This window comes from Serratia proteamaculans (genome assembly GCF_946227095.1).
Lineage (GTDB): Bacteria > Pseudomonadota > Gammaproteobacteria > Enterobacterales > Enterobacteriaceae > Serratia > Serratia proteamaculans_E.
The window spans coordinates 57,270-172,612 of record NZ_CAMISV010000011.1 but is presented as its reverse complement, the minus strand read 5'-3'; the positions used below and the strand labels follow the sequence as shown (position 1 = coordinate 172,612).

107 protein-coding genes, 6 tRNA genes, 3 pseudogenes and 1 riboswitch (2 of these 117 cut by a window edge) are annotated in these 115,343 nt (G+C 53.2%); of the genes and pseudogenes, 49 read left to right on the top strand and 67 right to left on the bottom strand.

The annotated features are described in order from the left end of the window. The 5 genes from rpoB to OC597_RS20485 form a co-directional block, all read left to right on the top strand. Window positions 1–3,111: the 3' portion of a DNA-directed RNA polymerase subunit beta gene (gene rpoB, locus OC597_RS20505; protein WP_261257500.1), read on the top strand. It extends 918 nt beyond the left edge of the window; 3,111 of the gene's 4,029 nt are visible here — the last part of the coding sequence; its start codon lies beyond the left edge, outside the window; the stop codon is at window positions 3,109–3,111. Window positions 3,112–3,229: 118 nt separating this feature from the next. Next, complete coding sequence (rpoC, locus tag OC597_RS20500) at window positions 3,230–7,456, top strand: DNA-directed RNA polymerase subunit beta' (protein ID WP_099064212.1); 4,227 nt, start codon at window positions 3,230–3,232, stop codon at window positions 7,454–7,456. Window positions 7,457–7,629: 173 nt separating this feature from the next. Then, the gene (locus OC597_RS20495) at window positions 7,630–8,076 is read left to right on the top strand and encodes a GNAT family N-acetyltransferase (RefSeq protein ID WP_261463974.1); all 447 of its coding nucleotides are present in this window, start codon (window positions 7,630–7,632) and stop codon (window positions 8,074–8,076) included. Beyond that, window positions 8,076–8,540 (top strand): putative pterin-binding protein, encoded by a 465-nt coding sequence (locus OC597_RS20490; protein WP_261257505.1) that lies wholly within the window; start codon window positions 8,076–8,078, stop codon window positions 8,538–8,540. Before OC597_RS20495 ends, OC597_RS20490 begins: the two co-directional genes overlap by 1 nt. A gap of 1 nt (window position 8,541) precedes the next feature. Continuing rightward, window positions 8,542–9,816, top strand: a complete 1,275-nt coding sequence (locus tag OC597_RS20485; RefSeq protein ID WP_262210270.1) for a sensor histidine kinase — start codon at window positions 8,542–8,544, stop codon at window positions 9,814–9,816. Here OC597_RS20485 and OC597_RS20480 read toward each other — a convergent pair. From OC597_RS20480 to OC597_RS20440, 9 genes and pseudogenes are all read right to left on the bottom strand, one after another. Beyond that, window positions 9,802–10,617, bottom strand: coding sequence for a helix-turn-helix domain-containing protein (locus OC597_RS20480; RefSeq protein WP_262210268.1), 816 nt, complete (start codon window positions 10,615–10,617; stop codon window positions 9,802–9,804). The genes OC597_RS20485 and OC597_RS20480 overlap by 15 nt on opposite strands. A 66-nt stretch (window positions 10,618–10,683) precedes the next feature. After that, window positions 10,684–11,834 (bottom strand): IS3 family transposase gene (locus tag OC597_RS20475; RefSeq protein ID WP_137231231.1). Its coding sequence is split into 2 segments (ribosomal slippage): window positions 10,684–11,600 and window positions 11,600–11,834, totalling 1,152 coding nucleotides; the frame shifts between segments, so codons are not numbered across the junction. Window positions 11,835–11,896: 62 nt separating this feature from the next. Next, on the bottom strand, window positions 11,897–12,385 hold the full coding sequence (locus OC597_RS20470) for a FimD/PapC N-terminal domain-containing protein (protein ID WP_262210264.1): 489 nt from the start codon (window positions 12,383–12,385) through the stop codon (window positions 11,897–11,899). Between the two features lie 15 nt (window positions 12,386–12,400). Then, a pseudogene (locus OC597_RS20465) lies at window positions 12,401–13,095 on the bottom strand (fimbrial biogenesis chaperone). Window positions 13,096–13,144: 49 nt separating this feature from the next. Beyond that, window positions 13,145–13,729, bottom strand: coding sequence for a fimbrial protein (locus tag OC597_RS20460; protein WP_112347620.1), 585 nt, complete (start codon window positions 13,727–13,729; stop codon window positions 13,145–13,147). A 1,305-nt stretch (window positions 13,730–15,034) separates the two neighbouring features. Continuing rightward, window positions 15,035–16,645, bottom strand: coding sequence for an FKBP-type peptidyl-prolyl cis-trans isomerase N-terminal domain-containing protein (locus tag OC597_RS20455; protein ID WP_262210262.1), 1,611 nt, complete (start codon window positions 16,643–16,645; stop codon window positions 15,035–15,037). Then, window positions 16,642–17,043 (bottom strand): YuaE family lipoprotein, encoded by a 402-nt coding sequence (locus OC597_RS20450; protein WP_262210260.1) that lies wholly within the window; start codon window positions 17,041–17,043, stop codon window positions 16,642–16,644. Before OC597_RS20450 ends, OC597_RS20455 begins: the two co-directional genes overlap by 4 nt. Then, a complete protein-coding gene (locus OC597_RS20445; RefSeq protein WP_262210258.1) occupies window positions 17,040–17,744 on the bottom strand; it encodes a helix-turn-helix transcriptional regulator in 705 nt (234 codons plus the stop codon). The genes OC597_RS20450 and OC597_RS20445 overlap by 4 nt, the downstream gene beginning before the upstream one ends. 155 nt (window positions 17,745–17,899) lie before the next feature. Further along, window positions 17,900–18,160, bottom strand: coding sequence for a FaeA/PapI family transcriptional regulator (locus tag OC597_RS20440; protein ID WP_262210256.1), 261 nt, complete (start codon window positions 18,158–18,160; stop codon window positions 17,900–17,902). Window positions 18,161–18,957: 797 nt separating this feature from the next. On the opposite strand from OC597_RS20440, the gene OC597_RS20435 reads away from it, so the two are divergent. The 15 genes and pseudogenes from OC597_RS20435 (at window position 18,958) to OC597_RS20365 (ending at window position 31,953) form a co-directional block, all read left to right on the top strand. Next, window positions 18,958–19,497, top strand: a complete 540-nt coding sequence (locus OC597_RS20435) for a fimbrial protein (RefSeq protein WP_262210255.1) — start codon at window positions 18,958–18,960, stop codon at window positions 19,495–19,497. A 79-nt stretch (window positions 19,498–19,576) separates the two neighbouring features. Further along, complete coding sequence (locus OC597_RS20430) at window positions 19,577–20,116, top strand: fimbrial protein (protein ID WP_065505939.1); 540 nt, start codon at window positions 19,577–19,579, stop codon at window positions 20,114–20,116. A 139-nt stretch (window positions 20,117–20,255) separates the two neighbouring features. Beyond that, the gene (locus OC597_RS20425) at window positions 20,256–22,793 is read left to right on the top strand and encodes an outer membrane usher protein (RefSeq protein ID WP_262210252.1); all 2,538 of its coding nucleotides are present in this window, start codon (window positions 20,256–20,258) and stop codon (window positions 22,791–22,793) included. Window positions 22,794–22,835: 42 nt separating this feature from the next. Then, window positions 22,836–23,576 carry a fimbria/pilus periplasmic chaperone gene (locus tag OC597_RS20420; RefSeq protein WP_316044873.1) on the top strand — a complete coding sequence of 247 codons (741 nt, stop codon included), beginning with the start codon at window positions 22,836–22,838 and terminating at the stop codon, window positions 23,574–23,576. A 38-nt stretch (window positions 23,577–23,614) separates the two neighbouring features. After that, the gene (locus tag OC597_RS20415; RefSeq protein ID WP_262210248.1) at window positions 23,615–24,277 is read left to right on the top strand and encodes a fimbrial protein; all 663 of its coding nucleotides are present in this window, start codon (window positions 23,615–23,617) and stop codon (window positions 24,275–24,277) included. Between the two features lie 9 nt (window positions 24,278–24,286). Continuing rightward, window positions 24,287–24,790: a fimbrial protein gene (locus OC597_RS20410; protein ID WP_262210246.1), complete on the top strand. Its 504-nt coding sequence runs from the start codon at window positions 24,287–24,289 to the stop codon at window positions 24,788–24,790. A gap of 14 nt (window positions 24,791–24,804) precedes the next feature. Beyond that, window positions 24,805–25,287 carry a fimbrial protein gene (locus OC597_RS20405; RefSeq protein ID WP_262210244.1) on the top strand — a complete coding sequence of 161 codons (483 nt, stop codon included), beginning with the start codon at window positions 24,805–24,807 and terminating at the stop codon, window positions 25,285–25,287. Window positions 25,288–25,300: 13 nt separating this feature from the next. Beyond that, window positions 25,301–25,792 carry a fimbrial protein gene (locus tag OC597_RS20400; protein WP_262210242.1) on the top strand — a complete coding sequence of 164 codons (492 nt, stop codon included), beginning with the start codon at window positions 25,301–25,303 and terminating at the stop codon, window positions 25,790–25,792. Between the two features lie 38 nt (window positions 25,793–25,830). Beyond that, window positions 25,831–26,322, top strand: a complete 492-nt coding sequence (locus OC597_RS20395) for a fimbrial protein (RefSeq protein ID WP_262210240.1) — start codon at window positions 25,831–25,833, stop codon at window positions 26,320–26,322. Continuing rightward, complete coding sequence (locus OC597_RS20390) at window positions 26,315–27,280, top strand: reverse transcriptase domain-containing protein (protein WP_262210238.1); 966 nt, start codon at window positions 26,315–26,317, stop codon at window positions 27,278–27,280. The genes OC597_RS20395 and OC597_RS20390 overlap by 8 nt, the downstream gene beginning before the upstream one ends. Further along, window positions 27,250–28,137, top strand: a complete 888-nt coding sequence (locus OC597_RS20385; RefSeq protein ID WP_262210236.1) for a hypothetical protein — start codon at window positions 27,250–27,252, stop codon at window positions 28,135–28,137. The genes OC597_RS20390 and OC597_RS20385 overlap by 31 nt, the downstream gene beginning before the upstream one ends. A 563-nt stretch (window positions 28,138–28,700) precedes the next feature. Then, a complete protein-coding gene (locus OC597_RS20380) occupies window positions 28,701–29,150 on the top strand; it encodes a cupin domain-containing protein (RefSeq protein ID WP_262210289.1) in 450 nt (149 codons plus the stop codon). Between the two features lie 100 nt (window positions 29,151–29,250). After that, the gene (locus tag OC597_RS20375; RefSeq protein WP_262210234.1) at window positions 29,251–29,409 is read left to right on the top strand and encodes a hypothetical protein; all 159 of its coding nucleotides are present in this window, start codon (window positions 29,251–29,253) and stop codon (window positions 29,407–29,409) included. Window positions 29,410–29,701: 292 nt separating this feature from the next. Further along, a pseudogene (locus tag OC597_RS20370) lies at window positions 29,702–29,848 on the top strand (recombinase family protein); the annotation flags it as partial. 476 nt (window positions 29,849–30,324) lie between these two features. Beyond that, on the top strand, window positions 30,325–31,953 hold the full coding sequence (locus OC597_RS20365) for a YfjI family protein (protein WP_262210232.1): 1,629 nt from the start codon (window positions 30,325–30,327) through the stop codon (window positions 31,951–31,953). A 581-nt stretch (window positions 31,954–32,534) separates the two neighbouring features. On the opposite strand, the gene OC597_RS20360 is transcribed toward OC597_RS20365, so the two are convergent. Both OC597_RS20360 and OC597_RS20355 read right to left on the bottom strand, forming a co-directional pair. Then, window positions 32,535–32,750, bottom strand: coding sequence for a helix-turn-helix transcriptional regulator (locus tag OC597_RS20360; RefSeq protein ID WP_262210230.1), 216 nt, complete (start codon window positions 32,748–32,750; stop codon window positions 32,535–32,537). A 115-nt stretch (window positions 32,751–32,865) separates the two neighbouring features. Continuing rightward, window positions 32,866–33,498, bottom strand: coding sequence for an inovirus Gp2 family protein (locus OC597_RS20355; protein WP_262210228.1), 633 nt, complete (start codon window positions 33,496–33,498; stop codon window positions 32,866–32,868). Between the two features lie 441 nt (window positions 33,499–33,939). On the opposite strand from OC597_RS20355, the gene OC597_RS20350 reads away from it, so the two are divergent. The 3 genes from OC597_RS20350 to OC597_RS20340 all read left to right on the top strand — a co-directional run bounded on the left by OC597_RS20350 (window position 33,940) and on the right by OC597_RS20340 (window position 36,329). Next, window positions 33,940–34,878 (top strand): GTPase family protein, encoded by a 939-nt coding sequence (locus tag OC597_RS20350; RefSeq protein ID WP_316044872.1) that lies wholly within the window; start codon window positions 33,940–33,942, stop codon window positions 34,876–34,878. 248 nt (window positions 34,879–35,126) lie between these two features. Further along, window positions 35,127–35,681 carry a hypothetical protein gene (locus OC597_RS20345; protein WP_262210226.1) on the top strand — a complete coding sequence of 185 codons (555 nt, stop codon included), beginning with the start codon at window positions 35,127–35,129 and terminating at the stop codon, window positions 35,679–35,681. 27 nt (window positions 35,682–35,708) lie between these two features. Then, window positions 35,709–36,329, top strand: a complete 621-nt coding sequence (locus OC597_RS20340) for a hypothetical protein (RefSeq protein ID WP_262210223.1) — start codon at window positions 35,709–35,711, stop codon at window positions 36,327–36,329. Between the two features lie 109 nt (window positions 36,330–36,438). Here OC597_RS20340 and blh read toward each other — a convergent pair whose 3' ends face one another. Both blh and OC597_RS20330 read right to left on the bottom strand, forming a co-directional pair. Then, window positions 36,439–37,722, bottom strand: coding sequence for a bifunctional sulfur transferase/dioxygenase Blh (gene blh, locus OC597_RS20335; RefSeq protein WP_262210221.1), 1,284 nt, complete (start codon window positions 37,720–37,722; stop codon window positions 36,439–36,441). Window positions 37,723–37,740: 18 nt separating this feature from the next. After that, on the bottom strand, window positions 37,741–38,595 hold the full coding sequence (locus OC597_RS20330; RefSeq protein WP_262210220.1) for a sulfite exporter TauE/SafE family protein: 855 nt from the start codon (window positions 38,593–38,595) through the stop codon (window positions 37,741–37,743). 124 nt (window positions 38,596–38,719) lie between these two features. Between OC597_RS20330 and OC597_RS20325 the strand changes: the two genes are divergently transcribed. The 7 genes from OC597_RS20325 (at window position 38,720) to OC597_RS20295 (ending at window position 43,325) form a co-directional block, all read left to right on the top strand. Further along, on the top strand, window positions 38,720–39,946 hold the full coding sequence (locus tag OC597_RS20325) for an NAD(P)/FAD-dependent oxidoreductase (RefSeq protein ID WP_262210218.1): 1,227 nt from the start codon (window positions 38,720–38,722) through the stop codon (window positions 39,944–39,946). A gap of 371 nt (window positions 39,947–40,317) precedes the next feature. After that, window positions 40,318–40,758 (top strand): antirestriction protein, encoded by a 441-nt coding sequence (locus OC597_RS20320; protein WP_262210217.1) that lies wholly within the window; start codon window positions 40,318–40,320, stop codon window positions 40,756–40,758. Between the two features lie 36 nt (window positions 40,759–40,794). Beyond that, on the top strand, window positions 40,795–41,274 hold the full coding sequence (gene radC / locus OC597_RS20315) for a RadC family protein (protein WP_262210285.1): 480 nt from the start codon (window positions 40,795–40,797) through the stop codon (window positions 41,272–41,274). Window positions 41,275–41,284: 10 nt separating this feature from the next. Continuing rightward, window positions 41,285–41,620 carry a type IV toxin-antitoxin system YeeU family antitoxin gene (locus tag OC597_RS20310; protein ID WP_262210216.1) on the top strand — a complete coding sequence of 112 codons (336 nt, stop codon included), beginning with the start codon at window positions 41,285–41,287 and terminating at the stop codon, window positions 41,618–41,620. 71 nt (window positions 41,621–41,691) lie between these two features. Continuing rightward, window positions 41,692–42,060 carry a TA system toxin CbtA family protein gene (locus tag OC597_RS20305; RefSeq protein WP_262210215.1) on the top strand — a complete coding sequence of 123 codons (369 nt, stop codon included), beginning with the start codon at window positions 41,692–41,694 and terminating at the stop codon, window positions 42,058–42,060. Beyond that, a complete protein-coding gene (locus OC597_RS20300; RefSeq protein ID WP_262210214.1) occupies window positions 42,057–42,386 on the top strand; it encodes a DUF5983 family protein in 330 nt (109 codons plus the stop codon). The genes OC597_RS20305 and OC597_RS20300 overlap by 4 nt, the downstream gene beginning before the upstream one ends. 105 nt (window positions 42,387–42,491) lie before the next feature. Beyond that, window positions 42,492–43,325, top strand: coding sequence for a DUF4942 domain-containing protein (locus OC597_RS20295; protein WP_262210212.1), 834 nt, complete (start codon window positions 42,492–42,494; stop codon window positions 43,323–43,325). A 145-nt stretch (window positions 43,326–43,470) separates the two neighbouring features. Here the strand turns inward: OC597_RS20295 and OC597_RS20290 are convergent. Continuing rightward, a pseudogene (locus OC597_RS20290) lies at window positions 43,471–43,614 on the bottom strand (integrase); the annotation flags it as partial. Window positions 43,615–43,742: 128 nt separating this feature from the next. Here OC597_RS20290 and OC597_RS20285 point away from each other — a divergent pair. Next, window positions 43,743–44,069, top strand: a complete 327-nt coding sequence (locus OC597_RS20285) for a gamma-glutamylcyclotransferase family protein (protein ID WP_261251749.1) — start codon at window positions 43,743–43,745, stop codon at window positions 44,067–44,069. Between the two features lie 47 nt (window positions 44,070–44,116). On the opposite strand, the gene OC597_RS20280 is transcribed toward OC597_RS20285, so the two are convergent. Next, a complete protein-coding gene (locus OC597_RS20280; RefSeq protein ID WP_262210283.1) occupies window positions 44,117–44,806 on the bottom strand; it encodes a VIT1/CCC1 transporter family protein in 690 nt (229 codons plus the stop codon). A gap of 257 nt (window positions 44,807–45,063) precedes the next feature. Between OC597_RS20280 and OC597_RS20275 the strand changes: the two genes are divergently transcribed. Next, window positions 45,064–46,608 (top strand): glycosyltransferase family 39 protein, encoded by a 1,545-nt coding sequence (locus OC597_RS20275; RefSeq protein ID WP_262210210.1) that lies wholly within the window; start codon window positions 45,064–45,066, stop codon window positions 46,606–46,608. Here the strand turns inward: OC597_RS20275 and OC597_RS20270 are convergent. Beyond that, complete coding sequence (locus tag OC597_RS20270) at window positions 46,593–47,525, bottom strand: LysR family transcriptional regulator (RefSeq protein WP_262210209.1); 933 nt, start codon at window positions 47,523–47,525, stop codon at window positions 46,593–46,595. The two genes, OC597_RS20275 and OC597_RS20270, sit on opposite strands and share 16 nt — an antisense overlap. Before the next feature lie 94 nt (window positions 47,526–47,619). Here OC597_RS20270 and OC597_RS20265 point away from each other — a divergent pair, with 94 nt between their 5' ends. Next, window positions 47,620–48,561, top strand: a complete 942-nt coding sequence (locus tag OC597_RS20265; protein ID WP_262210208.1) for an MBL fold metallo-hydrolase — start codon at window positions 47,620–47,622, stop codon at window positions 48,559–48,561. 13 nt (window positions 48,562–48,574) lie between these two features. Here the strand turns inward: OC597_RS20265 and OC597_RS20260 are convergent, their stop codons facing one another. Together OC597_RS20260 and OC597_RS20255 are read right to left on the bottom strand one after the other, a co-directional pair. Then, window positions 48,575–48,736 (bottom strand): YnfU family zinc-binding protein, encoded by a 162-nt coding sequence (locus OC597_RS20260; protein WP_218165635.1) that lies wholly within the window; start codon window positions 48,734–48,736, stop codon window positions 48,575–48,577. A 313-nt stretch (window positions 48,737–49,049) separates the two neighbouring features. Continuing rightward, window positions 49,050–50,111 carry an aldo/keto reductase gene (locus OC597_RS20255; protein WP_262210205.1) on the bottom strand — a complete coding sequence of 354 codons (1,062 nt, stop codon included), beginning with the start codon at window positions 50,109–50,111 and terminating at the stop codon, window positions 49,050–49,052. Between the two features lie 96 nt (window positions 50,112–50,207). Here OC597_RS20255 and OC597_RS20250 point away from each other — a divergent pair, with 96 nt between their 5' ends. From OC597_RS20250 to OC597_RS20240, 3 genes are all read left to right on the top strand, one after another. Then, window positions 50,208–51,119, top strand: a complete 912-nt coding sequence (locus OC597_RS20250; RefSeq protein WP_262210203.1) for a LysR family transcriptional regulator — start codon at window positions 50,208–50,210, stop codon at window positions 51,117–51,119. Between the two features lie 130 nt (window positions 51,120–51,249). Further along, a complete protein-coding gene (locus tag OC597_RS20245; protein ID WP_112350019.1) occupies window positions 51,250–51,801 on the top strand; it encodes a flavodoxin family protein in 552 nt (183 codons plus the stop codon). Window positions 51,802–52,419: 618 nt separating this feature from the next. Further along, the gene (locus OC597_RS20240; RefSeq protein WP_262210200.1) at window positions 52,420–53,868 is read left to right on the top strand and encodes a GGDEF domain-containing protein; all 1,449 of its coding nucleotides are present in this window, start codon (window positions 52,420–52,422) and stop codon (window positions 53,866–53,868) included. A gap of 5 nt (window positions 53,869–53,873) precedes the next feature. Here the strand turns inward: OC597_RS20240 and OC597_RS20235 are convergent, their stop codons facing one another. Continuing rightward, complete coding sequence (locus OC597_RS20235) at window positions 53,874–54,035, bottom strand: YnfU family zinc-binding protein (protein ID WP_165366374.1); 162 nt, start codon at window positions 54,033–54,035, stop codon at window positions 53,874–53,876. 88 nt (window positions 54,036–54,123) lie between these two features. After that, entirely contained in the window at window positions 54,124–54,603 is a 480-nt protein-coding gene (locus tag OC597_RS20230; protein ID WP_017891897.1) for a cold-shock protein, read from the bottom strand. A 166-nt stretch (window positions 54,604–54,769) separates the two neighbouring features. Between OC597_RS20230 and OC597_RS20225 the strand changes: the two genes are divergently transcribed. Then, on the top strand, window positions 54,770–55,279 hold the full coding sequence (locus OC597_RS20225) for a VOC family protein (protein WP_261251757.1): 510 nt from the start codon (window positions 54,770–54,772) through the stop codon (window positions 55,277–55,279). Between the two features lie 30 nt (window positions 55,280–55,309). On the opposite strand, the gene OC597_RS20220 is transcribed toward OC597_RS20225, so the two are convergent. The 5 genes from OC597_RS20220 to OC597_RS20200 form a co-directional block, all read right to left on the bottom strand. Beyond that, window positions 55,310–56,137 (bottom strand): amino acid ABC transporter ATP-binding protein, encoded by an 828-nt coding sequence (locus OC597_RS20220; RefSeq protein ID WP_272931547.1) that lies wholly within the window; start codon window positions 56,135–56,137, stop codon window positions 55,310–55,312. Window positions 56,138–56,146: 9 nt separating this feature from the next. Further along, complete coding sequence (locus OC597_RS20215; protein WP_085115558.1) at window positions 56,147–57,034, bottom strand: amino acid ABC transporter permease; 888 nt, start codon at window positions 57,032–57,034, stop codon at window positions 56,147–56,149. Between the two features lie 48 nt (window positions 57,035–57,082). Beyond that, window positions 57,083–57,610: a GNAT family N-acetyltransferase gene (locus tag OC597_RS20210; protein WP_261251758.1), complete on the bottom strand. Its 528-nt coding sequence runs from the start codon at window positions 57,608–57,610 to the stop codon at window positions 57,083–57,085. A 92-nt stretch (window positions 57,611–57,702) separates the two neighbouring features. After that, window positions 57,703–59,028: an LLM class flavin-dependent oxidoreductase gene (locus tag OC597_RS20205; RefSeq protein ID WP_262210197.1), complete on the bottom strand. Its 1,326-nt coding sequence runs from the start codon at window positions 59,026–59,028 to the stop codon at window positions 57,703–57,705. 185 nt (window positions 59,029–59,213) lie between these two features. Then, window positions 59,214–60,377 carry a M20 peptidase aminoacylase family protein gene (locus OC597_RS20200; protein ID WP_261251760.1) on the bottom strand — a complete coding sequence of 388 codons (1,164 nt, stop codon included), beginning with the start codon at window positions 60,375–60,377 and terminating at the stop codon, window positions 59,214–59,216. A 346-nt stretch (window positions 60,378–60,723) separates the two neighbouring features. On the opposite strand from OC597_RS20200, the gene cspE reads away from it, so the two are divergent. Continuing rightward, on the top strand, window positions 60,724–60,933 hold the full coding sequence (cspE, locus tag OC597_RS20195) for a transcription antiterminator/RNA stability regulator CspE (RefSeq protein WP_002210315.1): 210 nt from the start codon (window positions 60,724–60,726) through the stop codon (window positions 60,931–60,933). A 66-nt stretch (window positions 60,934–60,999) separates the two neighbouring features. On the opposite strand, the gene OC597_RS20190 is transcribed toward cspE, so the two are convergent. From OC597_RS20190 to OC597_RS20175, 4 genes are all read right to left on the bottom strand, one after another. Then, entirely contained in the window at window positions 61,000–62,190 is a 1,191-nt protein-coding gene (locus tag OC597_RS20190) for a multidrug effflux MFS transporter (protein WP_262210196.1), read from the bottom strand. 5 nt (window positions 62,191–62,195) lie between these two features. After that, window positions 62,196–62,792 (bottom strand): TetR/AcrR family transcriptional regulator, encoded by a 597-nt coding sequence (locus OC597_RS20185; RefSeq protein WP_261251762.1) that lies wholly within the window; start codon window positions 62,790–62,792, stop codon window positions 62,196–62,198. A 301-nt stretch (window positions 62,793–63,093) separates the two neighbouring features. Beyond that, window positions 63,094–63,477 carry a fluoride efflux transporter CrcB gene (crcB, locus tag OC597_RS20180; protein ID WP_099065404.1) on the bottom strand — a complete coding sequence of 128 codons (384 nt, stop codon included), beginning with the start codon at window positions 63,475–63,477 and terminating at the stop codon, window positions 63,094–63,096. 76 nt (window positions 63,478–63,553) lie between these two features. Then, window positions 63,554–63,616: riboswitch (Fluoride riboswitch) on the bottom strand. 96 nt (window positions 63,617–63,712) lie between these two features. Next, complete coding sequence (locus OC597_RS20175) at window positions 63,713–64,774, bottom strand: diguanylate cyclase (protein WP_262210194.1); 1,062 nt, start codon at window positions 64,772–64,774, stop codon at window positions 63,713–63,715. 219 nt (window positions 64,775–64,993) lie between these two features. On the opposite strand from OC597_RS20175, the gene tatA reads away from it, so the two are divergent. Further along, on the top strand, window positions 64,994–65,203 hold the full coding sequence (gene tatA, locus OC597_RS20170; RefSeq protein WP_261251764.1) for a Sec-independent protein translocase subunit TatA: 210 nt from the start codon (window positions 64,994–64,996) through the stop codon (window positions 65,201–65,203). 95 nt (window positions 65,204–65,298) lie between these two features. Here the strand turns inward: tatA and lipA are convergent, their stop codons facing one another. The 13 genes from lipA to leuS all read right to left on the bottom strand — a co-directional run bounded on the left by lipA (window position 65,299) and on the right by leuS (window position 78,796). Beyond that, window positions 65,299–66,264 (bottom strand): lipoyl synthase, encoded by a 966-nt coding sequence (gene lipA / locus OC597_RS20165; protein ID WP_262210192.1) that lies wholly within the window; start codon window positions 66,262–66,264, stop codon window positions 65,299–65,301. Next, the gene (gene lipB, locus OC597_RS20160; protein ID WP_219015578.1) at window positions 66,257–66,925 is read right to left on the bottom strand and encodes a lipoyl(octanoyl) transferase LipB; all 669 of its coding nucleotides are present in this window, start codon (window positions 66,923–66,925) and stop codon (window positions 66,257–66,259) included. The genes lipA and lipB overlap by 8 nt, the downstream gene beginning before the upstream one ends. A 134-nt stretch (window positions 66,926–67,059) precedes the next feature. Further along, complete coding sequence (gene ybeD / locus OC597_RS20155) at window positions 67,060–67,323, bottom strand: DUF493 family protein YbeD (protein ID WP_262210190.1); 264 nt, start codon at window positions 67,321–67,323, stop codon at window positions 67,060–67,062. A gap of 111 nt (window positions 67,324–67,434) precedes the next feature. Next, a complete protein-coding gene (gene dacA, locus OC597_RS20150) occupies window positions 67,435–68,646 on the bottom strand; it encodes a D-alanyl-D-alanine carboxypeptidase DacA (RefSeq protein WP_085115567.1) in 1,212 nt (403 codons plus the stop codon). 178 nt (window positions 68,647–68,824) lie between these two features. Next, a complete protein-coding gene (rlpA, locus tag OC597_RS20145; RefSeq protein ID WP_261251766.1) occupies window positions 68,825–69,910 on the bottom strand; it encodes an endolytic peptidoglycan transglycosylase RlpA in 1,086 nt (361 codons plus the stop codon). 10 nt (window positions 69,911–69,920) lie between these two features. Then, entirely contained in the window at window positions 69,921–71,033 is a 1,113-nt protein-coding gene (gene mrdB / locus OC597_RS20140; protein WP_099065409.1) for a peptidoglycan glycosyltransferase MrdB, read from the bottom strand. A gap of 8 nt (window positions 71,034–71,041) precedes the next feature. After that, a complete protein-coding gene (mrdA, locus tag OC597_RS20135; RefSeq protein WP_261251767.1) occupies window positions 71,042–72,937 on the bottom strand; it encodes a peptidoglycan DD-transpeptidase MrdA in 1,896 nt (631 codons plus the stop codon). 38 nt (window positions 72,938–72,975) lie between these two features. After that, window positions 72,976–73,446, bottom strand: a complete 471-nt coding sequence (rlmH, locus tag OC597_RS20130) for a 23S rRNA (pseudouridine(1915)-N(3))-methyltransferase RlmH (RefSeq protein ID WP_004949595.1) — start codon at window positions 73,444–73,446, stop codon at window positions 72,976–72,978. Between the two features lie 3 nt (window positions 73,447–73,449). Further along, window positions 73,450–73,767 carry a ribosome silencing factor gene (gene rsfS, locus OC597_RS20125; RefSeq protein WP_085115571.1) on the bottom strand — a complete coding sequence of 106 codons (318 nt, stop codon included), beginning with the start codon at window positions 73,765–73,767 and terminating at the stop codon, window positions 73,450–73,452. Between the two features lie 188 nt (window positions 73,768–73,955). Then, window positions 73,956–74,618 carry a nicotinate-nucleotide adenylyltransferase gene (nadD, locus tag OC597_RS20120; RefSeq protein ID WP_261251768.1) on the bottom strand — a complete coding sequence of 221 codons (663 nt, stop codon included), beginning with the start codon at window positions 74,616–74,618 and terminating at the stop codon, window positions 73,956–73,958. Continuing rightward, window positions 74,608–75,642 (bottom strand): DNA polymerase III subunit delta, encoded by a 1,035-nt coding sequence (gene holA / locus OC597_RS20115; RefSeq protein ID WP_262210187.1) that lies wholly within the window; start codon window positions 75,640–75,642, stop codon window positions 74,608–74,610. The genes nadD and holA overlap by 11 nt, the downstream gene beginning before the upstream one ends. Beyond that, window positions 75,639–76,199 carry an LPS assembly lipoprotein LptE gene (lptE, locus tag OC597_RS20110; RefSeq protein WP_261251770.1) on the bottom strand — a complete coding sequence of 187 codons (561 nt, stop codon included), beginning with the start codon at window positions 76,197–76,199 and terminating at the stop codon, window positions 75,639–75,641. Before lptE ends, holA begins: the two co-directional genes overlap by 4 nt. Before the next feature lie 14 nt (window positions 76,200–76,213). Next, complete coding sequence (gene leuS, locus OC597_RS20105; protein WP_262210185.1) at window positions 76,214–78,796, bottom strand: leucine--tRNA ligase; 2,583 nt, start codon at window positions 78,794–78,796, stop codon at window positions 76,214–76,216. A gap of 266 nt (window positions 78,797–79,062) precedes the next feature. Between leuS and OC597_RS20100 the strand changes: the two genes are divergently transcribed. After that, window positions 79,063–79,545, top strand: a complete 483-nt coding sequence (locus OC597_RS20100; protein ID WP_085115576.1) for a zinc ribbon-containing protein — start codon at window positions 79,063–79,065, stop codon at window positions 79,543–79,545. A 57-nt stretch (window positions 79,546–79,602) separates the two neighbouring features. On the opposite strand, the gene OC597_RS20095 is transcribed toward OC597_RS20100, so the two are convergent. The 12 genes from OC597_RS20095 to miaB all read right to left on the bottom strand — a co-directional run bounded on the left by OC597_RS20095 (window position 79,603) and on the right by miaB (window position 91,468). Next, window positions 79,603–80,301, bottom strand: a complete 699-nt coding sequence (locus tag OC597_RS20095; protein WP_261251773.1) for an FMN-dependent NADH-azoreductase — start codon at window positions 80,299–80,301, stop codon at window positions 79,603–79,605. A gap of 150 nt (window positions 80,302–80,451) precedes the next feature. Beyond that, on the bottom strand, window positions 80,452–81,384 hold the full coding sequence (gene rihA / locus OC597_RS20090; RefSeq protein WP_261251774.1) for a pyrimidine-specific ribonucleoside hydrolase RihA: 933 nt from the start codon (window positions 81,382–81,384) through the stop codon (window positions 80,452–80,454). A gap of 310 nt (window positions 81,385–81,694) precedes the next feature. Further along, complete coding sequence (locus tag OC597_RS20085; RefSeq protein ID WP_085115579.1) at window positions 81,695–82,420, bottom strand: amino acid ABC transporter ATP-binding protein; 726 nt, start codon at window positions 82,418–82,420, stop codon at window positions 81,695–81,697. Beyond that, entirely contained in the window at window positions 82,420–83,094 is a 675-nt protein-coding gene (gene gltK / locus OC597_RS20080; RefSeq protein WP_261251775.1) for a glutamate/aspartate ABC transporter permease GltK, read from the bottom strand. Before gltK ends, OC597_RS20085 begins: the two co-directional genes overlap by 1 nt. Continuing rightward, window positions 83,094–83,834 carry an amino acid ABC transporter permease gene (locus OC597_RS20075; RefSeq protein ID WP_085115581.1) on the bottom strand — a complete coding sequence of 247 codons (741 nt, stop codon included), beginning with the start codon at window positions 83,832–83,834 and terminating at the stop codon, window positions 83,094–83,096. Before OC597_RS20075 ends, gltK begins: the two co-directional genes overlap by 1 nt. Before the next feature lie 212 nt (window positions 83,835–84,046). After that, entirely contained in the window at window positions 84,047–84,943 is an 897-nt protein-coding gene (locus OC597_RS20070; protein ID WP_262210181.1) for an amino acid ABC transporter substrate-binding protein, read from the bottom strand. A 381-nt stretch (window positions 84,944–85,324) separates the two neighbouring features. Continuing rightward, window positions 85,325–86,854, bottom strand: coding sequence for an apolipoprotein N-acyltransferase (gene lnt, locus OC597_RS20065; RefSeq protein WP_261424797.1), 1,530 nt, complete (start codon window positions 86,852–86,854; stop codon window positions 85,325–85,327). A gap of 7 nt (window positions 86,855–86,861) precedes the next feature. Then, window positions 86,862–87,740, bottom strand: coding sequence for a CNNM family magnesium/cobalt transport protein CorC (gene corC / locus OC597_RS20060; RefSeq protein WP_099065423.1), 879 nt, complete (start codon window positions 87,738–87,740; stop codon window positions 86,862–86,864). Between the two features lie 84 nt (window positions 87,741–87,824). Further along, a complete protein-coding gene (gene ybeY / locus OC597_RS20055) occupies window positions 87,825–88,298 on the bottom strand; it encodes an rRNA maturation RNase YbeY (protein ID WP_085115585.1) in 474 nt (157 codons plus the stop codon). After that, window positions 88,295–89,350, bottom strand: a complete 1,056-nt coding sequence (locus OC597_RS20050) for a PhoH family protein (protein WP_261251778.1) — start codon at window positions 89,348–89,350, stop codon at window positions 88,295–88,297. Before OC597_RS20050 ends, ybeY begins: the two co-directional genes overlap by 4 nt. 214 nt (window positions 89,351–89,564) lie before the next feature. Beyond that, window positions 89,565–89,900: a zinc ribbon domain-containing protein YjdM gene (locus tag OC597_RS20045; RefSeq protein WP_085115587.1), complete on the bottom strand. Its 336-nt coding sequence runs from the start codon at window positions 89,898–89,900 to the stop codon at window positions 89,565–89,567. Window positions 89,901–90,043: 143 nt separating this feature from the next. Further along, a complete protein-coding gene (gene miaB, locus OC597_RS20040) occupies window positions 90,044–91,468 on the bottom strand; it encodes a tRNA (N6-isopentenyl adenosine(37)-C2)-methylthiotransferase MiaB (RefSeq protein ID WP_262210177.1) in 1,425 nt (474 codons plus the stop codon). Window positions 91,469–91,664: 196 nt separating this feature from the next. Between miaB and ubiF the strand changes: the two genes are divergently transcribed. Continuing rightward, a complete protein-coding gene (gene ubiF / locus OC597_RS20035) occupies window positions 91,665–92,846 on the top strand; it encodes a 3-demethoxyubiquinol 3-hydroxylase (RefSeq protein WP_262210175.1) in 1,182 nt (393 codons plus the stop codon). A 104-nt stretch (window positions 92,847–92,950) separates the two neighbouring features. Here the strand turns inward: ubiF and OC597_RS20030 are convergent. The 12 genes from OC597_RS20030 to nagB all read right to left on the bottom strand — a co-directional run bounded on the left by OC597_RS20030 (window position 92,951) and on the right by nagB (window position 101,390). Next, window positions 92,951–93,025 (bottom strand) — tRNA-Gln (locus OC597_RS20030). A gap of 19 nt (window positions 93,026–93,044) precedes the next feature. After that, window positions 93,045–93,121, bottom strand: a tRNA-Met gene (locus OC597_RS20025). A gap of 37 nt (window positions 93,122–93,158) precedes the next feature. Further along, window positions 93,159–93,233 (bottom strand) — tRNA-Gln (locus tag OC597_RS20020). A gap of 47 nt (window positions 93,234–93,280) precedes the next feature. Next, window positions 93,281–93,355 (bottom strand) — tRNA-Gln (locus tag OC597_RS20015). Between the two features lie 29 nt (window positions 93,356–93,384). Then, a tRNA-Leu gene (locus OC597_RS20010) sits at window positions 93,385–93,469 on the bottom strand. 10 nt (window positions 93,470–93,479) lie between these two features. Further along, window positions 93,480–93,556 (bottom strand) — tRNA-Met (locus OC597_RS20005). Between the two features lie 220 nt (window positions 93,557–93,776). Continuing rightward, entirely contained in the window at window positions 93,777–95,441 is a 1,665-nt protein-coding gene (gene asnB, locus OC597_RS20000) for an asparagine synthase B (RefSeq protein WP_099065033.1), read from the bottom strand. 289 nt (window positions 95,442–95,730) lie between these two features. Continuing rightward, complete coding sequence (chiC, locus tag OC597_RS19995) at window positions 95,731–97,185, bottom strand: chitinase ChiC (RefSeq protein WP_261424795.1); 1,455 nt, start codon at window positions 97,183–97,185, stop codon at window positions 95,731–95,733. A 178-nt stretch (window positions 97,186–97,363) separates the two neighbouring features. Continuing rightward, a complete protein-coding gene (locus OC597_RS19990; protein ID WP_085115591.1) occupies window positions 97,364–98,116 on the bottom strand; it encodes an HAD-IIA family hydrolase in 753 nt (250 codons plus the stop codon). 67 nt (window positions 98,117–98,183) lie between these two features. After that, window positions 98,184–99,404, bottom strand: coding sequence for a DNA-binding transcriptional regulator NagC (gene nagC, locus OC597_RS19985; protein ID WP_261251783.1), 1,221 nt, complete (start codon window positions 99,402–99,404; stop codon window positions 98,184–98,186). A 27-nt stretch (window positions 99,405–99,431) separates the two neighbouring features. Continuing rightward, window positions 99,432–100,571, bottom strand: coding sequence for an N-acetylglucosamine-6-phosphate deacetylase (gene nagA / locus OC597_RS19980; protein WP_262210172.1), 1,140 nt, complete (start codon window positions 100,569–100,571; stop codon window positions 99,432–99,434). An 18-nt stretch (window positions 100,572–100,589) separates the two neighbouring features. Continuing rightward, complete coding sequence (gene nagB, locus OC597_RS19975) at window positions 100,590–101,390, bottom strand: glucosamine-6-phosphate deaminase (RefSeq protein WP_012005664.1); 801 nt, start codon at window positions 101,388–101,390, stop codon at window positions 100,590–100,592. 334 nt (window positions 101,391–101,724) lie between these two features. Here nagB and nagE point away from each other — a divergent pair, with 334 nt between their 5' ends. From nagE to OC597_RS19935, 8 genes are all read left to right on the top strand, one after another. Beyond that, on the top strand, window positions 101,725–103,671 hold the full coding sequence (gene nagE / locus OC597_RS19970) for a PTS N-acetyl glucosamine transporter subunit IIABC (RefSeq protein ID WP_261251785.1): 1,947 nt from the start codon (window positions 101,725–101,727) through the stop codon (window positions 103,669–103,671). A 241-nt stretch (window positions 103,672–103,912) separates the two neighbouring features. After that, complete coding sequence (gene glnS / locus OC597_RS19965; RefSeq protein WP_262210170.1) at window positions 103,913–105,577, top strand: glutamine--tRNA ligase; 1,665 nt, start codon at window positions 103,913–103,915, stop codon at window positions 105,575–105,577. Window positions 105,578–106,157: 580 nt separating this feature from the next. Then, window positions 106,158–107,561, top strand: coding sequence for a chitoporin ChiP (gene chiP / locus OC597_RS19960; protein WP_261251787.1), 1,404 nt, complete (start codon window positions 106,158–106,160; stop codon window positions 107,559–107,561). Window positions 107,562–107,608: 47 nt separating this feature from the next. Continuing rightward, a complete protein-coding gene (gene chiQ, locus OC597_RS19955; RefSeq protein ID WP_207976134.1) occupies window positions 107,609–107,935 on the top strand; it encodes a ChiQ/YbfN family lipoprotein in 327 nt (108 codons plus the stop codon). A gap of 14 nt (window positions 107,936–107,949) precedes the next feature. Beyond that, on the top strand, window positions 107,950–110,607 hold the full coding sequence (locus OC597_RS19950) for a beta-N-acetylhexosaminidase (protein ID WP_261424794.1): 2,658 nt from the start codon (window positions 107,950–107,952) through the stop codon (window positions 110,605–110,607). Between the two features lie 76 nt (window positions 110,608–110,683). Beyond that, a complete protein-coding gene (locus OC597_RS19945; RefSeq protein WP_262210167.1) occupies window positions 110,684–111,829 on the top strand; it encodes an MFS transporter in 1,146 nt (381 codons plus the stop codon). A 49-nt stretch (window positions 111,830–111,878) separates the two neighbouring features. Next, window positions 111,879–112,931 carry a UDP-glucose 4-epimerase GalE gene (gene galE / locus OC597_RS19940; protein ID WP_261424818.1) on the top strand — a complete coding sequence of 351 codons (1,053 nt, stop codon included), beginning with the start codon at window positions 111,879–111,881 and terminating at the stop codon, window positions 112,929–112,931. Then, the gene (locus OC597_RS19935; RefSeq protein WP_262210165.1) at window positions 112,921–114,882 is read left to right on the top strand and encodes a TcdA/TcdB catalytic glycosyltransferase domain-containing protein; all 1,962 of its coding nucleotides are present in this window, start codon (window positions 112,921–112,923) and stop codon (window positions 114,880–114,882) included. Before galE ends, OC597_RS19935 begins: the two co-directional genes overlap by 11 nt. Window positions 114,883–115,088: 206 nt before the next feature. On the opposite strand, the gene fur is transcribed toward OC597_RS19935, so the two are convergent. Beyond that, window positions 115,089–115,343: the 3' portion of a ferric iron uptake transcriptional regulator gene (gene fur, locus OC597_RS19930; protein WP_085115541.1), read on the bottom strand. Its footprint extends 192 nt past the window's final position; 255 of the gene's 447 nt are visible here — the last part of the coding sequence; the start codon falls outside the window, past its right edge; the stop codon is at window positions 115,089–115,091.

Sequence of the window (115,343 nt, the reverse complement as noted above, 5' to 3'; positions counted from 1 at the left end):
GGTGAGCTGATCTGCGCAGCCAACATGGAGCTGTCGCTGGATCTGCTGGCCAAACTGAGCCAGTCAGGCCACAAGCGTATCGAAACGCTGTTCACCAACGATCTGGACCACGGTGCGTACATCTCTGAGACTGTACGTGTCGATCCAACTAGCGATCGTTTGAGCGCGCTGGTAGAAATTTACCGCATGATGCGCCCTGGTGAGCCGCCAACTCGCGAAGCTGCTGAAAATCTGTTTGAGAACTTGTTCTTCTCTGAAGACCGCTACGATCTGTCTGCGGTTGGCCGTATGAAGTTCAACCGTTCTCTGCTGCGTGACGAGATCGAAGGTTCGGGCATCCTGAGCAAAGACGACATCATTGAAGTGATGAAGAAGCTCATCGGTATCCGTAACGGTAAAGGCGAAGTGGACGATATCGACCACTTGGGCAACCGTCGTATCCGTTCCGTCGGCGAAATGGCTGAGAACCAGTTCCGTGTAGGCCTGGTGCGTGTTGAGCGTGCGGTTAAAGAACGTTTGTCCCTGGGCGATCTGGACACCCTGATGCCACAGGACATGATCAACGCCAAGCCGATTTCGGCGGCGGTGAAAGAGTTCTTCGGCTCCAGCCAGCTGTCTCAGTTTATGGACCAGAACAACCCGTTGTCCGAGATTACGCACAAACGTCGTATCTCTGCATTGGGCCCAGGCGGTCTGACCCGTGAACGTGCCGGCTTTGAAGTTCGAGACGTACACCCGACTCACTACGGTCGCGTGTGCCCAATCGAAACGCCGGAAGGTCCAAACATCGGTCTGATCAACTCCTTGTCCGTGTACGCACAGACAAACGAGTATGGCTTCCTGGAAACCCCGTACCGCCGCGTGCGTGACGGTTTGGTTACCGATGAAATCAACTATCTGTCTGCTATTGAAGAAGGCAACTTCGTTATCGCTCAGGCGAACTCCAACCTGAGTGAAGACGGCCGCTTCGAAGAAGACCTGGTCACCTGTCGTAGCAAAGGCGAATCAAGCCTGTTCAGCCGCGACCAGGTTGACTATATGGACGTATCAACCCAGCAGATTGTTTCCGTTGGTGCTTCACTGATTCCATTCCTGGAACACGATGACGCCAACCGTGCATTGATGGGTGCGAACATGCAACGTCAGGCGGTTCCAACCTTGCGCGCTGATAAGCCGCTGGTAGGTACCGGTATGGAACGTGCTGTAGCTGTTGACTCCGGTGTTACTGCCGTAGCTCGACGTGGCGGTGTGATCCAGTACGTGGATGCTTCCCGTATCGTTATTAAAGTTAACGAAGACGAGATGCTCGCGGGCGAAGCAGGTATCGATATTTATAACCTGACCAAGTACACCCGTTCTAACCAGAACACCTGTATCAACCAGATGCCGTGTGTGAATCTGGGTGAGCCAATCGAGCGCGGCGACGTGCTGGCAGATGGCCCGTCCACTGACCTGGGTGAACTGGCGTTGGGCCAGAACATGCGCGTGGCGTTCATGCCGTGGAACGGCTACAACTTCGAAGACTCCATCTTGGTGTCCGAGCGTGTAGTTCAGGAAGATCGCTTCACTACCATCCACATCCAGGAACTGGCATGTGTGTCTCGCGACACCAAGTTGGGGCCTGAAGAAATCACTGCCGACATCCCTAACGTGGGTGAAGCAGCGCTTTCCAAACTGGATGAGTCCGGTATCGTGTATATCGGTGCTGAAGTGACCGGTGGCGACATTCTGGTTGGCAAGGTAACACCAAAAGGTGAAACCCAGCTGACGCCAGAGGAGAAGCTGCTGCGTGCGATCTTCGGTGAGAAGGCATCTGATGTTAAAGATTCCTCTCTGCGTGTACCAAACGGCGTTTCCGGTACGATTATTGACGTGCAGGTCTTCACCCGCGATGGCGTGGAAAAAGACAAGCGTGCGTTGGAAATCGAAGAGATGCAGCTGAAGCAGGCGAAAAAAGACCTGACTGAAGAACTGCAGATCCTGGAAGCTGGTCTGTTTGCACGTATCCATGCGGTGCTGGTTGCCGGCGGTGTTGAAGCTGAAAAGCTGAGCAAGCTGCCACGCGATCGCTGGCTGGAGCTGGGCCTGACCGACGAAGAAAAGCAAAACCAGCTGGAACAGCTGGCAGAGCAGTACGACGAACTGAAATCCGACTTCGAGAAGAAGCTGGATGCCAAGCGTCGTAAGATCACCCAGGGCGATGATCTGGCACCAGGCGTGCTGAAAATCGTTAAGGTTTATCTGGCTGTTAAGCGTCAGATCCAACCGGGTGACAAGATGGCAGGCCGCCACGGTAACAAGGGTGTTATCTCCAAGATCAACCCGATCGAAGATATGCCTTACGATGAAAACGGCACGCCGGTTGACATCGTACTGAACCCGTTGGGCGTACCATCACGTATGAACATCGGTCAGATCCTGGAAACCCACTTGGGTATGGCTGCGAAAGGCATTGGTGAGAAGATCAACCAAATGCTGAAGCAGCATCAGGAAGTGGCCAAGCTGCGTGAGTTCATTCAGAAGGCCTACGATCTGGGCGACGATGTCTGCCAGAAAGTTGACCTGAACACCTTCACCGACGACGAAGTACTGCGTCTGGCAGAGAACCTGAAAAAAGGTATGCCAATCGCAACGCCGGTGTTTGATGGTGCGAAAGAGAGTGAAATCAAGCAATTGCTGGAAATGGGCGGGGTCCCAACCTCGGGTCAGATTACGCTGTTCGATGGCCGTACCGGTGAGCAATTTGAGCGCCAGGTTACCGTTGGCTATATGTACATGCTGAAACTGAACCACTTGGTTGACGATAAAATGCACGCCCGTTCAACCGGTTCTTACAGCTTGGTTACTCAGCAGCCGCTGGGTGGTAAGGCGCAGTTCGGTGGTCAACGCTTCGGTGAGATGGAAGTGTGGGCACTGGAAGCATACGGCGCAGCTTATACCCTGCAGGAAATGCTCACCGTTAAGTCGGATGACGTTAACGGCCGTACCAAGATGTACAAAAACATCGTGGATGGCGATCACCGCATGGAACCAGGCATGCCGGAGTCCTTCAACGTACTGTTGAAAGAAATCCGCTCGCTCGGTATTAACATCGAACTGGAAGGCGATTAATCGTTTTTCCAGCTCAGGCTCCCGACCTTAGGGAGCCTGAGGGTGGTTGTTCAGGTCACACGGGTGCGCGATTTGTCAGCGTGCACCCAACAGGTTTAACTCCGACAGGAGCCAATCCGTGAAAGACTTATTAAAGTTTCTGAAAGCGCAAACTAAGACCGAAGAGTTTGATGCGATCAAGATTGCTCTGGCATCGCCAGACATGATCCGTTCGTGGTCGTTCGGCGAAGTTAAGAAGCCGGAAACCATTAACTACCGTACGTTCAAACCAGAACGTGACGGCCTTTTCTGCGCCCGTATCTTTGGGCCGGTAAAAGACTATGAGTGCCTGTGCGGTAAGTACAAGCGCTTAAAACACCGCGGCGTAATCTGTGAGAAGTGCGGCGTTGAAGTGACCCAGACCAAAGTACGCCGTGAGCGTATGGGCCACATCGAGCTGGCATCACCGACTGCGCACATCTGGTTCCTGAAATCGCTGCCATCCCGCATCGGTTTGCTGCTGGATATGCCGCTGCGTGACATCGAACGTGTACTGTACTTCGAATCCTATGTGGTTATCGAAGGCGGTATGACTAACCTCGAGCGTCGTCAGATCCTGACTGAAGAGCAGTATTTGGATGCGCTGGAAGAGTTCGGTGACGAATTCGACGCCAAGATGGGTGCGGAAGCTATTCAGGCCCTGTTGAAAAACATGGATCTGGAGCAAGAGTGTGAAACTCTGCGCGAAGAGCTGAACGAAACCAACTCCGAAACCAAGCGTAAGAAGCTGACCAAGCGTATCAAGCTGCTGGAAGCGTTCGTACAGTCTGGCAACAAGCCAGAGTGGATGATCCTGACCGTGCTGCCGGTACTGCCGCCGGATCTGCGTCCGCTGGTTCCGTTGGATGGTGGTCGTTTCGCGACTTCAGATCTGAACGATCTGTATCGCCGCGTGATCAACCGTAACAACCGTCTGAAACGCCTGCTGGATCTGGCTGCGCCTGATATCATCGTGCGCAACGAAAAGCGTATGCTGCAAGAAGCGGTAGATGCCTTGCTGGATAACGGCCGTCGCGGTCGTGCGATCACCGGTTCCAACAAGCGTCCTCTGAAATCTTTGGCCGACATGATCAAAGGTAAGCAGGGTCGTTTCCGTCAGAACTTGTTGGGTAAACGTGTTGACTACTCTGGTCGTTCTGTAATCACCGTAGGTCCATACCTGCGTCTGCATCAGTGCGGTCTGCCTAAGAAAATGGCACTGGAGCTGTTCAAACCGTTCATCTACGGCAAGCTGGAGCTGCGTGGCCTGGCCACCACCATCAAAGCCGCCAAGAAAATGGTTGAGCGCGAAGAAGCTGTCGTTTGGGATATCCTGGACGAAGTTATCCGCGAACACCCGGTACTGCTGAACCGTGCACCAACCCTGCACCGTTTGGGTATCCAGGCGTTTGAACCGGTTCTGATCGAAGGTAAAGCTATCCAGCTGCACCCGCTGGTTTGTGCGGCATACAACGCCGACTTCGATGGTGACCAGATGGCAGTACACGTTCCGCTGACGCTTGAAGCTCAGCTGGAAGCGCGTGCGCTGATGATGTCTACCAACAACATCCTGTCACCTGCGAACGGCGAGCCAATCATCGTTCCTTCTCAGGACGTTGTATTGGGTCTGTACTACATGACCCGTGACTGTGTTAACGCCAAAGGCGAAGGCATGGTGTTGAGTGGCCCGAAAGAAGCGGAACGTATTTACCGCGCCGGTCTGGCCTCTCTGCATGCGCGTGTCAAAGTGCGTATCACCGAAGAGATCAAAAACACCGAAGGCGAGTCTGTACACCAGACTTCGATCATCGACACTACCGTGGGTCGTGCCATCCTGTGGATGATCGTACCGCGCGGTCTGCCGTACTCGATCGTTAACCAGCCTTTGGGCAAGAAAGCTATCTCCAAGATGCTGAACACCTGTTACCGCATCCTGGGCCTGAAGCCGACCGTTATCTTTGCTGACCAGATCATGTACACCGGTTTTGCTTACGCTGCCCGTTCAGGCGCGTCAGTAGGTATCGATGACATGGTAATCCCTGCCAAGAAAGCAGAGATCATCGAAGAAGCAGAAACCGAAGTTGCTGAAATCCAGGAGCAGTTCCAGTCTGGTTTGGTGACCGCCGGCGAACGCTACAACAAAGTGATCGATATCTGGGCCGCAGCGAACGAGCGTGTTGCCAAGGCGATGATGGAAAACTTGTCTGTTGAAGACGTCGTCAACCGTGACGGTGTTGTTGAACAGCAGGTTTCCTTCAACAGTATCTTTATGATGGCCGACTCCGGTGCGCGTGGTTCTGCAGCACAGATTCGTCAGCTGGCCGGTATGCGTGGCCTGATGGCTAAGCCGGATGGTTCCATCATTGAAACGCCAATCACAGCGAACTTCCGTGAAGGTCTGAACGTACTCCAGTACTTCATCTCCACGCACGGTGCTCGTAAAGGTCTGGCGGATACCGCACTGAAAACGGCTAACTCCGGTTACCTGACCCGTCGTCTGGTTGACGTGGCACAGGATCTGGTGGTTACCGAAGACGACTGTGGTACTCACAACGGCATCCTGATGACTCCGGTTATCGAAGGTGGTGACGTTAAAGAGCCACTGCGCGAACGTGTTCTGGGTCGTGTGACAGCAGAAGATATCATCAAGCCGGGTACGGCTGATATCCTGGTGCCACGTAACACCCTGCTGCACGAGAAGACTTGTGACCTGTTGGAAGAGAACTCTGTCGACAGCGTTAAAGTCCGTTCCGTGGTTAGCTGTGAAACCGACTTTGGTGTGTGTGCAAACTGCTATGGTCGCGACCTGGCACGTGGTCACATCATCAACAAAGGCGAAGCTATCGGCGTTATCGCGGCACAGTCAATCGGTGAGCCGGGTACACAGCTGACGATGCGTACGTTCCACATCGGTGGTGCGGCATCTCGTGCGGCTGCTGAATCCAGCATCCAGGTGAAAAACAAGGGTACTCTGAAGCTGAGCAATGTGAAGTTCGTAATGAACGCCGCAGGCAAGCTGGTGATTACCTCTCGTAACACCGAACTGAAGCTGATCGACGAATTCGGCCGTACTAAAGAGCGCTATAAAGTGCCTTACGGTTCCGTCATGGGCAAAGGCGACGGCATCGAAGTTAACGGCGGCGAAACCGTTGCTAACTGGGATCCGCACACCATGCCAGTTATCACCGAAGTGAGTGGTTTCATCCGCTTCGCTGATATGGTTGACGGCCAGACCATTACCCGCCAGACCGACGAACTGACCGGTTTGTCTTCTCTGGTAGTACTGGACAGCGCAGAGCGTACCGGTAGCGGTAAAGACCTGCGTCCGGCACTGAAAATCGTTGATGCCAAAGGCGACGACGTATTGATCCCAGGTACTGATATGCCTGCTCAATACTTCCTGCCAGGTAAAGCGATTGTACAGCTGGAAGACGGCATTCAGATCGGTGCGGGTGATACCCTGGCGCGTATTCCTCAGGAATCCGGCGGTACCAAGGATATTACCGGTGGTCTGCCACGCGTTGCGGATCTGTTCGAAGCACGTCGTCCGAAAGAGCCGGCAATCCTGGCTGAAATCAGCGGGATTATCTCGTTCGGTAAAGAGACCAAAGGCAAACGTCGCCTGGTAATCTCTCCACTGGACGGCAGCGACGCTTACGAAGAGATGATTCCAAAATGGCGTCAGCTCAACGTGTTCGAAGGCGAAGTTGTGGAGCGTGGTGACGTTGTTTCTGACGGCCCAGAATCTCCGCACGACATTCTGCGTCTGCGTGGTGTGCATGCGGTTACCCGCTACATCACCAACGAAGTGCAGGAAGTTTACCGTCTGCAAGGCGTTAAGATTAACGATAAACACATTGAAGTTATCGTTCGTCAGATGCTGCGTAAAGGGACCATCGTTAGCGCTGGTAGCACCGAGTTCCTGGAAGGCGAGCAGGCTGAAGTGTCACGCGTTAAGATTGCCAACCGTCAGCTTGCTGCTGAAGGCAAAATCGAGGCAACCTTCTCACGCGATCTGCTGGGTATCACCAAGGCTTCCTTGGCGACCGAGTCCTTCATCTCCGCAGCATCGTTCCAGGAAACGACGCGCGTTCTGACCGAAGCGGCTGTTGCCGGTAAGCGTGATGAACTGCGTGGCCTGAAAGAGAACGTCATCGTGGGCCGTCTGATCCCAGCCGGTACCGGTTACGCTTATCATCAGGACCGCATGCGTCGTAAAGCTCAGGGTGAAACGCCAGTTGTTCCGCAGGTGAGCGCGGAAGAAGCAACGGCTAACCTGGCTGAACTGCTAAACGCAGGCAACCTGGGTGGCGGCAACAACGATTAATCGTTGAATGCGCCTTGGGGTTCGGCATTGCCGGATCCTGACCAGATAAACCGCTCCTTCGGGGGCGGTTTTTTTTTGCCTGCTCCCTCAGCGGCATTCTTTGCTACTATGAAGAAATCCGAGATAATGGCTAAAATCGCCTGTGTGCTATGTTAACCAAGGATTGTACAGATATGGACAGCCTGATCACCTTCGAAAAACTTGCCGCAAAACACTTGCCTTACCTGTATGAAATCAGATTTTCTGTCGAAGAAAATCCACTTCACCCTCACCAGATCCAATACCTTCAGAGAACCCAGGCGCTGGATGATATCAATCAGGGCGGTGGCTGGATTTGCAAATATGGTGAAGATTACGCCGGCGTCGGTTTCGGCCTCTTTATTCCAGAACCCTTGATCGGCGGGCTGTTTGTTAAGCCAGAGTATCAGTCGAAAGGTATAGGCTCCGCCTTACTGAACGCTGTAACGGCATGGTTGTTTGAGAATGGAGCTGAAGAAATCCATCTCACTACCGATCCGGGTTCCAGGGCTGAGGTGTTTTATCAGCGGCGTGGTTGGGTTGTCATTGGGAAGGATGAATTTGGTCAGGCGGAACTGGTTAAGCGTAAAGGTGATAAGTAATGAAAATCAGAGGACTGATAGCATTATTTCTGATTTCCCTGTTTAGTGCGCCGCTCTATGCGGGCGTTGATTATTTCTATCTTAAAAAGAACGATGGCGAGAAGATCAAAATTACGCTGCAAGCATTAGAAGCGATGCCATCTTCTTCGATTAAAACCTCTACCAACTTTACCCCTGAGGCCGTTTTTACCGGCGTTGAGTTTAGCGTGCTGGCAAAGGAATATGACCTGACGGGAAGCAAGGTTCGCGCTTTTGCCTGGGATGATTATTCATATTCAATGCCCGTTGCTGAGCTGGCTAAATACAAAGTTATTATTGCCTATAAGAAAAATGGCGAGCTTATGGACGTTGCGCAGTTAGGGCCGTTTGCGATTATCTATCCTCGCGATAGCCACCCAGAATTAAACAATATTGATGTGAACGCAAAAACCGTTTGGCAAATAAAAATGCTAGAGGTTAAGTGAAATGAGCAAGAAATTTATCGGGACTCTCGTCACCCTCATTGCCGCTCTGCTGTTCTTGATTTTACTGATTTCCGTAAACTTTGGCAGTGTGAAAGAGCGATACAAGCAGATTGAGCCTGGTCTCGATAACTATTCCGTCGCTGAAATTCTCTTTTTATCTTTTGAAAGGACGAAAACCGCATTGCTTCTGGGCGATGAGGATAACTACGACGTTTTTCTACTCAAAAAGAAAATATTTGCATCAAAGATTGCTATTCTTGAAAACCGCTCCACGTTCAGTGACTCTTTTTATTATGACAAGGAGTTTATCAAGACCCTTGCGGTTTTGAAGCATCAGTATGCCGAGCTGGATCTGCTTAGTACTGGGCTGGTGGATGGCTCGAAGACCAAAGCGGATATACTCTCCTTTATGGAAGAGATGGAAATTACTCTGGTTGATATTCAAGAGGTAATTTACAAAATACAGATAAGGAATTTCACCGAGGTTAAAGACATCATCAAAGATAACTCGGGCAAAGCCGAGCTATTTGCCATGTTTTCACTGGTGCTGATTTTTTTGATGATGTTCCTCATCTTGAAGAATGCGTTTTCACTGAAGGAGATAATTAAAAATAAGAATATCTTTATTTCCTCCATCTACCATGAGATTGCCGGTTCAACGCAGGCTATCGTGATTGCGGCAGACATCATGGAGCATGAGCTGGTTCAGGATGAATTGAAAAAAGAAGCCCGGCTCATCTCGCACCATGGCAATAAAATTGCAGAGCAAACGCGTGAGGTAATGGATTACTCAAGGCTTGAAATGGGGGAGATTAAGATAAATGATTCCCTGTTTTCACTCAATGAGGTGGTCGACGATGCTGTTGCCGCGGTGAGTGGGGAAAGCCGCAATCAATTTATTGTCCGGCACTCGCCTTATGCAGGGAGGATCTATTCCGATAAGTACAAGCTATATCGGATACTTGTCAACCTGTTGAGCAATGCCGATAAATATACGTATTGCGGTCAGGTTACTGTGAATGTGAAGGTTTATAATAGTCGTCTTTATCTTCTGGTGAAGGATAACGGTATCGGCTTTAACGTAAAAAATATTGACAGATTATACAAGGCATTTAATCAGGGGCTGGAAAGAGAGACGCGCCAGGGGCTGGGTTTGGGACTGACCATTATAAAGAACTATGTGACCAGAATGAAAGGCACCATCAGAGTGAAGTCAGGCGAGGGCAAAGGGGCATCGTTTTTGATTTTCCTGCCAATAAAATCAGTTGAAAAATAAATGGGAAAGCAGCAGCGAAGAGATAATCAGCGGCTTGGTCGGCTTCTCAACCAAATGCACGTCGTAGTTTAATATCATATCGCCTATGTTTTTCTCATAGTGGTTTAACTGGCCGGTCAGGATGATGATTTGTGCAGGGGTATCCACTCTATCTTTTATCTTTTCTACGACCTTTTCGGACGTTTCACCGAAGTCTAACAGCCAATCAAGAATAAAGGCCTCGTAGGTGTGCTGATCCAGGCTGTCGATGATTGTTGCCGCCATTGAGAAAGTGTCTGTTTCAATCCCGTAGCGGGTGGTGATTTTCTTTAGCAACTCCAGAATGTCCTGGTCGTTGTCGAGTATGGCTATCCTTGGCGCCGGCAGAAAGTCTATTTTTGTGACCTTATACAGCTCTGCATCCGCACTTTTATCTCTGCCAGTGTTAATAACAAAAAGATCGTCTTTTCTGAATGCATAGGTTTCCACATCCTCAATGTTATCTACCGGCTTGTCATCCACTTCAATATTGCACCGTTTATGTATGCTGTTCATGATAAACACGCAGTTATGGGCTCTGCGCCCTTCAAACGATTGGTTGAAGTATTGAAATACCTTTTTTGCCTCGTTGAGAGTGATGCCTCTTTTACCGTCCAGCTTCTGCTTGGCGCTGTTGTATTGGAGGTTCAGTATGCTCGCCAGGGTGGATGCGTGCTTTCTGTCACCCACCCCTTTTTGGTTCAACAAGGCGCTAATTGCCTCTGCATAATTTGGCGTTTTTTTCATGATCATCTCGATTTTTCTGATGCTGACCACGAGCATGGGATGCCCCGAGGTTGCCTGCTGGCTCGATTATAGATGAAGTCAGTTTGAATAGACCCTAGTTTCCTAGACTGTTCCGTGCCTCATGAACCAGGCACTTTCATAAACTGCAGGGGGTTGATCCTCACAGGCACTGTGGCGGCGTTTAGCATTATAAAACATCTCGACATAATCGAAGATATCCGCCTTCGCTTCTTCCCTATTTTTATAGATCCGTTTCTTTATGCGTTCCCGTTTTAGCAACTGGAAAAAGCTTTCTGCCACTGCGTTGTCATGGCAATTACCCCGACGACTCATGCTGCTTTTTAAATTGTGAGCTGTCATAAAATGCTGACATCTTTCGCTCGTATATTGAGAGCCCTGATCTGAATGGATTAATACTTCTGCCGTTGGTTTACGTCGCCATACCGCCATCAATAATGCATCCATTACTAACTCAGCAGTCATTCGTCCGCCCATGCTCCAGCCGATAACCCTGCGTGAGAAGAGATCAAGAACAACAGCCAGATACAGCCAACCCTCATGCGTCCTTATATAAGTCATGTCACTCACCCAATGCGTATTTGGGGTTGGGACAACGAATTGGCGTTCAAGGTAATTTGGACTGGCAAAAGAAGGCTTTCCGCCACCGTAATAGCGTCGTTTTCGGTATCCAGTCTGAGATGCTAGTTCAGCGAGCCTCATCAGGCGCGCGATCCTGTTACGTCCGACGCATTCACCCAGATCTTTCATATCGAGCCAGATTTTTCGATAGCCGTAAACCGTACCGCTTTCAAGCCACAGTTGTTTAATCAAGCCTGTTTGCCGTTCATCTTGCCGGGTACGCAAAGATTTAGGCCGCTTTAGCCACTGGTAATAACCGCTGTGATGGAGGCCAAGAACCAGGCATAACCGGCGTACAGCATAAAAGGACGACATTTTTTTAATGAAGGCGTACTTCAGCCTGACGTTCTTGCAAAGTACGCGGCGGCCTTTTTTAAGATATCCCGCTCTTCAGTTACTCGCTTAAGTTCTTGCCTGAGGCGCTTTACTTCATGCTGAAGTGCATCGTCCTGCTTACGCTGCGGCTCGGGCTTCTGGTAGCGCTTAACCCAGGCGTAAAGACTATTAGTGGATACACCAAGTCGAGAGGAGACCTCAGATACAGGGTACCCCTGCTCAGTGATCTGTTTTACGGCTTCAATTTTGAATTCTTCAGTGAACGTTTTGACTGACATAAACACTCCTTCATTAGGCCTCCATTATGAGGCAAAAAAGTGTCTACGAAACCCGGGTCTATTCAGGTGTTGTAAGAAAACAGCAGGGCGGATTCACCCTGTTGCCAGAACTGCGGATCAACATAGCCTCTTTCCGCATGGTTAATATACGCCTGCGGCACTGACAGCTTCATACTGAGCGTGTCGGTTTCCTGTCGGATGCTGCCGCCCTGAACCAGGGTGCTAAGGGGCAAAAGGTGTGCCGCGTTTTGCTGCTTGGGCAAGGCGGTGAGATTGATCCCCAGAACGGCTGCATCCTCATAACGTATAGCAATCTGCTCAGGTTGTTCCCCCAGTTGCAGCGGGAAACGGCCCTTCCAGTGACCATTAACGTAGACATCAAAGGTATGTTGCCCTGCGGGGAGATCGGACTGGAGATAAAAGCGTGAAAGGTCAGCTTCTTGCGACGCGCCCGCCAGCAAACGGGTATCGAATTCGACGGCCACTACCCGGTTGGCCAGCAGAATTGACGTCAATGTCAGCAGCGAAGTGAGTGTTTTATTTATCGTCATCGTTGCTTAACCTCATCAATGAGACGTTATGGTTTTTTCTTTATAAGCGCCAAGGTCATCAACATATTTTAACGACAGCTTGTCATTGGCTTTAAGGGGATGCCGGGTTTGCGCCATTGCGCTGGAAAATGGCGGGATCATGATGGCGTCATTCAACACGTTTTTCTGATTACCCTGGTCAATATTGGCCAGGGTAAAGTGGTAGGGAGCATTATTTCTGATAGTGACCTGATTACCCTGTGGATGCAGTTCGATATGATGGGCCACAGTATCAGGATTGATTTTCAGATCCTTGGGACGGTAAAAAAGTTTTATTCGTGACTTCACAGCTAATTGCAGAGTATTTTGGCCCTGAAGATTTTCGGGTATCGGTGGAATATCAAGAACGTTGAGATAAAACACTGACTCGCGATCGGTTGCGAGCTGAGGACCTATTTTTTTATACGTAGTTGCTGACCGTTGTTAGCGGTCACTTTGACTACTGGAGGTGAAAGTAAAAAGGGAACATTGGCTGTTTCGGGTGTGGAGTTAATATCACCGTCATCGATCCAGGCCTGGACTAATGATGGTTCACTGCCGTTGTTGATCAACTGAACGACAACATCCTTATTACTTTCCTGATAAATAACACGGGTAGTATTAATTACTACGTTGGCATATGTCTGAGCCGTCACCAGGGTTAACCCGGCTAATAAAATATTTTTTATCATACTTCTCCCGATAGCCAGGCTCATCCGTTGAGCCTGGCCAATGATTAAATTACAGGTAAGAAATGGTATAGGTCACGTTAGAATGCAGTGCGCCGACTTTAGCCGCTGCAGTATTGGTTTTGTAGTAATATGCGTCCAGCGTCAGGGTTTCTGAATCCGGATCGACGCTGTTACCGAGAATATCAGTCACAAAGGGCTGATTCAGTACGATTGGGGTTGATGAACTGGCGTTGGCCAGAGAGAAACCGACGTTTTTAGCGACTGCGCTATCCTGCTCATTGACCGTATCGTTCAGCAGATATTTGCCGTCGGTAGAAATATTATCAGCTGAAGAGAAATAGATTTTTAACGGCTGGCCAGAAGTACCTGAAGCAGGTGAGCAATTAGAGAAAGTAAAAGAAAAGGACTTTTTGTTTTTCACAATTGGCCCTACGGCGTTACCGGCATCGGTTACGGATATTGGGCTAAGGGCAACGGTAAAATCAGCGCTCTTACCGCCATTAATGGTACAGGTAGTATCGGTAATCGCGCCAGAGAACGAAATAACACCACCGGCAGACTGATCTGCCGCCATCGCGCTGCCTGAGCTCAGAGCAGCGGCCAATACTGTGATAGAAAAAATTTTATTAACCATGTTGACTCCAAATTCCATATAGAGAGTTATAGGTATATGTGAAGATATATACGTATTTGCCCATCCAACAGGAAAGTAAAGGTCCCATTAGATTGTGCGAATTTTATATATAAATACGCCTATTCAAGTTATGTGATACTGCCTGAACGTAGCAATGCTATGCCTGTTCAGTGATACCATCATAAATCATATGGATTTCAAATCAATGTAAACATAATCATTAATAATGTTTCCGAGTTGTAATTAAATTTATTTTAAAAACAAAGGATTGCATCTTTTTCTTTAGTGTAAAGCAGAAGTTGGATAATGTTATGATTCCATTTGTTTAGCGTTGGTGTTTTTTTATATAAAATAATCTATATTATTTTATGAGCTGAACCCATTTGCCACCTTCGGGTAATAACGCCTAATGCTGTGCAAAAAAAAGCAGACTGTTGATGGATAGCAACAGATATCCATCTCTGAGGGGGAGCTGCGTAATCGACCCAGAGACAGAAGTTCAGCTTTGCACCAATCACCAGAGCTTGAATTCGATAAAGTGATTACGTTGTAATGATTTTTTAACGCGATATAGCCTTAAAAGGCTCTCTTTTCCAGATTACCAGTTTTGGTGTTTTTCTTATTTTAAAAATAAAAAATCAATCAAATGTTAGTATAATAATCGTTATGGTTATACCCCAAAAAATCGTGCTGAAAAGTATAACCAGAATTAACACTACTCTTCTGGAAAAAAAACGAGATGCAAAGTTGCTATGTTTATTGGTGAACATAGTAAGCTACCTATTCAATATGCTAATCATCAACCCCAAGCGAAGACAAGACACCTGTTAGCTATTTATTAATGGCGTCAGCGTCTCGCAGCCTATTTCTGCGTAAAAACTGTGCAAGCGATTTGTGACATCTGCATTGCTTTTTATATCAATGGCCGTATCTATTTTTCGGGTATAGCGTGTTGACTCTGTTGCGTAATAAGCTCAATAGCTGTAAATGGGCCCGTTTTTTATGTGGCACGCGCTGACCCTAACATCCGTTTTGATGATAACCCCATGTTCACAGGCGTATGTAACGTGTAGGTTGTCTGCTCCCTTGATGGCATCGGCCTCCTCAGGCTAGGCGATGTTCTTGCTTAATGAAACTGCCGAAATGCAGTTGTTATAATCATAAGTAAAACGGAAAGTTAACCACGTCGAAATCCGAGGTGGGTAGTGGCATAACGGTTTCCGTGTACATTAAGTCATTAAAAAGAGTGGTGCCGCAGGAATGCCACCCACAATAAAGGACGGAGCCAGGTTGATTTCTCTTCCGCTAACGGGCTATCGGTTTTTTATTTGTGTTGGCGTCCGTGTTTTTCGCCGCGATTGCAGGATACATTTCTGCAATGCGCAAGGTATAAACCATCGTGGCGTTGGGGGGCACATTGGGCGGGTAGCCCTTGTCGCCGTAAGCCAGCATTGGGGGGACAACCAGTGTTAACGTGCCGTGGTTTTTTAATTGGCTCAGCGCCTCACTGAACAAGGGAGGGAACCTGTCCATCGGCTGAGAAAGCACCGCTCCGCTGCTTTCCATGTCCTGGATCACCGTGCCGTCGGTCAAGGTTTCCTTTATCACCACATCCAGAATGGCCCCGGGGGTCAACACGCCCTCCCCGGGATAATCCACCTTGTACCAGGCCCCGGAGGCAGTCTGTCGAACATTTTTGTCCTGGCGAAAGCGGGTCAGGTAACTGTTCCCTTTTTTTGTCTGCTCAGACATCACGTTGTCACGGGCCGATGCGACCTGCTTTTCCGACGCGTCCAGTGCCTGATTGAGTTCGTCATCGGTCATTTTTTTATGCCCGGTTAAGGTGTCGAAAATGCCGCTTAGCATGGTTTGTTTGTCAGTATGTACCCCCCACTTTTGCCGTTCATTCTGCATCTGCAAAATTTCTTCGGCCAAAGAGACCCCTGCCGCATAATCCTGGCGAGTCTGCGTTTTTTTCAATGCTTCCACCGTGACCGTCGCCGGGGTGTCCTGCCGTATCGCCGTGAGGGTGGCGTTCAATGTTGCCACCTGCCCGACAGTGTCGTCCACTTGCGCCTGCAGAGCTTGGCGCTGTGTTTTCAACTCCCCCTGTTGTTGCAGCAAAGCTTTCTCCCGGTTCATTGCCGTCCCCAACTGCGCTTTCAGGTCTTCTGTGCTGGCGAGCAACATTTGGTTCTCCTTCTGTGCGCTGGACAGGTGCGATTGCAGCGTGGTTTTGTCCTGTGCCATGGCACTCAGTTGTGTCGCTAGCGGTTGGGAAATCGCCAGCGCATTTTTCTCGGCGGCTGCCCGGAAGGCGGTGTGTTGGGCATTCAGGGTGTTGAGTTGTGTGGTCAACGACTGATTGTCCGTCCGCAAGGCTTTTTCTGTTTGTTGTGCGTCAGCGGTCAGCTGCCGGGCGAGTGCCTCGCGTGCCTGAGCCTGTTTCTCTCCGGGAGTGATGGCCAGAGCCTGACGAACGCCTTGTGCTAAATGTTGTAAGCTTTTCAGGTCTACGGGCGGAACCGGTGACGGTGTTTGCGCGACCGGTCCTGTTTTTTCAGCCAGCGCCTTTTGCATCCGACTGACCTGGTGCTCCAGCTGCGTGATGGTCACCTGCTGACGTTTGAGCTCGAGCTCCTTCAATTGCCAACGAGAAGCTAACGCTGATGTGGACTTTGTGTTTCTCGTTGGTGATGAAGCGGTGTCAGTACCCGACTTCTTAACGTCCTTTTTGGCCGGTGTTGTCCGGGCTACCGGCGGTGTTGCCTCTGCAGGTGCCTGGTAGCGTTCGGCAAATTGCAACAACGCGGGAACGTCTGCCGACGCATTGCTGGCAAGAAACGGCAGGAGTACGGTTCCAACGGTCATCAGGTTGAGCAGGCGACTGTGGCTACGCGGAGCATCTTTCTTCATTTCGGTGCCTCGCCTTGCGTCATCAACCCGACGAGGACGGCCTGATTTATCTGTGCACACAACACATTCACCCGGTAACGGTACAAAGCATCGACGGTTTCTTGCGTGTCCGTATTGACCTGGGTCCGTAATTTTGCGTACTGCGCGGCACCCTGCATCAGGGTGCTGAAGGTGTGTTGTGTGGCGGCGTAACTGTCCGCCTTCAGGTCCCGCAATGTGTCAAGCTCTTGCTGGCACTGACGCAGCCGCTGCGCTTCGGCTTGCTGAGTCACCGCGGCATTGGACACCGCAGGGGGGATCGCTGAACGCGGGGCTATCTTGCATCCGCTCAGCAACATTACCAGCAGGCACAGTGAGGTCGGGCTCAGGACACGCTTACACACAAAAACATTTATCATGATGCGGAAATTCTCTTTTGTTGAGTGGCGGTGGTAAGGGAATAACTGTCGTGACGTGGCGGGATGAAGGCCGGCCCTGTGCTCATCAGTTGAGGGGGCAGCCGGTGTGCCGGCAACGCATCAAGCCCCCCGCGTAACATCCAATAAATAAAGTCAGGTGTGCGCCCCATGTGTAGCTTCGCCATCGCATTGCGTTTGTGGCCGCTGACCGTTTTCTCACTGATCTCCAGCTTTCGGCCGATCTCTTTGGGACTCAACCCCTGGGCAAGGCAGCGGATCACCTCAGTCTCTTTCACCGTCAGACTCTGGTCGGTTTTCTGCTGCTGCGTGGTGGCCGGCAGGTTGCCAGCCTGTCGCAATGATAGGGTGGCGAGCTCGCAGGCCCATTCCAGACGTTGATGGCGATACAAGAACCCGGAGATGCCGGCGAATTGCTCTTTGTCCCGCCGCTGAAACTTCTCCTTGATTAAAAAAATTTGCTGATGTGCCGGACCCGTCCTGCGACTGATCAGATGGCGGAACAGAACCGGATCTTGCTCCACCGCTAAAAACACGATGTCAGCATCGTGTTTATCTAATGTATCTCGGGTTATTCTTGTGTGTAATCCCCTGGCATGAGCATGTATCAATAGTCCTCGGATTAATCCATCGGCAAAATAGCTGTTTGGTTCACAAATCAGGATGTTAATTATCGATTCCATGGGGGTTAATCCTCTCGAGATAAAAGGCGTGTGAACAGCATTTTTCCTGTTTAATTTTTGTTTTCTCTTGCTGCTTTAATCCGCAGTATTTACAAGAAAATGAAAATTTATTTATGTGTTTTTTCATCGTCGCTCGTCGTGTGGTTTCCTGTTTGTCATTGTCCGCATATATACCAGCGCAATGAGTTTTTTATTGGGGTAGGTGTGACCTTTACCCAACCCTTCCTCTCCAGACTCAGTAACAGGTAACGTGCTTTATAAATACTGAAGTTACAGTCCTCTGCTATCTCTCGGGTGCTTGGCCAGGACTCCGGTGACAAGGAGTGCACGTCTTCGCGAGATGCACATAATTTAACGATGGCCGAAAATATTGCCTTGGTATTGCGTGAAAGACCGGGTTCCTGTGTGTCTATCATATTCACTCCATAGCGGTATGCGTGTGTCGATTAAGTCATCCACAATATGCACGTAAAATTTGTGGATTAAAGGCATGGGCAATTACACTTTAATTATCATGCTAATTATTTTTATCTTTTTGTATTGTCTGGATATTCATTTTTTGACCGTTCAGTGGCCAGGCACCCTCTCCTTTGTGTTGCCACTGATACGGATGATTATATCGCGTATTTTTATCTTGCGATCAATGAGGCTTAATAATTATATATTTACGATATAAAATGCTGATCTATTGGTTTTTTACGACACTAAAGATCGCAATTGTTAATGGTGAGGTCTGGGTTGAGAGTTATATATTGAATTTATTGTCATGCGGGTCTTTTTGTTTTCACAGATATTGTCTTTCGCCATAATCATTTCAACGGAAAAAGCGTTTGGTATTTACTTTGAGACGCCGAGTAAAGGGTGGTTTTTTAACTGGAGTTTATTTGTTTTCACTCTTCAAATTACAATGTGTTTTTCCGTTTTTATGACGTATTACCTTTATTGATGTGCGCACGGTGTTATGTGTCTGGTGCGGTATTTCAGTAGAAACGTTGTGAGCGATGAACTTGTTAATATAAAGGTTTTTCTGAGATCTTGTTTATTCATTTTTTCTGAATAAATGAAGGTTTCAATCGACTTTATGTTAATGAGAATCTTCGTGGTTGCGACGGTTTAATGGAACTTCGAATTTAGTCATGTATATGAATCGCGGTTACCAATAAGTAGATGAAGAAAATAGTTTTTATCGTTATCGATACCTAAGGATAGTTAAATGAAATTGAACAAAATTATGATGGCAGCAGTACTGGCATTTGGCGCAGTTTCTGTAGCACAGGCCGATCAGGGCCACGGTACTGTGAGCTTTACCGGTTCTATTATTGATGCACCTTGTTCTATTGAACCTGCCGCCATGGACCAGACGGTAAACCTGGGTCAGGTGTCTAACGCGACGCTGGACAAAGGTGGCAAGTCCAAGGCTCAGGACTTCGAGATCAAACTGGCGAATTGTATTCCCGGTACCCTCAAAACCGTGACTACCACCTTTAGCGGTATCGCTGGTGCGGTAGACGGCAGCCTGGGTATTACCGGTAGCGCCAAAGGTGCCAGTATTGTGATGACCGACGGCAATACCAACGTGATTAAGCTGGGCAGCGCAACCACGGCAACCCCTTTGTTGGCTGGCAATAATACATTGCTTTTCACCGCTTACCTGCAGGGTGATCCAAAAGCGCCAGGTGAAGGCGGTAAAGATGCGGTTATCGTACCGGGTGATTTCAAGAGCGTTGCCAACTTTACCCTCGCTTACCAATAAGCCCTGAGTTGTTCTGTTCCATGCATGCGGGGAATCCGCATGCATTTTTCACGGAGTTGGTTACTGATGGAGTGGGGTAATGTTGCCAAAAGTACAGCGCGTGGTGGTTTCTTCCCTGTTGTTCATGGTGTCTGGCAGCCAGGCCTGGTCGGCAACCCCGGCAGGATGGGGGCGTGTCAACATGCAAGGATCTATCATTGAAACGGCGTGCGCCATTGATACCCAAAGCCGCGACCAGACGATTGATATGGATACTGCGCCGGTCAGCCAGATAGCGCGTGACGGCCAGGGTGTCAGTCGCCCGTTCAGCATTCGGCTGGTTAACTGCGTTTTGGGCCGTATCGATCCCAGGCTGCCGGACTGGCAACGCTTTCAAATTACCTTTGATGGCCGTGCGGATACCGGCGGATTTGGTGTCGAGGGGGACGCGAAAGGGATCGCGCTACAAATTAGTGATACGTTCGGCAATATTGCCAACCCAGGGAAACCTTTACCCAGTGGTGAAATTTCACCCGGGGATAAAATACTCAATTACTCGATACGCCTGGTGGGGAATGACCAGCAATTAAAAGCGGGAGAGTACAACTCTACCCTGCGCTTTAAAATGGAATATTACTGATTTTCTATTTTCTATTTTCTATTTTATTTATTTGCGTTCGCCCGTTATTCAATACGCAGAATGCAGATTAAATCTGCGCGCGTTAACGAATGTCTGTTTCGCTGGCGGCATGTTGAGTTATTAACAAGGTCTAAGGATTATGGATAACCCATCTTTGATTGCATTTCCGTCCCGCCCGCGGCTGCTGGGGATATTGGTGTCCATTATTTTGGGCGGAGGCTGTTATTACGCCTATGCGGAAGACACTCAGTTTAATACCGATGTGCTGGACGTCAAAGACCGCAATAACATCGATCTGGACCAGTTCTCCCGTGGCGGCTATATCATGCCGGGCGATTACAGCATGAAAGTGCGCATCAATAAGCAAGAGCTGCCGGAACAGCCGATCACCTTTTATGTGCCGGACAATGACCCAAAAGGCAGTGAAGCCTGTATTACACCGGCAATGGTCGAGCAGTTTGCGATAAAACCCGCGCTGCAAGACAAACTGACCTGGTGGCACCAGGGGCAGTGCCTGGTCAATACCAGCCTGGATGGGATGACAGCGCGTGCGGAGTTAGGTACATCCACCCTGTACGTCAGTTTGCCGCAGGCTTACCTGGAATACAGTGCAGAGAACTGGGATCCGCCGTCGCGTTGGGATGAAGGCATTCCGGGTTTGTTGGTGGATTATTACCTCAATGCCCAGACTCAACGTCAACAGCAGCAGGGTGAACAAGACTATAACCTCAGCGGTAACGGCACTGTGGGTGCCAACATGGGGGCCTGGCGGCTGCGCGCGGACTGGCAAACCCGGGTCGATCATCAAAGCGGGTCGGATCAGTCCTCACAGAAAAAATGGGAATGGAACCGTTATTACGCCTACCGGGCGATCCCGAGCCTCGGCGCCAAGATGACGGTGGGTGAGAACTACCTGTACTCCAACATTTTTGACAGTTTCCGCTTCGCCGGTGCCAGCCTGATCAGCGACGACAGCATGCTGCCGCCGAACCTGCGTGGCTATGCGCCGGAGGTGACCGGGGTGGCGCGCACGAACGCCAAAGTGGTGATCAGCCAGCAGGGACGCGTGTTGTACGAGACCCAGGTGGCGGCAGGGCCGTTCCGTATTCAGGACATTAACGACGCGGTCAGCGGCCAGTTGGACGTGCGGGTGGAAGAGCTGGATGGCAGCGTGCAGCAGTTCAAGATGGACACGGCCAGTATTCCCTACCTGACCCGTCCGGGCCAGGTGCGTTACAAAGTGGCCAGCGGCCGACCTTCGGACTGGCAGCACCGCGTTAACGGCCCGGTGTTCGCCACCGGTGAGTTTTCCTGGGGTGTGAGCAACGGCTGGTCATTGTTCGGCGGCGGCGTGGCGGGCGGCGATTACAACGCGTTGGCACTGGGCGTGGGGCGTGACCTGCTGATGTTTGGTGCCCTGTCGTTCGATGTCACCCAGTCACGCGCACAGTTGCCGTATGAGGACCAGACGCTGAGCGGCGGTTCGTACAGGCTGCAGTATTCCAAGCGCTTTGACGAGACCGACAGCCAGGTGACCTTCGCCGGTTACCGCTTCTCGGAGCAGGACTTTATGTCGATGAGCGAATACCTGGATGCACGTAACCACGGCGCACGCTCGGGCAGCAGTAAGGAGCGGTACAACATCACCTTCAACCAGCAGTTCCGTGACCTGGGGTTGAGTGCCTATCTCGACTACAGCCACCAGACCTACTGGGATCGCCCGGCCAACGACAGGTACACCCTGACGCTGTCGCGCAACTTTGATGTTGGCCGGTTCCGTAACCTGAGCCTGTCGGCAACCGCGTACCGTAACAAGTACAACAACACCAATGACGACGGCATGTACCTGTCGCTGTCGGTGCCCTGGGGCAACAGTGGCTCGGTCAGTTACAACGGCAGCGTTAACCGCAACGACAACAGCCATCAGGTCGGGTACTACGATCGGCTGGAGAACGGCGACAGTTACCAGATCAGCAGCGGCTGGGCGCGCAGCGGGGGGACCGCCAACGGCTATTACAGCCACCAGGGGGATATTGCAGAGGTCAACGCCAACGCCAGCTACCAGGACGGACGTTATTCGTCGCTGGGCGTGTCGGTACAGGGCGGCGCGACGGCCACGTTGGAAGGGGCAGCGCTGCACCGCAGCAGCATGATAGGGGGGACGCGCATGTTGGTGGATACCGACGGCGTGGCGGGCATCCCGATCCGCGGATACGGGGATACCAATCTGTCCAACCGCTTTGGCAAGGCGGTGGTGGCGGACGTCAGCAGCTATTACCGCAACCAGGTGAGCATTGACCTGAACACCCTGCCGGAGAACGCCGAGGCCACCCAGTCGGTGGTGCAGGCCACACTGACCGAGGGCGCGATTGGCTACCGCCGGTTTGCGGTCATCGCCGGTGAAAAAGCCATGGCGGTGATTCGGTTGGCGGACGGCTCCACACCGCCGTTCGGTGCCACGGTGCTGAATGCCAAAAAGCAGGAAGTGGGCATTGTTAACGACGCCGGCAGCGTCTACCTGAGCGGCATTAACCCAGGTGAACAGATGACGGTGCACTGGAGCGGTAAACCGCAGTGCCAACTGACGCTGCCACCGCAGATCCCGAACAGCGGCACTACCGATTTGCTGTTGCCGTGCATGCTGATGGCTCAGGTAGCAGAAGCACAGGCGCTTTAACCCAGAATTCACTTTTTAAATGAGTACCAGACGATGACTTTGATGAACAAAACTACAGTAATCAGTGCACTGCTGTTGAGCACACTGGCGGCACAGCAGGCTCAGGCCGCGATTGCACTGGATCGCACCCGGGTGATTTTCAACGGTGACAGCAAGTCGGTGAGTCTGAACATCAGCAATGAGAACAAACAGCTGCCGTACCTGGCGCAAGGGTGGATTGAAGACGCGCAGGGCAACAAAATCGCCAGCCCGTTGACGGTGCTGCCACCGGTGCAACGTCTGGAGCCGGGGGCCCAAAGCCAGGTGAAGGTACAGGGGCTACCAGGGGCTGCCGGATTGCCGCAGGATCGCGAGTCGCTGTTCTACTTCAACCTGCGGGAAATTCCGCCGAAGAGCGACAAGCCGAACACCCTGCAACTGGCGTTGCAGACCCGCATCAAACTGTTCTACCGCCCGAAGGCCATTGCGGTGACCAACAGCGAAGCGGCGGTGCCGTGGCAGGAGCAGCTCACCCTGAGCAAACAGGGTGACAAGTACCAGGTGAGCAACCCGACCGCTTACTACGTGACCCTGGTTGACGGCAGCAGCAAAAAAGACGGCGCCAGTGCCCCGGGCTTTGAACCGCTGATGGTCGCCCCCAAGAGCAGCGACACCCTGAGTGTCAGTGCCGCAGCGCTGGGCGCCACGCCGGTCCTGACCTATGTGAATGACTACGGCGGCCGCCCGCAATTGACCTTCCGCTGCAGCGGTGCGTCTTGTCAGGTGAATGCGGATAAAAAATAACGGGTAACGCCCGCGAGCCAAACGGCCAGGAGAGCAGCATGCAAAGGATATTTCGGCGAGGAGAGCAATCAACCTGTCACCGCCACGACCGCCAGTACGCATTGGTCATCGCGGCACTGGTGATGATGGTGCCCTTGACCGTGGGGGTGGTGCTGGTGCTGTTGCCGGCATCCATGGCGCAGGCGGCGGACAACATGCAAGTGGAGGGGGCCAACGGTGTGCTGCGGGTGCGCGGCGCGCTGACCGAAAGCGCCTGCAGGCTGGAGATGGCCTCGGCTCACCAGACGGTGCAGTTGGGTGAGACCGGCACCGGGCGACTGCTGAAGGTGGGTGACCGTGGCACGCCGGTGGCGGTGCGTCTGCAGTTAAAAGACTGCCTGCGCAGCCCGGCGAACAACCGCGATGAGCGCACCGGCAGCGTGCTGTGGAGTACGCATCAACCGGCGGTGTCGGTGAGCTTTGCCGCCCCGGCGGATGCCAACACCCCAGAACTGGTGCAGGTACGGGGGGCAGGTGGGCTGGGGTTGCGTATGACCGACAGCCAGGGGCGGGACATCCGCCTCGGCAGCCGTGGGGCGCCCCTGTTGCTGACCCCGGGGCAAGATGCGCTGAACTACCAACTGGTCGCAGAACGTACGCGTGCGCCGTTAGAGGCTGGGGCTTATTCGGCCCATCTGGATTTTCGGCTTAACTATGACTGAGGGGACGCTATGAGCGGCATGTTTGATACGCGGCGTCTTGTTACTGCGCTGGGATTAGCCCTGTTGGCCGGGGTGCCCAGCGTACAGGCGGCTGATTTGGCTAAAATTACGGTCACAGTGACTTTGGTTGCAGCGCCAGCCTGTGTGATTAACGACGACAACCTGATTGAAGTGAACTTCGGCGATGACGTGCTGACTACCCAGGTAGACGGAAAGGCCTACAAAAAGAAGCCGGTGACCTACTCGGTTAACTGCGGTGGGCCCTCCAGTGCGGTGAAAATGCTGATAGAAGGCAGCGGTGCTGACTTTGACAGTGACGTGCTGCAGACCGACCAGACGGATTTTGGCATTGCATTACTTAATAACGGCAGCCGTTACCCGATTAACACCTGGGTTAATTTTGACACCTTTAGCCCACCCCAACTGGAAGCGGTGCCGGTCAAGCGTGTCGGTGCGAGGTTACAGGGCGGAGCATTTTCCGCCGGGGCGACCATGAAGGTCGAATACCAGTGAAGGGAGACAATCTGATGAAACAGCCAATCCATTCGGCGCTGTGGGCTGCCGTTATGTTACTGAGTGGCAGCGTACAGGCCGAGAATATGCAGTTCTTCGGCACCCTGATTGAACCGCCGCCGTGCGTGATTAATGGCGATAAACCGATAGAAATCAACTTCGGGGATGACGTGATGACCAACAAGGTTGACGGCTTAGCGTACAAGAAGATGCCGGTGAGCTATAGCCTGACCTGCGACGGCCCCGTGACCAATGCGCTGCGGATGCAAATTGAGGGCACCGCGGCTGCGTTCAGCACTCAGCAGCTGCGTACGGATAAAACCAATTTGGGTATTGCACTGCTGAGCAACGATGCCCCGCTGGGGGTGAACAAGTGGTTTAACTTCACCTACCCAACGGCGCCCAAACTGCAAGCGGTACCGGCAAAAAATCCGGCGGGTGCCTTGACGGGGGGGGCCTTTAACGCCACGGCGACCATGAAGATCGACTATCGCTAACAGGAGCACAAGCATGATGCGATACGCTGCGGTAACCCGACTGTTGTTGCTGGGAGGGCTGTGTTTTAGTGCCGTGCTGGCGGCGGCGGACGATATGACCTTTCGTGGCACCTTGATAGAGCCGCCGGCCTGCAGCATCAACAACGGCGAGGACATTGACGTCGACTTTGGCGAGCGGGTCGGTATCAAGAAGGTGAACGGGGTGAACTACCTGCAGCCGATCGGTTACCGCATCACCTGTGAACCGAGCGCCAGCAAATGGAACATGACGCTGGCGGTGATTGGTATCCAGACGGCCTATGACAAGGCGGCGGTACGCACCGACGTCACCGATCTGGGTATCCGGCTGATACAAAACGGCAAGCCGTTTGAGCTGAACCTGCCGATCCCGGTCAACCCGGCCAACCCGCCCACGCTCGAAGCGGTGCCGGTACAGCGGCCGGGGGCGACGCTGGAAGAGGGTGTTTTTTTAGCCACGGCGACCCTGCAGGCGGTGTACCAATGAGGGCACAAGCGGCCATGTACAACACACTGATAAGCCTGATGTTAATACTGAGTCAACCCGCACTGGCGGCGGACAATATGCGTTTTCACGGTGCCCTGGTGGCAGAACCCTGCATCATTCCGCCGGGGGATGAAAAAATCACGCTGGATTTTGGCACGGTGATTGACAAGTACCTGTACCTGAACACCCGTACTCACAGCCAGCCGTTCGACATTCGCCTGACGGAATGCGACCTGAGCCTGGGCAAAACGGTGAAGGTGACCTTCAGCGGCAAGGAGAACCCGATGTTGCCGGGGTTACTGGAATTGGAGGCCGGCAGTCAGGCCAACGGTATCGGTATCGGCATGGAAACCCAGGACGGTACACCGCTGCCGCTGAACAAACCGGGGCCGGGCTTCGGACTGGTGAGCGGGGCCAATACCCTGACTCTTCGGGCGTACGTGCAGGGCGAGCCGAAGGCGATAGCCGACCAGACCATTGAGCGCGGGCCGTTTAACGCCATTGCCACCTTTAGCCTGGAGTATGAATAGGGCGGATGCGGATTGGCAGGCGGCCTGGCGTTGGCTGTATCAACGCCGACGACATGCGCCGGCCAATGCCGATATCTGGCATCTGCGCTATCACCGGTCACGGCTGGAGCCGGTACTGTATGCCCTGGTGGTGAGCGGCCAATACCGGTTGTCGGCGATGCAGGTGCACCATTACGCAGAACGCAGTTGGGTGCAGTGGTGCGCGCAAGATGCACTGGTACTGAAGTGGGTGGCGTTACAGGCCGAACGGCTGTTGCCGATGCATAAACGCTGTGCGCATTTACGTGGGCATGGCGGCAGCCGCCAGTCGGTAGCCGAAGTGCGTCAGGCCATAGGCTCTGGGGAATATGCTTTTGTTTACCGTACGGATATTCGCGGTTATTACCGGCATATCCTCAAAGCGCAGGTGATGCGCCAGGTTCGGGGATACATCGCCAACCCGGTGCTGCAGGATGTGATTGCGCAATATGTGCATTACAGCGTGGAAGAGGGCGGGGAGTTTTATACGCCAGAACACGGAATTTGTCGGGGGTGTGCACTCAGCCCGTTAATCGGCGGCAGTTTACTGCACCACGTCGACCGTTACTTTAGCGTACAGGAGGGCACCTTTTATGCACGCTACATGGATGACTTTTTGGTGTTCACCCGAACGCGCCGGCAACTGCGGCGCTGCGTTAAAGGATTACATGCATTTTTTAACCTGGGTGGGTTTGAGACCCATCCGGATAAAACCCAGTTGGGCAGGATTGAACAGGATTTTGACTGGCTGGGTGTGCAGTTCAGCACCACGGGGACCACCATCGCGCCCCGGGCATTAGAAAACCACCGTGCGCAACGCGTGCGGCTTTACGAGCAAGCTCGTCGACAACGGTTGTCATTGACAGAGACCGAGGCGCGAGTGCGAGCGTATGAGGCACGGTGGACATTATGGGCAAAAAGTATGTTGATAAATCGGTGACCCATCTTGCGATTTGTCTGGTACAACAAAAAAAACAACATGGAGAAACCCCCTCGATGAAATCAGTTCTCTTGTGGATAATTCTGCTTTACACGCAATCGGGCTCTGCCGCATGGATTATCGCACCTACGTATAAATACATCCCCTATTGGAATAGTTATGACATTTACCCGCGCGTACTGAACTATGACACGTCCGACCAATCCCCAAACCCATGTCTCATAAAAGATGGCCAAGATAAACCCAATTGTGAAGCTTTTACGGTATTTAACGAGCCTGGGAAACCTCTACGCTTGACATTAGACATCGGATGGCAATCGGCAGACCCCGCCATCTACACTGTCAAAACCATGGGTCGCCTTTCCGGATTACTCCGGAAAGGAGCTTACCACAATGACTGGGACTATTTCCCTGGCGGGATTCCATCTGGAACATGTGTATATATTGAACTGTTTATCGGAAACCTCACTCCCGGCTCCGGAAGGAAACTAACAGATTGCGTTCCAATTTACGCCCAAGTCCCTGGGTGCGCACTGACCCCAAAGGACATCAATATCGACTTTGGCTCCATGCCCCCTGGAAGGACGAAAGAAATTAGTACCTCATTGACTTTAAAATGCCCTGGACCATCAAATGCCACTCTCCGTATCTCGACTTTACCCGATGAACGACTGCCTCTCGGGTCAGATGGCTTAGCTCAAGTACAGTTCGACTGGGGTAACGGATTAGGCGTACCTGGGGAATTTGAAGTGACCGGGCAACAATCAGTGACACTTCGTGCCCTTGTGTCATCAGACTCATCTGCAACCACTGGCACTCGATCTGGCAATGTCGGTGTATCGATCTCCTATTGGTAGAGTATCAAAATAAGAGAGAGCGGACTCACGCCCATCCTAGTCGCAACTCGTACCTTCCAGACTAAATCTGATGGCAAACCCGAAAGGGCATGCGAGTATAAGGAACGATAAAGGGATAACCATTAAAAGCCAGCGCGCCCTTTTGGTGTCAACTCTACTTCCCTCGTAAGTCGGGATGATCGAGGAACGTCATACGGATTTAAGTGTGGGATAAAAAACATCAGAGATCGATTTTGCAATTTATGTGATGCTGAAATTAGGGGGATGGCGCAAGGGATATCCCGTCGACTGGCTGGACCTACCGCTCTCGTGTATGAAGGCACCACGTAAACCTCCTTCGCATTCCATTGGTGTCTGTTGGGGGCGTTTTGAGCTATTCGCCCATTGAGCATGTTGGGGCGTTGACTGCGTGAGGAACAGACGAAGGCCCATTTGGTATCTGTGCAATTGCATTGGGCGTACGCTGTCTATTTTAAATAGTGAAAAAATAAAAAGAGCATGTCCTGTATCAACGGGGCATGCGTTGCCACGGAATTTTTTCAACAGGGGCGGTGTTGTAAATGATGAAAAGGGTAATGTTGTTATTGCTAGTTACCGCAGGGTTAACGTTCTCACTATCGGCCCAAGAATCGGTTAAAAAGGCCGAGGATAATGGTCGGTTACCCGCGTACCGTTTAATCAACACGCCAGACAACCGCGCCGCCTTTATTAAAGGCAGCGTGCCTGGGTTAAAGAAAATTCCTGCGCACAGTTTTTGGTTCAGTAACACCATTGAAGAATGGCAAAAAGGGGTTCACCCGGCACCAAGAAAACAATATGTGGTGACGCTTAAGGGAACCTTAAGATTTAAGGTCAGCGACGGTTCTACCTTTATAATAGCTCCTGGTACGGTGCTGTTGGCGGAAGATACCGAGGGTGAAGGGCACAGTTGGGAAATGGTCGACGGCGACGAATGGATCCGGGCTTATATTCCCGTCAGCGGAGCCGATGAAGCCTTTATTGCGGATAAATAATGGCCATCACCGTGCCAACGAAGGGTACAATGAAAGCATGCCATGCCCACCTGTCCCATGTGAAACATAACGCATTCATTTACCCTAGGAGAACCATACGATGTTGAGACAGCAGATGGACGCGCAACAGGCGCGAGAACTGGCACGAGACTACCTGGCGGCCGTCGGTATGTCAGGCACACCAGAGGAATATCTGGCCAGAGTGAAAATGCTGGAAGGCCAGTTTTTGGCTCTTCTTAAACTGGCGCATAAAAACTGATCTGTTCTGTCGCCTGAGAAAATAATACCATACTGATTCTGGTTGGCTTAAACGGTACCACGGGTAAAATGTTAACAATGGATGGGCGTGCATGACTCGCCCGTCCTCTTGCCTTCATTCATAGAAGTAGAGTTCGTATGACGTAAGGTATTTACATCGTCCGTGGTGCAAAATCACACCTCAATTCGATGCAACGTCGCATTGTTGTCAATTAATCATTCCTTCCATTTCCTGTCTCATCCCAGTGTTACGTTCTCATCACCTTGGGTCTAACGATACTTTTTTCATTATCATTGTTCTTTATGGCTACACCTGGATTCCAACCAATGGCCAGGATCTTACTTTTCCGACCCAAATTCTTCGCGCTGGCGGTTGTGAAATTATCCGTGCGGAAAAAGCCAGCGGTGTCAGTCGGGATGGCCGAACTGAGTTGCAACTTTCTGCGGGCAGGCGACATGTCGACTGTCATAGGCACCGTTCAGTGACTGTCATTCGTGGGTATAAGTGTGTTTGTGATCACTAATATGATTTTTACTTGGAGAATGGTTGTCTTGGTAATTATATCAAGTGACTTAATGTGTGGTTTTGATATGAGTTTTACTACACGTAGGGATGAGTTAGATGGCCATATCGCCTTCTTCTATGTTGACGGCATGCTTACGCGACGAGACCGGAATTCGGTGGAGTCATTTCCGGCCCTTATAATCGTAATCCTCTGAGACTACGGATGGTATCATCACACAGTGTATGAGCTCGTTGCTTCCCGATAACAGCCCATTAGAATGACAGTGCTCAACGGGTCTGACCAGGCATTACAGCAGAATAAACCGCAATTACGGATATCCTCGCTATTAGTGGGTTTTTTGATTTATGCTTTCAGGAAGAGAGTTATTGGTTTTCTCGCAAGGAGCGAACATGAGTATGTCGACTGAAGTCTTTAACGCAACCGGGCTTGGACATTCCGTGCCACAACTGCCCCAGAACACCTCCCAGGCCCCATTACAAGTCTATCCTTATCCGGTGAATGCATTCCCCCCTATATTGCGGGCAGTGATCCAAGCATTACATGAAGAAACTCAAATCCCGGTAGAACTGATTGGCAATGTTGTCCTGGCAGCCGCTTCGCTCGCATGTCAGTCTCATATTGAGGTTATTCCCACCCATACCCATCAGCCTGAGTCCTGTTCTCTCTATTTGTTGACCCTCGCTGAATCTGGCGAGGGTAAAACGACCATCAGCAAGCGGGTGATGCGACCGTTTAACATTTTTGCAGAAAGAATGAATCAGGAATATCAGGAAAAACTGGATAAATATAAACACGAACATAATGTTTGGAAAGTCAAAAAACAGGCATTTGACGGTCTTCTTAGGCGCGCAATTAAGAATGGAGAAGATAGTGAAGACGAAGAAAGTGACATTAAAGAACATGCTAAACGTGAGCCAAAAAAACCAACATATCCGGTGATGCTTTATGAGGATGTCACACCTACAGCCTTCATTGAAGGGATAAGCGAGTATCCAGAAGCAGGTTTGTTCTCCGACGAGGCAAGCATCTTTTTTAAAGGGTATCTGAAAAATAATCTTGGACTGCTCAATAAAGCCTGGGACGGTGAGACTTACAGTCACCGACGCACCGAAGGTGAAAATCATGAAATTAAGGCATGCCTGACTCTCTCATTAATGGCCCAGCCGAGTGTTTTTGAGGATTACCTGAAAAAACATGGTGAGCTCGCTAAAGGCAGTGGTTTCCTTTCTCGATTCTTGTATGCCAATACAACAAGTACCATCGGTCACCGTAACGGAAACACCCATTTCGAACAGTCTGATGAGGCACTGCGTGGATTGCACGAAAGGATTTCGGCACTGTTAGACATTCAGAGGACACGCTTTTATGGCAATAAAAATAAAAAGAAAGCGCTGACGCTGACAGATGAGGCAAAAATGCTGCAGGCAAATAAGCGCTCTGAGGTTGAGGGTAAAATTGGCCTTAACCAGGAGTGGGAGCATATCCGGGATATGGCGTCAAAGTCAGGTGCTAATACCATCCGGCTTGCCGCCATACTCACCTTTATTCAGAGTAATGAAAGCACACAGATTTCTTCGGAGACCCTTGGTGGGGCCATGAAAATTGTAGACTGGCATCTTAATCAGGCCAGTGTATTATTTTACCCGAAGTCAGAGCGTTACCAATTTGAACAGGATGTCTATGAGCTGTTTGCATGGATTAGAAATAAATTCTTTCAAGGGAACGCTCATCCGATTCAAATGAATCACGTGGAAAGGTTCGGCCCCAATCGTTTGCGTCGAATAGAAAAATTAAAACCTGTCCTTGAGCAACTCATCGGGATGGGACTTGTCTGTCTTATTCGTGCCAATCTCAATTCCGCCATTTTTATCTCAGCACCTCGTCCAAATAATACAGGCTGGTATATCCCTCAGGAATTTTATGCCAATGGAGGAAACCCTATCATTGCCTCATACCAAAATGTCCGAGGAAAATATGACGCCAGTTACTTTAATCAATCCAGATTGTTATACTCATAAAATACTTTGTCTTGTTAATGAATTGATGATAATTCCTATGCAAAGAGGCCAGTAACTGGTGTGTGATGACGTTTTTCTTTCGTACGCAAAATGCTCAGTCGACACAGGCTGAGCCGTAAAAAAACAAGTAAAACTACTGAGCAACCCCGCTACACTTGCTACTGTAGCAACGATAGCAGGATTTTTTAAAAATCATAACGCAAAAATATTATAATTTGATTGATTTTTAATCTATAGAGGATGGGTGACTCACTGACCCCTTCTTCCTGATAGTGATATGGATTGTTACCACTATGTTGCATTTATGCTCGCCCTGGACCATCGTGGGATCCCTCGTCATTTCTGCTGAAATTCATTAATCATATCCATTTCATACGTACGGATTGAATTTCCCCTTCCGGAACATGACTTGCCATAATCAATGATCCCCATTAACTGTGTTGTAATGCCTGCTGTGCTGGTTTGTCTGAAAGGGATGCTGTTATGTGCCTTACGGTTTATTAATGCAGTAGTGGGGGTTCTGGCGTGGTTTACGTGGTGTCGATGGGGATGATATATTGTTTTTACCGGTGCTGTCGTAATTAACCCCGAGAGTCAACAATACGTTGCTGCATCCACGTCTCTATTTCACTCTGTAGCCAGCGGGAGCTCCTGCCCAGTTTTATTGGCTTTGGGAATTCCCCCTCCTGGATGAGTTTGTAGAACCATTTGTTACTTAATCCAGTAAATTTGGTGATGAAGACCATATCCACCAGTTTATCGTTCATCAGGTCAGGTATGTTATTTAGGTTTGTCATGACGATATCTCTCTGTCTTTAAGTTGAGTAAAAGACAGGAGTGCGTGTATTATCGATAGTGATATTACTTAGCACTCCGCCATAACATGGTTTTCCTCAGTAATAAAATAATGACTCAGTACTGACTGCAGCCAAAATTACGTTGTTTATCTGAGCTGTCTTTGCTGTATTCCTTGGCCAGATAGCACACTCGATTAATGACTTCAGCAGAGTCATTGTTAAAATTGGTACTGGTCTTATTCAGATGGGCATAGCTTGGTTTAGGGAAATGCACCAGCGGATAGTATTTCTGATAATCATCGTCATCGTGTAAATTCAATGCCCGTACCCAGGCTTCCATAATCATGACACCCAGGTTATGTGGATACCCTTTGTCGGTGGGGATGTAATTACCCAGGTAGGCATACGCATCTTTGTTCAAGAATAAGGCCAGATGATAGTGTTTTTTCCCACGCTCACCAAACTCTCGGGCCCAGACATAACGAACCCGACAGGGAAAGGTTCTTTTCCCGTTATTTTTCTTTCGCAATAAATCCGCGTCAATCTGCGCTTTTAAAGAGACGATAAAGCGGGTGATAAGCGTGGAGTCCAGTGAGTATTCATGAGTGAGGTTATTATCCGGCAGTCTGAGGTCAATTCTTAACACCAGCGTTCTTGGGTACTCATTCAGGGCCTTGCATAAGGTATCTTGAATGCGTGCCACATACTTCGCATTCAGAGGGCCCAGGCTCGAGTGGTTTATCTCCATAGTATTTTCCTTTTAAATGGTGGATAATAGAATTGGACGGTCCAGTGAGAAATAAAAATCATGACAAGGGGTGTGTTGTGTTGGTTTTATTTACTTAAGTAGATATCATTAATCACTGATGATTAGATTGTTATTACTCCTATAATATAAATTTCCTTCTATATAGTAATAATACCAACCCGACAGTCAGACTGTGTTATATGATAAAAATGCAATAAAAGAAAAGAATACCAAAAACAACCAATATTTTATTAAAAGACATGAGGTGTTCACTCTCAAGTTAGTTATTGAATGGATATAAAATCATTACTTTCTTCACATAAAATAGAAGAGAAATTCGTAGCCGCTAACCTGATATAATTCATTAAAATTTAATGGGTTAAACAAACGAGGTTTGACTGAGTATTCATCTCCAAAAAACCTGAGGCCGATATTACCTGAGTGAAGACCGCAGCAACGGTTGCTGCCGTGCATGCTTATCTTATGGAGACCTTCGTGCCCGACAATCCTGAACACCCTTTGCACATCCTTAAACAACAACTCTCCCTGCTCCCCGCGTATCTCTCCGCGACGATCCTGGGTCGATTACGGCAATCCATTCACTATGAGCCTACGATTGGCATGATGGGCAAGTGCGGGGCAGGAAAGTCCAGCCTGTGCAATGCTCTGTTTACACCACCGCCTGCCCGGGTCAGTGCCGTTCGGGGATGTACGCGGCTCGTGCAGCCTTACTCCTTCAGTCTGGCCAACCATGCCCTGCTTATCGTGGATTTCCCGGGGATCGGTGAAACACCGGTACTCGACCGGGTTTATGCACATCTCTACCAGCGCTGGCTGAATAAACTGGACCTGATTGTTTGGGTGCTAAAAGCCGACGACCGTGCCTGGAATGACGATATCCGCTGCTACCGACAACTGGTGTCGCACGGTGCGGATCCGACCCGGTTTCTTTTTGTGCTTAACCAGGCCGATAAAATCGACCCCTGCCGGGAATGGGATACCGTTGCGCATCTGCCCTCATTACGCCAGCAGCTGCACCTGCAGGAGAAAGTGGCTCAGGTGAATGCGGTATTTACACCGGCCCACCCCGTTTTAGCCGTTTCCGCACCGGAGGGGTTCAATATCACTCGGTGGGTTGAGGCCCTGATCACCGCATTACCGGATAAAGCCAGTAGCGGGGTAACCCGACAGCTTGAACCTGAGTATCGGACAGAGAAGGTGACTACCACGGCACAGGAAGGTTTTGCCCGTGTGGTGGGAGACATCTTTGATGAAAGCGTGGAGGCCCTGCTGGAGTCTCACACATTCAGAACCTGGTTAACACGGATCCGTTATCGATTGCTCACTCTGGCCAAACTGCTGTGGCATCGCTTCTTTTAATGCATATCTAAAAACCTGCCTATGTGTTCGATCTGTTTCGCCGATCGAAGATAGTTACGCCATAGCCATAGGCTATCAATAATAATATTACGATCGTTTTTAACGATAGATTTAACCGATCGGTTTCGGTTTATTGATCATCACTAACGATTATCCCTCGCCTTTACATCCCGATACGATCCCCTCGCTGGGGAGGTCGCTCAATCCCAACATTTTCTAATTAATTATTAATAAAGGACTATTTCACTATGTTGAAACCTTATCCGTTTCTCAAGCAAGACACCTACGCCTGGTGCTTGTCCATTGGTCTTCCGGTCATCTGGGGACTCTCTGCTATCTTCCTCCCACAAAAGGTGGCGTTGGGTCTTTATATGCTGTGCTCCCTGGTCTGGGTACTGCTCGACCGGCTGAGTTTGATGAAACAGGAGAAAACGGCCCCTTCACTGGGGTGGTTCCTGTTGCCGATGGTGTATCTGCGCCAACGTGACGAGCGTCAGGGGAAGCCCTGGCGTTTGTTACAGGTATGGCTGATTTGTACCGTGTTGTCAGCCGTGGCCGGCAATCATTTTAAAACACAATCCGGTACCGAACAGTTGGCGCAGAGTGCTTGCCCGGTGGTCACTAAAATCCTGCAGCGTCAGGGCATAGAGGAGCACTGTATCCGTATCACAGATATCAGGGAGGAGGTGGCGGGGCGCTTTTATCAGGCTCAGGCTTTGCTGAATACCGGATCAAAAGAACCGCTGACGATAGAAGTACGCTCAGGCGGGAGTATATACGTCACGCTAACGGATTCTGAATAAGTGATTTTTATCAAGGAGATGATGAACATGAAGAAAGTGATAATGATGTTTACCCTGTTGGTCAGCGCTCAGTTGAGCCAGGTCGGATATGCAGCGGCGTATGACCCTAAACCGGTGGAATACCAGAATGTGGTGGCTGACAACGTACAGGTTGAGCATGACCGTATTATGGCGGGCGTTGATGAATTTATCATCACGGGGAAGAAGGGGAAAATCACTGAGAAATTCCGGCTCACCTGCAACGCCGATGAAGCACGTCTGGACATCATGTATTACCTGAAAGATATCTATGGCGATAAGGCTGAGGGGGCAACGGGAATGACTCTGCAGTATTACCCGGCAGGGGCTCATCAAATGAACATCAGTATCGATCATCCCGATACGCTGATGGATAGTCTGCTGACAGCCAATTTGGCACAGGCTGTTTCAAAAATGCTGGATCACAAGACTGGAAGCTTTGTTTTTCACTTCTACCATAATGACAGCAGCTTCGATCATGTCCCTCTGGCGTACAGCTTCCAATACCCTGCGAAATTGCTGGCCCCAGCCCTGGGGAAGGCATTGGTTAATGCTAAAACCACATCATGCGACATCAAATCAGGCAATAGTCAGCTTTCCCCCCTCAAGCGTCTTGTTGATCATCTGTAGCTCTTTTTCACACGATGACGTGCCATCAACTGCAGGCCTTCCGGTTATCCGGGAGGCCTGGGGGCAAAGCCAACGGGTAAGACGACGGGAGACGGTTCACCCTGAGCCGTCAAAACCGATTGAGCGGGATTTTCAAATAACGGTGTCCATCGCTCTCGGGCAACGGCAGTTTGCCGCCATTGATATTCACTTGCAGTGCCATCAACATGAGCTCCGGTAACGGCAACTGCTTATCACGTTGTGCTCGCATTGCACTAAAACTGGCCCGATCTTGATGGCGTAAAAAGGGATTGATGTCACGCTGTTCCCGTAGCGTGCTTTCATAGCACACCTCACGGCCACCTGGCCGGTAGTCGTGGCCGGTGAACAAACGCGTCTCCTCCGGTAACGTCAACAGCCGCTGTAATGTTTCCCACAGCGCCTCCGCACTGCCGCCGGGAAAATCTGTACGAGCAGTTCCACTGTCCGGCATGAACAGCGTATCGTGGACAAAGGCGCAATTACCGATATGGTAAGTGACGGAGGCCAGCGTATGGCCGGGTGAATACATCGCTTCCCCCCGCAAATTCCCCACATAAAAAACGTCGCTGTCTTTAAATAATCTGTCCCAAATTAATTTGGGTGCACTGAGCTCGGGCAAGTGATAAAGCGCTTTCCAAAGCGTCTGCACGTCTTCGATCTTTTCCCCTATCCCCATGGGTGCACCGGTCTGCTCCGCCAGCCAGGCTGCAGCGGAAAAATGGTCAGCATGAGGGTGCGTATCCAATATCCAGGCAACCTGCCATTGCCAGCTTTGGATAAAATCCAACAGATTTTGCGCCTGGTGAGACGAAACTGCGCCGGTCTGGCGATTAAAATCCAGCACTGGGTCGATAATGGCGCAGCGTTGGCTTTCAGGATCGGCAATCACATATTGCAGGCTCCCGCTGATCGGTTCATAAAAAGCCTGTACCTGTGCTACCGGTGAACATTGTTGCTGGCGGGCATACCAGGCCAGCGCCGGTTCAGCGTCTGCGTTATATTGGCGGCAATATTCCCGAAAGGTCTTTTCATCAATCAGACCTTCATTCAGGTCATGCAAAAAAAATATCCCTACCGAGCGAGAACCCGAGCGGCAATGCGCCACTACTTTCTTTCCACTCTTTGCTTGCCGATTAAAGGTATAGACTTGTTCCCAAGATAATGAATCGTAGGTGAACGGCATGTAGATATAATCCATAGACTGCTGGTCTGCTAACACTTTTTCCTGGCTGTGCGTTAAATAATTGCCCCTTTCCTCATCGGGACGATGATTCACGACGAGGGTATAGCCCTCATGGGACAGTCGCTGAAATGCCTCTGCTGTTAGTGCATCAGAAAATGAAAGCCAGTCATTAACATGGCGAAGGTTCATTGCGTTCTCCCGTATTTTTCAGAGGTTCTTAATTAACATATAGAGTGCCATTGCGAGCAGCATCATTGAAAATAACAACTCAATGACCCTCGTGTTTTTCTTAAGTCGATGAGCTATTACCGTACCCAGAGCGCCACCGAAAAATCCCCCTAAAATAATCAGCAGCGTATTTTCAGGGGCAACATAGCCCGCTAAGGCATAACTGAGGCTGGTCGACACGCTCATGGCAAATACCACCATCAGTGAGGTGGCGATAGCGTCCAATGTGGAGCACCGGAACAGCCAGACCAGGACGGGAACCACCAAAAAGCCACCGCCAATACCCAAAAAACCCGAAAGCAGCCCCACCGTAAAACCGGCAATGCCCCCCCATCTGGGGTGAGGATACCGCTCGCGGCCCGTGATGGCTGGGGAGACGCGACGCAGCCGGTTGATCATCAGCAATGCCACCGTCATCATCAGGAGTGAGAACGGAAGCAGCAGGTATTTCCCATTGAGCACCTTGCCCAACTCCGCGCCAATCAAGGTTCCCGAGACGGCGAACACCGTGAGCAATATTCCCTTTTTCCACCTGACGTGACCCTGTGAGGCATGGATCAGCAGACTGAACAACGCACTGACAGCCACGGTTATCGCACTGGTAGCGATAACCATGTGCACATCTTTCATTTTTACCCAATAAAGCAAAAGCGGAACACACACTACCGATCCCCCTCCACCGGTCAATGCCAGCAGCAAACCGACAATGACACCCGTGAGCATCAAAGAGAAAGGAGGAGTTGAGGTAAAAAAATAATCTCCTGTAAGCTCATAGGGATCCCTGTTGTTATTTTTTACGCTATTAGGCGATGGGAAAAATACAGTGTCAATCACTTATTCTTTAAAGTTATTACATATAGCAAAATGGAATAATAAATATTCATTATAACGTAACAGTCTAAATAAAACCTATTAACCGAAAAGTCTCTGAGATAAGTTGAAGGGAAAGGAGGCGTAAATGACAAGAGTTGAGAAGGCTTCATCACAGCGACTGTTGGTCATCGGTGGGGGATCTGCCGGAATAGGTGTCATTGCCAGTATAAAAAAAAGAAACACAGGCATAACGATTATTTTGGTCGAGCCACAAGAATATCATTACTATCAACCCGCATGGACCCTGGTGGGAGGAGGGGTATATGATATTGAAAAAACACGCCGGCCCATGCAGCAGGTTCTTCCTCCGGGGGTCACCTGGATAAAAGACACGGTGACACGGGTCAAATCCGATGAGAAAGTTGTTGAAATACGTTCAGGTGACTGTATTTCTTACGATTATCTCATTGTGGCAAGTGGTCTGGTATTACACTGGGAAAAAATCATCGGTCTGGAAGAAACACTGGGGCGTAACGGGGTGACGTCTAATTATCGTTTTGACCTGGCCAGTTATACCTGGGATGTAGTGAAAAATCTCAAACAGGGTAACGCGATTTTTTCTCAACCCCCTGCCCCTATAAAATGCGCAGGCGCCCCCCAAAAAGCCTTATACCTTTCCAGTGATTACTGGCAGCGTCAGCGTTGCCTGGAGAATATCAACGTCTTTTTTTGCCTTGCGGGAAACACCGTATTTGGCATACCTGAGTTTGTTCTCCCTTTACAGGCCCAGTTAAAAAAATATAACGCCAGGGTCAACTATTCTCATACTCTCATTCGTGTCGAGGGTGAAAAAAGAGTGGCGACCTTCGCCGTCGCTGGAGGGGAAAAGGAGGAAGTGACGCTGCCCTTTGATATGCTGCATGTGGTTCCACCACAGTCCGCCCCCCCATTTATTGCAGACAGTGGACTTGACGATGCTGATGGGTGGTGTGATGTAGACAAATTCACCTTGCAGCATCTACGCTGGCCCTCCATTTTCTCGCTTGGCGACTGTTGTTCAGCGCCCAATGCAAAGACTGTGGCGGCGGTGCGTAAACAGATTGTCATTGTGGCTAACAACCTGACATCGGTCATGCGCGGGGAGAGCCCAACATCACGCTACGACGGCTACGGCTCCTGCCCACTGACCGTTGAAAGAGGGAAAGTCGTGCTGGCGGAGTTTGGTTATGGAAACCGGTTATTGCCGACATTTCCGCTTGACCCCACCCGACCGAGTCGTTTCGCCTGGTGGTTAAAGGTCTGGTTCTTGCCTCGGTTCTATTGGACCGGAATGCTTCGCGGTGTGGAATGGCTGACCAGGAGTAAAATGTAAATGCTCTCGTCGCCTAGCCTGTGTCATCCGCTTGGCGACAAGAATGCCTGGATAAAAAAAAGAGGGACTGAAGCTATTGACCAAGAGAGGACTGGATAAATATTTACCCGGGCGATATCACTAAAAAGCGTTTTTTAACACACGATCGGCAGAGACGCTCTGGGGGCCGATTATCTCCCCATTTGCGTCGTAACACGACGTGGTCAAGAGTGCAGCCATAAGCATCAATCCCGTTCTTATCGTTCGTTTAACACGTCCCTTTCCCGCTCATTGACCTGACAGTAATAACACGCACACCTTCATATCCCGGTAGCCGGACATCCTGTCTGGCTACCTTTTATTCACCCGAAAAAAGCGTCTGGAAACACCTTATGACATGTGAAAAACGCTCTCATGAAACCGCCCCCTTGACGATGATCGTCGCGCTCGTCTCTGAGGCTGACCGCCCGTCGTTCTGGTTACAGCATTTTGGTAATGTCCCGCATTGGCTCCGCATCGAATCACCGATATTTTCCTGGCTTGACCTCTTGTGTGAACACTACTGCGGCGATTATTGGGAATTTTACACCCTCAGTAACGGTGGGGCATTTATTATCCCGTCCACCGAAGGCGAGTACGCACTCTTTAACGCCCTGAACGGGAATGGCGCCACCGTCGGTCATGAGGCCGCCGGCATCATCGCCTGCCTCATCACTTACAGCCACCACGCTTGCCGCACAATGTGCAATGCGATGACGGAACATTACTACCGATTGCGGGATTACGCCCTTATTCATCCTGAGTCTAACGCCATTATGCGCATCATCGACTAACCCTTAATACTCCCTACGGAAACACCCATCATCATGATGCATACAATCCTATCCCCGTCAGTGGCGGAACTGCCATTACCCACGCAACGTACCATTCAGCGCGCGCTGGCCTTACTGGAGCAGCATCTGCGTAAACCCGGCGAATCGTTCACCTCCGCCAATGCCGCTCGCGACTGGTTGCGACTGCAGATGGCCCGGCTGGAGCGTGAAGTCTTTATGGTGCTTTATCTCGACAACCAGCATCGCCTGTTGGCCCATGAAACCTTGTTTACCGGCAGCATCAACAGTACCGAAGTCCATCCCCGCGAAATCGTGAAATCGGCGCTGAAGCACAACGCCGCGGCGGTCCTGCTGGCGCACTGTCACCCCTCGGGACATGCAGACCCCAGCGATGCCGATCGGCAAATCACCCACAGGATCCAGGAGACACTGGCGCTGGTTGATGTCCGCGTGCTGGACCACTGTATTGTTGGCGGTATGACGGTGTACTCGTTTGCTGAACACGGACTTTTATAAGGAAAGCAACATGTCTTCTATCGTAGTCACTGCCTGGGGCCTGAAACGCAACATCACTCCGCAGTTGGGCGCCCGTCTCGTACAGCAAGGTAACCGACTCCATTATCTGGCCGATCGTGCCGGCATCAGCGGCGCCTTCAGCGAAGTGCAGGCCCGTTCACTGGATAATGCCTTCCCGCAGTTTATCAACCATCTGGAGCTGATGCTGTTGTCCGGGGAACTCAATCCCCGGTATCAGCACTGCGTCACGCTCTACCGCAATGGGCTGACTTGTGAAGCCGACACATTGGGATCACATGGCTATGTGTATATTTCGGTGTATCCAACGCGCATGGCAGCCACGTAAAAGCTTACACGTAAATAAACTCTCTCCATCCCATTACCCATCTTCCTTATTCCAACCCCGAGATAACCCACATGAAAACTTTACCTGTCATCCCGAAACGGGCGGTTTACTCCTGCCAAACTCCCATTGCGATCTGGCGGGATCTGCTCACGTATCTGCTGGCCCAACATTATGGACTGACAGTGAACGACACTGTGTTCAGTGATGACACAATAATTCAGGAACATATTGATGCTGGTATATCACTGGCCGATGCCTTGAATTTTATCGTGGAGAAGTTCGACTTGGTACGCACTGACCGGCGGGGGTTCTCCTGCCGGGAGCAATCACTGTTCATCAATACCATCGATATCTTGCGGGCCCGTCACGCCACCGGGTTGATGACACGTAACGGATATCAGGTCATAACACGAACCATTCAGGGAGAAAAACGGCCATGAACCGCGACAAACGCCCCGTCAGTGCGCTGCTCACGGGGATCCAGTGCAGTACCGCTCATATCACCAACGACGATAACACGGTGCTGTATCACGTCTCACACCAGCAAGAAGACTATGGCAACGGTGAGTGGTGCCATTTCACCGGCACAGGGTACCTGATACGACTCAATGCGTGGCAACATCCGGTACTACGGCTTAAACAGTTAGGGTTATCGAAAGCCTGCCGTCGGTTAATTCTCGGCCTGATGCGACACCATCACATCGCTCTCCTTCATTTGGATGCGGCGGGGGATGTACTGTCGGAATTTGAAACCTTTGATTGGTGAGCGCCCACAGCATCCGACTACTATTTTCCGAACAACACTGACCAACGTCACCCCATTACGCCCGCCCTTAAACCGGCGGGCGTTTACGTTTACGGAGAAAGAAATATGCAGACTGAACCCGAAATTTTGACCGACCATACGGAAGTGATTTGTTCCACCAGCATCGAACGCATCGTGTCTGGGCGTAATGTCGCATGTACGCAGATTACTGCCCTCATTAACCAGTTGGATGAAATATCGATGTTGACCAACAGTATTGGAGGTGGAACATCCATGGAGTGGGGTATGAGACCAGGACATCGCTACGACTGTTGGTTCACCGAGAAAGCGGAAACTGCCATGAAAGCAATCACCCGCAACATCGATCGCAGCATCTGGCGTGACCTGATGTTGAAATCCGGGATGCTCTCTTTGATGGATGCTCAGGCACGTGACCAGTGGAATAAAAGCCTGGATGACGGAGAATTGCCGGAAATCAGTGAGAACAACATTCTTAGTACCTTTGAGCAGTTGCATCAGAGCAAATCTGAATTCTTTGAGCGGGGTGTGATAAACGTGTTTAAAGGATTGAGCTGGGATTATAAAACTAACCGCCCGTGTAGTTTTGGCAAAAAGATCATCATTAGCAACCTGGTCACTCACAACCGTTGGGGGTTCAGCTTCACTTGGGGTTGGAGGCGGGATCAACTGGTCGACCTGGAACGCATGTTGATGTTACTCGATGGAAAACCCATTCCTGATAACCGTGCAGATATTGCTCGTCGTCTCAGCGATCATATTAGCGAGCAGAAAGCCTCAGACCGCTACGAAGATGAACTGTTTAAGATAAAGTACTTTCAAAAGGGGACCGGACATATCGTATTCAAACGCCTAGAGCTGGTAGAAAAGATGAACGACATCATTGCTAAGTATTATCCCGGCATGCTGGCCCATCGATAATGGACCGTACTTTCTGACAAATTTATCTGTTGGTATAAATGTTGGTACAAATTTTATCGAACACAATTTTATCCATATAAAACATATTAATACTGTATGTATTCGAATCCTGTAGGGACCATTTAGATTCAACTGCTTACGAAAATCACCCGAGTTTCACAATTTTGATGTGAGACATATTTGGGACTAAATCTTCGAAAATCGCATCGATCTGTCTCGCGTGCTCAGTTAAATGATTCGGTGCCAAGAGTGTATATCTCTATACCATTTCTATGCTGTTCCATCCCCCATTTCCTGAACAGATTAGTCACTAGAGATCTGCTGATTTATGGTTCTCCTTCCTCCTCGAACCCATTGGTCATCGCTGAACCTCATGCTATTTTGAGTCCCAAACCATCGAAGATGACAGGGCATAACATGTTGAGTTTGTTTGTGTACGGCACCTTGGGCCCAGGGCGGCCAAATGCTCATATCATGGAAAGCATTGGCGGCAGTTGGGAAGAGGGCAGTGTCGGCGGAACGCTGCTAAATGAGGGCTGGGGGGCTGACATGGGGTATCCCGGCATCGTTTTGGATAATAGCGGCAATAAGGTTGAAGGTTTCCTGTTCCACTCTGACAACCTCGCTGATCGCTGGAGTTCTCTCGACGAGTTCGAAGGCGAGGGCTATGAGCGGGTGTCGGTTAAAGTCACCACGGCAAGCGGCGATATCGTCGATTCCTTTATCTATATGCTGAAAAAATAGCGCCACCATTTCTTAAAGCCGGACCCGCGCCGGTTTTATGTCAGTATTCAGCCAGCTATTGAACCAAAAAGCGCCCCGACGCCTGATGAAACCCCCATTGCCAGGGCGCTCCAGAAAGTAATGCGAATAATGCCGGGGCCTATCGGCGCCCCGCCGGCTTTAGCGGCAATACCGCCAAGAATGGCCAGAGAAACCAATGCAGAAAGGGCAATAGCGGGGATCGCCCACTGGGCCGGGGCAATCGCGGCCACCAATAAAGGTAATATGGCCCCCGTCGAGAAGCTTGCAGCAGAAGTCAGGGCAGCCTGCAGGGGGCGGGCGGTGGTGATTTCTGATATGCCCAACTCCTCACGCGCGTGTGCGGCCAAGGCGTCGTGGCTCATCAGTTTTTCTGCCACTTGTTTCGCCAGCGCGACGTCCAGGCCACGATGGGCATAAATTGAGGTTAACTCGCGAAATTCACCCTGAAAATCGGCATCCAGCTCGGCCTGTTCTTCCGCCAGAGCGGCTGTCTCCGTGTCTGACTGGGAAGACACGGAGACATATTCACCGGTTGCCATCGACATCGCACCGGCAACCAAACCGGCAATGCCGGTTAACAGAATACTTTGGTGGGTGACGTTGGCGGATGCCACCCCCAGCAGCAAGCTTGCAGTAGAAACAATGCCATCGTTAGCGCCAAGGACCGCCGCTCTGAGCCAGCCTATCTTTTCAATACTGTGTCGTTCTCTGTGCATCATGGCGCTCCCATTTTTCATCTTGTCGATTCAATGGACCCGTCTTGCGGAATTCAGGGGGATAAGTCAGCAAGCAAAGTTCGGAAATTCTAGTTTAGCCTGCCACGGTTTTTCGGACGAGCCATATCAAGAGGGTCGTCGCATTGCCGTGAGATTTCACTGACTTTTACCTATTGATTGAGCCACCATTTACCTGCTCTCGGCAATGATGATGCCGCGTCTCCACATTGTGTGGATCAATCCGGTGGAATGTGGCCATGTCACTGCAACAAGTATTAAAAGCCCCTCTGGCGAGCAACAGGTTGAAAGGCATCGGCTATAAACATTACGTGTATTTGATCGTGATGTTTGCTGCCGTGATTCGGGGCATTTCGCTAACCAATAAATATTTTTGGTGTGACGAAGCATCCAGCGTGCTGACCAGCCGCTATGACTTGTCGGCGCTGCTCTACCATGCCTCCTTTGACGTACATCCCCCGCTTTATTATCTGCTGCTGCATGGTTGGATGCTGTTGTTTGGCGACAGCATTCTGGCGGTGCGAACCCTCAGCTTGCTGTTTGGTGTCGTTACGGTAGCGCTGACAATCAAACTAACCCGTTGGCTGGCCAATGAACGGGCGGCGTTGCTGGCGGGGGGGCTGATGGCCATTATGCCGATGGCGGTACGTTATAGTCAGGAAGCGCGCATGTATGCGCTAATGGGGATGTTGATCATCGCGGCGACCATGGCGTTGATCATGTGGTTGAAGGAGCCCGCCAACCGTCGTTATTTGGCTGTCTACGCGTTGTTGATGACACTGAGTCTGTATACTCACTACTTCACTATTTTTGCCCTGATAACCCACTGGTTTGTGCTATCGGTACTGGCCTGCCGGCGGGACGAACCTGTGAGCTATCTAAAGCAGCCTGCGTGGTGGCTGGCCAATCTAGCTATCGGGTTGGCTTATATCCCCTGGTTGCTGGTGTTGTTGAATTTGCTGGCTCATATTGCGGAGCTGAGAGTCGGTGGGGACGTCGGTTGGATACCCCAAGTGGTATGGAGCGATCTGCCCGCCATGTTCTGGCGTTTTTTAACCGGGGATGACGGCCGAAATTATTTCTGGGGTATTTTCTTGTTGCTGCCAGCATTCTTCGTTGGGTTGTCTGGTTTGCTGCTGGTTTCGCGTGGGGTTGAGAACAAATTCAAGCTATTGCTGCTCAGTGGGGTATTTGTCCCGGTCTTACTGCTGTTTGTGATTTCCTGGCGGATGCCGCTGTTTGTTGATCGCTATTTATTTTTTGCTGCGTTAGGTATCCCCATCATTTTAGCGATCCTGATTACAGAAAGTAAAAGTAAGGTTCGTGGGGTTTCGCTGCTGCTGTTTTTCAGCCTGCTGTTCGGCAGTGGGCTGCGTGATGATTATTTGTCAGATAAAGATCAGTTTAAGGGGATGGTGCACTATATCAATAGTGGTTATCAGCCTGGTGATGCCGTCGTCGTCAGCAACATGTTCAATTATCTGAGTTATGTGTATTACAACAAAAAAGCTTATCGCGCCTTATTGTATACACCGGCGAAACCCAATGGCATATCCGGCAAACCCAATGCCTACGGATTTGGGACTTTCTTTCACGATCGGGCGGCGCAAACTTACGTTGATAATCTCAAGGCTCTGTCCGCGAGCCATCGTCGGGTATGGTTGATCAGCGGTGGCGATTTCAATCAGGATTTTGGCCGTTCACCGTCGGGATGGGTTAATACCAGCACTTTTAAAAGTGGTGGATTCGAATCACGCCTGTTTGTGGTTCACCCCGCCAGATAAGTGGATGCTGCCAATGCACCTACCCGCTCCATAAGCCACTGTAATGCGGGGTCCTGACTGCGTTTGTGATGCCACAACATGGCTACTTCGAAAGGCGGGAGATCCAGCGGTAGCTCGCTGCGGTTCAGGCCGTAATCCTGACTCCAGATTTTGCCCAGCCCAGCAGGTACGGTGGCCAGTGCCGGGCTGCGCTGCAGGATCCGCGGCAGTGTGGCGAAGTGCGGGCTGGTGTAACGCACCGAACGCTGCAGCCCATGAGTGGTCAGCTGTTCATCGATAGCGCTGGTGTTTGCGCCACGGTAGGAAACCAGCAGATGGTCGTTAGTAATGTAATTCGCCAGCGGCAGCGGAGTGGGCAGATTTAGCTGTCCCGGATGCCACAGAGTGCAGAAGCGCATCTTGGTCAGCACTTCTCGCTGCAGCCATTTAGGTCCCGATGGTGCGACGGAAATGGCCAGATCAATACGGTCCTGTTCCAATGCATCACTGTCCTGGAATGGATCGGTGGCCACCACGTTCAGAGTGATACCGGGTGCCTGCTGTTTCAGGTCAGCCATTAGCGTGGGCATTAGCCACATTTCGACCCAATCGGCCATGCCTATCCGGAAGCTGTGTTGCGCCGTGGCGGCAACGAAATTAGGTGGCTGGAATAGCACCTGTTGCATCTCTTCCAGCAAGGGTGCCAATGCCAGCACCAGTGCTTGCGCCCTTGGGGTGGGTTCCATACCCTGAGCGGTACGGATAAACAGTGGGTCATTGAACATATCACGCAGACGCGCCAATGCACCGCTGACGGCCGGTTGCCCCAGATACAGCTTTTCTGCCGCCCGCGACACGCTGCGTTCGCGAAACAGTACCATCAGCACCGTCAGCAGGTTCAGGTCGATACGACTAAAATCATTTTCTCTGATGTTCATAATCATTCCAATCAATTTGAATGATGTTAGCTGCCACTACCATAATCCCCGTCAGCGTTAAAGGCGACGCATTTTTCTAACTGAAGGGGATGTTATGAAGCTGCTTTCTGCGCTGGCATTTGCCGGCTTACTGTTGACCCATGCTGCCACCGCGGATACGCAAGTCCAGGCACCGGGTTATTACCGCATGCCTCTGGGTAAATTTGTCATTACCGCTGTGTCCGATGGCACGGTGACCATTCCGCTCGACAAATTGTTGACCCATATCTCGCCGCAGGAACTGAAGCAAAGAATGGCCCAGGAGGCGATGACGCCGCAGGCGGAAACCTCAATCAACACCTTTGTTATTGATACCGGCAAGCAGCGGGTATTGGTCGATACCGGTGCCGGACCACTATTCGGCAAAGCCGGTGGGCACCTGTTGGAAAACCTGCGTGCGGCGGGGTACCCAGCGGAAACTCTGGACGCGGTACTGTTGACACATATACATGGTGACCACTCTGGCGGCGCGTCGTTAAACGGCAAACCGGCATTTCCTAATGCGCTGGTTTATGTCGATAAAAAAGACGTGGATTTTTGGCTGAACACGGCCAATCTCAGCAAGGTGGAGGCGAGCCAGAGGCATACCTTCAAGGAGTCAGCAGATTCGCTTAACCCGGTGATCGCCGCCGATAAGCTGAGAACTTTCACTGCGCCGCTAAGGGTATTGGACGGGATCCAGGCGCTACCGGCGCCGGGCCACACGCCAGGTAGCGTGGTTTATCGGGTCGAAAGCGAAGGGCAAACGCTGGTCTTGTGGGGCGACATCATTCACGCCAAGGCGGTGCAAATGCCGGACCCTGAAGTGGCGATCCATTTTGATGTGAACCAACAGCAGGCAGTGCAAACCCGAGAGCGTATTCTGGCACAGGTGGCGCGTGAGGGCGATTGGGTGGCCGCAGCCCATATATCATTCCCCGGACTGGGGCACGTGAAGGTCGAGGGCAACGGTTACCGCTGGGTTGCCGCCAACTATACCACTCAATTTTCGCACTAACGGCGGTGAGGCACTACTTTTCGTCAGGAAGGAAATAGTGGCCGCATTTGGGGCAAATCAGGGTGATGTTTTTACGCACTTTACGGCTATTTTGTTCAAAAGCGTGAGCGCATTCTGGACAAGTCACTTTTACCGTTGTGCTGCTGAACATCTTAAGGGCATCAAAGATAGACATATCTTTCACCGGGTAGATGTAAGGAACCCCACTCTACCATTCGGCATCTTTAATAGCCCTTTATTGATTGTTTATTAATCATTTCTGTGAGCGCTGTGAGGGGATTTCGATAGCTCTCGCAAGCGGGTACAGAGTAAAAATGTCACATTTCCATCGGGCGTTACATCTGCCGGAGCAAACTTACTCAGGGATGACAGTTCTATACATTGGGATTGGTAGTGTAGTCCTACCCGATGATGTTGTGTGTTATCCATTCCCTGTAGTGTATTACCCCATCCCTGTTAAGTTTATCCCGCCTTGTGCGGGATTTTTTTTATCGATGATCAATCGTCAAACCGCCAAACATAATGTCGCGCGTAGCCTGTAGCGCCAGAAAATCATGGGGGAAACCCAGTTCAATGGCGCTTGCCGTTTCCAGGCGTTGCCACTGCTCTTCTGTCAGCCTGACCTCCAACGCCCCCAGGTTATCTTCCAATTGTGCCAGCGTGCGTGCACCGATGATCGGGGCTGTCACTGCCGGGTTGCGAAGTGTCCAGGCCAGGGCCACTTGAGAAGGGCTAAAACCCGCCTCCCTGGCCAGCGCCAATACCGTTTCAGCAATGGTAATATTGCGCTCGGTCAGCATCCCCTTGTTGCGAACCATGGCACGTCGGGTGCCGCTCTCTTCCCCCTGCGCTTGCAAATCCTGCCGACTGTATTTGCCGCTCAATATGCCACCCGACAGCGGTGACCATGGAATGACGCCAAGGCCCAGTTCTTGCGCCATCGGAATCAGCTCTCGCTCCACGGTACGTTCCAACAGGCTGTATTCGATCTGCAGGCCAATCAACGGCGACCAACCGCGCAAATCCGCCAGCGTCTGCATTCTGGCCACCTGCCAGGCGGGCAGATCCGAAACGGCCAGATATAACACTTTACCGGCACGCACCAGATCGTCCATGGCACGCATGATCTCCTCCACCGGGGTGGTGGCGTCCCAGGCGTGCAGATACAGCAGATCAATATAATCGGTGTTCAGGCGTCGCAGGCTTTCCTCCACTGAGCGCACCATACTTTTACGATGGTTGCCGCCAGAATTTGGATTATCGGGCTGCATGGGGAGCGTGTATTTGGTGGCGATCACCAGACGGTCGCGGCGCCCGGTGGCAAATTCTCCAATAAATCGTTCAGAACTGCCTTCGGTATAGCGGTTAGCGGTATCAATAAAATTGCCGCCACGTTCGACATAAACGTCGAACAGCCGACGAGCTTCCGCTTGTTCTGCACCCCAGCCCCAATCGGTGCCGAAGGTCATGGTGCCGAGCGCCAGCGGCGAAACTCGCAGGCCAGAGCGCCCCAGCAGGCGATAATGGTTCAGGGCCAGTGATGTCAGCATAGGTATTTCCTCTGTGGTTTTGTTCAAGCATAGGCCCCACCGGGAGTGTATTGAATACGCTATAATCTTCATGAATTATTAAGTACAGGAGGCATAATGAGAGGAAGTGACTTCGCGGAGTTGCGCGCTTTTGCCGCCATTGTTGAACATGGCAGTTTTACCCGTGCCGCAGCGCAATTGGGCATGTCCGCCTCTGCGCTTAGCCAGACACAACGCAATCTGGAAACCCGGCTGGGCGTGCGCCTGCTGAATCGCACCACTCGAAGTGTCGCGCTGACCCAAGCGGGGGAGTTGTTGTTGGCGCGTCTGTCACCAGCGATGGCGGAGATTGAGGCCGCCGTGACGCAGACCGCCGCGCTACGTTTACAGCCGGCGGGCACCCTGCGGCTTAATGCTTCCAGTCTGGCGGCAATCCATTATTTGGCTCCGCTGTTGGCCCCGTTCAATGCACATTATCCCGATATTGTGGTGGATCTGAGCGTGGAGGATCGGCTGGTGGATATGGTGGCAGCGGGTTTTGACGCGGGTGTGCGTCTGCATGAACGACTGGAGAAGGATATGGTGGCCATAGCGCTGGGGGGCGAGCAACGAATGTGCGTGGTCGCCTCGCCAGCCTATTTGGCGCGTTATGGTTCGCCGCAAACCCCCGATGCGCTACGTCAGCACCGTTGCCTGAATACTCGCTGGCCAACCAACGGCAGTCTTTATCGTTGGGAATTCGAGCGCGGTGGCGAAAAACTGGAGATCGCGGTGGAAGGCCCGTTAATTGTGAACGAGCCGCAGGTGTTGGTGCGTGCCGCCACGGATGGGCTGGGGATTGCCTATTTGTTTGAGAGTCAGGTGGCAGAGGCACTGGGCGACGGCCGTTTGCTGCCGCTGCTGGCGGCCTGGACGCCACCTTTTCCCGGTTTCTATCTTTATTACCCCGCCAACCGGCAAATGCCGCGGCCGCTGCGCGCGTTTATTGATTTCGCGCGGCAGCAGGGTCCGCAGGCAATGGGCGCATGATCGGCGCCCGGTTTTTTTGAATAACTCTGTCAGATAAATTTGGTATTCACCCCAAGGCCAGTTGATTAGATTGGATCAGAGTATCCTCGGGTGCCGTCGGCACCCTACTGCAACGATTTGGGAGTTCCTTATGGCGAAGACAGTGGTAATTTTTCATTCCGGCTACGGCCACACCGAGCGTTTGGCAAAGGTTGTTGCTCAGGGCGCGGAAGCGGAACTGATCGCTATCGATCAGGAAGGCAATATCAGCGACGAAGCCTGGCAGAAACTGGACGAGGCGGATGCCATCATTTTTGGTTCGCCGACCTATATGGGCGGTCCGTCCTGGCAATTCAAAAAGTTTGCCGATGCCAGTTCGAAAGCCTGGTTTAGCCGTAAATGGCAGGACAAAGTTTTCGGTGGGTTTACCAACAGCGCCAGCCTGAACGGTGATAAGCAGGTCACGCTGATCGCACTGCAAACCCTGGCCTCGCAGCATGGTGGTCTGTGGGTCAGTCTGGGGCTGATGCCGGCTAACACCAAATCGGCGCAGCGTACCGATATAAACAATCTGGGGGGGTCGGTAGGGTTGTTGGTACAAACGCCTGCCGATGCCGGCGTGGATGAAATGCTGTCTGGTGATTTGGAAACCGCCAGCCTTTACGGCCAACGTGTCGCGGGCTTCGCTGCCAAACTGGCTTAATCGGCATTCCTCTTTCGCTCATTTTTTCTACACAATTGCAGCGTAAAGTGGTGAATGTTATTAGCCTGCTTGGGCTAACACTGCATTTCGTACAAATATTCCCGGTTCCTAGACCGGGTTTTTTGTTGCTAAGGTGGGCTTAAGCTTCCGGCGATACAATGAGCAGCAGCACAGGCATGCAATGGCTGTGTCGTAACTGTCAATTAGCTGCTTTTCAAGCGAGCCCGCACTGTGCGGGCTTTTTTTATATTTTCATTTTTAATTGCCGTCACGAGTCTCTTGCAGGAAAATAATAGGCAACAGAATAGTTTGCACGGCAAGTAAAATACCCATTTTATTATTATGGTTTTTACGTTGTGCTGATTGGCGATGGTTTACGCTATGCTCTTAGATATCTTTGAATATTATTTCAGGAAGGGTGAAAATTCGTTCCGTAGTGAACGATGCCTGTGCGGGGGTGAGTTAAGAACATTCTGTTAAATAAAAGTGGATGTATCTTTGTGACTGATCTGCCTGTATTTTTTAAGTCTGCCTCTGGTTTTAATGTCATTCGCATCATGCCAGGCGAGGGAATATGCATAGAATTGCTCTGGTTATTATAAATACATGGGTTAGACGATGAACGCCAGAATAAGCGACAGACATGGCTTGCCTGCTGCTATCCCGTTGATTACGCTTTTTCTGCTGGCATTTTTGCTTTCCCTACTGGGTATTTTTACCCGGCCAATAGGGTCGCTTTCCCTGTTTTGGCCGGTGAATGCGATTTTACTCGGTTTGCTGTTACGTAAACCCGCCTATGCTACGCCGGCCGGTTGGCTGATCACCTATATTGGGATGATTGCCGCCGATTTAGCCAACGGCGAGAGCCTGTCGCTGGCGATGTGGTTGAATGCCTGCAATATGTCCCTGATTGCCACCGGTTACGGCGTGATGTTGCTGCTGCCAAAGTCGCAGCGCAGGATGGGCAAGCCCCAGACGATCCTTTATATGTTTACCGCCAGCCTGAGTAGCGCGGCGGTGGCGTCGACCTTATCGATACTGCGTAGTGAAAGCCTGTACAACAACACGGCCGTTATCGCCTGGCTGGCGTGGTTCAGTGAACAGTTCTCGACCAACCTGTTGTTGTTGCCGGTATTGCTGGCTGCCCCGCGTCTCAAGCAGCTGTTGCGGATGCAGATCAACTGGCAACTGCGTGCCAGTATGCCGCTGCTGGCGCTGTTGTTTTCACTGGTGTTTAGCGTGTATATCGGTGGTCCGGGGGCGATAGCCTTCCCGATCCCGGCGTTGCTGTGGTGCGCGGTACGTTATCAACTGTTCACGGTGACCTTGTTGACGCTGCTGACCGGCATGACCGAGATCAGCAGTATCTCCGCCAATCTGATGCTGTATGAAACGCCGAACAACCACGTTGCCTTCCTCGACACGCTGATGTCAGCCCGTTTGGGGATCTCCATGCTGGTGATGGGGCCGCTGATCCTGGCCAGTTCAATTGCCGTTAATCGTAAGCTGTTACGGCGGCTGGAGCACAGTGCTAATCACGACTTCCTGACCGGCGTACTGGCGCGCAACGCGCTGACGCGTAAGGCCGGCGAGCTGCTGGATCATAAGCATAAATCGAAAGAGGCGGTGTCGTTACTGTTGATCGACATCGACCATTTTAAACAGATTAACGACACCCACGGCCACCTGGTGGGCGATCAGGTGTTGGCTTCATTCGCCCATATTGTGCGGCGCGAGTTACGTCACGATCAGCTATTTGGCCGTTTGGGCGGTGAGGAGTTCGCCATTATGCTGCCAAGAGCGCTGGCGGCGCAGGGCGTGGCACTGGCGGAGCATTTACGGCAATTGGTGCAAAAAGCCGATTTGCACCCTGGCGGTAAGGCGCCGTTGAACATCACCATCAGCGTTGGCGTCGCCAGTCTGGCGATGAATGAAGTGAAATCATGGGAACAACTGATGAATATGGCGGATATCGCGCTTTATCGCGCTAAGTCGCAGGGGCGTAATCGGGTGGAGTCGTTTAATGTGGTCAGTGGCAACAGCATTGTGCACATCATGTTCAAATAAGTGCTTCAGTTCTGCTTGGGTTCAAACTCGGTGCCGCAGTTTGGGCAGATCAGCATGACATTTTGCCGCAGCGTCGCGCATTTTTGGGTGGTAACGTAGGCGCATTTGGGGCAGGCGATTTTGGTGGAGCGGTTGATAAAGCCTTTAACACTGCTGGTATCAGACATAATGAAATGGCCTGTGTCAGGTGAAAACCCACGCTAACACAGGTGGTATCAAATTGCTTAGAATGTTTTTTATACGCTTGGAAAGGGTTTACAGACTTTTCAGCACTTTCAGCGTTTCATCCATGTCGATCTCGTGTTCCGAGAAGGTATGGGTATCGTTCTGGAAGGTGGTGATGGTCAGCATGCGCAGCGTCTGCATGGTCTGCGGCGCTTCTTCGGACTGTGGGCGAATGCGGTTCATCAACAGGCCAACTGACAGCACGGTATTTTCTTTATCCACGTCCGCTTTCACCGGCACTTCTTTGGTGAAGGTGTTGAAGGATTTGATACTGGTGATCTTGATTCTTTCGTTGGCGATGATGATGTACTTGCTCGACGCCAGCACCTTGACCGCAAACGCCGACGGGCCTTTGGTGTTGTTGGTCGGTTCGAAAGTCACCGCCGCGTTTTTCTTAATCAGCTCCGGGTTCTGTACTTTAATCACGTGAAAATAACGATTTTCCCCGTTCTCATCGGTAATAAAGCCGAAGCCTTTGTCTTCAAAAAAAGTCGTTATCTTGCCGTTCATCATCATTCTCATAAAGTCGCTCAATACAGTGCTTATGATAGCGCGGAATGCCTTGCAGTGACAGATTGCGTGCCCGGCATTTGATAATGCGATTACGGCATTTAGCGGGTTTGTGGCCACATGCTATTTTCTTTCTGACTTTATTCAATTCTGAAAGGGAAAATCGATGGGCATTAAACGGCTTAACCATGCGGTGCTGTATGTCAGCGACGTGCAGCAGAGTGCGGATTTTTATCATCAGGTGTTGGGATTTAAGCTCAAACCCTCCAACAGTCCGGATAAAGCGGTGTTTACCCAGGCGGCCGATTCGGATAACGATCACGATTTGGCGCTGTTCAGCAAGAATCTGGGGCAGCAACGGGCCGGGGTATTTCGTGCCAACGGTGAGCCGCCGGCGGAAAACGAGCCACCGGCCGGGTTGTACCATTTGGCCTGGGAAGTCGATAGCCTGGACGAACTTGAGCGTATTCGCGACCAGTTGGCGCAGCGTGGCATTCTTGGGCTGGAAGAAGATCATGGCGTGCACAAGAGCATTTATGGCCACGATCCGGATGGGTTACTGTTTGAAGTCACCTGGTTTATCCCGGCTGAGCGACTGACTGAGCAGGATCGCAATCAGCGTGGCATCAAACCGCTGGATTTTGCCGCCGAAAAACGCCGGTTCGCGTTGGTCTAACGGAGCGGGGCGCAGCTGGCGCCCCGTCGGTCACAGCACTTTATTGAGGAAGTTGATGGTGCGATGGTGTTGCGGATGGTTCAGCACTCGACGGGCGTCTCCTTGTTCGACGATTTGCCCATCGACCATGAACACAATCTGATCGGCCGCCTCGCGCGCAAAGCCAATTTCATGAGTGACCACCACCAGCGTTACCCCCAGATCCGCCAGCCCCTTGATCACGTCCAACACTTCGCCGACCAGTTCCGGATCCAGTGCTGAAGTCGGTTCATCAAACAAAATCACCTTCGGGTTCAGCGCCAGTGCACGGGCAATGGCGATGCGTTGCTGTTGGCCGCCGGACAGATGGCGCGGGTAGGCGTCTGCCTTGTGGCGCAGGCCGACGGTATCCAACAGCTGATAAGCCACCTCTTTAGCCTCGGCCCGCGAGTAAATCTTATGCACCACCGGTGCTTCAATGATGTTCTCCAGCACCGTCAGGTGAGGGAACAGATTGAAGTTCTGGAACACATAGCCGACGTTGATACGCTGCTTGAGAATGGCATTCTCTTTGAGCTCATACAGCTTGTCCCCCTTGCGCCGGTAGCCCACATAGTCGCCGTCGATACGGATAAAACCTTCGTCGACACGCTCCAGGTGGTTGATGGTTCGCAGCAGGGTAGACTTGCCGGAACCGGAAGGCCCGAGGATCACCGTGACGGTACCTGGCTGCAACGTCAGGCTGACGTCATCCAGTGCCTTGTGTTTACCGAAAAACTTGCTCACGTTGCTGATTTCAATCAGGCCGCGCGCCGGTACCGGAACGATGCTGTGCACCGGCGCTTCGCGCAGAGCATAATAATCAATGGCTTCGGACATGGGATCCTCCTAACGTTTTAACCAGCCGGCCAGTTTCTGCCATGGCGTGAGTGGCAATTCGCGCAATGCGCCCCGGGCGAAATAGCGCTCAATGTAATACTGAATGACCGACAGCGCGGTGGTGATGAACAGGTACCAGACCGTGGCGACCATCAGCAGCGGTATCACCTGCTGGGTGCGGTTGTAGATCACCTGAATGGTATAAAACAGCTCCGGCAGCGCCAGCACGTAGACAATCGAGGTCCCCTTCGCCAGGCTGATAATTTCATTGAAGCCGGTTGGGATGATGGAGCGCAGCGCCTGCGGCAAAATAATGCGGAAAGTGCGTCGATAGCCCGGCAACCCGAGTGCCGCCGCTGCCTCATGTTGACCGTACTCGACCCCGATAATGCCGCCACGGATAATTTCTGCGGTATAGGCCGACTGCACCAACGTCAGTCCCAACACCGCGACCGAGAACTGGCTGAGAATATCGATGGTCGGATAGCTGGCGAACACCAGTGAGGTGAAGGGAATGCCCAGTGAAATGGAGTCGTACAGATAAGAGAAGTTATACAGAATGATCAGCACCAGGATCAGCGGCAGCGAACGGAACAGCCAGATATAACCCCATGCCAACGACGCCAGCAGGTAAGAGCGTGATAGCCGCGCCAGTGCCAGCAGCGTACCGAAGATAATACTGAACAACGTGCCGAGCAGCGTCAGCAGCAGGGTTTGCCCCAGTCCGGACAGGACCGCGGGCGCAAAGAACCATTCGGCGAAGACACCCCATTCCCAGCGCTCGTTGGCCGCCACTGACTGGACTATTGCCGCCAGAATAAACACCGAAAACAACGCGCCCACCAGCCGCAGCGGGTAGCGGGCGGGAACCACTTTTAATACTTCTTGCTTGGACATGACCATTCTCCTGAAACAGATAAAGGGGGTTAACAAGGGGACGGGCCCCTAGGCAATCTTCCTTTCCGGTGCACAACAGAGTGCGTCCGCTGTTATCAGGCTTTTGCGAAATGGCAGTCGGCCATCGTAGGGCGGGTGGCTGTAAACTTCACTGTCGACGCTGGGATCGAACTGTGGCTGGTAGCCGTTGCTCAAATACAGACCCACCGCCTCCGGCTGGCGAAAGCCGGTGGTCAGATAGAGCTGGTGGTAACCCTGTTCCTGCGCCAGCGTTTCCAATTGCTGCAATACCCGTTGTGCCAGGCCTTGACGGCGCAGATCGGTCCGTGTCCAGATGCGCTTCAGCTCGGCAGTCTGTAAATCGTAGCGTTTGAAGGCCCCCATGGCGATCGGCTCCCCGGCGCGCAGCAGCACAATAAAGGCGCCTTGCGGCGGGGCGTACAAATCCAGTGCTTCCTGCTCCTGGTCACCAAAATAGTCGCCGTAGCGTTGGCGATATTCACCGAATAGCCCTGCGATCACCGGCTGGACCAGCGGATCGTTCGGCAGCGTTTGGATAAAAACGTCGTTTGCCATCTGTGTGCTCCTAATCGCCCAGGTCGTTGCGTTTGGCGGGCAGGACGCTAAAGGTTGTTCGCATAGCGGATATCCCCGAAGAAATATTCTTGTTATTGAGTAAATTGGTTTGGCGGCAGCTTCAGGCCAAGGTGGTCACGCAAGGTGTTGCCGCTGTAATCGCTGCGGAACAGGCCGCGCTGTTGCAGGATCGGCACCACGCGATCGACAAAATGGCCGAATGAGTTTGGTGTGCCACCGCTAATGATGAAACCGTCGGCAGCCTGGGTGTCGAACCAGTTTTGCAGGCCGTCTGCCACTGCTTCCGGCGTACCGCCAAATACCGGACGAGGGGAGGCGGCTTCCAGCGCCACTTCACGCAGCGTCAGATTGCGTTCGCGCGCATTGCGCTTAATGGCATCGGTGGTGCTGCGGAAGCTGTTTTGCCCCAGTTCACCGACGTCCGGGAAGGGCTCATCCAACGGATGACGGGCGAAGTCATAGTGTTCAAAGTAGCGGCCAAGGTAGTTGAGGGCGTTTTCGATACTGACCAGGCGCGCGGTTTCCCAATATTGACGTTCTACGTCTTCATTGTCGTCACCGACAATCACGCTGACGCCCTGGAAGATCCGCAGGTCATCCGGTTCACGGCCCTGTTCCACCAACTGTTTTTTGACGTCCTGATAAAACACCTGCGCCTGTTGCTGGCTTTCATGGTGGGTGAAAATGGCATCCGCGTGTTTGGCTGCCAGCTGCTTGCCGTCATCCGAGGCGCCAGCCTGGAACAGAATCGGCCGCCCTTGTGGCGTACGGCCAATATTCAGTGGCCCCTGTACCGAGAAGAACTCCCCCTGGTGATTCAGGGTATGCAGTTTACCGGCGCTGAAAAACTCACCGCTGTTCTTGTTGCGTACAAAGGCATCGCTTTCCCACGAGTCCCATAACCCTTTGGTGACGTCGAGGTATTCGCTGGCAATGCGGTAGCGCAGGCTGTGTTCCGGGTGCTCGGTGCGCGAGAAGTTCTTTGCCGAGCCTTCCAGCGGTGAGGTCACTACGTTCCAGCCGGCCCGGCCTTTGCTGAGGTGATCGAGGCTGGCGAACTGGCGCGCTACGGTAAAAGGATCGCTGTATGAGGTGGATAACGTGCCCACCAGCCCGATTTTATCGGTGGCGGCGGACAGCGCGGCGAGCAGGGTTAGCGGTTCAAAACGATTGAGAAAATGCGGAATGGATTTCTCATTGATATATAAACCGTCGGCCACAAACACGAAATCCAATTTACCCTGTTCGGCTTTTTTTGCCGTGGTAATATTAAAATCAAGATTAATACTGGCATCGGCAGTGGCATCCGGATGTCGCCAGGCAGACATATTTCCCGATGCGCCATGCAAAATGGCGCCAAGGCGCAATTGTCGTTGTTCTTTCGCACTGTTGCTCATTGCTTTCACCCTGTTAAGTGCCGGTGTGGCGCTATCTTTAGAGCCCCACTATTGACGAGCACCCTCAGGATGTAAAACAACAAAACAGCATATTCAAATGTTGAAATTAGCAAATATAACCAAAGGGGAAATAATAACTCGCAGCGCAGAATTCACTGCGCCGCGAAATAATAGCCGGGTGATTTTTAAGCCTTGCTGGTGGCTTTTTCCGGGGCGGTGGCTAATTGCTGCAGCGTGCGTTCTGCCAACAGATCGAAATACTGTGAGGCCGGGAAAATCGCCTGTTCATCCGGGTTGAAGCGCGGGTGGTGCAGGCCGAACTCACTCGCCGAGCCGATACTGACAAACACCCCCGGTACGTGGTGCAGATAAAGCGCAAAGTCTTCTCCGCCCATCTGTAGTTCCGCTTCTTCCACCCGGTAACCGGCTTCGGCGGCGACGGTTTTACTGAAGGCTGCCCAGCGTGCGTCATTGACCACCGCCGGTGGGCCGGCTTGCCAGCGCAGCTCCGCCTGTGCACCCAGCGAGGCGGCTACGCCATTAATTACCTGGCGGATTTTATCCGGCACCTGACGGCGGACCTGATCGCTATGGGTACGTACCGTGCCTTCCAGCTCCACGGTCTGTGGCAGGACATTCCAGGTATTGCCCCCCTCGATGCGTGTGACACTGACCACCAACGACTCCAGTGAACTGAAGCTGCGGCTCGGCAAGGTTTGTAGCGCGTTGACAATTTGGCTGGCGGTGACGATGGTGTCCACCCCTTGCTCCGGCTTGGCGGCATGGGCACCCTTGCCGGTGATCAGGATTTGGAAGCGATCGACGTTGGCGTAAAACGCGCCGGCGCGGGTGGCAAAAGTACCGGTGGGCAGTTCCGGCGCGTTGTGCAGACCGAATACTGCAGCTACGTTATCCAGCGCCCCGGCGTCTATCAGGTGCTGGGCACCGTTGAAGGTTTCCTCCGCCGGCTGGAAGAAAATACGCACCGTGCCGGGCAGGGAGGCCTCACGTGCTTTCAATAAATGCGCGGCCCCCAACATCACCGAGGTGTGAAAGTCATGTCCGCAGGCGTGCATCACGCCGCTGTTTTGCGAAGTGAATGGCACTCCGGAAATTTCTTCTATCGGCAGGGCATCAATATCTCCACGCAGCGCAATGATCGGCCCTTTACCACTGCCGATTTCAGCCACCACGCCGGTTTTCAGCCCCAGCGGCAGAATACGGATACCGGCCTCTTCCAGCCAGCGGGTCAGGCGGGCGGTAGTGGCAAACTCGTGGTTGGACAGCTCAGGGTTCTGATGCAGTTCACGGCGGTAGGCGACGATTTTTTCGGCCAGTTGGCTGGTCATAGTCTTGGCTCACAGTGGTTAGTAAGTTCTAACCCTAGTGCAGGGCAGCCGGAAGCAAAAAGACTATCTGGTTATATTTCATAGCGATTACGTCTGCATCGCGTCGTCAATGCCCGTTGACGGTGAATGAAACAGGCGTTCGACCGCTGTTCGCCGGGGTTTGAAGAGGATTGGACTACCCAGAGAGCCGATGACCCAGACGGTGAGTGCTTTACAGCGGAGGCGGCGGACTTTTTCACTTTTTATCGTTTTTATGTGATCCAGGTTGTGGACAAAAACCCGTCTAATTGCTGTACTGTACTGGACACACGTTTAGTGTCTTTCATTCACGTTAAAGGTAAGTTTGATGTCTAAGATTAAAGGTAGCGTTAAGTGGTTTAATGAATCCAAGGGCTTCGGCTTCATTACTCCGGAAGATGGTAGCAAGGACGTTTTCGTTCACTTCTCTGCCATCGCTAGCAATGGTTTCAAAACTCTTGCTGAAGGCCAGCGTGTAGAATTTGAAATCACGAACGGTGCCAAAGGCCCATCTGCTGCTAACGTTATCGCTATCTAATGCTACAGCCGAAATTCTTAAAACCCGCTCACTGAGCGGGTTTTTTATTGCCTTTTTTTCGTCGTTTTATGCCTGCGTTTTGCGTACCAGCAGGGTAAACAGCGTGATGGCGACGGCGTAACAGCCGACGATGGTCAGCGCCATTGACACGCTGGAAGTACCGCCCAGCCCCGTCAAGGGCACGCTACAGGCACCGAGTGCGAACATGCTCACGCCAATCAGCGCAGAAGCGCTGCCCGCTTTGTCGCCCTGGCTTTGCATCGCCAAAGACGAAGCGGTAGGGCCGACAATACCGATCACTGCCACCGAGAAGAACAGCGGTACCATCAGCAGTGCCAACGGCGCGTGTAAACCGGCGGCCAGCAACAACAGCAGCGAAGAAACTGCCGCCAGGGTTAGTCCCCCTTTCAGTACCTTCCTTTCGCCAAAATGGATGCTCAGGCGGCTGGCGATCTGTGCAGAGATAATTAGCCCGACGCCGTTGATGGCGAAGCACAGGCTGAACATCTGCGGGCTGAGGCCATAAATCTGCTGCAGCACGAAGGGAGAGGCGCCGATATAGGCGAACATCCCGGCCATTACAAACCCTTGCGTCAGGCACAGGCCCATAAACTGGCGCTGGGTCAGTAACCCGCCCAACGATCGCAGCATGGCCAAAATACCGCCGTGGCTGCGGCGCTCTGCGGGCAGTGATTCGTCCAGCTTCAGGCTGGCAAGCGTAAACAGCAGCACCGCAATGGCCGCCAGTACGCCGAAAATCCCGCGCCAGTCCATAAACTGCAACATGGCACCACCCAGCACCGGTGCAATGATCGGTGCCAGGCCGTTGACCAACATCAGCAGGGCGAAGAAGCGCGTCAGTTCGTGTCCGGAATAGAGGTCACGAGCAATAGCACGGGAAATAACTGCGCCACCGGCACCGGCCAACCCTTGCAACAGGCGAGCGATGAGTAACTGGTCGATATTCGGTGCCAGTGCGCACCACAGCGAGGCGACCAGCAGCAGTGCCAGTGACAGCAGCAGTGGGCGCATACGGCCGAGCTTGTCGCTGTAGGGGCCAAAAATCAGCTGACCAACGCCCAGTCCGAGCAGGGCGGCGGTCAGGCTGAGCTGCGCGGTGGCGGTGGAGGTATTCAGCTCACCGGCCATTTCCGGCAGGGCGGGCAGGTAGAGATCGATGCACAGCGGGCCCAGTGAAGCGAGCAGGCCAAGCACCAGCGCGTACACCAGACGTTGTCTGGCGAGTTGTTTGGTCATGAGGATTAAAGTTTCCTGAACAGGTGAGAAATAGCTTGTTGGTATAAGCCGTTCAGCAGGCTGACGTCGGCTTTTTGCGTGGTGAGAATGCGATAACCGGTGCCTTCGCTTAACACGGCGATAAACTCTACTCTGGCGGCGATTTCCTGCTCGCTGAAGTGCGGATAGATCCGCCGCAGGCTTTGGCAAACATGGTGGAATAACCGGGTTTCGGCATCGCTGAGCATTTTTGCCACTGTCGGGTTACGGGTGGCCTCGGCGGTGACCTCCAGCATCAACATATGGTCGGTTTCGCTTTCTCCGGGCTGTTGAAACAGGGTGCGTGCCGCCAGGGTACCGGCGATCAGGTTGATATGATCGCCAAGATCTTCCAGCCGCCGCATTTTACTGGCGATGATGCGGTTAACGATCTCTTCGATAATCGCATCTTTGTTGTCGAAATAGCGGTAGATCTGACCAACGCTAAGCTGAGAACCCTGTGCGATTTCCGCCATGCTGGCGGCGTGAAAACCGTGCTGGCGAAAACAGAGTTTTGCGGCGTCGACGATCTGGTCGCGACGGGCCTGTACTTTGGCCTGCCTGCTGTCGCTGGTGGATATCATGTCCCGGTCCTTTACCTAATGAGATGCGGTTCGCTTTCTGGGTGCGAACGTTCATTCTCAATTGTAATGCAACAACGACAATAGGCAAGAGCGCAACTGTAAAGGTGGGTTTTGCGGGGCCGAACTTAGGCGAACAGATAAACCTTGATGAAGGCACCGACAATCAGCAGGCACAGCAGGGTGGCGGTCACTTCAGCGGCAGTTTTCGGCAGGCTAAACATCTGAGTTCTCATCCAGTGGGGATACTGGATGAGATTATGCTCAGTGCAGATTAAGGAAACATTAAGAAGTCGTAATTAAATTATTGTCCGTTAATCCAGACCACCAGCATAAACGCCAGCAGGGTCATCGCCAGCGAGCCCGCCAGATTCAGCAGCATGTTGGTCAGCGCCCAGGCGAAACGGCCATCCTGCAGTAAATACACCACCTCCAGAGAAAAGGTGGAAAAGGTGGTCAACCCACCACAAAAGCCGGTGGTGATCAGCAATTTCCAGGTGGGATCCAGGTGCGTCATACGGGTGAAGATGGCGATAGCCAAACCAATAATAAAGCCGCCCAGCAGATTGACCGCCAGCGTCCCCAGCGGGATGTGCGCGTTAAGCGGATTCATCTTCATGCTTATGGCCCAGCGCAGGACGCTACCCAAACCGCCGCCAATAAAAACTGCCAATAAAGAACTCAACATGGTCGAAACTGCCTTTCATTAAATGGGGAGTCAAACTCAGAAAGCTGCAGGCGCAATGCTACGCACCTCTCTGAGAGGTTACGTAGACATCATTAGCCTGTGAAGGCGGTTATGGAGGAATGTCATCTCCGTCAGTCGGCGCTGCTGTTTGGCGCGCAGGCGGGATCTTACACCCGCCGTTGCCTGTTTTGTAGTATCAAAAGTGACTGCAAAGCAGAAAGTGTCACCTTTGGCCTCAGTGGCCGGGCACGGCCAGCTCCAGGCGGTTACGACCGTTGTTCTTCGCCCGGTACAGCGCGTTGTCGGCGGCTTTTAACCAGTCCAGATAGCCGTGCATATCGCCGTGATAATCCGCAATGCCGGCACTGATGTTCAGTTTTAACTGTGGCGCTTCGCGGAAAATAATTTCGTTTAGCCGTTCCTGAATACGCAACAGCGCAATGCTGGCCTGTTCGGCGCTGGTGTTCGGCAGTACGGCACCAAACTCGTCACCGCCGTAGCGTCCGACAATATCCACGGCGCGCAGGCCGATTAGCAACTCCTCCGCCAGTACCGCCAGTGCCTCGTCACCCAGCGCATGGCCGAAGGTGTCGTTGATGGTTTTAAAGCGATCGATATCCATCAGGATCAGGGTCGCGCTGTGCTGATAGCGGCGACAGCTGTCAAATTGGTGATGCAGCAAATGTTCCCAATGGCGGCGGTTGTACAGCCCGGTCAGGCCATCACGCATACTGATACGCAGCAATTCCTGCTTTTTCTCCGCCAGGCGCTTGGCGGTGCGGTAGGTCACTAACCCCAATAGGGTCGGATAGAGATAGATCATGGGCAGACATAGATAAATCTGCAGCGGCGTGCTTTGTGGCTGAAAGGGGAAACCCAGCAGCGCACTGATTGCCAGCGCACTGGCTACTTGCACGACCAACCCTTTAAAAAACAGGGATTTTCCGGCGGAGGCAATATTGTTCATCCCCATCATCGACAGGATGACCACCGACGGTAAGGCATTAAAGGCCATCGTAGCCACCCACAGCCCACCGAAAAACGAATCGATCAGCAGGTTACGGATTTCGGCCTTGAAGGGCATGACGGAGCGGCGCGCCCACTGGTAGGCGAGGTGTGGCCAGATAAACCCATGGAAAATCAGCAGTCCCCACAGCCAGGGGGTAGTCTGCTGCGAAGAAAGCACCGAGAACACACAGATAAAACCGACCCCCAGACCGACGATGCGTGGCAGGTAAGTGCGTCTGGCGAAGCTGAGGCCGGAACGTCTGGTATCAATGACTGATGGCGTATACATCCGGCAACTCCATAGTGAGCAGGGGGACAGCGTACCATGCAGCTTGAAAACTCAGAATAGTCTGAAGCGCGTACGGCGTATTTAACCTTGCTTATTGGCGCAGGATCTCACTCTGTTACATGTTGCTGTTGTTTTGGCCCAGAGAAAGTAGGTAAATATCCTCAGGCAAGGTTTGTTTTCTCGCTGCGCCCGCAGCGCTATATGAATAAGAAGGTGAGTATGGAAGGTCTCAGTATTACCAAACTTCTGGTGATTGCGGTGTTGATCATTTTACTGTTCGGCACCAGCAAACTGCGTTCTCTGGGCGCTGATTTGGGGGCTGCACTGAAGGGCTTCAAAAAGGCGGTGGGGGATGATACGACTCCGCCAGCGTCAACCACGGCTGAAAGCCAGTCCAACCCGCAGAGCGTCGAAAAGAAAGACGTTTAATTTCGTCTTCTGCCAGGCAATAAAAAACGGATGCCGCATGGACATCCGTTTTTTGCCGTTTCCGTCGTTGGAAACGTAACAAATAATTACTGCAATTACTTCACTTCCATCCCTTTTGCCTGCAAGTCGGCATGGTAGGACGAACGGACAAACGGACCGCAGGCGGCATGGGTGAAGCCCATCGACATCGCTTCTTCTTTCATTTCATCGAATTCGGCCGGGCTGACGTAACGCTGTACCGGCAGGTGATGGCGGCTTGGCTGCAGATACTGGCCCAGGGTCAGCATGGTAACGCCGTGGCGACGCAGATCGCGCATCACTTCAACGATTTCCGCATTGGTTTCCCCCAGGCCGACCATCAGGCCAGACTTGGTTGGAATGTGCGGATGCGCTTCTTTAAACCGCTCCAGCAGCTTCAATGACCACTCGTAGTTCGCGCCAGGACGAACCTGACGGTAAACACGCGGTACGTTTTCCAGGTTGTGGTTGAACACATCCGGTGGCGTTTCGGTCAGGATTTCCAGTGCACGATCCATACGGCCGCGGAAGTCTGGCACCAGCGTTTCAATCTTGATGGTCGGGTTCTTGACGCGGATAGCCGCGATGCAGTCGGCAAAGTGCTGGGCACCCCCGTCACGCAGATCGTCGCGGTCAACCGAGGTGATCACCACATAACGCAGGCCCATATCGGCGATGGTCTGAGCCAGTTTTTCCGGCTCGTTGGCATCTGGCGCCACCGGGCGGCCGTGGGCCACGTCGCAGAACGGGCAGCGGCGGGTACAGATAGCGCCCAGGATCATAAAGGTGGCGGTACCGTGGTTGAAGCACTCAGACAGGTTCGGACAGGAAGCTTCTTCGCACACCGAATGCAGGCCGTTTTTACGCATTGCGGCTTTAATGCCCTGAATGCGCGTAGAGTCGGCAGGGAGTTTGATTTTCATCCACTCGGGTTTACGTAACAGCTCCTGCCGTTCTGTGACCACCGTTTTTACCGGGATCAACGCCATTTTGTCTGCATCGCGGTATTTGACGCCGCGTTCCATCTGAATTGGTTTACTCATAATCGTGCAGGTTCCAGTTACGAAGCTCGACCTTCGGGTAGCCGAGTAAATGAACAAATTCCTGTACCAGGACTGGGTGTACGTCTTCTATGCCAACACCGGGCACCAGCGCGCTGACCTGCGCCATCTGCATACCGGCGTAACCGCAAGGGTTGATACGCTGGAAGGGGGTGAGATCCATGGCCACATTCAGGGCCAGGCCGTGGAATGAACTGCCTTTACGGATCCGCAAACCCAACGAACAGATTTTTTGCTCCCCCACGTAAACACCGGGCGCATCCGGACGGGCACGCGATTCAATGTGAAAGTGGGCGAGGGTATTAATAACGGTATCTTCGATAGCCGTGACCAGTTGGCGAACGCCAACCTTGTTGCGTTTCAGATCGACCATCACATACATCACCTGCTGGCCCGGCCCGTGATAGGTCACCTGGCCGCCGCGATCGCTCTGGACTACCGGAATGTCGCCCGGCATTAACAGATGCTCCGCTTTCCCTGCCTGGCCCTGGGTAAATACGGGCTGATGCTGAACCAGCCACAGCTCATCGGGCGTGGTTTCGGTTCGGCGATCGGTGAAGTTGTGCATGGCTTGGGATACAGGCTCATAGGGCTGCAACCCCAGCTGACGCAAAATGATCTTGTCTGGTTGCAAAAGAGTCATCGTCAGGTTACAGAAGTGGTGTTGCCATTATACCGGGCGCTCTGGCCGGCGACCAGCGTTTCGCTGACCAAAAATGCGCAACCCGGGCAGAGAATGCTCTGTCCCGGTCTGAAATACAGGGGTTTATGCTGGAATTACAGCACCATGCGGACAATTTCAATGTTGCCCAACTCATCATATAAGGTTTCCACCTGGTCGATATGGGTGGCGGTGATGGTGATGGACACGGAGTGGTAATTGCCTTTGCTGCTAGGTTTAACCCGCGGGTTATAATCCCCGGGAGCATGGCGTTGCACCACTTCAACCACCTGGTCTACCAGCTCGGGTTGTGCCAGGCCCATTACTTTGTAGGTAAATGAGCAAGGGAATTCGAGCAGTTCGTTCAGTTTAGTTTTCATGTGCGCTCCAGAGTGCGGCTATCGATATAGCGATTCTATAAATTATAACTCCCGCCGGAGCGGGAGTTAATGTTAATCAGTATATGGGGGCGATTTCGCCCATTTCAACTGTTAACCGAACCAGTGATGGAACATCAGTTTGATGTAATCCACGATACGGCTGAAGAAACCGCCTTCTTTCACTTCGTTCATCACCACCAGCGGGCGCTGATCGATGGTTTTGCCATCCAACTGGAAGTTGATGCTGCCGACAACCTGGTTTTTCGCCAGTGGCGCATGAATTTCCGGCGTGTTCAGCACGTAGCTGGCTTTGAGATCTTTCATCCGGCCGCGTGGGATAGTCAGGTAAACGTCTTTGTCTACGCCCAGCTCAACGCGATCCGCATCGCCGAACCATACCGGCTCAGACGCAAACTCTTTGCCCACTTTCAATGGCGCAACGGTTTCGAAGAAGCGGAAGCCCCAGGTCAGCAGTTTCTTGCTTTCGGTTTCACGGCCTTTATAAGTACGACCGCCCAACACCGCAGAGATAAGACGCATCTGGCCTTCGGTGGCAGATGCGACCAGGTTGTAGCCTGCTGCATCGGTATGACCGGTTTTGATGCCGTCGACGTTCAGGCTGGTATCCCACAACAGACCGTTACGGTTCATCTGGCGGATATTGTTGAAGGTGAATTCTTTTTCTTTATAAATCGCGTACTCGTCCGGCACGTCACGGATCAGCGCCTGGCCGATCAACGCCATATCGCGCGCCGAGCTGTACTGACCCTGTGCATCCAGGCCATGTACCGTCTGGAAGTGGGTGTTCTGCAGGCCCAGCTTGCTGACGTAGGTGTTCATCAGATTAACGAACGCATCCTGGCTGCCGGCCACATAGTCGGCCATCGCTACACAGGCGTCGTTACCGGACTGCAGGTTGATGCCGCGGGTCAGTTTGGAGACCGGTACGCGGTCGCCTGGCTTCAGGAACATCAGGGAAGAACCCTTGAATACCGGGTTGCCGGTTGCCCAGGCATCTTGTCCCACGGTAACCATGTCTTCCTGGCCGATCTTGCCTGCTTTCAACGCCTGGCCGATGACGTAACTGGTCATCATTTTGGTCAGGCTGGCAGGGTCGCGGCGGGCGTCGGCGTTCATTTCCGCCAAAACTTTACCGGAGTTGTAATCAATCAGGACGTAGGCTTCCGCATCGATCTGCGGTACCCCTGGGATCATGGTTTTGATATTAACGTCATCGGCATGCGCAACGGAGGTTGCACTCATCGCGATAACGGTGCCGAGCGCTATGCTCTTGATTAAGCGGAAAGAGGTTACTTGTTTCATGATCGAGACTACAACATCCATGAGGGTAAAATTAAAAACGAGCCACACTATAACAGATGAGATCCCGGCAGGCATTAGTCAATCCTCTGACTAATCGCGCTTTATTGGCTTTAGCTGAAAGAAAATGTTTCAGCTAAAGGAACGCTTATCAACCGCGTTCGCCTGCCAGAGAATTGTTTTAAGGTGCGGCAGTGACAAAAGATTGTTGCTGCGCTTCACTGGCCAGACGCTGCTGCAGTTCGACCGCCTGCTGACGGCTGCTGAACGGGCCTAATTGCACGCGGTAAACGCTGCCGTTGGCGGCCACTTTACCCGGTACGCCAAACTTTTGGCTCAGGCTTTGTTGCCAGCTTTGCGCGCGTTCGGCACTGCTCAGTGCGCCGACCTGCACCACATAGCTGCCACCTGTAGAAGCATTGGCGGCAACGGCGGCGGTCGCTGCGACCGGTGCGGCAATGGCGGCGGCGCTGACGGCAGGCTCTGGCTCTGACCCCTCCAGCACGCCAGCCGGGACAGCGCTTGGCGCGCCCAGGAAACCACTGCGGCTATTGCCGGTAGTGGCGGCCGGGGCGTTGTCGCCGGTGTTCAGGCTGCTGTTGTCAATCGGGCGTACTGCGGCACCGCTGGCGACAGGAACATCTTGCTGCACCGGGGTTCCCATGCTGCTGGAACCCAGATCCGGACGTGAAGGCAGGGCATAGCTTTGTTTGGCCACGGTGGTGCCAATGGTGCCTGGACCGCTCAGAGTACCGTCCGGTGCCACGTTGATGAAATCAACCTTGACCTTGGTGTTGTTGGACAGGTTCAGGCGGTCGGCGACGGCTTTCGACAGATCGATAATACGGCCCTGGGTGTAAGGCCCGCGATCGTTAACCCGCACCACCAGTTGACGGCCATTGGCCAGGTTGGTGACGCGTACGTAACTTGGGATCGGCAGCGTTGGGTGTGCGGCCGTCAGGCCGTTAGGATCAAACTGTTCCCCCAGCGCGGTGGTATTGCCACGGGCTTCTTCACCATAGGAGCTGGCCAGACCGGTCTGAGAGAAGTTCTGCGGATCCTTGACGATGCGGTAAGTGTCGCCATTAACCTTATAATCCTGCATGTTATTAGGGTTATAGGGTTCATATTGAGGCTCAACGCCACCGATTTCCACCACCGGCCCATTATATGGCTGCTGCGGTGGTGCTTGCTGTTCCGTGGTCGGGGCGGTACAGGCGGAAAGCAATACCGCGACGACGCCGACCCAAAGCCATTCCTTACGCATTACTCACCCCTTATAAACTCTTGGACATCATTTTTCGATGCGTGTGGATCGACATGATAATGCCGAACCCAGCCATAAGCACAATCAGCGCCGAACCCCCGTAACTGACCAGAGGCAAAGGTACGCCAACTACCGGCAAAATACCACTGACCATACCAATGTTAACAAACACATAAACGAACAAAATCAGCATCAGACCGCCGACCATCACCCGGCCGAAGGTGGTTTGCGCCTTGGCGGCGATCATCAGCCCGCGGATAATCACCAGCAGGTAGAGTGCCAGCAATACCAGCACCCCGATCAGCCCCAGTTCTTCGGCCAATACTGCGAAGATAAAGTCGGTGTGACGTTCCGGCAGGAATTCCAACTGTGACTGGGTGCCGTGCAGCCAGCCTTTGCCGGACAGGCCGCCGGAGCCGATGGCAATTTTTGACTGAATAATATGGTAGCCGGCGCCAAGCGGGTCGGTTTCCGGATCGAGCAGCATCATGACGCGGTCGCGCTGATAGCCGTGCATCAGGAAGAACCACAGCACCGGGATAAAGGCCGCCAGCAGTACGGCGGCCACGGCGATCAGCTTCCAGCTCATGCCGGACAGGAACAGCACGAACAGCCCGGAGGCGGCGATCAGGATCGAGGTCCCCAGATCGGGCTGTGCGGCCACCAGCAGGGTCGGCAGGAAAATCAGCACCAGTGCAATGGCGGTGTTCTTCAGCGAAGGCGGGCAGACGTCGCGGTTCATAAAGCGCGCCACCATCAGCGGCACGGCGATTTTAGCGATTTCGGACGGCTGGAAACGCACAAAGCCGAGATCCAGCCAGCGCTGAGCGCCTTTACTGATCTGCCCGAAAGCGTCCACCAAAATCAGCAGGATCACGCAGAAAATATATAAATACGGTGCCCAGCTTTCATAAACTCGCGGTGGGATCTGCGCCATGACGGCCATCACGATCAGCCCCATCACGATCTGGCCGATCTTGCGCTCCATCATGCCGATGTCCTGACCGCTGGCGCTCCACATCACGAACGCGCTGTAGACCAGCAGGGCCAGAATTAATACCAGGAATGTGGGGTCGATATGGATTTTGGTCCAGATCGAGCCCTTTTGTTGGCTTTCAGTCATGTTCTGCCTTAATCACCCTCAACGCCTGGTGGCAGTGGGGCTTCAGATGGTAATTGCGTATTGTTGTCGCCCAGCAAAATATGGTCGAGGATCTGACGGGTGATCGTCCCGACCGCCGGACCGGAGCCGCCGTTTTCCAGAATGATGGCGACCGAGACCGTAGGGTTGTTGTACGGTGCAAAGGCGGTCATCAACTTATGGTCACGCAGGTGTTCCGCCAGTTTGTGGGCGTTGTAGGTTTCGTAACCGAATACCTGTGCGGTACCCGATTTCGCCGCGGCTTTGTAAGGTGCATCCGAGAAGTACTTGCGTGCCGTCCCGTTCGGACGGTTGGCTACACCATACATGCCGTCTTTGGCAATTTCCCAGAAGCCGGAATGAATATCGCCGATCTGCTTGGTTTCTTCCTGAGTGAAAGGCACCAGCGCACCATTGATTCGGGTGCTCTGCAGCAGGTGCGGCGTTTTGACATTACCGTCGTTAATCAGCGTGGTCAGTGCCTTGGCCATCTGGATCGGCGTTGCCGTCCAGTAGCCCTGGCCGATGCCCACCGGAATGGTGTCACCCTGATACCAGGGTTTTTTATAGCGCTTGAATTTCCAGTCGCGGGTCGGCATCAGGCCGGAACGCTCTTCGGACAGATCGATGCCGGTATATTCGCCGTAACCGAACTTGGTCAGCCAGGTCGACAGGCGATCGATACCCATATCATAGGCGACCTGATAGAAGAAGGTATCCGCCGACTCTTCCAGGGCTTTGGTGACGTTCAGGCGGCCGTGGCCCCACTTTTTCCAGTCACGGAAGCGTTTTTCCGAGCCGGGCAATTGCCACCAGCCGGGATCGAACAGGGTGGTGTTTTTGGTGATCACCCCGGCACTGAGCGCCGAGACGGAAATGTACGGTTTTACCGTTGACGCCGGTGGATATAGCCCCTGCGTGGCGCGGTTAATCAACGGCCGGTTCGGATCGTTGAGCAGCCCCTGATAGTCTTTACTGGAGATGCCATCGACGAACAGGTTCGGATCATAGCTGGGGTTGGAGACCATCGCCAGAATGCCGCCGGTGCGCGGATCGCTTACCACCACGGCCGCACGGCTGCCGACCAGCAACTGCTCAATATAGCGTTGCAGGTTGAGATCCAGCGTCAGGTAAACGTCCTGACCGGCTGACGGGGGTTGTTCATGCAGTTGGCGGATCACCCGGCCACGGTTGTTGACTTCAACCTCTTCGTAGCCGGTTTTGCCGTGCAGGGTATCTTCGTAATAACGTTCGATACCCAGCTTGCCGATGTCGTGGGTGGCGGCGTAGTTGGCCAGCTTGCTCTCTTTATCCAGGCGTTCGACATCGCGGTCGTTGATCTTCGACACGTAGCCGATCACGTGGGTCAGGGCAGAGCCATACGGGTAGTAGCGACGCTGGTAGCCTTTGACCTCGACGCCGGGGAAGCGGAACTGGTTAACCGCAAACCGTGCTACCTGAACTTCATTCAGGGCAGTTTTCACCGGAATGGAGACGAAACGGCGTGAGCGCTTGCGCTCTTTCTCGAAGTTGGTGATGTCTTCGTCGGTCAGATCGACCACCGGACGCAGTGCCTGCAGCGTGGCCTTCAGGTCATCGACCTTTTCCGGCATCAGCTCCAGCTGATAAATGGTGCGGTTGAGCGCCAGCGGGGTGCCGTTGCGATCATAGATAATGCCGCGGCTGGGCGCGATCGGCACCAGTTTGATGCGGTTTTCGTTGGAACGGGTGCGGTAATCCTCAAAGCGGACGATTTGCAGATTATACAGATTGGCGATGAGGGTGCCGGTCAGCACCAGGATGACAAAGAACGCCACCAGGGCGCGGCGTACAAACAGGGCGGATTCAGCCGTATAGTCGCGAAAAGGGTTACGTTCTATTTTCATCCCGCTGCTTTATTTCACTCTGTCACGGTTACCACCGGTTATTCCCGGTGGTAAGGATGATTTGTTGTAATACTCCAGGCGCGGTAGAGGCTTTCAGCCACCAGAACGCGCACTAAAGGATGCGGCAATGTCAACGGTGAGAGCGACCAACTTTGTTCTGCTGCGGCCTTGCACGCCGGTGCCAGCCCTTCCGGGCCGCCAATCAGCAGGCTGACGTTGCGGCCGTCCTGCTTCCAGCGCTCGAGCTGCTGTGCTAACTGCGGCGTTTCCCACGGCGTACCGGGGATGTCCAGCGTGACAATGCGATTGCCTTTGCCTACCGCCGCCAGCATCTGTTCGCCTTCCTTTTCCAGAATGCGTTTGATATCGGCATTCTTGCCGCGCTTGCCCGCCGGGATTTCGGTCAGCTCAAACGGCATATCTTTCGGAAAGCGGTGCAGATAATCCATAAAGCCGGTCTGCACCCAGTCTGGCATTTTAGTGCCGACCGCTACCAGTTGCAGTTTCACCGCTTAGCTCCAGAGTTTTTCCAGCTCGTACAGACGACGGCTTTCTTCTTGCATTACATGGACGATCACTTCGCCCAGGTCAACCACTATCCAGTCGGAAGCTTCCTGGCCTTTCATGCCAAACAGTTCCATGCCCGCAGAACGGGATTCTTGCACCAGGTGGTTGGCGATCGACATCACGTGACGGGTAGAAGTACCGGTGCAGATGATCATGCAATCAGTGATGCTGGATTTACCCTGTACATCCAGAGCGATAATGTCTTGGCCTTTCAGGTCATCAATTTTATCGATGACGAAATCTTGGAGCGCTTTACCTTGCAAAGGTTCCCCCTCGGGAGTGTTCTGTTCATTCGACTGCGGCGGGCAACTGCCCGTTTTGCGGCCTGAATCAATGATAAGTCGGCAGGATGCCGCTGAAAGCCAGCTGGTGACTGCCCGGCCAGCTAAGGTTTCCGGGGTTTTCAGCGAATACCTGAAAAATAGCGGCGCAGTATATCATGCGGCTCTCGCTAGCGATATAAACCCTGTAACTCGATATAGCGCTGTACCGAACGCGGCAACAGGTCGTCACAGTCGAGACCCAGGTGGCGGCGCTGGCGGATTTCCGTCGCTGAAATTTCCAGCTGCGGCGTATCGGCCAGGTAGATATAGCCCTGTGGTTGCAGGCTAAGCAGCGCTGCATCGGTCACCTGATGTTGTTCCAGCCACTGCTGCAGTTCCGGCGTGTCCATCCGATCGTTGTAACCCGGGCGCGCCAGCACCAGCAGGTGGCAGGTCTCCAGCAGCGATTGCCAGCGGTGCCACTTGTGCAACGTCAACAGCGAGTCCTGGCCAATAATAAACGCCAGCGGCAATGCAGCGCCACGTTCTTTACGAATGGCTTCCAGCGTCTCTATGGTGTAGGACGGCGTGGTGCGGTGCAGTTCGCGATCGTCAACCGCAAACAGTGGGTTACCGGCGATCGCCAGTTCAACCATCTTTAACCGTTGCTGAGCGTTAGCCTCAGGCTGAGGGCGGTGCGGGGGCACGTGGTTGGGCAGCAGTGTGACCCGGTTCAGGCCAACCTCGGCGGCCAGCGCTTCCACCGGCCGCAGATGGCCGTAATGGATCGGGTCAAAGGTGCCGCCAAACAGGGCGTGCAGGACGGTGGTCTCTTGCGGGTTAGTGGGCATCTGAAAAACTCGTGGCCAGAGGTTTGCCGCACAGCAGCATCGACAGGGTTTCCAGTTCCGACCACACCGACTGGCCGTAATCCTGCTTAAGGGCGATTTCAATCTGCGCCAACAGATGAACCGCTTGCCGCAGTTGGGCAGCAGATAACCGCTGTAATGCCTGGGTGACCAGGTTACGGCGGTTTTGCCAGACCTTGTACTGGTCGAACAGCGTACGCAGCGGCACTGACGCCATGCGTCGTTGCAGGTTCAGTAACTGCAGCAATTCACGTTGCAGGGTGCGTAGCAGGATCACCGGTTCGACATCTTCCTGCTGCATTTGCTGCAGGATATGCCAGGCTCGCTTGCTTTTGCCCGCCAGCAGGGCGTCCAGCCAGTGGAATGGCGTGAAGTGCGCGGCGTCATTGACCGCCAGTTCAACGCGCGGCAGGGTAAGCTTGCCGTCCGGGTGTAGCAGCGACAGCCGTTCCAGCGCCTGTGACAGCGCCAGCAGGTTGCCTTCGTAGCAATAACACATCAGCTGATTGGCCGCGTCGTCCAGTTCCAGTTTCATGGATTTGGCGCGCTGTGCTACCCAGCGGGGTAACTGCGCCTGTTCCGGTGTCTGGCAACTGACGTAAGCGCCATGCGGGCTGAGCGCCTTGAACCAGGCGCTGTTTTCCTGCGCTTTGGTCAGACGTGGTCCACGCAGCATCAGTAAAATGTCGTCATGCAGCAGAGCGGCCAGCTTGATCAGCTGTTCGCCGATCGGGGCGGTCGGCCCATTATCAGGGAAGATCAGCAGTAGCGTCTGCCTGCTAGCGAACAGGCTCATGGCCTGGCAGATGCTAAAGATGGCGTCCCAGTCGGTATGGGCGTCGAGCGAAATGCTGTAGTGCTCGGTGAACTGTTGCTGTTGTGCCGTTTGGCGGATCAGATCCTGGCTTTCCTGCAGCAGCAGTGGCTCATTGCCACTCAATAAATAACAAGCGCGCAGCCCCTCTCGGAGCTGCGCGGCAAGTTGTTCAGGGTAAATACGGATCATTGATCGACGCGACTTGCCGCTTTTTCACCAGCGGCAGCTGCTTTCTGCTGAGTTTCTTCTTCCGCCGCGTGTACCGTCAGCAGTTTACGCACCAGTTGTTGGGCGGCCTGCTCGCGCATTTCCTGACGAATAATTTCCTGTTCGGAATCTTTTGCCAGTGCGGTCAGCGGGTTATCGAAGAACGAACGGAACACTTTCACGTTCAGCGGATACAGATCGTGACCCGGGAGCAGCACCTGTGCCTGGACCGTCAGCACCAACTGGTACTCAGCGGTTTTACCGTCCTGGAAGATCGAGGCGGTATCCTGACTTTCAGTGGCGCCAATGATGCGCAGGGAAGGGAGATCCTTACGTTTTGCATCTTTGACAATGGTCACGTCGCTCAGACGTAATTGTTCACGCACCGAGCGGGTCAGCGGACCATAAGGGTCTGAGCTGTCCAGAATCAGCGTTTTCATTTCCGAGGGTACCTGCGTGGTGCCACGCAGGTGAAAACCGCAGCCGGCGGTGACCAGCACCGCCAACCCCAGCAACAGCGTCAGAATACGTTGTCGCACAATTCCTCCTTGTGTTAACCCACAACCAGGTTAAGCAATTTGCCCGGAACATAGATCACTTTACGAACCGTAACCCCGTCCAGATATTTAGCGACCAGATGTTCCTCAGCGGCGCGCGCGCGCACCTGTTCTTCGGTTGCATCGGCTGCCACAGTGATTTTAGCGCGAACCTTGCCGTTGACCTGTACCACCACCAGCTTGGAGTCTTCGACCATGGCTTGCTCGTCGGCTTGCGGCCAGGCTGCGGTATCCACATCGCCTTCACCGCCCAACGCCTGCCACAGTGAGAAGCACACGTGCGGGGTGAACGGATACAGCATGCGGACCACAGACAGCAGCGCTTCCTGCAGCAGGGCGCGATCTTGCTCGCTTTCTTGCGGTGCACGGGCCAGCTTGTTCATCAGTTCCATCACGGCGGCAATCGCGGTGTTGAAGGTCTGACGGCGGCCGATATCGTCGGTCACTTTGGCGATGGTTTTGTGCAGATCGCGGCGCAGTGCTTTCTGCTCTTCGGTCAGCGTTGCTACGTTCAGCGGCTGCACTGCCCCTTTCTCCAGGTGTTCGTAGGCCAGTTTCCAGACGCGTTTCAGGAAGCGGTTTGCCCCTTCCACACCGGATTCTTGCCATTCCAGCGTCATTTCTGCTGGCGAGGCGAACATCATGAACAGACGCACGGTGTCTGCACCGTATTTCTCAACCATCACCTGTGGGTCGATGCCGTTGTTTTTCGACTTCGACATTTTGCTCATGCCAGCATAGACCAGTTCACGACCTTGTGGATCGGTGGCTTTGATAATGCGGCCTTTGTCATCGCGCTCAACGGTGGCGTCGACTGGGGAAACCCAGACGCGTTCGCCGCTGTTGCCGCTGTAATAGAAGGCGTCTGCCAGTACCATGCCCTGACACAGCAGGCGTTTTGCCGGCTCGTCGGAATCGACCAGGCCCGCGTCACGCAACAGCTTGTGGAAGAAGCGGAAGTACATCAGGTGCATGATGGCGTGTTCGATACCGCCAACGTACTGATCCACCGGCAGCCAGTAGTTGGCGGCGGCTGGATCCAGCATGCCCTGGTCGTACTGCGGGCAGGTGTAGCGCGCGTAGTACCAGGAAGACTCCATAAAGGTGTCGAAGGTGTCGGTTTCACGCAGCGCAGGCTGGCCGTTTACGGTGGTTTTTGCCCACTCGGGATCTGCCTTGATTGGGCTGGTAATGCCGTCCATCACCACGTCTTCCGGCAGGATCACCGGCAGTTGGTCTTCCGGGGTTGGCATTACGGTGCCGTCTTCCAGCGTGACCATGGGGATTGGTGCACCCCAGTAACGTTGGCGAGAAACACCCCAGTCGCGCAGACGGTAGTTAATCTTGCGCTGGCCGACGCCTTTGGCGACCAGTTTGTCGGCAATGGCGTTGAAACCGGCCTGGTGATCCAGCCCGTCAAATTCGCCGGAATTGAACAGCGCGCCTTTCTCGGTCATCGCTTCGGCCAGGACATCCGGTTGGTTGCCGTCGAGAGTGAGTACGACCGGCGTGATCGGCAAACCGTATTTGGTGGCGAACTCCCAGTCACGTTGGTCGTGAGCCGGAACCGCCATGACCGCGCCGGTGCCGTATTCCATCAACACGAAGTTGGCGACCCAAATCGGCACTTGCTCACCGGACAGCGGATGGATGGCGAACAGGCCGGTCGGCATGCCTTTCTTCTCCATCGTCGCCATCTCGGCTTCGGCCACTTTGGTGTTACGGCATTCTTCGATAAATTCAGCCAGCGCCGGGTTGTTCACCGCGCCTTGTTGCGCCAAAGGGTGACCCGCAGCGACGGCGACGTAGGTAGCACCCATAAAGGTGTCTGGACGGGTGGTGTAAACGGTCAGTTTCTCTTCGCTGCCCGCCACGTCAAAGGTGATATCCACCCCTTCGGAACGACCAATCCAGTTACGCTGCATGGTTTTCACCTGCTCTGGCCAGCTTTCAAGCGTATCCAGATCGTTCAGCAGTTGGTCGGCGTAAGCGGTGATTTTGATAAACCACTGTGGGATCTCTTTACGCTCTACCTTGGTGTCACAGCGCCAGCAGCAGCCGTCGATAACCTGTTCGTTGGCCAGCACGGTCAGATCGTGTGGGCACCAGTTCACCGCAGAAGTCTTCTTGTAGACCATGCCTTTTTCGTACAGCTTGGTGAAGAACCACTGTTCCCAACGGTAGTAATCCGGATCGCAGGTAGCGATCTCGCGATCCCAGTCATAGCCGAAGCCCAGCAGTTTTAGCTGGTTCTTCATGTATTCGATGTTGTCGTAGGTCCACGGGGCCGGTGCGGTGTTGTTCTTGACCGCAGCGCCTTCCGCCGGCAGGCCGAACGCATCCCAGCCGATCGGCTGTAGTACGTTTTTACCTAGCATGCGCTGATAGCGCGAGATCACGTCGCCGATAGTGTAGTTACGAACGTGTCCCATGTGCAGACGGCCTGATGGGTATGGCAGCATGGATAGGCAGTAATACTTTTCCTTGCTCGCATCTTCGGTAACCTTGAAAGTCTGCTTCTCTTGCCAGTGAAGCTGTACGTTCGATTCTATGTCTTCTGGACGGTATTGCTCTTGCATGGCGGCTGGTGGTCCTGTAGGTGTAAAACAGCTACATCCGTAGCATTCTGTTGAGTACTTATAGATCCGCATAGCATAGCTGATAAGACCTCCCGGCAACAACACCAAGCGCCCGACTCGCCGTATTTAAAAAATCCTCGCCTTGATATGACTCACATCTTGAGGATCCCGTGCCTTGCCAAGTGACATCAGCAATTTACGGCTAAAATGATAAGAGCTAGTTTGAAGAGGTAAGTCCCGTCACGTAAGTTCATCGAGGAGAGATTATGAACAAGGTTGCTCAGTACTACCGCGAATTGGTGGCATCTCTGACCGAACGCTTGAAAAATGGCGAACGTGATATTGACTCGCTGGTCGCGAGCGCTGAAAAACGGCTGAACGAAGCGGGTGAGCTGACGCGCGATGAAGTGGAGCAGGTGACCCTGGCGGTACGGCGAGATCTGGAAGAGTTCGCCCGTAGTTATCAGGAAAGCCGGGAAGAATTTACTGACAGTGTTTTTATGCGGGTGATTAAAGAGAGCCTGTGGCAGGAACTGGCGGACATTACCGACAAAACCCAGTTGGAATGGCGCGAAGTGTTCAAGGACGTCAGCCACCATGGCGTTTACCACAGCGGTGAAGTGGTTGGGCTGGGGAATCTGGTGTGCGAGCAGTGCCACCATCATATGGCGTTTTACACGCCGGAAGTGCTGCCGCTGTGCCCGAAATGCGGCCACGACCAGTTCCAGCGCCGGCCTTTCGAACCTTAAGTTACCCGCACCCTGGCCTTCACCTGAGTGGAAAGGGCCGGGGCAGGGAGGTCGTCATTAACCGAACAGCTTTTTCATCAGGTTACTGAGAAAACCGCCACCGGTCGGGGCTGTTGCCGGCTCAGGCTCGCTTGTGAGGGCGGTGTATACGGTTGCAGGGACTTTCTGTGCCACCGCGATACGGCTGTCTTGTGCCGCTTTTTCTGCTGCTTCCGGCCCGTAAGCAAACCCTTCCGCCAGCACGAATTCCACATCCGTAATACCGATAAAGCCCAAGAACAGCTTGAGATAAGGCGTGATCAGGTCGGTTGGCGTCTCGGCGTGGATACCGCCACGGCTGGAGATCACGATCGCTTTCTTGCCAGTGACCAGGCCTTCGGAGCCTTCGGAGGTGTAACGGAAGGTTTGACCGGCGCGTGCTATCAGGTCGAAGTAAATTTTCAACTGGGTCGGGATATTAAAGTTGTACATCGGTGCGCTGATGATCAGGGTGTCATGCGATTTCAGTTCGGCAATCAGCTCATCGGAAAGCGCCAGCGTCTGTTGCTGATAGGGGGTTAAGGGTTTGTCCCCGGCACTAAAACCGCCGATCACTTCACCGTTCAGCTCCGGCAGAGTGGGGTTGGCCAAATCGCGGAAGGTAAAGGTGTCACTTGGGTGCGCTTCTTGCCACTGTTGAACAAAAAAATCGACCAATTTTCCAGACTGGGAGTAATCGCCCAGAATACTTGATTTCAGGACCAGTATACGACTCATGCGGTTATCTCCAGGCTTGTTCTAAGGGCGTCAGCAATGCTGTGCGTTTAACAGCATCTTAGAGGCAAGCCGGGATCAGTGATAGCGTAAAAATTCGCTGAGTTAAATCAAAAAAATTGAACATTAGGGCGCGTCTTGCGCCCCAGTGGGTCAGTAACGCGCAACGCGTTCAGCCAGCAGACTGATAAACCCTTCACGATCGATAGCGGTCAGCACTTCCACGTTGGCCGGCTTGCCGGTTTGCTGGAAGAGATCCACCACCGTCATGCCCTGGGTGTATTCCCCCTTGGTTTCCACGCCGACCCAGCGTTCGATACTGCTAAATAGCTGAGGGGCCAGTAGCCAGGCAATGGTGCAGGGATCGTGCATTGCGGCACCCGGCAGCCCGCGTGGGTGGCTGAGATACAGCGGCAGGTAGAAGTCGAGCATTTCGGCCACCGCCTGTGCCACCGGGTTGTCAATTTGGCGGATACGTTCGATATCTTGTGGCAACACCAGAGCCTGGTGGGTGACGTTCAACCCGGCCATGGTCAAGGGCACGCCGGATTTCAGTACCATCTCGGCGGCTTCGGGATCGACAAAAATATTAAATTCCGCCACCGGGGTGGTATTACCGGCGTTCATGCCACCGCCCATAAAGACGATGCGCTCGATGTTGCCTTTCAGTTCGGGGTGCTGGGCCAGCAGCAGGGCGATATTGGTCATGGGGCCGGTGACCACCAGGGTGATCGGTTCCGGGCTGCTGCGCAACAGGCTGGCGATCAGCTCGACGGCGCTTTGTTTGACCGGCTTGAGGGTGGGCGTCGGCAGGTGGGTATTGCCCATGCCGGTTTTGCCATGCACGTAGTCGGCAATCACCAGCTCACGCATCAGCGGGGCAGCGGCACCGGCTGCGACTGGAATGTCTTCACGCTTCATTAGCGTCAGCAGGCCGAGCGCGTTATGCAGGGTTTTCTCCGGCGTCTGGTTACCGGCAGAGGTGGTGATGGCTTTTACCTCCAGTTCCGGTGAGCTCAGTGCCATGGCAAGGGCAATGGCGTCGTCGAGGCCGGGATCGCAATCGATAATGATAGGGCGGGGCATATGTATCTCCTTTTTACCCGTCGTCTTTCAAGCTGCAGCGTTGTTACCTGCACTACAAGACCCATCCGTGGGTCTTGCCCCTTCGGGGCCGCTGCAAGCAGCGTTCAAATCTGTTCCCGACAGATTTGTCACTCACCCCAGTTACTTACTCAAGTAAGCGCCTGGGGATGAGCGAGCTGGTCGCCTAGCTGCAACTTGAAAGCCATAGGGTAGAATTGTGCTGAGAGCATCGGATCAAAACCAGGGAGAAACAAGCGCTTTTAGTGCCGGGAGCGGGGAGATGCGCCCCGAATGGAGCGCATCAGATCAATTAGTGCAGGATTTTTGCCAGGAAGTCTTTGGCGCGCTCAGACTCAGGGTTGTTGAAGAAATCGTCTTTATTGCGGTCTTCGACAATTTTGCCTTCGTCCATAAAGATCACCCGGTTGGCCACCTTGCGGGCAAAGCCCATTTCGTGGGTCACCACCATCATGGTCATGCCTTCGTTCGCCAGTTCGACCATCACGTCGAGCACTTCGTTGATCATTTCCGGATCGAGCGCCGAGGTCGGTTCATCGAACAGCATGGCGATGGGATCCATACACAGCGCACGGGCGATCGCCACGCGCTGCTGCTGACCACCGGAAAGCTGTCCGGGAAACTTGTTGGCGTGGGCGGTCAGGCCGACGCGTTCCAGCAACTTCAGGCCTTTCTCGCGGGAAGCGGCTTTATCACGCTTGAGCACTTTTACCTGTGCCAGCGTCAGGTTGTCGATGATCGACAGGTGCGGGAACAGCTCAAAGTGTTGGAACACCATGCCGACCTTGGAACGCAACTGCGCCAGGTTGGTTTTCTTGCTGTTGACCGGAGTCCCGTTCACCAGGATATCGCCCTGCTGGATCGGCTCCAGGCCGTTGACGGTTTTGATCAGGGTAGATTTGCCCGAGCCTGAAGGACCGCAGACTACCACCACCTCGCCTTTTTTGACTTCGGTGGTGCAATCGGTCAGAACCTGAAAGTGACCGTACCACTTAGAAACATTTTTCAGGGATATCATCAAACAGTCCTTTTCTTCAAATAGCTTACCAGCGCCGAGGCGGCGAGACTGATAACAAAATAGACAAAGCCGGCGAACAGGATCATTTCAACCTGGGTGCCGTCGCGCTCGCCGATGGTTGAGGCGGTACGGAAGAAGTCAGCCAGGCTCAGTACGTACACCAGAGAGGTATCCTGGAACAGTACGATGCCCTGGGTCAGCAGCAGCGGCACCATGGCGCGGAACGCCTGCGGCAAAATAACCAGCTTCATTGACTGCCAGTGGGTCATGCCCAGCGCCAGTGCGGCGGAAGACTGGCCGCGCGAGATGCTGATAATACCGGCACGGATAATTTCCGAGTAATAGGCCGCTTCAAACAGGGAAAAGGCTACCATGGCGGAGATCAGGCGAATATCGGTTTTCGGCGACAGTCCCAGAACCTTTTGTAATAAGCTTGGAACCACCAGATAGAACCACAGCAGTACCATCACCAATGGCACCGAGCGGAACAGGTTGACGTACAGGGCGGCGAACCAGCTGATGGGCTTGATCGGCGACAAGCGCATTACTGCCAGAACGGTACCCCAGAGGATACCGAAGACGATGGCGGTCACGGTGATCTTCAGCGTGATGAACAGACCCTGCAGCAGATAAGGGAAGCTTGGGACAATCGATGCCCAGTCAAATTCGTACATTATTTACTCCCCATATTGCCGGGCAACTGCACTTTTCTCTCTACCAACCGCATAAGCAGCATGATCACGGCATTGATGGCGACATAGGCCAGCGTAATCGCGGTAAAGGATTCATAGGCATGCGCCGAGTAATCCAGCAATTTGCCGGCCTGGGCAGCCATGTCGACCAGCCCGATGGTGGAAGCGATGGCGGAGTTTTTTACCAAGTTAAGCATTTCCGAGGTCATCGGCGGCACAATCACCCGGTAGGCGTTCGGCAACAGCACGTAGCGATAGGTTTGCGGCAGCGTCAGGCCCATGGCCAGTCCGGCGGCTCTCTGACCGCGTGGCAGTGACTGAATGGCCGCGCGCACCTGTTCGCACACGCGAGCGGCGGTGAACAGTCCGAGACACAGCATCGAGGAAACGAAGAACTGCACGTTAGGATCGAGTTCGGTTTTGAACCACATGCCGATATTCACCGGCAGCAATTCGGGGATCACCAGATACCAGGTAAAGAATTGCACGATCAGCGGCACGTTACGGAACAGTTCGACGTAACAGGTGCCGAGGGTGGAAAGAAAGCGGTTAGGTACGGTACGCAAAATACCGAATAGCGAACCGACAAAGAAAGCGATGATCCATGCACAGACGGAGAGGGCTACCGTGACCTGAAAGCCGGACCAAATCCAGCCGAGGTAGGTGGTATTCCCAAACGGGGCCTGCTGCAGGAAGATACCCCAGTTCCAATCTATTGACATAACAAACTCCGTTAAGCGGGCGCAGAGCGCCTAAAGATTGATGACTATTCAGCACCAATGGCACCGCGGCCAGTCGGGCTGACTTATCTATAGCGGGCATCGGTGGTGTGTTGTGGGGAAAATACGGGAGGGGAACGGCCTCCCGTATTCCTGTCTGTCCCAGTCATCAACAGGGCTGGTTTGGCCAGGCGGCCACCCCAGCTCTTGTTTTATTAGTTCAGTGCTTTGTCGTTAGGCTCTTTGAACAATTGCTTCATATCGTCTGACAGTTCGAAGTTCATGTTGAGGTTCTTCGGTGGGATAGGCTGTTTGAACCACTTATCAAACCATTTGGCCGCTTCACCAGAAGTCTGAGCCTGAGCGATGGTGTCATCGACCAGTTTTTTGAACTCAGGATCGTCTTTACGCAGCATACAGCCGTAGGCTTCTTTCGACTGAGGCGTGGCGATGATTTCCCATTGGTCCGGTTTCTTCGCTTTCGCGCGTTCACCCGCCAGCAGGGCGTCATCCATCATAAAGGCGACTGCGCGGCCGCTTTCCAGGGTGCGGAATGAATCACCGTGGTCTTTGGCGCTGATGATGCGCATGTTCATTTTGTTGCTGTCGTTCAGTTTATTCAGCAGCACTTCGGAAGTGGTACCGGATGTCACCACCACGGCTTTACCGGCCAGATCTTTGAAATCTTTGATGTCAGAGCCTTTTTTCACCAGCAGACGGGTACCGACCACGAAGATGGTGTCAGAGAAGGCGGCCTGTTTCTGGCGTTCAAGGTTGTTGGTGGTCGAGCCGCATTCGAAGTCAAAGGTGCCGTTTTGCAGCAGAGGAATACGGTTCTGCGAGGTGATCGGCAGCATTTTGACCTGCAGATCCGGAGCGTTCAGTTTTTTCTTAACCGCTTCAACGATTTGGTTGGAGTAGTCCTGGGAGTAACCCACAACTTTCTGCTGGTTGTCGTAGTAGGAGAACGGCACTGACGATTCGCGGTGGCCGACAACGATCACGCCGTTGTCTTTGATTTTCTTCAGCGTACCGGTCAGTTCTTCCGCATGGGCTACGTTACCCGCCATACCGATCAGCAGTAACGATAACGCCAATTTACGCATTTGCATGGTCCAACTCCTTTGCTGTTGTGGTAGCTCAAATTCAAAGAGCATCAGATTCTAAATGGAGATTTATTGCTCAAGTATAAAGATAGTCCTAGAACAGATAACCGTTAGAAAATAGCCGATTGTGAACAGATTGAAACTAAAATGTTTCTTTTTTTGAGACGCCACGCGCACCAAATTAATGCAACAAAATATCAATGCACCCTTATGGTGCCAGTGATGCTCTCAGGTTGTGCACAGATGCGACGAAACGTCAGCAAAAGTAAATCGGTTCTAAATCACATAGAAACTAAAGCAAGGAGTGTGCCAGAAGCGTTGATTTGGCAATGATTTTGGACAGGAGGGGGAAACAACGGGGCGTGCCAAAGGCAACGCCCCGGGGGATTATTTACGACGCAGGCCGAGGACCAACGCCAGACCGCCGAGCAGCAGGGTGATGATCCACAATGGTGTGGCACCAAAGCGGGCATAAGGGGTAATGCCGGTGGTGGGGGTCATTTTCACCTCCAGTACCTTGCGAGTGAACTGAGGGATCTCTGCAATCACTTCACCGTTGGCGTCGACCGCAGCCGTCACGCCGTTGTTGGTGCTGCGCAACAGGGGTCTGCCCAACTCCAATGCACGCATGCGCGCCATCTGGAAGTGTTGCCATGGGCCGATGGAATGGCCGAACCAGGCATCGTTGGAGATGGTCAGCAGGAAGTTGGTGTCCGGGCGGAAGTTATCGCGCACCTGCTGGCCGAGGACAATTTCATAACAGATCGCCGCCGTCAGGTTATAGCCCTTCACGCTGAGCTGTGGCTGGACGTAATCGCCGCGGCTGAATGAGGACATCGGCAGGTCGAAGAAGGGTGCCAGTGGCCGCAGCAGCGTTTCCATCGGCACAAATTCGCCGAACGGCACCAGGTGGTGCTTGTTATAGCGGTCTTTGGCCGGATAAGTGTACGGCGTCGGTTCACCCAGCACGATGGCACTGTTGTAAATTTGCTGGCCCTGTGGGGTGGCGCGGACGTCAACAATGCCGGTGATCAGGCTGCTGTTTTTGGCTCGCATCAGGTCGTCCATCATGGTCAGGAAACCGTTCTGGCTGGCTTCGTAATCCGGGATGGCAGACTCCGGCCAAATGATGATCGGCGCTTTGCCCATATAAGGACGGGTTTCATCCAGATAGGTTTGCAGCGTACTGACCAGCGCTTTGGGATCCCACTTCATCGATTGAGCGATATTACCCTGCACCATGGCGACGTTGACCGCCTTGTCCGGCTGTGGGGTATACCAGTGCAACTGGCGTAGCGGCCACGGCAACAGCAGCAGAGCGACAGCCACTACCGCCGGCGTAATGCGGCGTTGATTGATGGCATATACCAGCAGCCCGGCGATCGCCATCAGCATAAAGGTAATGGTATCCACCCCCAGCAGCGGCGCCACGCCTTTCAGCGGGCCGTTAAGCTGGCTGTAGCCGAACTGCAACCAAGGGAAACCGGTCAGCACCCAGCCGCGCAGAAACTCAGTGACCTGCCACAGTACCGGTGCGGCAATCGCCAGACGGTACCAACTGGTGGCAGGCCAAAGGCGTGCCAGCAAGCCGGCGAACAGCCCGGTATACAGTGACAGATAGGCGGCGAGCAGCGCCACCAGGAATATATTGACGGAGAACGGCATGCCGCCGAAGTCGGCAATGCTGACGTAAACCCAGTTTATCCCGGTACCGAACAGGCCGAAACCCCAGCAGAAGCCGAGCAGAGCAGACTGTTTGGTGGTGCGATTGAGGGTAACGGCCAACAGGCCGAACAGGGAGACAATGGCCGCCGGCCAGATATCGTAAGGAGAAAACGCCAGCGTGCCGCTGGCGCCAGTCAACAGCGCCAGCAGGGCGCGAACCCACTGGCGATCAAGGTAAGAGGCTTTAGCCATGTTCGATTTATTCTTCCAGTTTCGGTTGCGGAGAATCGTCCGGAATTTTTACATGAACCTGGATGATACGTCGACTGTCGGCCATCGCAACTTTAAATAGGTAACCTTCGATTTCAATGGTTTCCCCGCGTGCAGGCAGGTGACCGAAGGCTTGCATGACCAGGCCACCGATGGTGTCGACCTCGTCGTCGCTGAAGTGGGTACCAAAGGCTTCGTTGAAGTCTTCAATTGGTGCCAGTGCGCGCACGGTATACATATGACGGCTGAGCTGGCGGATATCCACATCGTCCTCGTCGTCATACTCATCTTCAATTTCGCCGACAATCAGTTCCAGAATGTCTTCGATGGTGACCAGGCCGGACACACCGCCGAATTCGTCAATGACAATCGCCATGTGATAACGCTGGGAGCGGAACTCCTTCAGCATCCGATCGACCCGCTTGCTTTCCGGCACCACCACTGCGGTACGCAGCACCTTGTCGATGCTGAACTCCTCGGTTTCTGCGCGCATAAACGGCAGCAGATCCTTGGCCATCAGGATGCCTTCGATGTGATCTTTATCTTCGCTGATCACCGGGAAGCGCGAGTGGGCGGATTCAATGATCACGTCCAGGCACTCTTCCAGCGTTTGGTTACGCTTGAGCGTCACCATCTGGGAGCGCGGGATCATGATGTCGCGCACGCGCTGTTCGGCGATATCCATCACGCCTTCCAGCATGTCTCGGGTATCGGGATCGATCAGGTCGTTTTGCTCGGAATCACGGATCAGCTCTACCAGATCGCCACGGTTTTTAGGTTCGCCGTGGAACAGCTGGTTAAGGATAAGAGTAAAGAACCCCTTCTTGGGACTGGGGCTGTCATTGCTTTGTGAATGGTCGTCGCTCATGGCGTTTTAGTTAATATCACTCATGTCAGAGTTAGGGGAGTCAGCGACAGCCCCATACAGGGGCTGTGGGGAAATCAGCTGACGTCAGAGGGGGTCTTTTTCCGCCAGGTACGGGTCCGGGTAACCCAGTCCGTGCATGATTTCGGTTTCCAAAGACTCCATTTCTTCGGCTTCATCGTCTTCGATGTGGTCATACCCTAGCAGATGAAGGCTGCCGTGAACAACCATATGCGCCCAGTGGGCCTCCAGCGCCTTGTCTTGCTCGACCGCTTCACGCTCAACCACCTGCCGACAGATGATCAAATCGCCCAGCAGCGGCAGCTCGATGCCCGGAGGGGCTTCGAAGGGGAATGACAGCACGTTGGTCGGTTTATCCATGCCACGATAGGTCAGGTTCAGTTCGTTGCTTTCGGCCTCGTCCACCAGGCGAATGGTCACCTCGGCCTCTTCCTGAAACTGCGGCAGCACGCCTTCCAGCCAGTGCTGGAAGGTGGCTTCGTCCGGCAAGCCGCTGTTGTCTGCACAGGCCAGCTGCAGATCCAAAATCACCTGACTCATCGTGTCTCCTGCTCGGAGGCGAGGGTCGCCTCACGTTGACGTTGTTCTGCAATCGCATCTTTGCGTTTTTGTTCGGCGGCTTCCCAGGCTTCATAGGCGATCACCACGCGGGCGACCACCGGATGACGCACCACGTCTTCGCTATGGAAGAAGTTGAAGCTCAGTTCTTCGACGTCCGACAACACTTCTATCGCGTGACGCAGGCCGGATTTTTGGTTGCGTGGCAGGTCTATCTGCGTCACGTCACCGGTAATCACTGCCTTCGAGTTAAAGCCGATGCGCGTCAGGAACATCTTCATCTGTTCGATGGTGGTGTTCTGACTTTCATCAAGGATGATAAACGCGTCGTTCAGGGTGCGACCGCGCATATAGGCCAGCGGCGCAACTTCAATCACATTACGTTCAATCAACTTCTCTACGCGCTCGAAGCCCAGCATTTCAAACAGGGCGTCGTACAGCGGGCGCAGGTAAGGATCGACCTTTTGGCTCAGATCCCCCGGCAGGAAGCCCAGTTTTTCACCGGCCTCGACCGCAGGGCGGGTTAGCATGATGCGACGTACGTCCTGACGTTCCAGCGCGTCTACCGCAGCGGCAACCGCCAGGTAGGTTTTACCGGTACCGGCCGGGCCAATGCCGAAGGTAATGTCATGGTCGAGAATGTTGGCGATGTACTGCGCCTGGTTTGGCGTCCGCGGTTTCACCATGCCGCGTTTGGTTTTGATGGTGACCGCTTTGCCGTAATCCGGCACGCTGTCGGCAACCTGTTCCAGCACCCGGCTTTCTTTGATCGCCAGATGGATCTGTTCTGGGTCGATATCCGGGATCACGCCGCGAATGGGGGAGGTATCCACATACAGGTGGCGCAGGATATCGGCGGCGGCTACCACGCACAGGTTCTTGCCAACCAGCTTAAAACGATTGTCACGACGGTTAATCTCAATGCCCAACCGGCGTTCGAGTTGTTTGATATTGTCATCAAACGGGCCGCACAGGCTGAGCAATCGCTGATTGTCTGCCGGCTCTAACAAAATTTCTTGTGTTGCGACGTTCAAACTATTCCTCAAGGCTCATATCGGGCCTGGTTGATTTTCGGTACGCGCATTCAGGGCAAACCCTGAGGTTCTCTACCTTGAATTATTCATGGTGCGAAGCACGGGCGCAAGTTTACCCATGATCTATCTGTGCGCCGGCGGCGTAATTCAAGGGGCAGCAGAGGAAAAACGCGGCCAAAACAGCCGCGTAATGACTTGAGAATAGGGGCCGGGATCAGTTCTTTTTCACGAACTCGGATTTCAGCTTCATTTGGCCAAAGCCATCGATCTTGCAGTCGATGTTGTGGTCGCCTTCCACCAGGCGAATGTTTTTCACCTTGGTACCAATTTTCAGCATCGAAGAGCTGCCTTTGACCTTCAGATCTTTCACCACGGTCACGGCGTCGCCGTCGGCCAGCAGGTTGCCGTTGGCATCTTTGACAATCAGCGCATCGTTGTCTTCTGCCGGGGCGCTGTCGCTCCACTCATGGGCGCACTCAGGGCAGATAAACAGGTTGTTGTCCTGATAGGTGTATTCGGAATTGCACTTCGGGCAGTGTGGGAGTTGCATGCTATGTCGCCTCTTTAATCATCAAAAAAATAAAAAAAAGAAAAATTGCCGGGCGTGTGGCCCGACAGAGAAATAATAAGGATAACCGTTATCGTGGCGGGGGGAAGCGCGGCCACCACGTTTAGCGCCAGGCGGAAACTGCGTCAGGGTTGGTAAATGCCGACACCCAGCGCATTTTCTTTGCGGGTACGGGCGATCACCGACTGCGGGGATTCATGTACGCGCAGGTCCATCTGCTGTTCGGTACGTATCACTGCACCACGCAGTGAGTTGGTCAAAACTTCGGTGATTTCCACATCAACGAACTGGCCGATCATATCCGGCGTGCCTTCAAAGTTGACCATGCGGTTGCAGGCGGTACGGCCCGCCAGCTCCATCACGCTTTTACGTGAGGTACCTTCCACCAGAATGCGCTGTACCGTGCCGAGCATCCGGCGACTGAACTGCAGCACCTGCTGGTTGATGCGATCCTGCAGGATATACAGGCGCTGTTTCTTTTCGTCTTCGCTGACGTCGTCCACCATATCGGCCGCCGGGGTGCCAGGGCGCGACGAGTAGATAAAGCTGAAGCTGGTGTCGAAGTTAATCTCGGCAATCAGGTTCATGGTCTGTTCGAAGTCGGTCTGGGTTTCCCCCGGGAAGCCGATAATAAAATCAGAGCTGAGCTGGATGTCCGGCCGCGCCTTGCGCAGTTTGCGAATGATCGCTTTGTATTCCAGTGCGGTGTGCGCGCGCTTCATCATGGTCAGTATGCGGTCTGAGCCGCTCTGTACCGGCAGATGCAGGAAACTGACCAACTCCGGGGTGTCTTCATACACCGCGATGATATCGTCGGTGAATTCAATCGGATGACTGGTGGTGTAACGGATACGGTCGATCCCGTCGATAGCGGCCACCAGGCGTAATAGTTCGGCAAATGAACAGATGTCGCCGTCGTAGGTGGCCCCGCGATAGGCATTAACGTTCTGGCCAAGCAGGTTGACTTCACGCACGCCTTGCGCCGCCAGTTGGGCGACTTCGAACAGCACGTCATCGCTTGGACGGCTCACTTCTTCACCGCGAGTGTAAGGCACCACGCAGAAGGTACAGTATTTGTTGCAGCCTTCCATAATGGAGACAAAGGCGGTTGGGCCTTCAGCGCGGGGTTCCGGCAGGCGGTCGAACTTTTCGATCTCAGGGAAGCTGATGTCGACGATTGGGCTGCGGGTGCCCTGCACGTGGTTGAGCATTTCCGGCAGGCGATGCAGGGTTTGCGGTCCAAACACTACGTCGACGCAGGGCGCACGGCTGCGGATATGTTCACCTTCCTGCGAGGCCACGCACCCACCTACGCCAATGATCAGCGCCGGGTTCTTTTCTTTCAGCAGTTTCCAGCGCCCTAACATGGCGAAAACTTTTTCCTGCGCTTTCTCGCGGATCGAGCAGGTATTCAGCAGCAGCACGTCGGCTTCTTCAGCGTTGTCGGTCCATTGGTAACCGTGCGTGCTTCCCAGTAAGTCCGCCATTTTTGATGAATCATATTCATTCATCTGGCAGCCCCAGGTTTTGATATGTAGTTTTTTGGTCATTGACTTGCCATTACTCAGTGCGGAGCGAAAGTTGCGATACGCGACATGCAGGGCGCTATTGTAAACATTTGACGCCGTTGTGACCAGTGCGGGTAAAACGGCATGCGACCTGAAGCCAAATTAAAAATCCGTTACACTGATGCCAAACGCCATGCCGGTGGGGATGGCGATAATTAACCAAGAAAAAATAGCCAATATGAACACTTCTCAAAAACGGTATGACGCGGTGGTGGTAGGTGGCGGCATGGTCGGCGCGGCCGCTGCGTTGGGGCTGGCGCAGGCCGGTTGGTCGGTAGCCTTGTTGGAACATCAGGCACCACAGGCGTTCGATGCGCAAAGCCCGCCGGATTTGCGTATTTCCGCGATTGGCTGCACCTCGGTCGGGTTGCTCAAACAGCTCGGTGCCTGGTCGGCGGTGCAAGCGATGCGCACCGCCCCTTACCGCCGGTTGGAAACCTGGGAGTGGGCATCGGCACGGGTGGCGTTTGACGCCGCCTCGCTCGGTCTGCCGGAACTGGGTTTTATGGTGGAAAACCGTATTCTGCAATTGGCGCTGTGGCAGCAACTGGAGCAGTGCGACAATCTGACGCTCTGCTGCCCCGCCAGGCTGCGTTCGCTGCAACGTAATGATGACCATTGGCAAGTGACACTGGACTCATCTGAGACGCTACAGGCGCGTCTGGTGGTTGGGGCTGACGGTGCCAACTCGCAGGTGCGTAATCTGGCGGCCATCGGCACCAGCGGTTGGCAGTACCGTCAGTCCTGCATGTTGATCACCGTCGAGACCGGTGCGCCGCAGCAGGATGTGACCTGGCAGCAGTTCTTCCCTTCCGGACCGCGTGCTTTCCTGCCGTTGTATGATCAATGGGCCTCGCTGGTGTGGTACGACAGCCCGCAGCGTATTCGTCAGCTACAGGCGATGCCGCCGGTACAGCTTGAGCGGGAAGTCGCTGAGGCGTTTCCTGCACGTCTGGGGGCGGTGAAAGTGCACGCCGCCGGCTCTTTCCCGCTGGCACGCCGTCATGCGCAACGCTATGTGTTGCCGGGGCTGGTGTTGCTCGGTGATGCGGCGCATACCATTAATCCGTTGGCCGGGCAGGGGGTGAACCTGGGCTATCGCGATGTCGAAGCCTTGTTGGCGGTATTGAGTGAGGCGCGGGAACAGGGCGAGGACTGGAGCACTGAAGCGGTGTTGATGCGTTATCAGCGTCGCCGCCGTACCGATAACCTGCTGATGCAAAGCGGTATGGATCTGTTTTATACCGCCTTCAGCAATAATTTGGCCCCGTTAAGTGTGGCACGCAATATTGCGTTGATGGCGGCCCAGCGGGCGGGCAAGCTGAAGGAACATGCGCTGAAATACGCACTGGGGTTGTAGCAGCGGATTCGTGATAGGGGCGTTGGGAACGGCGCCCTCATCAACCCGTATTTTACCTGAACGCCAGACAGCAAAAAGCCCGCCGAAGCGGGCTTTTCTAAATGTGGCTGGGGTGCCAGGATTCGAACCTGGGTATGCTGGTATCAGAAACCAGAGCCTTACCGCTTGGCGACACCCCAATGGTATAACAGTAAAATATGGTGGCTACGACGGGATTTGAACCTGTGACCCCATCATTATGAGTGATGTGCTCTAACCAGCTGAGCTACGTAGCCATTTTTGATATTTTACTTTAAAAGTCAACAGTGTTGATGGCTGGGGTACCTGGATTCGAACCAGGGAATGCTGGTATCAAAAACCAGTGCCTTACCGCTTGGCGATACCCCATCAACAAATTTTTAACTTCTTCTTACTGCATCAAACCATTTAAAAAATGGCTGGGGTACCTGGATTCGAACCAGGGAATGCTGGTATCAAAAACCAGTGCCTTACCGCTTGGCGATACCCCATCTGATGACTGCAACCCGATGATAAGAAATGGTGCGGGAGGCGAGACTTGAACTCGCACACCTTGCGGCGCTAGAACCTAAATCTAGTGCGTCTACCAATTTCGCCACTCCCGCAAAAAAAAGATGGTGGCTACGACGGGATTTGAACCTGTGACCCCATCATTATGAGTGATGTGCTCTAACCAGCTGAGCTACGTAGCCATCTTTTTTCGCGCAACCTTCATCGGCGTTGCGGGGCGCATTATGCGTATATGGCCGTTTTGCGTCAACAAGTTTTTTCCCGAAAAAGCGACCGGATGTGTTGTTTGTCTGGGTTGTGAACATTATGGCGATAAAATCATCAATTCAGACAATTAATGGTTGAAAACATCAACAAAAAGGCGGACCCGAAGGCCCGCCCAGGGAATAAAACGCAGGACGCTTATTTGTAGGCGGACTGGTGAACGCCGACTGCACGACCAGAAGGATCGTCCATCTTTTTGAATGACTCATCCCATTCGATGGCTTTCGCCGAAGAGCAGGCTACTGACGGGCCGCCAGGCACGCATTCAGCCGCGCTTGGCAGTGGGAACAGCTCTTCGAAGATTTCGCGATACAGGTAGCCTTCTTTGGAGCTCGGCGTGTTGTACGGGAAACGGAAACGTGCAGTTTCGAGCTGTTGATCGCTGATCTGCTTGGCAGCGACTTCTTTCAGCGTGTCGATCCAGCTGTAGCCAACGCCGTCGGAGAACTGCTCTTTCTGGCGCCAGGCCACGCTGGCCGGCAGGTAGGACTCAAAACATTCACGCAGGATATGTTTTTCCATTTTGCCATTGCCGCACATTTTGTCTTTCGGGTTGATGCGCATTGCCACGTCGAGGAATTTTTTATCCAGGAACGGCACGCGGGCTTCCACACCCCAGGCGGACATCGCCTTGTTGGCACGCGCACAGTCAAACATATGCAGCGCCAGCAGTTTACGCACGGTTTCGTCGTGGAACTCACGGGCATCCGGTGCCTTATGGAAGTACAGGTAACCGCCGAACACTTCGTCGGCCCCTTCACCAGACAACACCATCTTGATGCCCATCGCCTTGATCTTGCGTGACATCAGGTACATCGGGGTAGAGGCGCGAATGGTAGTCACGTCATAGGTTTCGATGTGATAAATCACGTCGCGAATGGCGTCCAGGCCTTCCTGCACGGTGAAATGAATTTCATGGTGCACGGTGCCCAGGTGGTTAGCCACTTCCTGAGCGGCACGCAGATCCGGTGAACCTTCCAGGCCGACGGCGAAGGAGTGCAATTGTGGCCACCAGGCTTCACTGCGTTCCTGATCTTCCACACGGCGCGCGGCGTATTTTTTGGTAATGGCGGAGATCACCGAAGAGTCCAGGCCACCAGACAGCAGCACGCCGTAAGGTACGTCGGACATCAGGTGGCTTTTCACCGAGTCTTCCAGCGCGTTGCGCAGGGCGTTGGCGTCGGTCACGTTGTCTTTAACCACGTCGTAATCGAACCAGTCACGCTGGTAGTATTCGCGGATCTCACCGTCCTGGCTCCACAGGTAGCTGCCCGCCGGGAATTCCTTAATGGTGCGACAAACCGGCACCAGCGCTTTCATTTCAGAAGCGACATACAGGTTGCCGAATTCATCATGGCCCATGTACAGCGGGATAATGCCCAGATGGTCGCGGCCAATCAGGTAGGCGTCTTTCTCTGAGTCGTACAGAGCGAAGGCAAACATGCCCTGCAGATCGTCGAGGAAGTCAGTGCCTTTTTCCTGATACAGCGCCAGGATCACTTCACAGTCGGAACCGGTCTGGAACTCATAGCGATCGCTCAGCTGCTGGCGCAGCGCCTGGTGGTTGTAAATTTCACCGTTAACCGCCAGGACGTGGGTGTGTGCAGCGTTGTACAGCGGTTGGGCACCATTGTTGACGTCGACAATCGACAGGCGCTCATGCACCAGAATGGCTTTATCGCTGGCGTAAACACCGGACCAATCCGGGCCGCGGTGGCGCATCAGACGGGACAGCTCCAGCGCTTTTTTACGCAGTTCAACGGGATCAGACTTCAGATCGAGCACACCGAAAATAGAACACATATACCGACTCTCCTAACGACTTTTTTAGACTGTGATGTTGTTTTTGCTGTTATAGGCAGCGTGGCCGGCTCATCAGCGATGGCGCGGTTTTGCTGCGTTGTGTTTATGAAAATGCGTCAAAAGCGGCAGGGGATGCAAGCGTTTTAGCGCTGTGCTGAAAAATAGTTGTTTGGGGTAGGTCGATTATTAGCGGATATTCAGTTAATGGCGGTTTAAATTGATGGATATGTAATTTTTTGACGAATAGATGAGTTGCCGGAGAATTTTACCGGCAACTCATTGCAGACTATCAGGCGGTCAACTGCCACAGGGTGAAGGCTGCATCTGGCGTCCAGCCCGCGTTAGAGGTGTGAGCCTGAAGACAGGTGTATTTCTTGCCTTTATAGGTCACCACATCACCGGCTTTATAGCTGTGGTTGTTCTGCCACTCGCTTGGGCTCGGATCAGGTGGTGTCCCGCCATCTGCCGTTTTCACCGCCAGCGCACTGCTAGGCAGCGAGGTATTGCCCTGGCTGTCGGTGGCCGTGACAAAGTAACTGTACTGAGTCGCCGGTGCCAGGCCGCTGTCTTGTAGCGACAGGCCGCCGGTCTGGCCGATCGCGCTGCCGTTCCGGTAAACCGTATATTGACTGACAGGATTTACGCTGTTGGAAGCCGCCCAGTTTAACGTCAACGACGTTGAGGCGATCGCGGTGGCGTTCAATGCCGTCGGCGCATCAGGCTTTCCCGGCGGTGGTGTTACACCTCCCTGGATCAGCGCGGCGTAACGCGTTTTGAACTCCCAGTTATAAGCCACGCCAGCTTTGCTTTTGCCGTTGTCCCAGTTAACTGACCAGGTCATCAGGCCTTTGATCGACAGACCTTTGGCATCGAGACGCGCGAAGGCGTTATAGACTGCCATCTTATCGACCACATAACCGGTGGCGGCAGCGTCATTGTTGGTTGGCAGACCAATAACAAATTTGGACGCCGGGATTTTGGTGTAGCCACGGGTACCGGTGACCAGGCTTTCGGTCAGGTAATACAGGAAGTCTTCTTTCATGGCGTCGTTATTCTGGGTGATCCAGGCGCCTTTACCGCCATTGGCTTCATCAACCCAGATGCCGTCACCGCCCTGGTTATAATATTGCGGCGCGATAAAATCGTAATAGCCTTCGAGCGCGGTAATATAATCCAGGTAAGTACCGTTGGTGCGTAAATAAGGGAATTCTGGTGCCATGCTGACAATAAAGTTTTTACCTTCGGCGGCATAATGCGCCTTTACCTTTTTCAGTGCGGCTGGCAAAACGGTTTTATTATTGGCTGCGCCGATGGCCGCCTGCTCCAGATCGATATCCAACCCGTCGAAACCGTAGGTTTCTACCAGGCGGATAATCTCATTGGCCAGCTTGTCTTCGTCGCCGGTTTTCAATTCGATATGCGCGTCTGCACCACCCAGTGAAATCAGCACGGCACGGCCCTGACTGTTCAGCACACCCACCTGGCGGCGGAACTCGGTATCGGACAGGTTGTAAGGTTTGAAGGTGGGGATGCCGTCACCTTTCATAAACGCCACGGCCACCACGTTATATTCGGCCGGGATGTCGGTCAGGTTCATATTGGCAAATTGCCCCTGCTGATAACCGTCACTGGCACCGGCGGCCCAGTTGTGCCAAAAACCCATCATGATTTTTTTATTGGCCATATCCGGCATGATGGCAGCGTCATCTGCTGCTTGTGCATTGATAATATTATTGATGCTCATGGTAACCTCGTTAGGGTAGGTAAGATTATTTCCACTGACCGCCAAGGTGTATTATTGGCGGGGCGTAAATATATAGTGCGGGTTTTTAACGAGGCTGGGGTGAAACCTTTGTTGACCAATAATAAATTAAATTCAATCTGACGATATTAAAGGGTGGCCGTGAGGGCCACCGCAGGCATTAGAAAATATTGATATCGGCAACCGAAGGGAAGATATAGCTCGGGCGGAACGGCATGGTTTCTACATCGTTCAGCGTTGAGACACCAGACAGTACCAATACGGTCTCCAGACCGGCCTGGAAGCCCGCCAGGATATCAGTGCGCAGGTTATCACCGACGATCACCGTTTCTTCCGAGTGCCCCTGCATTTTGTTCAGCGCAGCGCGGATGATCCATGGGCTTGGTTTGCCCACGTAAAACGGCTTGCGGCCGGTGATCTTTTCGATCGGGGCACACAGTGCGCCACAGGCCGGGACAAAACCATGGCCGTGGGTATCCGGGTTGGTGGCAATAAAGCGCGCGCCGTTGTTCACGAAGTAGGCGGCCTTGTGCATCATGTCCCAGTTGTAGGAGCGGGTTTCGCCGACAATCACGAAGTCCGGGTTGATGTCGGTAATGGTGAAACCGGCTTTATACAGTTCGTGAATCAGTGCGCCTTCGCCGACCACATAGGCTTTCTTGCCTTCCTGACGGCGCAGGAAATCGGCGGTGGCCATGGCAGAGGTATAGAACGCGCTTTCCGGCACTTCGAGCCCGGCTGCGGAGAAGCGGTTTGCCAGATCCTGTGCGGTCTGCGACGGATAGTTGGTCAGCACCACCAGCGGCATGCCCTGTTCCTGAATACGTGCCAGGAAAAGATCGGCTCCGGGAACCGGCGTGTTGTCATGCAGCAGCACGCCGTCGATATCACATATAACGTTTTTGATTGTCATTGTTGCTGTTTCTCATGATTTGCGGCAGGCAAAACGCGAAGATAGCACACCTGCCTGAAGCGGCGGATCAGCTTTCCAGCAATCGCTGTAATAGCACGCCGTTGAGCATCGCCCGCTTGGCCAGGGCGAAAGCGCCGATCGCCGAGCGATGATTGAGTTCGGAGGTGACCACCGGCAGATTTTTGCGGAAGTCTTTCAACACCTGGGTATTGATGCAGCTCTGGATCGCCGGCAGCAGCACTTTTTCTGCCTCGGTAATTTCACCGGCGATCACCACTTTCTGCGGATTAAACAGGTTGATGGCGATAGCCACGGCCTTGCCGAGGTAGCGGCCAACGTGTTCGATCACTTCGCTGGCCAGCAGGTCGCCGCGGTTGGCGGCCTTGCAGATGGCGGAGATACTGCAATCGTCAAGGGTCAGCTTGCTGGGATAGCCCTGGGTCAGTAACTGGCGCACGCGGTGTTCAATCGCGGCGTTGGCGGCGACGGTTTCCAGGCAGCCGAAGTTGCCGCAGTGGCAGCGCTCGCCCAGTGGGTCGATCTGAATATGACCGATTTCACCGACGTTGCCGTTGTTGCCGAGGAAAATCTGGCCGTTAACGATAATACCGGCACCGGTACCACGGTGCAGGCGCACCAAAATAGAGTCTTCGCAGTCGCGGGTGGCGCCAAAGTAATGTTCTGCCAGCGCCAGGCTGCGGATATCGTGGCCGACAAAGCTGGTAACGTTAAAACGCTGCTGCAGGTTGTCTACCAGTGCCCAGTTGTTGACGCTGATGTGGGGCATATAACGCACCACGCCCAGCGCCGGATCAACCAGGCCAGGCAGGATCACCGCGATGGCGATCAGTTCACGCAGCTTGCGCTGGTGGTTTTCGATAAATTGGGCAATAGCGATAAACAACGCATTTTCCAGTGTCTCCTGGGTGCGTTCCGGCAGCGGGTAGTGTTCTTCACCGAGCGATTTGCCGCTCATGTCGTACAGGGTGATGGTGGCGTCGTGCCGACCGAGGCGCACGGCCACGGTGTGGAAATGCCGGGTTTCGGAGACAATGGAAATGGCGCGGCGGCCGCCGGTAGAGGCTTGCTGATCGACTTCCTTGATCAGCCCGCGCTCCAACAGCTGGCGAGTAATTTTAGTGACGCTGGCGGGCGCTAGCTGGCTCAGTTCGGCAATTTGAATGCGCGAGATCGGCCCTTGTTGGTCGATCAGACGGTAAACCGCCGCGCCGTTGAGTTGCTTGACTAAGTCAACGTTCCCTATCTGTGCCTGTCCGCCAGTACTCATCAATAATTTTACTCGCTGTTCATTAGATTAAACCTCGTTACCGTTAACGAGCGTTTTGGTGATATTAAAATCACGGGTAAATGCGGTCAGGTTCGCCACTTTACCGGCTTCGATAGTGCCTAACCGGTGATCCACGCCGATAGCACGCGCCGGATACAGCGTCGCCATGCGCAGTGCTTCGTCCAACGCAATACCGACGTGCTCAACGCTGTTTTTTAACGCGTCAATCATGGTCAGCGCTGAGCCGCTCAGGGTGCCGTTTTCGTCCACGCACAGCCCATCGCGATAGTATATTGTTTTACCGGCAAAAATAAATTGGTCGATATCCGCACCCGCCGGCGCGGTGGCATCGGTGACCAGCACCAATTTATCACCTTTCATGCGTTTGGCGTTACGGATACTCGCCCAGGCCACGTGATGGCCGTCGGCGATAATGCCGGTATAGACTTCTGGCGTGTCAAAAATCGCGCCCATCAGCCCCGGTTCACGCCCGGTAATATACGGCATGGCGTTATACAGGTGAGTGGCGAAGGTGATACCGGCGGCAAAACCGATACGGGCCTGATCGTAAGTCGCATTCGAGTGCCCGGCGGACACCACAATGCCGGCCTCGGTCAATTGCTTGATAAAGTGGGGTTCCACCATTTCCGGCGCCAGCGTGACCTTGGTGATCACATCGGCATTGGCGCACAGATAGTCGATCATCTCGCTGGTCGGTTTGCGGATAAACGCCGGGTTATGGGTGCCTTTCTTCTGCGGGCTGAGGTACGGCCCTTCCAGATGCAGGCCAAGTGCCTGATTCGGATGTTTTTTCAGATAAGCGCGCATCACTTCGATGCTGTGCTTCATAAATTCGTCGCTGCTGGTGATCAGCGTTGGCAGATAGCTGGTACAGCCGGATTTTTCGTTGGCACGCTGCATAATCTCCAGCGTCTGTTCCGAAATGGCTTCCAGCGAATCGTTAAATTGCACGCCGCCACAGCCGTTAAGCTGCACGTCGATCAAACCGGGGGCCAGGATAGCGCCACCCAGATTGCGCGTTTCAATGCCGGCCGGCAGTTCAGCCAGCGGGCAGACTCGTTCAATCAGCCCATCAGCGATAACAACTGCGTGGTCGTCAAGTACGTCGTGGCCGGTATAAATACGGCCGTGGGTTAAAGCGAACATCGTAGCCCCCTGCAAGAATTAAAGACTCTTAACGCTTTCCGCTTCTAACTCGCGGAAATATTTAACGGTTTTGACTTTCAGTTCCATAGTGGATGGCTCATCGCACACCACAACGGCCTTGGCATGCAACTGCAGGCAACTGATGGTCCACATGTGGTTGATGTTGCCTTCCACTGCGGCTTCCAGCGCCTGTGCCTTGGCGTGGCCGGTCACCAGAATCATCACTTCTTCTGCGTCGAGCAGCGTGCCCACACCCACGGTCAGAGCAAACTTGGGAACCAGGCTGACATCACCACCGAAGAAGCGGGAGTTGGCGATACGGGTATCTTCAGTCAGGGTTTTGATGCGAGTCCGAGAGGCCAGAGATGAAGCCGGCTCGTTAAACGCGATATGACCGTCGATGCCAACGCCACCCATAAACAGGTTGATCTTGCCGTAGGATTTGATTTTCGCTTCGTACTGGCGGCACTCGGCGTCAACGTCCGGCGCATTACCATTCAGCAGGTTGATATTTTCACTTGGGATATCAACGTGATCAAAGAAATTACGGTACATGAAGGTATGATAGCTTTCCGGGTGTTCCTGCGGCAGGCCAACGTATTCATCCATGTTGAAAGTCACCACATGCTTAAAGCTTACTTCACCTGCTTTGTGCATCGCAATCAGATGTTTGTAGGCTTCCAGTGGAGTCCCGCCGGTGGGCAGGCCGAGAACAAACGGACGCTCCGCAGTAGGCTTGAATGCGTTGATGCGCTGGACGATATGGCGGGCGGCCCATTTGCCGACTTGTGCAGTATCTTTCAGTGGGATAAGTCTCATCTAACACCTCTTGGGGTAAGTAAACTAAAGCTATACTGGTTCGAGCCTGAACGAGAGCCTTAAGCGTAACCCAGCTTTATGATTCTCACGTGATGCGTCAGGTCCGATGATTTTTTTAATGATAAAATAAGTTTTGTGTGATGGCTAGCAATGTGGCAGCTTAAGACTGCTTTTTGGTGATATAAATCACAAAAAAGGAGGTTTTAATTTGCGATACGAAATAATTTTTTTACACTCCACGTGTTGTCGTTCGTCCAGAGTTAATCGCAGTGTGTGATGGCGCTTGCGTAAAATATGATAAAGCCCATAAAAGGGCATTAGGGGGAATACTAAGGTGAACATACTCGGCTTTTTCCAAAGATTGGGCAGGTCGTTGCAACTGCCAATCGCAGTACTGCCCGTTGCGGCGCTTTTGCTACGCTTCGGCCAGCCTGATTTACTCAATATTTCGTTTATCGCACAGGCCGGTGGATCAATCTTCGATAACCTGGCGTTAATCTTTGCTATCGGTGTGGCGGCAACCTGGTCGAAAGACAATGCCGGTTCGGCTGCATTGGCAGGCGCGGTGGGTTACTTCATTCTGACCAAAGCGATGGTCACCATTAACCCAGCGATCAATATGGGCGTGTTGGCGGGTATCATTACCGGCCTGGTGGGCGGTGCGGTCTATAACCGCTGGTCCGGCATCAAACTGCCTGAGTTCCTCTCCTTCTTCGGCGGTAAACGTTTCGTCCCTATCGCTACCGGCTTTTTCTGTTTAATCCTGGCCGCCGTCTTTGGTTATATCTGGCCACCGGTGCAGAATGCTATTCATGCAGGCGGTGAATGGATTGTGTCTATGGGCGCTATCGGTTCCGGTATTTTCGGTTTCGTTAACCGTCTGCTGATCCCAACCGGTTTGCATCAGGTGCTGAACACCATTGCCTGGTTCCAGATTGGTGAGTTCACCAACGCTGCCGGTACCATCTTCCACGGCGACATCAACCGCTTCTACGCGGGTGACGGTACTGCTGGGATGTTCATGTCCGGCTTCTTCCCGATCATGATGTTTGGTCTGCCGGGTGCGGCACTGGCTATGTATTTTGCTGCACCGAAAGAACGTCGTCCAATGGTTGGCGGTATGCTGCTGTCCGTTGCCCTGACGGCTTTCCTGACCGGTGTGACCGAGCCGCTTGAATTCCTGTTCATGTTCCTGGCTCCGCTGCTGTATCTGGTCCATGCCATTTTGACCGGTATCAGCCTGTTTGTAGCCACCTTGCTGGGCATTCACGCCGGGTTCTCCTTCTCTGCGGGTGCCATCGACTATGTGTTGATGTACAACTTGCCGGCCGCTAGCAAGAACGTCTGGATGCTGGTCCTGATGGGCCTGGTCGCCTTTGCGGTGTACTTCGTCCTGTTCTCGGTCATTATTCGTGCCTTCAACCTGAAAACGCCAGGCCGTGAAGATGCGTCTGACGATGTTGTCGCTCCTGAAGCCAACAGCAATACCGATGAAGGCCTGCGCGCACTGTCTCGCAGCTACATTGGTGCCATCGGTGGTTCTGATAACCTGACCGGCATTGATGCCTGTATCACCCGTTTACGCCTGACCGTTAAAGATTCTTCCAAAGTGCTCGATGCCAGCTGTAAGCGCCTGGGTGCTTCCGGCGTAGTGAAACTGAACAAACAAACCGTTCAGGTGATTGTGGGTTCTAAAGCTGAAGCCATTGCCGACGGTATGCGTGCGGTGATTGCGACCGGCCCGGTTCCTGCGGCAGAAGTGGCGCCGGCAGCCGGTGTGAGCGCAGTAAAATCGCAGGCCGTGCCTAATGCACCGAAAGTCGCCTTCGAGTCGCTGGTGGCCCCGGTCACCGGTGAAGTGGTGGCGTTGGAACAGGTTCCTGACGAAGCCTTTGCCAGCAAAGCGGTGGGTGATGGTCTGGCGATCCGCCCGACCGACAAAATTGTGGTAGCACCGGCAGACGGCACCATCGTGAAAATCTTCAACACCAACCACGCTTTCTGTCTGGAAACCGACAAGGGCGCGGAGATTGTGGTGCACATGGGGATCGACACCGTTGCGTTGAACGGTCAGGGCTTCAAACGTCTGGTTGAAGAGGGTGCTGAGGTAAAAGCCGGCCAGCCAATCCTTGAACTGGATCTGGAGTTCCTGAACGCCAATGCCCGCTCGATGATAAGCCCGGTAGTGGTCAGTAACTCTGACGATTACGCCGGTCTGACGGCGCTGGCAAGCGGTTCTGTGGTTGCCGGCCAGACCAAACTGTTTGAGATCCAGAAATAAACTGTTTTACCTGAGTAGTACCCGGGGTGTTTAACGAGTCATGACGGAACGCACCCTACCTTTGGCGGGAAGAGAGTAATCTCTTCCCGCTTTTTTATGGGCAAAGCCTGCCCCCTCATGGTGCTGTGATCTCTCGCGGTGCAACGTTGCGCATTTTTCGTTAAACAAACGGTTGTTTCCGGGCGTGGCTTGTTGGATCATAGGCGGTTATGTGTAGCGCTTTGCATTGAGGAATAATGAAATGAGTGAGGCTGAAGCCCGCCCAACCAATTTTATCCGTCAGATCGTCGATGAAGATCTGGCGTCCGGGAAATACACGTCAGTCCATACCCGTTTCCCGCCGGAGCCAAATGGCTATCTGCATATCGGCCATGCTAAATCCATCTGTCTGAATTTCGGCATCGCGCGCGATTACCAGGGCCAATGTAACCTGCGTTTTGATGACACCAACCCGGTGAAAGAAGACATCGAGTTCGTTGAGTCGATCAAACACGACGTGGAGTGGCTGGGCTTTGAGTGGAGCGGCAACGTCCGTTACTCCTCAGATTACTTCGATCAACTGCACAGCTATGCGGTGGAGCTGATCAACAAAGGCTTGGCCTACGTCGACGAACTGTCGCCTGAGCAAATCCGTGAATATCGCGGCAGCCTGACGTCTCCGGGCAAAGACAGCCCGTACCGTGGTCGTAGTGTGGAAGAGAACCTGGCGCTGTTTGAGAAAATGCGCAACGGCGAATTCGCCGAAGGTACCGCGTGCCTGCGTGCCAAAATTGACATGGCTTCATCGTTTATCGTGATGCGCGATCCGGTGCTGTACCGTATCAAATTCGCTGAACACCATCAGACCGGCAACAAATGGTGCATCTACCCGATGTACGATTTCACCCACTGCATTTCCGATGCGCTGGAAGGGATCACCCATTCGCTGTGTACGCTGGAGTTCCAGGACAACCGCCGTCTGTATGACTGGGTGCTGGATAACATCACCATCCCTTGTCATCCGCGTCAGTACGAGTTCTCGCGCCTGAATCTCGAGTACGCCATCATGTCGAAGCGCAAGCTGAACCAGTTGGTGACCGAGAACATCGTTGAAGGCTGGGATGATCCGCGTATGCCGACCGTCTCCGGTTTGCGTCGTCGTGGCTATACCGCAGCATCCATCCGCGAGTTCTGCCAGCGTATCGGCGTGACCAAGCAGGACAACAACGTCGAAATGATGGCGCTTGAGGCCTGTATTCGTGAAGATCTGAACGAGAACGCACCGCGTGCGATGGCCGTGCTGGATCCGGTGAAGGTGATCATCGAAAACCTGACCACCGGCGTGGAAATGGTGACCATGCCTAACCACCCAAGCAAGCCGGAAATGGGCAGCCGCGAAGTGCCGTTCAGCCGTGAGATTTATATCGATCGCGCCGACTTCCGTGAAGAAGCCAACAAGCAGTACAAGCGTCTGGTGCTGGGTAAAGAAGTTCGCCTGCGCAATGCTTACGTGATCAAGGCGGAACGCGTGGAGAAGGATGCTGAGGGTGAGATCACCACTATCTTCTGCAGCTACGATCCAGAGACGTTGAGCAAGGATCCTGCCGATGGCCGTAAGGTGAAGGGCGTGATCCACTGGGTGTCCGTCGAGCACGCGTTGCCGGCTGAAATCCGTCTGTACGATCGCCTGTTCAGCGTACCAAACCCGGCGGCGGCAGAGGATTTCCTCACCACCATTAACCCGGAGTCGCTGGTGATCAAGCACGGTTTTGTGGAGCCAAGCCTGACAGTTGCACAGCCGGAAAAAGCCTACCAGTTCGAACGTGAAGGCTATTTCTGCGCTGACAGCCGTGATTCTTCGGCCGAGCACCTGGTGTTTAACCGCACCGTGGGCCTGCGTGATACCTGGGCTAAAATTGGCGCCTGAGTGCTGATTGTTAGCTAACGCGATAAAGCGCAACTTCGGTTGCGCTTTTTTTATGCCTGCAAATCCCGTTTTCTCTCCGTTAATGCTTTTAATTCCTCAATCTATTTTTAAATTTTAATCAGGCGGTTGCATCAGCAATTTCTTGATAAAAATCAGCAGTCATATAACATCGTCTTATATATTCGCGATGCGAATTAATGTCATTTAGAGAGCGCTCTCATATTTTTTCTTCTGACTGACTTTTTTGATTAAGCTGAAACCATTAATCGTCTCTCATTGACCTTGTATCAATGTTTATTCTGATTTTATTGAATTTTTTATTCGACAACCTCTTTGCATAGCCACGTAACATAATCTCATCGATATGTGCTCTTTGTCATACTTTGACAAATCTCTCTCACAATTCATTTGATAATTCGCGTCGCGAAAAATAGTCTGTCTGTAGCAATAAGTGCTGTGGGGTTTGAGCCCGTCAGCAATATTTTTTTACCCGGTTGGGTTTTTTATTAGCGGTCGTGCAGGGCAGTGGTGAACACGGGCGACTGCAACTTTTAAAGTTAAGTCAAAGAGGAATTTCATTATGGGTACGCACGGTGCTCAGCGTAAAACGCTGGCGCTCGCAGTCGCGGGTGCGCTGTTGGGAACAGGGTTTGCCATGGCCCCTGAGGCGAAAGCCGCAGGATTTATCGATGATTCCACGATGACCGGCGGTGTGTATTACTGGCAGCGTGAACGTGACCGTAAAGATCTCAATCCGACCAGTGACGATTACAATAAATACACTACCAACCTGTCACACTCGACCGCTAACCTGAGCCTGGATTTTGCCTCGGGCTATGCCTGGGACATGTTTGGCGTGGATGTCGGAGCCTTTACCGCCATTGAACTGGCCGAGTCCAGCGCCAGCGGCCACCCGAACGAAATCGCATTCTCTTCCAAAAACCGTACCTATGATGAAGACTACTCCGGCGATAAAGGCGGCATCAGCCTGTATAAAGCCGCTGGTAAATTCAAGTATGGCCCAGTCTGGGCTCGCGCCGGTTACATCCAGCCAAGTGGGCAAACCCTGCTGGCGCCGCACTGGAGCTTTTTGCCTGGTACCTATCAGGGGGCCGAGGCCGGTGCCAAGTTTGACTACGGTGATGCCGGGGCGTTGAGCTTCTCCTACATGTGGACCAATAAGTACAAAGCACCTTGGCATATCGAGATGGACGACTTCCGCCAGAACGACAAAAAAACCGGCGTCTCCTATCTGCACTCCCTGGGTGCCAAGTATGACTTCAAAAATGATTTGGTGCTGGAAGCGGCCTTCGGCCAGGCCCAGGGCTATGTGAATCAGTACTTCACCAAGGCATCTTACAAGTTTGATCTGGTAGGCAACCCGCTGACCACCAGTTATCAGTTCTACGGCACTGAAGACCGCATCAGCGACAAGAACGACCCCAACAGCATTTATGACGGCCTGGCCTGGCTGCAGGCGCTGACCTTTGGCTACACCACCGGCCAGTTCAACTGGCGTCTGGAAGGCACCATGGTCAAGGCCGAGGGTAACCAGGGCTACTTCCTGCAACGTATGACCCCAACCTACGCCTCTTCCAACGGTCGCCTCGACGTCTGGTGGGATAACCGTTCCGACTTCAACGCCAACGGCGAAAAAGCGGTTTACGCCGGGGTGATGTATGACCTGAGTAACTGGAACCTGCCAGGCATGGCGGTTGGCGGTTCTTACGTTTACGCCTGGGACGCCAAGCCGAGCACCAACCCGATGTATGACCAGAGCCAGCGCCTGAAAGAGAGCGCCTGGAGCCTGGATGCGATGTACACCATTCAGGAAGGCCGCGCCAAAGGCACCTTGCTGAAACTGCACTACACCCAGTATGACAACCACACCAACATCCCAAGCTGGGGCGGGGGTTACGGCAACATCTTCCAGGATGAGAAAGACGTCAAATTCATGGTTATCGCGCCATTCACCATCTTCTGATGCGTTCCCCGGTGGTAACGCCGGGGACACTTAACGGGAAAATAATGATGAAAAAAATCATGCTGATGTTAGCCGCAGTAGTCACGCTGAGTGCCTGTGTTCAACCGGCCGCACCGCCGGAAGATGCCAAACTGAAACAGGCCTACAGCGCCTGCATTAATACCGCAGAAGGCTCACCGGAAAAATTGCAGTCGTGCCAGGCGGTGCTGAACGTGCTGAAACAAGAGAAGCAGCACCAGCAGTTCGCCGAGAAAGAAACGGTGCGAGTGATGGATTATCAGAACTGCATTCAGGCAGTTCACAGCGGTAACGGTCAGGCCTACGACGCCAAGTGCGGCCAGATTTGGAAAGAGATCCACGATAACAATAATTAAGGATGATGCTAAAAATGAACAAATTCAAATTAAGTACGCTTGCTGCATTAACGGCAACCGTTGGATTATTTGGTAGCGCGGGGAATGCGTTGGCCAATCAGCCGCTGGTGGATCAACTGAGCCAGCTAAAATTGAATTTGAAAATGGTTGATAACCGGGCTGCCGACAGCGGCCTAGATTGCGGTAAATTGGGAGCCGACTGGGCAGCCTGCAACAAGGTATTGATCAGCCTGACCAACGATCATCAGGAGATTAAAGGTCACGACTGGGCGATTTACTTCCACAGCGCCCGTCAAACCATGAGGGTGGATAACAGCCAGTTCAAAATAACTCACCTGACCGGCGACCTGTACAAACTGGAGCCGACCGATAAATTTACCGGTTTCCCGGCCGGTCAAACGGTTGAAATCCCGATTATTGCCGAATATTGGCAGCTGTTTAAAACCGACTTTGTCCCCCGTTGGTACGCCGCTTCGGGCGATGCCAAACCAAAAGTTCTGGTCAACACCGATACCGAAGATTTGAACCAGTTTGTGACGCCCTTTACCGGCGACCAGTGGAAACGCATCAAGGATGATAACAACATCCTGATGACGCCGGCTTCCCGCTTCACCAAAAACGCCGAGTTGAAAACCTTGCCTGCGGCCTCGCTGCGCGGCCAGATCGTACCGACGCCGCTGCAGGTAAAAGTGCATCCGCAAGATGTGGATCTGAGCAAAGGCGTTGCATTGGAACTGAGCGCGCTGTCCAAACCGGCGGCGGACGCGGCGACTCAACGTTTCGCACTGTTGGGTGTAACCCATAACGCGGCGGGCTACCCGATCCAAACCGATATTCAGCCGGGTAAATTCAAAGGTGAGTTGGCGGTGCCGGGAGCCTATGAGCTGAAGATTGGCAATAAAGGAGCGCAGGTTATCGGCTTCGATCAGGCCGGGGTGTTCTATGGTCTGCAGTCCATTCTGTCGCTGGTACCAACCGACGGCAGCGCTAAAATCGCTACCCTCGACGCCAAAGATGCACCTCGTTTCCAGTATCGCGGCATCTTCCTCGACGTGGCGCGCAACTTCCATCATAAAGATGCGGTACTGCGCCTGCTTGACCAAATGGCGGCTTACAAGCTGAATAAATTCCACTTCCATCTGAGTGACGACGAAGGTTGGCGTATTGCCATTCCAGGTCTGCCTGAACTGACTGAAGTCGGGGGCCAGCGTTGCCACGATCTGAGCGAAACCACCTGCCTGTTGCCACAGTACGGACAGGGGCCAGAGGTGTATGGCGGGTTCTTCTCGCGTCAGGATTACATCGAGATCATTAAATACGCTCAGGCGCGTCAGATTGAAGTGATCCCGGAAATCGATATGCCGGCACATGCCCGCGCTGCCGTGGTTTCGATGGAGGCCCGCTATAAAAAGCTGCATGCCGCCGGTAAAGAGCAGCAGGCCAATGAGTTCCGCCTGGTGGATCCGACCGATACCTCCAATACCACCTCGGTGCAGTACTTCAATCGACAAAGTTACCTTAACCCATGCCTGGATTCGTCCAAGCGCTTTGTTGACAAGGTGATTGGCGAAATTGCCCAGATGCACAAAGAGGCCGGGCAGCCGTTACGCACCTGGCACTTTGGTGGCGACGAAGCGAAAAACATTCGTTTGGGCGCCGGCTATACCGATCAGGCCAAGCCCGAAGCAGGCAAAGGCATCATCGATCAGAGCAAAGAAGACAAGCCATGGGCGAAATCCCAGGTCTGTCAAAAGATGATCAAAGACGGCAAAGTCGCCGATATGGAACATCTGCCAAGCTACTTTGGCGTAGAAGTCAGTCAACTGGTGAAAGCGCATGGCATCGACAGAATGCAGGCCTGGCAAGACGGTCTGAAAGATGCGAAAAACGCCAAGGCCTTCGCCACTCAACGGGTTGGGGTTAACTTCTGGGATACGCTGTATTGGGGCGGTTTTGATAGCGCCAACGATTGGGCGAACAAAGGTTACGAAGTGATCCTCTCCAACCCGGATTACGTCTATATGGACTTCCCGTATGAGGTGAACCCGAACGAGCGCGGTTACTACTGGGGCACCCGTTTCAGCGACGAACAGAAGATGTTCAGCTTCGCCCCGAACAACCTGCCGCAGAACGCCGAAACCTCGGTAGATCGCGATGGCAATCACTTTACTGCCAAGAGCGACAAGCCGTGGCCGGGTGCTTACGGTATCTCCGCCCAGATGTGGAGTGAAACTCAGCGCACTGACGATCAAATGGAATACATGATCTTCCCGCGTTCCTTGTCGGTGGCCGAGCGAGCATGGCACCGCGCAGGTTGGGAGCAGGATTATAAGGCTGGCCGGGAGTATAAAGGCGGCGAAACCCACTTTATCGACAGCCAAAAGCTGGACCGGGACTGGCTGCGCTTTGCCAATATCCTCGGTCAGCGTGAGTTGGCAAAACTGGACAAGGGTGGCGTGAGTTATCGGCTGCCGGTACCGGGTGCCCGCGTGATCGGGGGCAGGCTGGAGGCCAATATCTCGTTGCCGGGCCTGGGCATTGAGTATTCCACCGACGGCGGCAAGCAATGGCAGCGTTACGATGCCAAAGCCAAACCTGGCGTCACCGGCGAGGTGCTGATCCGCGCGGTCAGCCCGGACGGCAAGCGTTATAGCCGTGCCGAGAAAGTGTAACCCCTGAACCACGGCCCGTCTGTTCGCAGGCGGGCCGTTATTGATGGTTAACAGCAGCGACCGACGGTAATCAGAGATGAATTCGATACGGCTGACCTTTATGGTCGTTGCTTTTTTTTCCGGGATTGCCGGGGCACTGCAAATACCGACCCTAAGCCTGTTCCTCACCTCCGAGGTGCGGGTGTCGTCATTATGGGTCGGTTTTTTTTATGCGGTGAACGCCGGGGTCGGCATTATTGTCAGTTTTTTGCTGGCGAAAAAATCAGATCGCCAGCGTGACCGGCGTCATTTGATTTTTATCTGTTATTTATTGGCGGCAGGAAACTGTCTGTTATTTGCTTTTAATCGCAATTACCTGACGTTAATTACGGCGGGCGTGCTGTTAACCGCCATTGCCAATACGGCGATACCGCAGCTCTTCGCTCTGGCGCGTGAGTACGGAGAGCGGTCATCGCAAAACGTCGCTATGTTCAGCGCCATCATGCGCGCCCAACTTTCTCTGGCCTGGGTTTTTGGTCCGCCGTTGGCTTTTATGCTGGTGGTGAATTACGGCTTCACGGCGATGTTTATTTTTGCTGCCGGCATATTTCTGCTGGTCACACTGCTGGCCTGGTGGATATTGCCCGAGGTCGCCCGCCCCATGGTGGGCGATGAAGTCGCCATACGGCAAAAAACGGTCTTCGATAAAGACATTAGCCTGCTGTTTTTCGTCTCGGTATTGATGTGGACCTGCAGCGCCATGTATCTGATTGATGTGCCGCTGTATATCACGGCCGAGTTGGGTTTGCCGCAAAGTCTGACCGGCTGGATGATGGGCATCGCCGCCGCAATCGAAATCCCCATCATGATCCTGGTGGGACGTTACGTAAACCGAGTGGGCAAGCGCCTGATGATGGCGGGGGCCATGGTGGCCGGCATCGTGTTTTATGCCGGGATGCTGTGGTTTACCTCGACCACCGGGTTGCTGGCCTTGCAGCTGTTTAACGCTATTTTTATCGGCATTATTGCCACCGTCGGCATGCTGTATTTCCAGGATTTAATGCCGGAACGGGCAGGCATGGCCACCACGTTGTTCACCAACAGCATTTCCACCGGTGTGATCCTGGCCGGAATATTACAAGGGATCCTGACCGAGTACGGGCCACATTCCTCCGTTTATCTGTTAGCCATATTACTGCTTTGTATTGCTTTACCTGTCGGTTTTAAGACCCGGGAAGTTTAGGTGGTTTCTGAGTGAGTCGTTTATTTTTAAACACAAACAAGGATATATGATGGCTATATTGGTGACGGGCGGCGCCGGTTATATCGGCTCGCATACGGTATTGGCACTGTTGGAAAGGGGGGAGGAAGTTGTCGTACTGGACAACCTGTCCAACAGCTCGCCAGAGTCTTTGTTTCGCGTAGAGCGCTTAACCGGTAAAAAAGTGATTTTTTATCAGGGAGATATCCAGCAGCATCATTTGCTGGATCATATATTCCGCCAGCATGATATTCATGCGGTTATCCATCTTGCGGGATTGAAGTCGGTCAGGGAATCTACCGAAGAACCGCTGAGGTATTATCAAAATAATATTTCCGGCTCATTGATCGTACTGGACAGAATGCGCCATGCTGGCGTTAAGCAATTTATTTTCAGCTCTTCGGCCACCGTCTATGGGCCGGCGGAATATACCCCACTGACGGAGAGCTGCCGCGTTGGGCAGACTACCAACCCCTACGGAACCTCCAAACTGATTGTCGAGCAGATCCTGGCGGAGTTTGCCTCCACGGCACCGCAGATGGCGATTACCGCGCTGCGTTACTTTAATCCGGCCGGCGCGCATGAGTCTGGCTTGATTGGTGAGGATCCCGCCGGCATTCCCAATAATCTTCTGGCTTATCTGGCGCAGGTGGCTATTGGCAAACTCGCGGTGTTGCCGGTGTATGGCAACGACTATCCCACCAGCGATGGTACCGGGGTACGAGATTATATTCACGTGATGGACCTGGCCGAAGGGCATTTGAAGGCGCTGGATAACCTGCAGCCCGGTTTTAACGTCTTTAACCTGGGTACCGGTAAAGGCTACTCGGTTTTGGAGATTATTCGGGCCTTTGAACGCGCCTGCGGGTTTAAAATTGCCTATCAATTTAACCCCCGGCGTGCGGGAGATATCGCCGAGTGTTGGTCCGATCCGTCGCTGGCGGCAGAAAAACTGGGCTGGCAAGCTAAACGCAGCCTGGAAAAAATGGTGTGCGATGCCTGGTCCTGGCAGAGCAAAAATCCGCAGGGTTATGGTCCCTCAGTGCCGCTGTCATCAATAAGGATGGCCACCGATGAAGCTTAACAACGGGCATTTTGGCGCTCTGCGAGACGATCTGTTTCGAGCCGAATACGAGGCGCGGATCCACGACCTGAAGTTTGAGTTCGTAAAATATCAACGCCAGACTTCACCGGCGCTGCTGGAAAGCTATCAGCGTGGGGTCACTCAACTGCGCGAATGGCTGGCGGCACATGGGCATTTATTTGATGCCGCCCGCTGTTCCTCACTCTTTTGCGTTCCTACCCGCCCGCTGGCAGCGAGTGAAAAACGGCTGCACCGTATCTGGTTGGGGGGCGCTATCCCTGACGATGCCAGAGAGGTTATCTCCCAATGGGGCGACGCGCAGCAGGCGGTGGCTAGCGCCGAGACGAATGACTGGGTCGGCATGTTATGGGTTTGGGACGCGCAGCAACTGGCAAGGGATAGGTATTTCATTCCCGTACCGGTGATAAAAGGCGGCTACCTGGGGGAGTATGATGCCGGTAATCATCGCCTGCAGGTGCATTCGCTGAGCGAACTGGCGCAAAAAAGGGTCGGCAACAGCCTGGGCTTTATCCATCAACTGCACGATAAGCGTTATTACGCCACGCTTTCCGACTACTTTCGCTTTCTGATTTTGATCGAGATGGGGGGGCTGTACATGGATATCGACACCATTCCCCACCGATCGGCGACGCTATTTTTGATCAAACCTGAACTGCCGGATTATCTCCAGTTTCTGGCTGGGGGCGAGGTCAGCCACGTTAGCTGGCTGAATCTGTTTCTCGATGAAACCGGCATGATAGTCAGCCGCAAGGGGGATATCTCGCTGTGCCGGATGCTGGCAGGGTTGGATCAGATCTATGCGGCGGAAAGTGGTGAAGTCCCGGACAAGAATTCGGTTTATGAACGGAAACTGTTTGATCCCTTTTATCAGCTGTGGAGTCGCCACATTGGCCGGTCCTTCCTCAGTCACGATCGCTTCTGTCAGGATTATGGCGTTCATTATGATGCGCATCCGCAGGCAGTGACCTGTGGTATCCGTGGCATGCGCCTGTTGGAGGATGTGATCACCAATGAACGGCTTCCGCTGTCGCAGGAGGAACAGTTCAGTTACCAGCAATGCGTCAGTCGCCTGGAGCAGGTGGATTGGCAGCTTGAACAGCCGCTGGATCTGGCACGTTATGCGGAAATATTTACCGTCGATGAAGTGCCGCGAATGGCCTATCCAGCGCAGATCCGTTCCGATATCGACCATTACCACTATTATTCCGTGCTTTCCCATGACCGCACGTTGGATCGGGTAAACCAGCTTTTTGGGGAATACCTGATCGCCGATAACCGGCGGCAGATTGCGGCGGGGAATTACTGGTGCTCAACCACAGGAGAGGGGGATGCGGTGTTGCCGGAGCCGGGCGGGGCATTGCATTTTCTACCGGGGCGGCAGGCGAGTGAAACCGATAAAACCCGTATGGCGAAGCTGATTTTTAGTACCAGTTACCTGGAGTACTGTTCTGTTGGCAACCGGGCAGGGCTGGATCTGGTGTCGCTGCAGCAGGCACAAAATATCGAGCCTTATCTGCACCTGATCACGGTGGCTTACGATCGGCGCGGGACGTTTGTCGGCTTTTTCAATGCGGCTACCGTCAGTGAGCTGTATGGCGTAAAAGCGGATTATCACTATCGCGATGAACTGAAGCCGCTTGATGAGGCTTACGACCACTTTGTGCAAGGCTTGGGTACTGAGGATGATTATTTTATCTGTAGCCTGGCGATTGAGAGCCAATTCCGCGGGCAGGGGTATTTTAATCAGATGTTTGCCCTGATAAAGCAGCAGGCTGATCGGCACCAGGCGAAAAACATCGTGCTGTGTGTATGGCAAAGCAGTGAGGCCAGCCAAATTTATCTGAACAAAGGGTTCCGTGTTCGTGGTGTGTTCGATCAGGCCTTGTCGTTGTTCTTTGATCGGCTGCTGTTTCTTGAGTATGAGCTGTGAAGAGTTTGCCCATCCGCGTGTCGGCGGGTGAGTTGACGGTGAAGTGAGTGTAAGTGGGAAGTGAGAGAGAAGTGCCGCTGCAATTGTTGTATTTCAAGCTGTGAACTTTCCCCGGACCTGTCCGGGGATTTTTTATCTACTCACTGCGCAGGCTGCAGGCATAAAAAAACCGCCGTTAAGGCGGTCCTTAATGCCGGTTGAGGGCATTATTTTTTATCGTGCAGAGTGTCGTCTTCGCGGCAGTCACCAATTGCACAGTGGCCGTACAGGTACAGGCTGTGATTGCTGAGCTTGATACCGTGTTGTTTGGCGATATCACGCTGACGCGCTTCGATAGATTCATCGCTGAATTCGATCACTTTGCCGCAGTCCAGGCAAATCAGGTGATCGTGGTGATGCTGCTGGGTCAGTTCGAACACGGACTTGCCGCCTTCGAAGTTGTGACGGGTCACAATGCCGGC

Bases quoted from the DNA above. Each gene is read 5' to 3' on its own strand.
- OC597_RS20495 (WP_261463974.1), top strand. From the start codon at position 7,630: ATGGACAGCCTGATCACCTTCGAAAAACTTGCCGCAAAACACTTGCCT.
- OC597_RS20490 (WP_261257505.1), top strand. From the start codon at position 8,076: ATGAAAATCAGAGGACTGATAGCATTATTTCTGATTTCCCTGTTTAGT.
- OC597_RS20485 (WP_262210270.1), top strand. From the start codon at position 8,542: ATGAGCAAGAAATTTATCGGGACTCTCGTCACCCTCATTGCCGCTCTG.
- OC597_RS20480 (WP_262210268.1), bottom strand. From the start codon at position 10,617: ATGCTCGTGGTCAGCATCAGAAAAATCGAGATGATCATGAAAAAAACG.
- OC597_RS20470 (WP_262210264.1), bottom strand. From the start codon at position 12,385: ATGACGATAAATAAAACACTCACTTCGCTGCTGACATTGACGTCAATT.
- OC597_RS20460 (WP_112347620.1), bottom strand. From the start codon at position 13,729: ATGGTTAATAAAATTTTTTCTATCACAGTATTGGCCGCTGCTCTGAGC.
- OC597_RS20455 (WP_262210262.1), bottom strand. From the start codon at position 16,645: ATGAAGAAAGATGCTCCGCGTAGCCACAGTCGCCTGCTCAACCTGATG.
- OC597_RS20450 (WP_262210260.1), bottom strand. From the start codon at position 17,043: ATGATAAATGTTTTTGTGTGTAAGCGTGTCCTGAGCCCGACCTCACTG.
- OC597_RS20445 (WP_262210258.1), bottom strand. From the start codon at position 17,744: ATGGAATCGATAATTAACATCCTGATTTGTGAACCAAACAGCTATTTT.
- OC597_RS20440 (WP_262210256.1), bottom strand. From the start codon at position 18,160: ATGATAGACACACAGGAACCCGGTCTTTCACGCAATACCAAGGCAATA.
- OC597_RS20435 (WP_262210255.1), top strand. From the start codon at position 18,958: ATGAAATTGAACAAAATTATGATGGCAGCAGTACTGGCATTTGGCGCA.
- OC597_RS20430 (WP_065505939.1), top strand. From the start codon at position 19,577: ATGTTGCCAAAAGTACAGCGCGTGGTGGTTTCTTCCCTGTTGTTCATG.
- OC597_RS20425 (WP_262210252.1), top strand. From the start codon at position 20,256: ATGGATAACCCATCTTTGATTGCATTTCCGTCCCGCCCGCGGCTGCTG.
- OC597_RS20420 (WP_316044873.1), top strand. From the start codon at position 22,836: ATGAACAAAACTACAGTAATCAGTGCACTGCTGTTGAGCACACTGGCG.
- OC597_RS20415 (WP_262210248.1), top strand. From the start codon at position 23,615: ATGCAAAGGATATTTCGGCGAGGAGAGCAATCAACCTGTCACCGCCAC.
- OC597_RS20410 (WP_262210246.1), top strand. From the start codon at position 24,287: ATGAGCGGCATGTTTGATACGCGGCGTCTTGTTACTGCGCTGGGATTA.
- OC597_RS20405 (WP_262210244.1), top strand. From the start codon at position 24,805: ATGAAACAGCCAATCCATTCGGCGCTGTGGGCTGCCGTTATGTTACTG.
- OC597_RS20400 (WP_262210242.1), top strand. From the start codon at position 25,301: ATGATGCGATACGCTGCGGTAACCCGACTGTTGTTGCTGGGAGGGCTG.
- OC597_RS20395 (WP_262210240.1), top strand. From the start codon at position 25,831: ATGTTAATACTGAGTCAACCCGCACTGGCGGCGGACAATATGCGTTTT.
- OC597_RS20390 (WP_262210238.1), top strand. From the start codon at position 26,315: ATGAATAGGGCGGATGCGGATTGGCAGGCGGCCTGGCGTTGGCTGTAT.
- OC597_RS20385 (WP_262210236.1), top strand. From the start codon at position 27,250: ATGGGCAAAAAGTATGTTGATAAATCGGTGACCCATCTTGCGATTTGT.
- OC597_RS20380 (WP_262210289.1), top strand. From the start codon at position 28,701: ATGAAAAGGGTAATGTTGTTATTGCTAGTTACCGCAGGGTTAACGTTC.
- OC597_RS20375 (WP_262210234.1), top strand. From the start codon at position 29,251: ATGTTGAGACAGCAGATGGACGCGCAACAGGCGCGAGAACTGGCACGA.
- OC597_RS20365 (WP_262210232.1), top strand. From the start codon at position 30,325: ATGAGTATGTCGACTGAAGTCTTTAACGCAACCGGGCTTGGACATTCC.
- OC597_RS20360 (WP_262210230.1), bottom strand. From the start codon at position 32,750: ATGACAAACCTAAATAACATACCTGACCTGATGAACGATAAACTGGTG.
- OC597_RS20355 (WP_262210228.1), bottom strand. From the start codon at position 33,498: ATGGAGATAAACCACTCGAGCCTGGGCCCTCTGAATGCGAAGTATGTG.
- OC597_RS20345 (WP_262210226.1), top strand. From the start codon at position 35,127: ATGTTGAAACCTTATCCGTTTCTCAAGCAAGACACCTACGCCTGGTGC.
- OC597_RS20340 (WP_262210223.1), top strand. From the start codon at position 35,709: ATGAAGAAAGTGATAATGATGTTTACCCTGTTGGTCAGCGCTCAGTTG.
- blh (WP_262210221.1), bottom strand. From the start codon at position 37,722: ATGAACCTTCGCCATGTTAATGACTGGCTTTCATTTTCTGATGCACTA.
- OC597_RS20325 (WP_262210218.1), top strand. From the start codon at position 38,720: ATGACAAGAGTTGAGAAGGCTTCATCACAGCGACTGTTGGTCATCGGT.
- OC597_RS20320 (WP_262210217.1), top strand. From the start codon at position 40,318: ATGACATGTGAAAAACGCTCTCATGAAACCGCCCCCTTGACGATGATC.
- radC (WP_262210285.1), top strand. From the start codon at position 40,795: ATGCATACAATCCTATCCCCGTCAGTGGCGGAACTGCCATTACCCACG.
- OC597_RS20310 (WP_262210216.1), top strand. From the start codon at position 41,285: ATGTCTTCTATCGTAGTCACTGCCTGGGGCCTGAAACGCAACATCACT.
- OC597_RS20305 (WP_262210215.1), top strand. From the start codon at position 41,692: ATGAAAACTTTACCTGTCATCCCGAAACGGGCGGTTTACTCCTGCCAA.
- OC597_RS20300 (WP_262210214.1), top strand. From the start codon at position 42,057: ATGAACCGCGACAAACGCCCCGTCAGTGCGCTGCTCACGGGGATCCAG.
- OC597_RS20295 (WP_262210212.1), top strand. From the start codon at position 42,492: ATGCAGACTGAACCCGAAATTTTGACCGACCATACGGAAGTGATTTGT.
- OC597_RS20285 (WP_261251749.1), top strand. From the start codon at position 43,743: ATGTTGAGTTTGTTTGTGTACGGCACCTTGGGCCCAGGGCGGCCAAAT.
- OC597_RS20280 (WP_262210283.1), bottom strand. From the start codon at position 44,806: ATGCACAGAGAACGACACAGTATTGAAAAGATAGGCTGGCTCAGAGCG.
- OC597_RS20275 (WP_262210210.1), top strand. From the start codon at position 45,064: ATGTCACTGCAACAAGTATTAAAAGCCCCTCTGGCGAGCAACAGGTTG.
- OC597_RS20270 (WP_262210209.1), bottom strand. From the start codon at position 47,525: ATGAACATCAGAGAAAATGATTTTAGTCGTATCGACCTGAACCTGCTG.
- OC597_RS20265 (WP_262210208.1), top strand. From the start codon at position 47,620: ATGAAGCTGCTTTCTGCGCTGGCATTTGCCGGCTTACTGTTGACCCAT.
- OC597_RS20260 (WP_218165635.1), bottom strand. From the start codon at position 48,736: ATGTCTATCTTTGATGCCCTTAAGATGTTCAGCAGCACAACGGTAAAA.
- OC597_RS20255 (WP_262210205.1), bottom strand. From the start codon at position 50,111: ATGCTGACATCACTGGCCCTGAACCATTATCGCCTGCTGGGGCGCTCT.
- OC597_RS20250 (WP_262210203.1), top strand. From the start codon at position 50,208: ATGAGAGGAAGTGACTTCGCGGAGTTGCGCGCTTTTGCCGCCATTGTT.
- OC597_RS20245 (WP_112350019.1), top strand. From the start codon at position 51,250: ATGGCGAAGACAGTGGTAATTTTTCATTCCGGCTACGGCCACACCGAG.
- OC597_RS20240 (WP_262210200.1), top strand. From the start codon at position 52,420: ATGAACGCCAGAATAAGCGACAGACATGGCTTGCCTGCTGCTATCCCG.
- OC597_RS20235 (WP_165366374.1), bottom strand. From the start codon at position 54,035: ATGTCTGATACCAGCAGTGTTAAAGGCTTTATCAACCGCTCCACCAAA.
- OC597_RS20230 (WP_017891897.1), bottom strand. From the start codon at position 54,603: ATGAACGGCAAGATAACGACTTTTTTTGAAGACAAAGGCTTCGGCTTT.
- OC597_RS20225 (WP_261251757.1), top strand. From the start codon at position 54,770: ATGGGCATTAAACGGCTTAACCATGCGGTGCTGTATGTCAGCGACGTG.
- OC597_RS20220 (WP_272931547.1), bottom strand. From the start codon at position 56,137: ATGTCCGAAGCCATTGATTATTATGCTCTGCGCGAAGCGCCGGTGCAC.
- OC597_RS20215 (WP_085115558.1), bottom strand. From the start codon at position 57,034: ATGTCCAAGCAAGAAGTATTAAAAGTGGTTCCCGCCCGCTACCCGCTG.
- OC597_RS20210 (WP_261251758.1), bottom strand. From the start codon at position 57,610: ATGGCAAACGACGTTTTTATCCAAACGCTGCCGAACGATCCGCTGGTC.
- OC597_RS20205 (WP_262210197.1), bottom strand. From the start codon at position 59,028: ATGAGCAACAGTGCGAAAGAACAACGACAATTGCGCCTTGGCGCCATT.
- OC597_RS20200 (WP_261251760.1), bottom strand. From the start codon at position 60,377: ATGACCAGCCAACTGGCCGAAAAAATCGTCGCCTACCGCCGTGAACTG.
- cspE (WP_002210315.1), top strand. From the start codon at position 60,724: ATGTCTAAGATTAAAGGTAGCGTTAAGTGGTTTAATGAATCCAAGGGC.
- OC597_RS20190 (WP_262210196.1), bottom strand. From the start codon at position 62,190: ATGACCAAACAACTCGCCAGACAACGTCTGGTGTACGCGCTGGTGCTT.
- OC597_RS20185 (WP_261251762.1), bottom strand. From the start codon at position 62,792: ATGATATCCACCAGCGACAGCAGGCAGGCCAAAGTACAGGCCCGTCGC.
- crcB (WP_099065404.1), bottom strand. From the start codon at position 63,477: ATGTTGAGTTCTTTATTGGCAGTTTTTATTGGCGGCGGTTTGGGTAGC.
- OC597_RS20175 (WP_262210194.1), bottom strand. From the start codon at position 64,774: ATGTATACGCCATCAGTCATTGATACCAGACGTTCCGGCCTCAGCTTC.
- tatA (WP_261251764.1), top strand. From the start codon at position 64,994: ATGGAAGGTCTCAGTATTACCAAACTTCTGGTGATTGCGGTGTTGATC.
- lipA (WP_262210192.1), bottom strand. From the start codon at position 66,264: ATGAGTAAACCAATTCAGATGGAACGCGGCGTCAAATACCGCGATGCA.
- lipB (WP_219015578.1), bottom strand. From the start codon at position 66,925: ATGACTCTTTTGCAACCAGACAAGATCATTTTGCGTCAGCTGGGGTTG.
- ybeD (WP_262210190.1), bottom strand. From the start codon at position 67,323: ATGAAAACTAAACTGAACGAACTGCTCGAATTCCCTTGCTCATTTACC.
- dacA (WP_085115567.1), bottom strand. From the start codon at position 68,646: ATGAAACAAGTAACCTCTTTCCGCTTAATCAAGAGCATAGCGCTCGGC.
- rlpA (WP_261251766.1), bottom strand. From the start codon at position 69,910: ATGCGTAAGGAATGGCTTTGGGTCGGCGTCGTCGCGGTATTGCTTTCC.
- mrdB (WP_099065409.1), bottom strand. From the start codon at position 71,033: ATGACTGAAAGCCAACAAAAGGGCTCGATCTGGACCAAAATCCATATC.
- mrdA (WP_261251767.1), bottom strand. From the start codon at position 72,937: ATGAAAATAGAACGTAACCCTTTTCGCGACTATACGGCTGAATCCGCC.
- nadD (WP_261251768.1), bottom strand. From the start codon at position 74,618: ATGCCCACTAACCCGCAAGAGACCACCGTCCTGCACGCCCTGTTTGGC.
- holA (WP_262210187.1), bottom strand. From the start codon at position 75,642: ATGATCCGTATTTACCCTGAACAACTTGCCGCGCAGCTCCGAGAGGGG.
- leuS (WP_262210185.1), bottom strand. From the start codon at position 78,796: ATGCAAGAGCAATACCGTCCAGAAGACATAGAATCGAACGTACAGCTT.
- OC597_RS20100 (WP_085115576.1), top strand. From the start codon at position 79,063: ATGAACAAGGTTGCTCAGTACTACCGCGAATTGGTGGCATCTCTGACC.
- OC597_RS20095 (WP_261251773.1), bottom strand. From the start codon at position 80,301: ATGAGTCGTATACTGGTCCTGAAATCAAGTATTCTGGGCGATTACTCC.
- rihA (WP_261251774.1), bottom strand. From the start codon at position 81,384: ATGCCCCGCCCTATCATTATCGATTGCGATCCCGGCCTCGACGACGCC.
- OC597_RS20085 (WP_085115579.1), bottom strand. From the start codon at position 82,420: ATGATATCCCTGAAAAATGTTTCTAAGTGGTACGGTCACTTTCAGGTT.
- gltK (WP_261251775.1), bottom strand. From the start codon at position 83,094: ATGTACGAATTTGACTGGGCATCGATTGTCCCAAGCTTCCCTTATCTG.
- OC597_RS20075 (WP_085115581.1), bottom strand. From the start codon at position 83,834: ATGTCAATAGATTGGAACTGGGGTATCTTCCTGCAGCAGGCCCCGTTT.
- OC597_RS20070 (WP_262210181.1), bottom strand. From the start codon at position 84,943: ATGCAAATGCGTAAATTGGCGTTATCGTTACTGCTGATCGGTATGGCG.
- lnt (WP_261424797.1), bottom strand. From the start codon at position 86,854: ATGGCTAAAGCCTCTTACCTTGATCGCCAGTGGGTTCGCGCCCTGCTG.
- corC (WP_099065423.1), bottom strand. From the start codon at position 87,740: ATGAGCGACGACCATTCACAAAGCAATGACAGCCCCAGTCCCAAGAAG.
- ybeY (WP_085115585.1), bottom strand. From the start codon at position 88,298: ATGAGTCAGGTGATTTTGGATCTGCAGCTGGCCTGTGCAGACAACAGC.
- OC597_RS20045 (WP_085115587.1), bottom strand. From the start codon at position 89,900: ATGCAACTCCCACACTGCCCGAAGTGCAATTCCGAATACACCTATCAG.
- miaB (WP_262210177.1), bottom strand. From the start codon at position 91,468: ATGACCAAAAAACTACATATCAAAACCTGGGGCTGCCAGATGAATGAA.
- ubiF (WP_262210175.1), top strand. From the start codon at position 91,665: ATGAACACTTCTCAAAAACGGTATGACGCGGTGGTGGTAGGTGGCGGC.
- asnB (WP_099065033.1), bottom strand. From the start codon at position 95,441: ATGTGTTCTATTTTCGGTGTGCTCGATCTGAAGTCTGATCCCGTTGAA.
- chiC (WP_261424795.1), bottom strand. From the start codon at position 97,185: ATGAGCATCAATAATATTATCAATGCACAAGCAGCAGATGACGCTGCC.
- OC597_RS19990 (WP_085115591.1), bottom strand. From the start codon at position 98,116: ATGACAATCAAAAACGTTATATGTGATATCGACGGCGTGCTGCTGCAT.
- nagC (WP_261251783.1), bottom strand. From the start codon at position 99,404: ATGAGTACTGGCGGACAGGCACAGATAGGGAACGTTGACTTAGTCAAG.
- nagA (WP_262210172.1), bottom strand. From the start codon at position 100,571: ATGTTCGCTTTAACCCACGGCCGTATTTATACCGGCCACGACGTACTT.
- nagB (WP_012005664.1), bottom strand. From the start codon at position 101,390: ATGAGACTTATCCCACTGAAAGATACTGCACAAGTCGGCAAATGGGCC.
- glnS (WP_262210170.1), top strand. From the start codon at position 103,913: ATGAGTGAGGCTGAAGCCCGCCCAACCAATTTTATCCGTCAGATCGTC.
- chiP (WP_261251787.1), top strand. From the start codon at position 106,158: ATGGGTACGCACGGTGCTCAGCGTAAAACGCTGGCGCTCGCAGTCGCG.
- chiQ (WP_207976134.1), top strand. From the start codon at position 107,609: ATGAAAAAAATCATGCTGATGTTAGCCGCAGTAGTCACGCTGAGTGCC.
- OC597_RS19950 (WP_261424794.1), top strand. From the start codon at position 107,950: ATGAACAAATTCAAATTAAGTACGCTTGCTGCATTAACGGCAACCGTT.
- OC597_RS19945 (WP_262210167.1), top strand. From the start codon at position 110,684: ATGAATTCGATACGGCTGACCTTTATGGTCGTTGCTTTTTTTTCCGGG.
- galE (WP_261424818.1), top strand. From the start codon at position 111,879: ATGGCTATATTGGTGACGGGCGGCGCCGGTTATATCGGCTCGCATACG.
- OC597_RS19935 (WP_262210165.1), top strand. From the start codon at position 112,921: ATGAAGCTTAACAACGGGCATTTTGGCGCTCTGCGAGACGATCTGTTT.